Source organism: Psychrobacter piscatorii (assembly GCF_001444505.1).
GTDB classification, from domain to species: Bacteria; Pseudomonadota; Gammaproteobacteria; order Pseudomonadales; family Moraxellaceae; genus Psychrobacter; species Psychrobacter piscatorii_B.
In genome coordinates this window covers 1-115,343 of the sequence record NZ_LNDJ01000001.1, presented here as the reverse complement: position 1 = coordinate 115,343, position 115,343 = coordinate 1, and the positions used below count along the sequence as shown (strand labels likewise).

109 protein-coding genes and 3 tRNA genes (1 of these 112 running past the window's edge) are annotated in these 115,343 nt (G+C 44.4%); 59 read left to right on the top strand and 53 right to left on the bottom strand.

The features are described from left to right. Positions 1 to 67, bottom strand: partial view of a flavin-containing monooxygenase gene (locus AS194_RS00555; protein ID WP_058023546.1) — the beginning only. The gene continues 1,559 nt to the left of window position 1, outside the view; the window shows 67 of its 1,626 coding nt (coding positions 1–67); the start codon lies at positions 65 to 67; its stop codon lies beyond the left edge, outside the window. An 89-nt stretch (positions 68 to 156) separates the two neighbouring features. Further along, the gene (locus AS194_RS00550) at positions 157 to 870 is read right to left on the bottom strand and encodes an RluA family pseudouridine synthase (RefSeq protein ID WP_058023545.1); all 714 of its coding nucleotides are present in this window, start codon (positions 868 to 870) and stop codon (positions 157 to 159) included. 393 nt (positions 871 to 1,263) lie between these two features. Here AS194_RS00550 and trxA point away from each other — a divergent pair, with 393 nt between their 5' ends. From trxA to AS194_RS00535, 3 genes are all read left to right on the top strand, one after another. Next, positions 1,264 to 1,590, top strand: coding sequence for a thioredoxin (gene trxA, locus AS194_RS00545; protein WP_058023544.1), 327 nt, complete (start codon positions 1,264 to 1,266; stop codon positions 1,588 to 1,590). A gap of 525 nt (positions 1,591 to 2,115) precedes the next feature. Then, a complete protein-coding gene (gene rho, locus AS194_RS00540; RefSeq protein ID WP_058023543.1) occupies positions 2,116 to 3,384 on the top strand; it encodes a transcription termination factor Rho in 1,269 nt (422 codons plus the stop codon). Between the two features lie 323 nt (positions 3,385 to 3,707). Beyond that, positions 3,708 to 3,935, top strand: coding sequence for a glycine zipper 2TM domain-containing protein (locus AS194_RS00535; protein WP_058023542.1), 228 nt, complete (start codon positions 3,708 to 3,710; stop codon positions 3,933 to 3,935). Between the two features lie 162 nt (positions 3,936 to 4,097). Here the strand turns inward: AS194_RS00535 and AS194_RS00530 are convergent, their stop codons facing one another. Continuing rightward, positions 4,098 to 4,988, bottom strand: a complete 891-nt coding sequence (locus AS194_RS00530; protein ID WP_058023541.1) for a neutral zinc metallopeptidase — start codon at positions 4,986 to 4,988, stop codon at positions 4,098 to 4,100. 530 nt (positions 4,989 to 5,518) lie between these two features. On the opposite strand from AS194_RS00530, the gene AS194_RS00525 reads away from it, so the two are divergent. Continuing rightward, positions 5,519 to 5,887, top strand: coding sequence for a hypothetical protein (locus AS194_RS00525; RefSeq protein WP_058023540.1), 369 nt, complete (start codon positions 5,519 to 5,521; stop codon positions 5,885 to 5,887). A gap of 237 nt (positions 5,888 to 6,124) precedes the next feature. Here AS194_RS00525 and AS194_RS00520 read toward each other — a convergent pair whose 3' ends face one another. The 5 genes from AS194_RS00520 to rpmI form a co-directional block, all read right to left on the bottom strand. Further along, on the bottom strand, positions 6,125 to 6,424 hold the full coding sequence (locus tag AS194_RS00520) for an integration host factor subunit alpha (protein ID WP_058023539.1): 300 nt from the start codon (positions 6,422 to 6,424) through the stop codon (positions 6,125 to 6,127). A gap of 248 nt (positions 6,425 to 6,672) precedes the next feature. Further along, complete coding sequence (pheT, locus tag AS194_RS00515; protein WP_058023538.1) at positions 6,673 to 9,078, bottom strand: phenylalanine--tRNA ligase subunit beta; 2,406 nt, start codon at positions 9,076 to 9,078, stop codon at positions 6,673 to 6,675. 102 nt (positions 9,079 to 9,180) lie between these two features. Continuing rightward, positions 9,181 to 10,236 (bottom strand): phenylalanine--tRNA ligase subunit alpha, encoded by a 1,056-nt coding sequence (gene pheS / locus AS194_RS00510; RefSeq protein ID WP_058023537.1) that lies wholly within the window; start codon positions 10,234 to 10,236, stop codon positions 9,181 to 9,183. A gap of 326 nt (positions 10,237 to 10,562) precedes the next feature. Then, complete coding sequence (rplT, locus tag AS194_RS00505; protein ID WP_011281252.1) at positions 10,563 to 10,919, bottom strand: 50S ribosomal protein L20; 357 nt, start codon at positions 10,917 to 10,919, stop codon at positions 10,563 to 10,565. A gap of 135 nt (positions 10,920 to 11,054) precedes the next feature. Further along, positions 11,055 to 11,252, bottom strand: a complete 198-nt coding sequence (rpmI, locus tag AS194_RS00500; RefSeq protein ID WP_058023536.1) for a 50S ribosomal protein L35 — start codon at positions 11,250 to 11,252, stop codon at positions 11,055 to 11,057. 434 nt (positions 11,253 to 11,686) lie between these two features. On the opposite strand from rpmI, the gene AS194_RS00495 reads away from it, so the two are divergent. From AS194_RS00495 to AS194_RS00465, 7 genes are all read left to right on the top strand, one after another. Continuing rightward, entirely contained in the window at positions 11,687 to 12,130 is a 444-nt protein-coding gene (locus AS194_RS00495) for a thioesterase family protein (RefSeq protein WP_083499550.1), read from the top strand. 175 nt (positions 12,131 to 12,305) lie between these two features. After that, positions 12,306 to 13,142, top strand: coding sequence for a bifunctional phosphoribosyl-AMP cyclohydrolase/phosphoribosyl-ATP diphosphatase HisIE (hisIE, locus tag AS194_RS00490; RefSeq protein ID WP_058023535.1), 837 nt, complete (start codon positions 12,306 to 12,308; stop codon positions 13,140 to 13,142). 217 nt (positions 13,143 to 13,359) lie between these two features. Next, positions 13,360 to 13,602, top strand: a complete 243-nt coding sequence (gene tatA, locus AS194_RS00485; protein ID WP_058023534.1) for a Sec-independent protein translocase subunit TatA — start codon at positions 13,360 to 13,362, stop codon at positions 13,600 to 13,602. Positions 13,603 to 13,628: 26 nt separating this feature from the next. After that, complete coding sequence (gene tatB / locus AS194_RS00480; RefSeq protein ID WP_058023533.1) at positions 13,629 to 14,288, top strand: Sec-independent protein translocase protein TatB; 660 nt, start codon at positions 13,629 to 13,631, stop codon at positions 14,286 to 14,288. Further along, positions 14,288 to 15,175 carry a twin-arginine translocase subunit TatC gene (gene tatC / locus AS194_RS00475; RefSeq protein ID WP_058023532.1) on the top strand — a complete coding sequence of 296 codons (888 nt, stop codon included), beginning with the start codon at positions 14,288 to 14,290 and terminating at the stop codon, positions 15,173 to 15,175. The genes tatB and tatC overlap by 1 nt, the downstream gene beginning before the upstream one ends. A gap of 162 nt (positions 15,176 to 15,337) precedes the next feature. Continuing rightward, positions 15,338 to 16,837 (top strand): UvrD-helicase domain-containing protein, encoded by a 1,500-nt coding sequence (locus AS194_RS00470; RefSeq protein WP_058023531.1) that lies wholly within the window; start codon positions 15,338 to 15,340, stop codon positions 16,835 to 16,837. Between the two features lie 75 nt (positions 16,838 to 16,912). Beyond that, on the top strand, positions 16,913 to 17,944 hold the full coding sequence (locus AS194_RS00465; RefSeq protein ID WP_058023530.1) for a tRNA dihydrouridine synthase: 1,032 nt from the start codon (positions 16,913 to 16,915) through the stop codon (positions 17,942 to 17,944). Between the two features lie 49 nt (positions 17,945 to 17,993). On the opposite strand, the gene AS194_RS00460 is transcribed toward AS194_RS00465, so the two are convergent. Both AS194_RS00460 and AS194_RS00455 read right to left on the bottom strand, forming a co-directional pair. Further along, positions 17,994 to 18,422: an MAPEG family protein gene (locus AS194_RS00460; RefSeq protein ID WP_413771698.1), complete on the bottom strand. Its 429-nt coding sequence runs from the start codon at positions 18,420 to 18,422 to the stop codon at positions 17,994 to 17,996. A gap of 11 nt (positions 18,423 to 18,433) precedes the next feature. Beyond that, the gene (locus tag AS194_RS00455) at positions 18,434 to 18,847 is read right to left on the bottom strand and encodes an OsmC family protein (RefSeq protein WP_058023529.1); all 414 of its coding nucleotides are present in this window, start codon (positions 18,845 to 18,847) and stop codon (positions 18,434 to 18,436) included. A 451-nt stretch (positions 18,848 to 19,298) separates the two neighbouring features. On the opposite strand from AS194_RS00455, the gene AS194_RS00445 reads away from it, so the two are divergent. Beyond that, positions 19,299 to 19,820: an RNA pyrophosphohydrolase gene (locus tag AS194_RS00445; RefSeq protein WP_058023527.1), complete on the top strand. Its 522-nt coding sequence runs from the start codon at positions 19,299 to 19,301 to the stop codon at positions 19,818 to 19,820. 146 nt (positions 19,821 to 19,966) lie between these two features. On the opposite strand, the gene AS194_RS00440 is transcribed toward AS194_RS00445, so the two are convergent. Then, entirely contained in the window at positions 19,967 to 20,800 is an 834-nt protein-coding gene (locus AS194_RS00440; RefSeq protein WP_058023526.1) for an NRDE family protein, read from the bottom strand. Between the two features lie 90 nt (positions 20,801 to 20,890). Further along, the gene (locus tag AS194_RS00435; RefSeq protein ID WP_083499549.1) at positions 20,891 to 22,546 is read right to left on the bottom strand and encodes a DUF4139 domain-containing protein; all 1,656 of its coding nucleotides are present in this window, start codon (positions 22,544 to 22,546) and stop codon (positions 20,891 to 20,893) included. Positions 22,547 to 22,934: 388 nt separating this feature from the next. Between AS194_RS00435 and urtA the strand changes: the two genes are divergently transcribed. From urtA to AS194_RS00395, 8 genes are all read left to right on the top strand, one after another. Then, a complete protein-coding gene (gene urtA, locus AS194_RS00430; RefSeq protein ID WP_058023524.1) occupies positions 22,935 to 24,287 on the top strand; it encodes an urea ABC transporter substrate-binding protein in 1,353 nt (450 codons plus the stop codon). A gap of 447 nt (positions 24,288 to 24,734) precedes the next feature. Further along, positions 24,735 to 26,330 carry an urea ABC transporter permease subunit UrtB gene (urtB, locus tag AS194_RS00425; protein WP_152978574.1) on the top strand — a complete coding sequence of 532 codons (1,596 nt, stop codon included), beginning with the start codon at positions 24,735 to 24,737 and terminating at the stop codon, positions 26,328 to 26,330. A 10-nt stretch (positions 26,331 to 26,340) separates the two neighbouring features. Further along, positions 26,341 to 27,411 (top strand): urea ABC transporter permease subunit UrtC, encoded by a 1,071-nt coding sequence (gene urtC, locus AS194_RS00420; RefSeq protein ID WP_058023523.1) that lies wholly within the window; start codon positions 26,341 to 26,343, stop codon positions 27,409 to 27,411. A gap of 35 nt (positions 27,412 to 27,446) precedes the next feature. Beyond that, the gene (urtD, locus tag AS194_RS00415) at positions 27,447 to 28,256 is read left to right on the top strand and encodes an urea ABC transporter ATP-binding protein UrtD (RefSeq protein WP_058023573.1); all 810 of its coding nucleotides are present in this window, start codon (positions 27,447 to 27,449) and stop codon (positions 28,254 to 28,256) included. Between the two features lie 101 nt (positions 28,257 to 28,357). Then, the gene (gene urtE / locus AS194_RS00410; protein ID WP_058023522.1) at positions 28,358 to 29,056 is read left to right on the top strand and encodes an urea ABC transporter ATP-binding subunit UrtE; all 699 of its coding nucleotides are present in this window, start codon (positions 28,358 to 28,360) and stop codon (positions 29,054 to 29,056) included. Positions 29,057 to 29,316: 260 nt separating this feature from the next. Further along, positions 29,317 to 30,201, top strand: coding sequence for a prolipoprotein diacylglyceryl transferase (gene lgt, locus AS194_RS00405; RefSeq protein ID WP_058023521.1), 885 nt, complete (start codon positions 29,317 to 29,319; stop codon positions 30,199 to 30,201). 153 nt (positions 30,202 to 30,354) lie between these two features. Then, positions 30,355 to 31,224 carry a thymidylate synthase gene (locus AS194_RS00400; protein WP_058023520.1) on the top strand — a complete coding sequence of 290 codons (870 nt, stop codon included), beginning with the start codon at positions 30,355 to 30,357 and terminating at the stop codon, positions 31,222 to 31,224. Between the two features lie 79 nt (positions 31,225 to 31,303). Continuing rightward, entirely contained in the window at positions 31,304 to 31,894 is a 591-nt protein-coding gene (locus AS194_RS00395; protein WP_058023519.1) for a dihydrofolate reductase, read from the top strand. Between the two features lie 94 nt (positions 31,895 to 31,988). Here the strand turns inward: AS194_RS00395 and uvrC are convergent, their stop codons facing one another. Both uvrC and AS194_RS00385 read right to left on the bottom strand, forming a co-directional pair. After that, positions 31,989 to 33,833: an excinuclease ABC subunit UvrC gene (uvrC, locus tag AS194_RS00390; RefSeq protein WP_058023518.1), complete on the bottom strand. Its 1,845-nt coding sequence runs from the start codon at positions 33,831 to 33,833 to the stop codon at positions 31,989 to 31,991. A gap of 152 nt (positions 33,834 to 33,985) precedes the next feature. Continuing rightward, entirely contained in the window at positions 33,986 to 35,512 is a 1,527-nt protein-coding gene (locus AS194_RS00385; RefSeq protein ID WP_058023517.1) for a DUF3360 family protein, read from the bottom strand. Positions 35,513 to 36,013: 501 nt separating this feature from the next. Between AS194_RS00385 and AS194_RS00380 the strand changes: the two genes are divergently transcribed. Further along, positions 36,014 to 36,574, top strand: a complete 561-nt coding sequence (locus AS194_RS00380) for a DUF4442 domain-containing protein (protein ID WP_058023516.1) — start codon at positions 36,014 to 36,016, stop codon at positions 36,572 to 36,574. A 249-nt stretch (positions 36,575 to 36,823) separates the two neighbouring features. On the opposite strand, the gene rplS is transcribed toward AS194_RS00380, so the two are convergent. The 4 genes from rplS to rpsP form a co-directional block, all read right to left on the bottom strand. Beyond that, entirely contained in the window at positions 36,824 to 37,243 is a 420-nt protein-coding gene (rplS, locus tag AS194_RS00375) for a 50S ribosomal protein L19 (RefSeq protein ID WP_058023515.1), read from the bottom strand. 205 nt (positions 37,244 to 37,448) lie between these two features. After that, entirely contained in the window at positions 37,449 to 38,213 is a 765-nt protein-coding gene (trmD, locus tag AS194_RS00370; RefSeq protein ID WP_058023514.1) for a tRNA (guanosine(37)-N1)-methyltransferase TrmD, read from the bottom strand. 92 nt (positions 38,214 to 38,305) lie between these two features. After that, entirely contained in the window at positions 38,306 to 38,839 is a 534-nt protein-coding gene (gene rimM, locus AS194_RS00365) for a ribosome maturation factor RimM (protein ID WP_058023513.1), read from the bottom strand. A gap of 165 nt (positions 38,840 to 39,004) precedes the next feature. Continuing rightward, on the bottom strand, positions 39,005 to 39,274 hold the full coding sequence (gene rpsP / locus AS194_RS00360) for a 30S ribosomal protein S16 (RefSeq protein ID WP_021812802.1): 270 nt from the start codon (positions 39,272 to 39,274) through the stop codon (positions 39,005 to 39,007). Between the two features lie 437 nt (positions 39,275 to 39,711). On the opposite strand from rpsP, the gene AS194_RS00355 reads away from it, so the two are divergent. Beyond that, positions 39,712 to 41,196, top strand: coding sequence for an ATP-binding protein (locus tag AS194_RS00355; protein ID WP_058023512.1), 1,485 nt, complete (start codon positions 39,712 to 39,714; stop codon positions 41,194 to 41,196). Positions 41,197 to 41,229: 33 nt separating this feature from the next. On the opposite strand, the gene AS194_RS00350 is transcribed toward AS194_RS00355, so the two are convergent. The 13 genes from AS194_RS00350 to AS194_RS00290 form a co-directional block, all read right to left on the bottom strand. Continuing rightward, complete coding sequence (locus AS194_RS00350) at positions 41,230 to 41,409, bottom strand: hypothetical protein (protein WP_058023511.1); 180 nt, start codon at positions 41,407 to 41,409, stop codon at positions 41,230 to 41,232. Positions 41,410 to 41,550: 141 nt separating this feature from the next. Continuing rightward, on the bottom strand, positions 41,551 to 43,239 hold the full coding sequence (locus AS194_RS00345) for an ATP-binding protein (protein WP_058023510.1): 1,689 nt from the start codon (positions 43,237 to 43,239) through the stop codon (positions 41,551 to 41,553). A gap of 319 nt (positions 43,240 to 43,558) precedes the next feature. After that, complete coding sequence (locus AS194_RS00340) at positions 43,559 to 44,275, bottom strand: response regulator (RefSeq protein WP_058023509.1); 717 nt, start codon at positions 44,273 to 44,275, stop codon at positions 43,559 to 43,561. Positions 44,276 to 44,894: 619 nt separating this feature from the next. After that, the gene (locus AS194_RS00335; RefSeq protein WP_058023508.1) at positions 44,895 to 45,311 is read right to left on the bottom strand and encodes a F0F1 ATP synthase subunit epsilon; all 417 of its coding nucleotides are present in this window, start codon (positions 45,309 to 45,311) and stop codon (positions 44,895 to 44,897) included. A gap of 115 nt (positions 45,312 to 45,426) precedes the next feature. Then, complete coding sequence (gene atpD, locus AS194_RS00330) at positions 45,427 to 46,860, bottom strand: F0F1 ATP synthase subunit beta (protein ID WP_058023507.1); 1,434 nt, start codon at positions 46,858 to 46,860, stop codon at positions 45,427 to 45,429. 38 nt (positions 46,861 to 46,898) lie between these two features. Continuing rightward, complete coding sequence (atpG, locus tag AS194_RS00325; protein ID WP_058023506.1) at positions 46,899 to 47,780, bottom strand: F0F1 ATP synthase subunit gamma; 882 nt, start codon at positions 47,778 to 47,780, stop codon at positions 46,899 to 46,901. 209 nt (positions 47,781 to 47,989) lie between these two features. Further along, positions 47,990 to 49,534: a F0F1 ATP synthase subunit alpha gene (atpA, locus tag AS194_RS00320; RefSeq protein ID WP_058023505.1), complete on the bottom strand. Its 1,545-nt coding sequence runs from the start codon at positions 49,532 to 49,534 to the stop codon at positions 47,990 to 47,992. Positions 49,535 to 49,627: 93 nt separating this feature from the next. Continuing rightward, positions 49,628 to 50,251 carry a F0F1 ATP synthase subunit delta gene (locus AS194_RS00315; RefSeq protein WP_058023504.1) on the bottom strand — a complete coding sequence of 208 codons (624 nt, stop codon included), beginning with the start codon at positions 50,249 to 50,251 and terminating at the stop codon, positions 49,628 to 49,630. A 13-nt stretch (positions 50,252 to 50,264) separates the two neighbouring features. Next, positions 50,265 to 50,735, bottom strand: a complete 471-nt coding sequence (locus AS194_RS00310) for a F0F1 ATP synthase subunit B (RefSeq protein ID WP_058023503.1) — start codon at positions 50,733 to 50,735, stop codon at positions 50,265 to 50,267. A gap of 117 nt (positions 50,736 to 50,852) precedes the next feature. Further along, positions 50,853 to 51,101 (bottom strand): F0F1 ATP synthase subunit C, encoded by a 249-nt coding sequence (atpE, locus tag AS194_RS00305; RefSeq protein ID WP_010197960.1) that lies wholly within the window; start codon positions 51,099 to 51,101, stop codon positions 50,853 to 50,855. Between the two features lie 33 nt (positions 51,102 to 51,134). Continuing rightward, complete coding sequence (atpB, locus tag AS194_RS00300; protein ID WP_058023502.1) at positions 51,135 to 52,001, bottom strand: F0F1 ATP synthase subunit A; 867 nt, start codon at positions 51,999 to 52,001, stop codon at positions 51,135 to 51,137. Positions 52,002 to 52,681: 680 nt separating this feature from the next. After that, positions 52,682 to 53,080 carry an ATP synthase subunit I gene (locus AS194_RS00295; protein WP_058023501.1) on the bottom strand — a complete coding sequence of 133 codons (399 nt, stop codon included), beginning with the start codon at positions 53,078 to 53,080 and terminating at the stop codon, positions 52,682 to 52,684. A gap of 286 nt (positions 53,081 to 53,366) precedes the next feature. Further along, the gene (locus AS194_RS00290) at positions 53,367 to 54,248 is read right to left on the bottom strand and encodes a metal ABC transporter solute-binding protein, Zn/Mn family (RefSeq protein ID WP_058023500.1); all 882 of its coding nucleotides are present in this window, start codon (positions 54,246 to 54,248) and stop codon (positions 53,367 to 53,369) included. A gap of 199 nt (positions 54,249 to 54,447) precedes the next feature. Between AS194_RS00290 and AS194_RS00285 the strand changes: the two genes are divergently transcribed. From AS194_RS00285 to gluQRS, 6 genes are all read left to right on the top strand, one after another. Next, positions 54,448 to 55,026 (top strand): Fur family transcriptional regulator, encoded by a 579-nt coding sequence (locus AS194_RS00285; protein WP_058023499.1) that lies wholly within the window; start codon positions 54,448 to 54,450, stop codon positions 55,024 to 55,026. A gap of 91 nt (positions 55,027 to 55,117) precedes the next feature. Continuing rightward, complete coding sequence (locus AS194_RS00280) at positions 55,118 to 55,915, top strand: metal ABC transporter ATP-binding protein (RefSeq protein WP_083499546.1); 798 nt, start codon at positions 55,118 to 55,120, stop codon at positions 55,913 to 55,915. Between the two features lie 125 nt (positions 55,916 to 56,040). Beyond that, positions 56,041 to 56,856, top strand: a complete 816-nt coding sequence (locus AS194_RS00275; protein WP_058023498.1) for a metal ABC transporter permease — start codon at positions 56,041 to 56,043, stop codon at positions 56,854 to 56,856. 248 nt (positions 56,857 to 57,104) lie between these two features. After that, positions 57,105 to 57,947, top strand: a complete 843-nt coding sequence (locus tag AS194_RS00270; protein ID WP_058023497.1) for a metallophosphoesterase — start codon at positions 57,105 to 57,107, stop codon at positions 57,945 to 57,947. Positions 57,948 to 58,419: 472 nt separating this feature from the next. Next, positions 58,420 to 58,857 carry an RNA polymerase-binding protein DksA gene (gene dksA / locus AS194_RS00265; protein ID WP_058023496.1) on the top strand — a complete coding sequence of 146 codons (438 nt, stop codon included), beginning with the start codon at positions 58,420 to 58,422 and terminating at the stop codon, positions 58,855 to 58,857. Between the two features lie 240 nt (positions 58,858 to 59,097). Beyond that, on the top strand, positions 59,098 to 60,078 hold the full coding sequence (gluQRS, locus tag AS194_RS00260; protein ID WP_413771697.1) for a tRNA glutamyl-Q(34) synthetase GluQRS: 981 nt from the start codon (positions 59,098 to 59,100) through the stop codon (positions 60,076 to 60,078). A 105-nt stretch (positions 60,079 to 60,183) separates the two neighbouring features. Here gluQRS and AS194_RS00255 read toward each other — a convergent pair whose 3' ends face one another. Next, on the bottom strand, positions 60,184 to 61,380 hold the full coding sequence (locus tag AS194_RS00255; RefSeq protein ID WP_200960296.1) for a putative peptidoglycan glycosyltransferase FtsW: 1,197 nt from the start codon (positions 61,378 to 61,380) through the stop codon (positions 60,184 to 60,186). A gap of 288 nt (positions 61,381 to 61,668) precedes the next feature. Next, positions 61,669 to 63,105 (bottom strand): UDP-N-acetylmuramoyl-L-alanine--D-glutamate ligase, encoded by a 1,437-nt coding sequence (murD, locus tag AS194_RS00250; protein WP_058023495.1) that lies wholly within the window; start codon positions 63,103 to 63,105, stop codon positions 61,669 to 61,671. 668 nt (positions 63,106 to 63,773) lie between these two features. Between murD and AS194_RS00245 the strand changes: the two genes are divergently transcribed. The 4 genes from AS194_RS00245 (at position 63,774) to AS194_RS00230 (ending at position 68,456) form a co-directional block, all read left to right on the top strand. Next, entirely contained in the window at positions 63,774 to 65,273 is a 1,500-nt protein-coding gene (locus AS194_RS00245) for a SulP family inorganic anion transporter (RefSeq protein ID WP_058023494.1), read from the top strand. A gap of 158 nt (positions 65,274 to 65,431) precedes the next feature. Continuing rightward, positions 65,432 to 66,286, top strand: coding sequence for a universal stress protein (locus tag AS194_RS00240; RefSeq protein ID WP_058023493.1), 855 nt, complete (start codon positions 65,432 to 65,434; stop codon positions 66,284 to 66,286). 462 nt (positions 66,287 to 66,748) lie between these two features. After that, positions 66,749 to 67,087: a P-II family nitrogen regulator gene (locus AS194_RS00235; RefSeq protein ID WP_010197981.1), complete on the top strand. Its 339-nt coding sequence runs from the start codon at positions 66,749 to 66,751 to the stop codon at positions 67,085 to 67,087. Positions 67,088 to 67,193: 106 nt separating this feature from the next. Beyond that, positions 67,194 to 68,456, top strand: coding sequence for an ammonium transporter (locus tag AS194_RS00230; RefSeq protein WP_058023492.1), 1,263 nt, complete (start codon positions 67,194 to 67,196; stop codon positions 68,454 to 68,456). Positions 68,457 to 68,652: 196 nt separating this feature from the next. Here AS194_RS00230 and AS194_RS00225 read toward each other — a convergent pair whose 3' ends face one another. The 3 genes from AS194_RS00225 to AS194_RS00215 form a co-directional block, all read right to left on the bottom strand. After that, complete coding sequence (locus AS194_RS00225; RefSeq protein WP_058023491.1) at positions 68,653 to 69,036, bottom strand: DUF2147 domain-containing protein; 384 nt, start codon at positions 69,034 to 69,036, stop codon at positions 68,653 to 68,655. 260 nt (positions 69,037 to 69,296) lie between these two features. Further along, complete coding sequence (locus AS194_RS00220) at positions 69,297 to 69,560, bottom strand: hypothetical protein (RefSeq protein WP_058023490.1); 264 nt, start codon at positions 69,558 to 69,560, stop codon at positions 69,297 to 69,299. Between the two features lie 52 nt (positions 69,561 to 69,612). Further along, the gene (locus tag AS194_RS00215) at positions 69,613 to 70,449 is read right to left on the bottom strand and encodes a DNA/RNA non-specific endonuclease (RefSeq protein ID WP_227511544.1); all 837 of its coding nucleotides are present in this window, start codon (positions 70,447 to 70,449) and stop codon (positions 69,613 to 69,615) included. Positions 70,450 to 70,635: 186 nt separating this feature from the next. On the opposite strand from AS194_RS00215, the gene AS194_RS00210 reads away from it, so the two are divergent. Then, positions 70,636 to 70,726: transfer RNA gene (locus AS194_RS00210), tRNA-Ser, on the top strand. Between the two features lie 241 nt (positions 70,727 to 70,967). Here the strand turns inward: AS194_RS00210 and AS194_RS00205 are convergent. Beyond that, positions 70,968 to 71,486, bottom strand: coding sequence for a PepSY domain-containing protein (locus AS194_RS00205; protein WP_227511543.1), 519 nt, complete (start codon positions 71,484 to 71,486; stop codon positions 70,968 to 70,970). A gap of 264 nt (positions 71,487 to 71,750) precedes the next feature. Between AS194_RS00205 and AS194_RS13675 the strand changes: the two genes are divergently transcribed. Both AS194_RS13675 and AS194_RS00200 read left to right on the top strand, forming a co-directional pair. After that, positions 71,751 to 71,894: a hypothetical protein gene (locus AS194_RS13675; RefSeq protein WP_161808402.1), complete on the top strand. Its 144-nt coding sequence runs from the start codon at positions 71,751 to 71,753 to the stop codon at positions 71,892 to 71,894. A gap of 325 nt (positions 71,895 to 72,219) precedes the next feature. Further along, positions 72,220 to 73,116, top strand: coding sequence for a hypothetical protein (locus tag AS194_RS00200; protein WP_058023487.1), 897 nt, complete (start codon positions 72,220 to 72,222; stop codon positions 73,114 to 73,116). A 174-nt stretch (positions 73,117 to 73,290) separates the two neighbouring features. Here AS194_RS00200 and AS194_RS00195 read toward each other — a convergent pair whose 3' ends face one another. Beyond that, positions 73,291 to 74,007 (bottom strand): FadR/GntR family transcriptional regulator, encoded by a 717-nt coding sequence (locus AS194_RS00195; protein WP_058023486.1) that lies wholly within the window; start codon positions 74,005 to 74,007, stop codon positions 73,291 to 73,293. A gap of 101 nt (positions 74,008 to 74,108) precedes the next feature. Beyond that, positions 74,109 to 75,842: an IlvD/Edd family dehydratase gene (locus tag AS194_RS00190; protein WP_058023485.1), complete on the bottom strand. Its 1,734-nt coding sequence runs from the start codon at positions 75,840 to 75,842 to the stop codon at positions 74,109 to 74,111. Between the two features lie 216 nt (positions 75,843 to 76,058). Here AS194_RS00190 and AS194_RS00185 point away from each other — a divergent pair, with 216 nt between their 5' ends. Genes AS194_RS00185 through AS194_RS00175 form a run of 3 tightly spaced genes read left to right on the top strand, consistent with a single transcriptional unit; the run spans position 76,059 to position 79,961 of the window. Beyond that, positions 76,059 to 77,366, top strand: a complete 1,308-nt coding sequence (locus AS194_RS00185; RefSeq protein WP_058023484.1) for an MFS transporter — start codon at positions 76,059 to 76,061, stop codon at positions 77,364 to 77,366. 11 nt (positions 77,367 to 77,377) lie between these two features. Next, positions 77,378 to 78,376: an AraD1 family protein gene (gene araD1, locus AS194_RS00180; RefSeq protein WP_058023483.1), complete on the top strand. Its 999-nt coding sequence runs from the start codon at positions 77,378 to 77,380 to the stop codon at positions 78,374 to 78,376. Positions 78,377 to 78,386: 10 nt separating this feature from the next. After that, on the top strand, positions 78,387 to 79,961 hold the full coding sequence (locus AS194_RS00175; protein ID WP_058023482.1) for an aldehyde dehydrogenase (NADP(+)): 1,575 nt from the start codon (positions 78,387 to 78,389) through the stop codon (positions 79,959 to 79,961). Positions 79,962 to 80,074: 113 nt separating this feature from the next. On the opposite strand, the gene AS194_RS00170 is transcribed toward AS194_RS00175, so the two are convergent. Then, positions 80,075 to 80,347, bottom strand: a complete 273-nt coding sequence (locus AS194_RS00170; RefSeq protein WP_058023481.1) for a hypothetical protein — start codon at positions 80,345 to 80,347, stop codon at positions 80,075 to 80,077. A 341-nt stretch (positions 80,348 to 80,688) separates the two neighbouring features. Here AS194_RS00170 and AS194_RS00165 point away from each other — a divergent pair, with 341 nt between their 5' ends. Beyond that, a complete protein-coding gene (locus AS194_RS00165; RefSeq protein ID WP_058023480.1) occupies positions 80,689 to 81,471 on the top strand; it encodes a YdcF family protein in 783 nt (260 codons plus the stop codon). Between the two features lie 35 nt (positions 81,472 to 81,506). Here the strand turns inward: AS194_RS00165 and AS194_RS00160 are convergent, their stop codons facing one another. The 6 genes from AS194_RS00160 to AS194_RS00135 all read right to left on the bottom strand — a co-directional run bounded on the left by AS194_RS00160 (position 81,507) and on the right by AS194_RS00135 (position 89,654). Further along, positions 81,507 to 82,442 carry a putative RNA methyltransferase gene (locus tag AS194_RS00160; RefSeq protein WP_319822859.1) on the bottom strand — a complete coding sequence of 312 codons (936 nt, stop codon included), beginning with the start codon at positions 82,440 to 82,442 and terminating at the stop codon, positions 81,507 to 81,509. Positions 82,443 to 82,608: 166 nt separating this feature from the next. Beyond that, positions 82,609 to 83,727 carry a phospho-N-acetylmuramoyl-pentapeptide-transferase gene (gene mraY, locus AS194_RS00155; protein ID WP_058023478.1) on the bottom strand — a complete coding sequence of 373 codons (1,119 nt, stop codon included), beginning with the start codon at positions 83,725 to 83,727 and terminating at the stop codon, positions 82,609 to 82,611. A 3-nt stretch (positions 83,728 to 83,730) separates the two neighbouring features. Next, positions 83,731 to 85,179 (bottom strand): UDP-N-acetylmuramoyl-tripeptide--D-alanyl-D-alanine ligase, encoded by a 1,449-nt coding sequence (locus tag AS194_RS00150; RefSeq protein WP_058023477.1) that lies wholly within the window; start codon positions 85,177 to 85,179, stop codon positions 83,731 to 83,733. 83 nt (positions 85,180 to 85,262) lie between these two features. Further along, the gene (locus AS194_RS00145; protein WP_058023476.1) at positions 85,263 to 87,023 is read right to left on the bottom strand and encodes a UDP-N-acetylmuramoyl-L-alanyl-D-glutamate--2,6-diaminopimelate ligase; all 1,761 of its coding nucleotides are present in this window, start codon (positions 87,021 to 87,023) and stop codon (positions 85,263 to 85,265) included. A gap of 67 nt (positions 87,024 to 87,090) precedes the next feature. After that, positions 87,091 to 89,175: a peptidoglycan D,D-transpeptidase FtsI family protein gene (locus AS194_RS00140; RefSeq protein ID WP_058023475.1), complete on the bottom strand. Its 2,085-nt coding sequence runs from the start codon at positions 89,173 to 89,175 to the stop codon at positions 87,091 to 87,093. Further along, positions 89,172 to 89,654: a cell division protein FtsL gene (locus tag AS194_RS00135; RefSeq protein ID WP_058023569.1), complete on the bottom strand. Its 483-nt coding sequence runs from the start codon at positions 89,652 to 89,654 to the stop codon at positions 89,172 to 89,174. The genes AS194_RS00140 and AS194_RS00135 overlap by 4 nt, the downstream gene beginning before the upstream one ends. A 14-nt stretch (positions 89,655 to 89,668) precedes the next feature. Here AS194_RS00135 and AS194_RS13670 point away from each other — a divergent pair, with 14 nt between their 5' ends. Next, positions 89,669 to 89,827 carry a hypothetical protein gene (locus AS194_RS13670; RefSeq protein WP_156770989.1) on the top strand — a complete coding sequence of 53 codons (159 nt, stop codon included), beginning with the start codon at positions 89,669 to 89,671 and terminating at the stop codon, positions 89,825 to 89,827. Between the two features lie 242 nt (positions 89,828 to 90,069). Here the strand turns inward: AS194_RS13670 and rsmH are convergent, their stop codons facing one another. After that, positions 90,070 to 91,119, bottom strand: coding sequence for a 16S rRNA (cytosine(1402)-N(4))-methyltransferase RsmH (gene rsmH / locus AS194_RS00130; RefSeq protein WP_058023474.1), 1,050 nt, complete (start codon positions 91,117 to 91,119; stop codon positions 90,070 to 90,072). Positions 91,120 to 91,453: 334 nt separating this feature from the next. Here rsmH and gltX point away from each other — a divergent pair, with 334 nt between their 5' ends. From gltX to AS194_RS00100, 6 genes are all read left to right on the top strand, one after another. Then, a complete protein-coding gene (gltX, locus tag AS194_RS00125) occupies positions 91,454 to 92,980 on the top strand; it encodes a glutamate--tRNA ligase (protein ID WP_083499552.1) in 1,527 nt (508 codons plus the stop codon). A gap of 144 nt (positions 92,981 to 93,124) precedes the next feature. After that, positions 93,125 to 93,490 carry a hypothetical protein gene (locus AS194_RS00120; protein WP_058023472.1) on the top strand — a complete coding sequence of 122 codons (366 nt, stop codon included), beginning with the start codon at positions 93,125 to 93,127 and terminating at the stop codon, positions 93,488 to 93,490. A 122-nt stretch (positions 93,491 to 93,612) separates the two neighbouring features. Beyond that, positions 93,613 to 93,688 (top strand) — tRNA-Ala (locus AS194_RS00115). 160 nt (positions 93,689 to 93,848) lie between these two features. Further along, positions 93,849 to 93,924, top strand: a tRNA-Glu gene (locus AS194_RS00110). A gap of 273 nt (positions 93,925 to 94,197) precedes the next feature. Beyond that, positions 94,198 to 94,851, top strand: coding sequence for a LysE family translocator (locus AS194_RS00105; RefSeq protein ID WP_058023471.1), 654 nt, complete (start codon positions 94,198 to 94,200; stop codon positions 94,849 to 94,851). 135 nt (positions 94,852 to 94,986) lie between these two features. Next, the gene (locus AS194_RS00100; RefSeq protein ID WP_058023470.1) at positions 94,987 to 95,949 is read left to right on the top strand and encodes a hypothetical protein; all 963 of its coding nucleotides are present in this window, start codon (positions 94,987 to 94,989) and stop codon (positions 95,947 to 95,949) included. Positions 95,950 to 96,038: 89 nt separating this feature from the next. Here the strand turns inward: AS194_RS00100 and acnA are convergent, their stop codons facing one another. Then, entirely contained in the window at positions 96,039 to 98,876 is a 2,838-nt protein-coding gene (gene acnA / locus AS194_RS00095; RefSeq protein ID WP_058023469.1) for an aconitate hydratase AcnA, read from the bottom strand. A gap of 286 nt (positions 98,877 to 99,162) precedes the next feature. Then, positions 99,163 to 100,209: a DUF3025 domain-containing protein gene (locus AS194_RS00090; protein ID WP_058023468.1), complete on the bottom strand. Its 1,047-nt coding sequence runs from the start codon at positions 100,207 to 100,209 to the stop codon at positions 99,163 to 99,165. 127 nt (positions 100,210 to 100,336) lie between these two features. Between AS194_RS00090 and AS194_RS00085 the strand changes: the two genes are divergently transcribed. Then, complete coding sequence (locus AS194_RS00085) at positions 100,337 to 101,053, top strand: metal-dependent hydrolase (RefSeq protein ID WP_058023467.1); 717 nt, start codon at positions 100,337 to 100,339, stop codon at positions 101,051 to 101,053. Between the two features lie 44 nt (positions 101,054 to 101,097). Next, on the top strand, positions 101,098 to 101,646 hold the full coding sequence (locus AS194_RS00080) for a YchJ family protein (protein ID WP_058023466.1): 549 nt from the start codon (positions 101,098 to 101,100) through the stop codon (positions 101,644 to 101,646). Positions 101,647 to 101,814: 168 nt separating this feature from the next. Here the strand turns inward: AS194_RS00080 and AS194_RS00075 are convergent, their stop codons facing one another. From AS194_RS00075 to AS194_RS00065, 3 genes are all read right to left on the bottom strand, one after another. After that, positions 101,815 to 102,723: a class II glutamine amidotransferase gene (locus AS194_RS00075; RefSeq protein ID WP_058023465.1), complete on the bottom strand. Its 909-nt coding sequence runs from the start codon at positions 102,721 to 102,723 to the stop codon at positions 101,815 to 101,817. After that, positions 102,724 to 103,068 carry a hypothetical protein gene (locus AS194_RS13850; RefSeq protein WP_227511542.1) on the bottom strand — a complete coding sequence of 115 codons (345 nt, stop codon included), beginning with the start codon at positions 103,066 to 103,068 and terminating at the stop codon, positions 102,724 to 102,726. 71 nt (positions 103,069 to 103,139) lie between these two features. Further along, a complete protein-coding gene (locus AS194_RS00065; RefSeq protein ID WP_058023464.1) occupies positions 103,140 to 104,375 on the bottom strand; it encodes a homoserine kinase in 1,236 nt (411 codons plus the stop codon). 186 nt (positions 104,376 to 104,561) lie between these two features. Here AS194_RS00065 and hisF point away from each other — a divergent pair, with 186 nt between their 5' ends. The 8 genes from hisF (at position 104,562) to AS194_RS13785 (ending at position 113,030) form a co-directional block, all read left to right on the top strand. After that, positions 104,562 to 105,344, top strand: coding sequence for an imidazole glycerol phosphate synthase subunit HisF (hisF, locus tag AS194_RS00060; RefSeq protein ID WP_058023463.1), 783 nt, complete (start codon positions 104,562 to 104,564; stop codon positions 105,342 to 105,344). A 186-nt stretch (positions 105,345 to 105,530) separates the two neighbouring features. Continuing rightward, positions 105,531 to 106,052: a 6,7-dimethyl-8-ribityllumazine synthase gene (gene ribE / locus AS194_RS00055; protein WP_058023462.1), complete on the top strand. Its 522-nt coding sequence runs from the start codon at positions 105,531 to 105,533 to the stop codon at positions 106,050 to 106,052. Between the two features lie 216 nt (positions 106,053 to 106,268). After that, positions 106,269 to 107,120 carry a transcription antitermination factor NusB gene (gene nusB, locus AS194_RS00050; protein ID WP_227511541.1) on the top strand — a complete coding sequence of 284 codons (852 nt, stop codon included), beginning with the start codon at positions 106,269 to 106,271 and terminating at the stop codon, positions 107,118 to 107,120. Between the two features lie 8 nt (positions 107,121 to 107,128). Further along, on the top strand, positions 107,129 to 108,160 hold the full coding sequence (gene thiL / locus AS194_RS00045) for a thiamine-phosphate kinase (protein WP_058023461.1): 1,032 nt from the start codon (positions 107,129 to 107,131) through the stop codon (positions 108,158 to 108,160). A 3-nt stretch (positions 108,161 to 108,163) separates the two neighbouring features. After that, positions 108,164 to 108,769 carry a phosphatidylglycerophosphatase A gene (locus tag AS194_RS00040; RefSeq protein WP_058023460.1) on the top strand — a complete coding sequence of 202 codons (606 nt, stop codon included), beginning with the start codon at positions 108,164 to 108,166 and terminating at the stop codon, positions 108,767 to 108,769. Between the two features lie 434 nt (positions 108,770 to 109,203). Further along, on the top strand, positions 109,204 to 110,580 hold the full coding sequence (gene glmU, locus AS194_RS00035; protein WP_058023459.1) for a bifunctional UDP-N-acetylglucosamine diphosphorylase/glucosamine-1-phosphate N-acetyltransferase GlmU: 1,377 nt from the start codon (positions 109,204 to 109,206) through the stop codon (positions 110,578 to 110,580). A gap of 183 nt (positions 110,581 to 110,763) precedes the next feature. Continuing rightward, entirely contained in the window at positions 110,764 to 112,608 is a 1,845-nt protein-coding gene (gene glmS / locus AS194_RS00030) for a glutamine--fructose-6-phosphate transaminase (isomerizing) (protein WP_058023458.1), read from the top strand. A gap of 110 nt (positions 112,609 to 112,718) precedes the next feature. Next, positions 112,719 to 113,030 carry a hypothetical protein gene (locus tag AS194_RS13785; RefSeq protein WP_200960295.1) on the top strand — a complete coding sequence of 104 codons (312 nt, stop codon included), beginning with the start codon at positions 112,719 to 112,721 and terminating at the stop codon, positions 113,028 to 113,030. Position 113,031: 1 nt separating this feature from the next. On the opposite strand, the gene AS194_RS00020 is transcribed toward AS194_RS13785, so the two are convergent. Beyond that, a complete protein-coding gene (locus AS194_RS00020) occupies positions 113,032 to 113,397 on the bottom strand; it encodes a MerR family transcriptional regulator (protein WP_058023457.1) in 366 nt (121 codons plus the stop codon). An 86-nt stretch (positions 113,398 to 113,483) separates the two neighbouring features. Between AS194_RS00020 and AS194_RS00015 the strand changes: the two genes are divergently transcribed. From AS194_RS00015 to AS194_RS00005, 3 genes are all read left to right on the top strand, one after another. Then, positions 113,484 to 114,362, top strand: a complete 879-nt coding sequence (locus AS194_RS00015; protein ID WP_058023456.1) for an alpha/beta fold hydrolase — start codon at positions 113,484 to 113,486, stop codon at positions 114,360 to 114,362. 61 nt (positions 114,363 to 114,423) lie between these two features. Continuing rightward, entirely contained in the window at positions 114,424 to 114,732 is a 309-nt protein-coding gene (locus AS194_RS00010) for a hypothetical protein (protein WP_227511540.1), read from the top strand. Between the two features lie 74 nt (positions 114,733 to 114,806). After that, entirely contained in the window at positions 114,807 to 115,331 is a 525-nt protein-coding gene (locus AS194_RS00005; RefSeq protein WP_058023454.1) for a PaaI family thioesterase, read from the top strand. Positions 115,332 to 115,343: the final 12 nt, after the last annotated feature.

Sequence of the window (115,343 nt, the reverse complement as noted above, 5' to 3'; positions counted from 1 at the left end):
CCCTTTGCGACTGTCTACGTGTGAGGCGACTTTTGATCGCCTGTTTGGTAGTAGTGATATCAAGCATATTCTCATCCTTGTGTTTACATGATCAGCGATAGCCTTAGTGCTTCTATTAATCGCGCGCTTCGACTTCATATTCAGGCATCTAATGCATCAAAATGGGCATGGACTTTCCCAGTCCATCCAAGCACCCAATACTGGATGCTTTAAACGCAATTGCTGCGCATGTAGATTTAGCCTTGGCGCAATCTTGAGTGCCGCGCCTTCAGCATAGATCGGATCACCAATCATCACATGACCTGCATGCACCATATGCACGCGTAGTTGATGGCTGCGACCTGTCACTGGTTTTAGCATTACTCGAGTAACTGGTTGACCATCACACATTTCGTGCGCTATGACTTCATACAGTGTTAAAGCATGCTTTGACCAGTCATGATCAACGATATGACGCGGCTTGGTCGTCGGCTCATAGCGTACTGGCACCGATATCTCACCCGCTGCGCCCACCTGCTCCCATTCCCCAAAAACTCTGGCTTGGTATTTTTTCTGCGGTAAGCGTTCAATAAACTGTTTACTGATATTGGTTTGGGCAGCGGCATTTTTTGCGAAAATAATCAGACCTGACGTGTCCATATCCAATCGATGAATCAGTTTTACCGCTGGATTGGCACGCTCAAGCCGAGCAAGCAGGCTTACCTTGAGAGTCTTGCCATCGACACTTAACAGCCCTGCCGGTTTATCTACTACCCAAATATCATCATCTTCGTACACCGTAATCTCTTGCGCAAATTGTTTGAAAAACTCAAGTGGATAGGCATTTTCTTGCGCGTTAAGGGCATCGACTTCTTCATCAGTAAAAGGCATAAACTTAACTACTTATATAAATTAAACGTAATATGGGGCTTTGGCGGCTGTTATTTTGGCACAGTAGCGCCCTATTTATTGAGAGTAAAAGTGGGATGATTCAATGTAAAAACAGACGGCTAAAAGTGCTCAAAAAGTATGTTCTAGCAAAGCAATGATCACACGTAACAGAGAAAATCCAACCTGTGTCATTCTGTTTCGATTTATTGTGCTAATCGTAATTGTTGAACAATTTAACCAGCCTGTCTCTGTCAAGCCTGAACAAACATGTTAATATAATGGCACATTTTCACCACTTCTAAACGATTCTTTGACCACTGACCCACTTATTATTAGATAAATATGACAGCTGGTGTGTGGTGACAGAATAAATAAAACAAGAGAGATAAAATTATGTCAGACCTTATTGTTAATACTACCGACACCAACTTTGACCAAGACGTTCTAGAATCAGATCTTCCTGTATTGGTAGATTTTTGGGCAACTTGGTGTGGTCCTTGTAAAGCGATTGCGCCTATTTTAGAAGATTTAGCGACTGAGTACCAAGGTAAAGTTAAGATCGTTAAAGTTGACGTGGATAACAACCCACAAGCAGCGAGCCGTTTTGGTATCCGCAACATCCCAACTTTATTTGTCTTCAAAGACGGCGAAAAAGTAGATTCAGTGATGGGTCTACAGCCAAAAGCTGAATTGGCCAAAGTATTGGACAAGCATTTATAAGCTGAATGTTCTCATTTCAAAGTTTTTTGAATTGATGAGCTAAAGCGATAAAGAAAGCCATTATCTGATAACGATAATGGCTTTTTTGCATGTTTTTTGTGCAAAAAACTTGATTATACGAATTTTTTGGCAAAATTTATTGACAACGCTATTGTGAAGACCGTATAGTCTGCTGACAAGAGAAAACCATCTGTTTTCCTAGTATCTTGTCGCTATTCTCCTCGTGTTTATCAACAAAAACACAATCGTCATTATTAACACCATTGCTAAACGAAATGACTAAACGCAATGACTGATATTGAGTTTTTGACGCAGACTCTTATGTAGCCTTTTTTATTCCTAATTCTTATGACCTTGCATCCAGCGATAGCAATGCGTCTATAAGCAGACATGCAATACCAACACTACATAAGCCATTGCGCTGTACAAATACCTTCTATCATCATATTACTGTCGTTTTACTCACTGTCGTGACTTGTGCTGCTAATGGCATCTCTCATCTGATCAATTGCTAATGACCTATCTATGAATCTAACTGAATTAAAGAAAAAATCAATCTCTGAGCTGTTGGCTATTGCCAAGGAAATGGGTCTTGATAACATGGCGCGTAGCCGTAAACAAGACATTATCTTTGCTATCTTAAAAACCCATGCCCGCAACGGTGAAGCCATCTATGGTGACGGTGTGCTTGAGGTTCTCCCTGATGGTTTTGGCTTTTTACGCTCATCAGAAGGCTCTTATCTAGCAGGTCCTGATGACATCTATGTCAGCCCTAGTCAAATTCGCCGCTTCAGCTTAAAAACGGGCGACAGTATCGCTGGTACGATTCGCCCACCAAAAGATTCTGAGCGTTATTTTGCGCTACTAAAAGTTGGTGAAATCAACTTTGATACGCCAGATCGCTCACGTCATAAGCTGATTTTTGAGAACCTAACACCGCTATTCCCTACTGAGCAGCTAAAGCTTGAGCTTGGTAATGGTACTACTGAAGATCTGACAGGGCGTATCATTGATTTGATCGCACCAATTGGTAAAGGTCAGCGCTCTATTATTGTCGCACCGCCAAAAGCGGGTAAAACGATGTTATTGCAATCTATTGCTCAGTCCATCACTCGCAATAATCCTGAATGCTACTTAATCGTCCTGTTGATTGATGAGCGTCCAGAGGAAGTCACCGAGATGGAGCGTACCGTGCGCGGTGAAGTCGTTGCCTCTACCTTTGATGAGCCACCTCAGCGTCACGTACAAGTGGCTGAGATGGTCATCGAAAAAGCCAAACGTCTGGTCGAGCATAAGCAAGATGTGGTGATTTTATTAGACTCGATCACTCGTCTGGCACGTGCCTATAACACCGTTATACCATCATCAGGCAAAGTATTGACCGGTGGTTTGGATGCCAATGCGCTTGAGCGTCCAAAGCGTTTCTTTGGTGCTGCACGTAATGTTGAAGAAGGTGGCAGTTTGACGATTATTGCCAGTGCGCTGATTGATACTGGTAGTAAGATGGACAGCGTGATCTTTGAGGAATTCAAAGGAACGGGCAACCAAGAAATCACCCTTGAGCGCGACTTGGCCGAAAAACGTGTCTTCCCTGCAATCAATATCAAAAAATCAGGCACACGCCGCGAAGAGCGCTTGTTGGACGAAGATAAACTACGTAAAGTCTGGATTTTACGTAAACTGCTGCAGCCGATGGATGGCGTCCAAGCTACTGAATTCTTGTTAGATCGTCTCAAAGAAGCGAAAACCAATGACGAGTTCTTTGAGCAAATGAAACGCAAATCACAGAACTAATTTACGCATATTTTTTCCAAGCATGCCATTGTTTGCTTGATATAAAGACTGCCGCTCGGTGGTCTTTTTTTATGACTGACGATCAAACTATTCACCGTTTTATATTTTGAATAATAAATTGACTGTCAGGTAGCTCGCTATCTTGATGATACAGTGCGGCAACATCAATTACATATCGTTTGCAAAGTTTAGCGTTTTTACTACGACTAACTATCTACTAACCCACTATTATGGCAGGCAGTAGGAATACATTTGAAAATATCATGGACATTGTTTTTTTAAAGGTATTATATTTCAAACTTGACGAATAAATAGGTGATAATATGAAATTTGCTAAGACGATCGCAATGACAGCAATTACTAGCTCAGCACTCATCATGACTGGTTGTAATTCATATGGTGGTATGAGCAATACCGCTAAAGGCGCAACAGCAGGTGCCGCAGCTGGCGCACTTATCAGAAGTAAAGGCGACAGCAAAGACATTGCTCGTGGTGCATTGGCTGGTGCAGCTATTGGCGGCGCTGGTGGTTATGTGCTTGATAACAACTAAATCCTTCTACTCTGACATCTCTTCATTATTAAATTGAGTGATATCAACCAGAAAATAATAAAAAAGCCTGCAATTGATTGCAGGCTTTTTTATGTCAAATTTTTGCGTGGTTATTATTGTACTGATAACCCATAGGCGGAGTTGCAAAAAATAATCTTACTTTTAAAGCGCACCACTAAAGGTATCGCAAGATTGTACATTACCGCTCTCTAAGCCCCGAGTGAACCACTCAACACGCTGCTGGCTGGTACCGTGAGTGAAGTTATCAGGTGCGACCGCTCTACCACTCGCCTGTGCCAATCGATCATCGCCGATCTGACCGGCAGCATTAATAGCCTCATCAATATCACCCGCTTCTAAAAACTGTACACGCTCTTGGTTACGCTGCGCCCAAACGCCAGCAAAGCAATCTGCCTGTAGCTCTTGTAATACTGATAGCTTATTGGACTGTGCTTGGGTCACTTGCCGACGGGCTTCATTGACCTGCTGGCTAATACCCAGTAACGTCTGAACATGATGACCCACCTCATGTGCGATAACATAAGCCTGGGCAAAATCCCCCGCTTTACCTTGGTTTTCCTGAGTCCCAGAGCCTTGCTGATCCCCTGAAATACCGAGGTTTTGACGCATCTCCACAAAAAAAGATGTATCTAAATAAACCGTCTGATCCCCTGGGCAGTAAAAAGGCCCTGTTGCAGCGCTAGCACCGCCACAAGCTGAATTCACTTGACCATTAAACAGAATCAATGAAGGCTCTTTATAAGTACTACCCGCTTCGTTAAATATCTGATGCCAGACCTCTTCAGTATCCGCCAGCACAACTTTGACAAACTGGGTATCTCGATCGTCACTTATCGCAGGTTCGCTGGAAGTTCCATTACTACCACCACCAGCGATTACCTGACCTGTTTGCAGCGCAGTCATAGGATTTACCCCAAATACCAGCCATAAAATACCTGCGATGATGATACCGCCGATACCACCACCTATCATTTTGCCGCCGCCCGTACTAGAGCGAACATTAGAACTGCCTCGTCTGCCTTGCCATTTCATAGTTTATTCCTCAAATATACGAGATATAGTCACTCGTATTGTTCATTATTCATGTTGTACAGTATGTCGCTCAATACGTTGATTTGATTTTTGGTTTGCTCACTCACAAGCGATTTTTCTTAATATAAATAGCGCTAATTATCATGGCCTACTTGTCCCATACTAATGGCGTACTTGTGCCTCATTAGACGAGACAATCGGCTCTAATTTTACTTAACCAAACACCATAAATACGTTAAATTACAGCCAAAAGTAGGACTGCATGTTGTGCCGTAACAGTCTGATGTCATTGATTATACGTCGATTAATCGGGTTTGTTGTATTAAAAATACTATCGAACAGATGAAGTAAAATATTATTTTAAATATTATTGTTACTTAATTGTACAACCCTATTTCCATTTTCATATAAAACATATAGAATGCGTGGAAGCTGAGTAGCTGTGACTAAGACTAATTGAATTCTGAGGAACCTCGGAATTCGTCCTTTGTTGCTGCTACTGCTCATTTCATTTTTCCGGAGAAAACCTTATGAAACTTAAATTACTTGCTCTAGCTGGTATCATGACTGCAACTATGGGCCTAACTGCCTGTGACAGCAACAAAGAAAACGCTGCTGAAGATCTATCTGACGCGCAAGAAGAAGTGCAAGACGCACAAGAAGAGCTAGCTGAAGGCGCTGCTGACGGTGAAGCTATCCCTGCTGATGCAGACGCTGCTGTTGCTGACGCTGAAGCTGACATCGCTGACGCTCAAGTTGCAACTGCTACTGACGAAATGGACGCTGAAGTTCCTGTAGACGGTACTACTACTAGCGTTGACGTAGCTAGCGAAACTGATACTGATACTGCTGCTGTTGACGCTTCTGACGAAGTTGTTGTTGAAGAGCCAGCTCAGTAATTTATTGTTCATACAATAAATAAACGGTAATAAAAAAAAGAGAGCATAGGCTCTCTTTTTTTATGCCTGCAATTTATGACAGCTAGTTACCTATAACCATACTTGGTATTTATTGGCTATACAAGATACATGCAGCGCAAGATATAGAGAATCATAATCGCAGTCACGCGCAAACATATATCAATAGTTTTACAAGGTTATAGCGAAAACAAGCAGGCTGTCATATTCAATAACGCATTAAGTATCGAATAAACGCTCATCAACTTTCTGACGAAATTTTTGTCCTGTCTTGAAAGTCACGACGCGGCGTGCCGATACGGCGACAGGCTCTCCTGTCTTTGGATTGCGGCCTGGACGGCTGTTTTTGTCTTTAAGCTCAAAGTTGCCAAAGCCTGAAAGCTTGACCTCTTTGCCATCAATCAAACTATCTGACAGCTCATCAAAAAAGTTCTCCACCAGACAGCGACCTTCTTGGCGTGTCAGATTTAGATGACTCATTAAGTGCTCAATCATGTCAGATTTGGTTAAGGTGCTCACAGTACGACTCCTATGCTATGTCGTGATGTCGAATATCATGGTTTAGCGGTATGAGGGTTAAGTCTAATTATTATAAAGGTTTTTTGAGTAGTTTTTAATAAACTATACATTAAAATCCTTTATTAATAATGACTTAACTTATTTTACAAGTAAAAGGGTTATAAATAATAGTTTTTACGAATAGCAATGCTCCATAGCCTCATAACTGAAGAGGCTATGGAGCATTGGGTCTTTTAAAAGACTAAATATTAGCTGTCACGTAACTGGACTGCGTGTTGATCCGTTAATGCCTGCACAACCTTATCAGTGGCAGTTTTTACAGCTTCATCCGATAGGGTTTGTGTAGCATCTTGCCATACAAGTGCAAACGCCAATGAGCGCTGACCAGTCGGTACTTTATCGCCTTGATACACATCAAATAGCCACAGATCAGTCAACAAATCACCTGCCGCAGCTCGTACCGTTGACTCTAAAGTCTGCAAACTGATATCACTGTCTACTAAAATAGCAATATCACGGCGCACTTGTGGGAACTTGCTAGGCGTCGTAATCGAATGCTGCTCACGAGCAAGCGTCAATAGCGGTGCCAGTGACAATTGGGCAACCCATGTCGTTGGCAGATCCAACTGCTTAGCAGTATTTGGATGTAGCTGACCCAACCAACCAACATATACATCATCGATATATAACTCAGCGCTTTGTCCTGGATGCAGGAAGCTTAGCGCACTACGCTCATAGCGAATACGGGCACTATCGATCTGTGCTGGTAACAACTGTTCAATATCATGTTTGAGATCATAAAAATCTAAGACGCGGTTTTGATAAGCCTGCTCGCTCCAGACATCACCCACTGCGACCAAGGCAATGCTTGGGGTTTGCACCAAATCACTGATACTTTGTCCCACAAAGCTAAGACCCGTTTCAAAGAAACGTACACGTGGCTGCTGACGATTTAGGTTATATTGCACGCAAGGCAGTAAACTTGACAGCAAGGTACGGCGCATCACAGCCAAATCACTAGAGATAGGGTTTGCCAGTGCCAACACCTCTCCTAGCGCTTCATCATCAAGCAATGCTTCTAATTTTGCATCACTAAAGCTAAAGCTAATCGCTTCCATATAACCGTTATCGACCAGTGCTAGCTTCATCCCATGAGTCAAATCTGCAGTATCGTCATAATCCATGCTGACTTGCAAATATGGCAATACGCTTGGAATATTGTCATAGCCATAGATACGGGCAATTTCTTCGATTAAATCCTCGCGGATACTCATATCAAAACGGTAAGACGGCGGCTTACAAATCAATGCGTCGTTTTGCTGCTCTACCTCAAAACCTAATTGAGTTAAGATACGCACCATCTCTGATGGATTGATATCAATACCAATAACATCACGTACTTTCGCGATTGGCAATGTAATCGGTTCGCGTGCTGGCAGATGCTCAAGGTTTTCGGCCGTGACTATTTGTCCTGCTTCGCCGCCCGTGATGCTTGTGATCAAGTCACAAGCTCGTGCCAAGGCAAGTTTCGGCAATTCAAAATCGACCCCACGCTCAAAACGCTGTGATGCATCCGTATGCAATCCAAAACGGCGTGCGCGCGCAGCGATAGCCAGTTGATTAAAGAAAGCGCTTTCTACCACGATATTGGTCGTACTATCGGTGACACTGCTACGCTGACCACCCATAATGCCAGCCAGTGCCAAGGCACCTTTGTCATCAGCAATCACAAGCTCATCACCGGTTAGCGTAACCGTTTGCTCGTTGAGCAAAGTAATGGTTTCATCAGGCTGTGCCAAACGCACAACGATATCACCTTCGATGGTATCGGCATCAAAAGCGTGTAGCGGTTGCCCCAATTCCATCAACACATAATTGGTCACATCGACCAAGAAGTTGTGTGAACGTAGTCCTGACTGTACCAATGCATCTTGCATCCATTTTGGAGTATCGATGCTACGATCAATATTGCTAATCGATTGCAACAGATAGCGAGGGCACGCCTCTACCGCATCAACAGTTACAGCGGGCGTTGCACCATTATCAGAAGCGACTACATTGTCAGGAATCTCTGGCAACTGTACAGGCAAGTCATTGATGACTGAAATCTCGCGAGCGATACCGCGAACGCTAAAGCAATCACCACGGTTTGGGGTGATAGAGATATCTAATATCTGATTATTTAGACCTAAATACTCACGGATATCGGTACCAACTGGTGCATCTTCAGGCAACTCAAGCAGTCCATCTATATCATCTACCAAGTCAATTTCAGAGGCGCCGCATAGCATGCCGTTTGAGGCAACACCGCGTAGCTTGCTTTTCTTAATCTTAAAACCTTTTGCCTCATCGCTTGGTAGTATCGCACCAACGGTAGCAACCGGTGCTTTCATACCGACGGTCACATTAGGTGCGCCGCAGACAATTTGCAGCGGCTCAGCGTCGCCAATATTTACCTGCGTGACACGCAGTTTGTCTGCATCTGGATGCTGCTCAACGCTGATAACTTCACCGATGACCACACCGCTAAATGCACGGGCAACTGCGTAACGGTCATCAATCTCAAGCCCTGCCATGGTCAGCTGTTCAGCCAACTGTTCGCTGGTATTTTTGGGGTTTACCCATTGACGTAGCCACTGTTCGCTAATTTTCATAAATATCTCGGATCAGAATTTTATAATAAAGATGTTGGAGTAAAGCTTGGCAAATTAACTTGTTGTATTAACAAGGAGCACTTTTATATCAACAAAAGCACGTTAGCCAAATTGCTTTAAGAAGCGCACGTCATTTTGGAAAAACAAACGTAAGTCATCAATACCGTAATACAACATCGCAAAGCGCTCGATACCCATCCCAAATGCAAAGCCTGTGTATTTGTCGCTATCAATACCGCAATTGGTCAATACTTGTGGATGTACCATACCGCAGCCCATCACTTCAAGCCATTTGCCGTTATCATCTAAGATATCTACTTCTGCAGACGGCTCAGTGAATGGGAAAAATGAAGGACGGAAACGTACGGTCAGCTCTTTGGCAAAAAATGCTTCTAGAAACTCACTAATCAGACCTTTTAGCTCAGCAAAAGTGCTCGACTCTGTGACCATAAGGCCTTCTAGCTGATGGAACATCGGTGAGTGGGTTTGGTCTGAGTCGTTACGATAAACACGGCCTGGGCAAATGATGCGAATCGGTGGCTCGTTCTTTTCCATGGTACGAATCTGGACAGGACTGGTATGCGTACGCAGTAGATAATGCGCATCGAAATAGAATGTATCATGCATCGCGCGCGCAGGATGGTGCGACGGGATATTCAACGCTTCAAAGTTATAGTAATCGCTCTCAACTTCAGGGCCGGTGGCAACATTGAAGCCCGCTTGAATAAAGTACTGCTGCATACGCTGAGTAATCATCGTTACTGGATGCAGATGACCTTTTTGACCACCGCGAGCAGGAAGAGTAATATCAATGCTCTCTGCTTCTAGCTTGGCGTTGAGCGCGGCGACTTCTAACTGCTGCTGTTGATCGCTCAGCGCTTGCTGAATGCGGCTACGCACCTCGTGCAACCAGCCGCCGTAGGTTTTTTTATCATCAGCATCGAGTTTGCCCATCTGCTTTGACCAGCCCGTCAATGGGCTCTTTTTGCCAGTCAATTGCACACGCAAGTCTTGCAAGGTACGCGCATCAGTTACTTGTAGAATCAAAGCTTCAGCAGCACTCGCAAAGTCGGTAAGCTGAGCTTCATTGAGCTCGTTTAGCTCTGAAGACAAGGTCGGTAGCGCCGACAAGTCGTTGGTAGCAGCAGGGTTAGTCATAAGACGCATTATTCCTGATTTGAACGGACTATTAATTGTAGGGGTTTGACCAAATATTGCAAACCATTTATCCAGTTATGTCTATATAAAAATTGATATAAATACTGTTTATAAGAATGGCTTGAGTATTTAGTCGATGACAAACGTATGTCGTATCGACAAAGCCTCGACGTCGAACAGGCGTAGAATAATTTCATATAAAAAAAGCCACCGACCAGCGGTAGCTTTTATTAATATCGTACTATTAATCAATATTAGTTCTATTCGTTTAGATGCTTACTTAGATAAATTTTATATCTACTTAATCTCTAAAGAGTAGTTAATATTTATGCTAGTTCCGCTTTTGCTTTTTCGACCAATGCTGTGAAAGTCGCTGCATCATGCATAGCGATGTCTGCTAGAACACGACGATCGATTGCGATGTTTGCTTTTTTCATGCCATTGATAAAGCGGCTATAGCTCAAACCATTTAAGCGTGCACCAGCATTGATACGTGCGATCCAAAGACGACGGAAAGTACGTTTTTTGTTGCGACGGTCACGATAAGCATATTGACCAGCTTTGGTCACTGCCTGTACCGCTACGCGGTAAACACGTGAACGGGCACCGTAGTAGCCTTTTGCGCGTTTTAAGATTTTTTTGTGACGGCGATTTGCCTGTACACCACGTTTTACACGGGCCATAATTTACTCCAAGATTTTGTAATCACTGTTAAGCGAGTGATGATGCTGTCAAATAACAAACATCATTGTCAGATTGCAAAGTCAACTATCATTTCATCAGATAGTTTTCAATCAAAGATAGATGACAGTAGGCTATTAGATGTATGGGCACATACGACGAATGGCTGCTTCGTCAGATTTATGTACCAACTTAAGACCACGCAACTGGCGAATACGCTTAGGTGATTTCTTAGTCAAAATATGGCTTTTGAATGCTTGCTTACGTTTAAAGCCGTTTGCTGTTTTTTTGAAGCGTTTAGCGGCACCGCTTCTGGTTTTCATCTTAACTTTCATGATGATTTGCCTCTTTTTCTGTTTTAGAACCTGGTCGTCAAATAGTCATACCGAATAATCGCTATATAAATAACAACTAAACCTCTATTTGCCTCGAGGTGGGAGGCGGTATTTTAGCAGATAGTGCCTTGTTTTGCCAAGTAAAGTTTTGGTTAACCTTTACTTGGCAATAAAGACCGTTAGCCAGCATGAATAGCGCTACAGCGCAGCTCTTAAAAACCTCATAAAAATGGTCGATTTTCATCCAAATAGATTGAATGTCAGCTGAAGCTGTGCTTAAGTAGATACTTAAGTTACATCATAATATGAGTGTCATGACAGCACACTCATTTATTAAGTGTATACAGCCTTTTATTTGTTCATCATTATTATGATTCTGCCAACCTATCGCATGATAAGTAGCATAATTGTTTGCCACCACTTTAGGAGATAGTGTGTCAAAGCAAGAGTTGGTATTTGAGGATTATTTATTTGTTTTTGAGACAGTGATGCGCGTGCGTCATACCGAAATCGACTTGGGACAGCATGTGACCATCGAATCTCTGACTGCCCTTCTGTCCGAAGCGCGACTAAGGTTTCTACACGCTAAAGGTATTAAAGAAATCAATTCAGATAAACAGGGCTTAATTATTGATACATTGCAGTTGGTTATTTTGAGTCGTATACGAGTATGCGAAGAGCTTTTGTTTGAAGTCGGTGTTGAGCCAATATATGATAATGGCGGTAATATAGTGATAAAAGTTACCCGTATGCACACGGGCGAAACGGTCGTAAAAGCACGGCAGCATTTTAGAAATTATGATTTTAATCTCAATAAAGTGATTAAGCTCGATAACATGACCAAAGAGGCTCTATATCCTCGTTTATTTAGGCTGTAAAATAGCGAGTCAATATCACCTTTCTCATTTTAATGCTCGCGCAGCTTTCATATGACATCATATTTCAGAGCATTTTAGACAATCTCCTCGCTCTAATCATAACTCGCTCCAGTCATAAGTAGTATAATTACTTATTGATATTTTTACTCTCTAACTATAAGACGACACATACATTATGACTCTACCTGCTTGGCTGACTGCCATAACTTTTAATGCTGATGGTTTGATTCCTGCAATTGCTCAAGATCACAAGTCAGGCCGTATTTTGATGATGGCTTGGATGAATGCAGACGCATTACAGCTCACCGCACAAACGCAGACCGCGGTTTATTTTTCGCGTTCGCGTGGCAAATTGTGGCACAAAGGCGAATCATCAGGTCATACGCAAACCGTCCACGATATTCGTCTAGACTGTGACGCAGACGTGATTGTGCTAAGCGTGACTCAAGCGGGCGGTATTGCTTGTCATACAGGCCGCGAGTCTTGCTTTTATCAGCGTTTAGATTTGACTGGTCCAACGCCAGAGTGGCAGACAGTCGATAAAGTATTGAAAGACCCTGCGGATATTTATCATTCTGATAAATCTGCTAGCACCAATGCTGAAAACGAAAATGCTAGCGCGACCATCGACTCTAATAACACTCAAGCGCAAGTCGATAAAGGCTCTGTGCTACAACGGCTCGATCAGGTATTGGCAGAGCGCAAACAAGCCGATGCCGACAGCTCTTATGTCGCCAGCCTATACGCTAAAGGCTTGAATAAAATATTAGAAAAAGTCGGTGAAGAGAGTACAGAGAGCATCATTGCTGCCAAAGATTTTGCTCACTGTGATGAAAATAAAGACAAAGCTGCTTTTGAGGCGGCGCGCCACGAGCTGATCTATGAAGTGGCAGATGTCTGGTTCCATACTTTAGTCGGACTGGCATGGTTTGACATAGAATCAGACGCTGTACTAAATGAGCTAGGTAGACGGTTTGGCTTATCAGGTATCGACGAAAAAGCGGCTAGATAGTTATTAAGATACAAAAAAAAGCATCGACCCTGTTTGATTATTGTTGATTTCACCTATTTGTAATAACTGCGGGTTATAATATAGCTCTGTTTTATCTCGCATTATATGTGATGCTTTTTTTGATACATAACTCTTTTATCAATTCAAAGCAGACATATGAAGACTGAAAATCAAATCACAAAAACAGGTCACAAAACCAGGTCACAAGGATACCATTATGGGTAGTTTTTCTATTACGCATTGGCTGATACTATTGGTCGTCGTCGTTGTCGTGTTTGGCACTGCAAAACTAAAAAACGCTGGCAAAGATTTGGGCAGTGCGGTTAAAGGCTTTAAAGAAGCGGTCAAAGATGAAAATACAGAGCATGCCAAAAAACGCGTGGTGCTTGACCATGATGGCACGGCCCATACCGACGAGCGCCCAACAACCACTAAGGTTGATGACAAGCATAATGTATAGCATCTAGACAGTGACATCGGACCATTATGTTTGATATCGGGTTTTCTGAACTACTTCTCTTTGGCGTAATCGCCCTAATCGTCTTGGGCCCAGAAAAACTGCCACAGGCAGCGCGTACGGCTGGGCAATGGTATGCCAAAATTCGCCGCACCGTCTCCACATTACAGTCTGAAATAGAGGCCGAGCTAGACTTGGCTGAGACACGCCAACAAATGCAAAAAGAGCTGGCCAAAATTCGTCAAACCGAAGCCGATATGAGGCGTGAGATGGCGGAGATGCGCGGCAATATGAAGGCTTTTGAAAGCTCACAAAACCATTCTATAAAAACCTCGAATGAAGCGGTAGCGAGTGATAGAGATAACAAAGCTGACGGCACAAAAAACCATCAGCAATCACCCACACCAAAAGCATTCGACTACTCTTACGCAACTGACGAGCCCCAAGATACTTTAGAGAAGGGTCAGTTATCAAAGCACGGTAACAGCAATGATGATAGTGATATGGCCGCGCCCGTTACTCAAATCCTTAATACCCGACCGTGGGAAAATATGTGGTTCCGTTTGGGTGCTTACGATAAAGCTCGTCGCCTCCCAATGCCACCTTATCTACCGAACTATAAAGCCGATACCTTACTAAATAGCTCGGTAAGTACGCAGACTTCTGATAATAAGCAGGGGACTGACTGATGCAACTACTCAAACGCAAGAAAAGCCGCCAAGAAAAACTCACTGATTCAGATATTCCTGCTTTAAATGGCATTAATCAAGACGATAAAGCAACAACTGATAGCACTCAAAATGAATCATCAGAGGATGTTTTAAGCGCATTGGGCGATATGCCTATCACTGAGCATTTGATTGAGCTACGCCGCCATTTAATTAAAATATGCGTGGCTGTTTTGATCATATTTTTGGGATTGGTCGGTTACTCACGTGAGCTGTATAACTTTTTATCAGATCCGTTGGTGGCACAGTTGCCTGCCAATTCGACCATGATTGCCACAGATATCACCTCGAACTTTATGGCACCGATACGTTTGACGGTTTTTGTTGCTGCCTTTTTGGCGATGCCTTATATCCTTTATCAAATTTGGTCATTTGTTGCGCCAGGTTTATATAAAAAAGAAAAAAGAATCGCTATCCCAGTGCTGCTGTCTTCTATATTTTTGTTTTATGCAGGTGTGGCGTTTTCTTATTTTATTGTGCTCAAAGGCGTCTTAAAGTTTTTTATTCTATTTGCCCCACAAAACGTACTACCGATGACCGATATCGACAGTTATCTGAGTTTTGCTTTAAAGCTATTTATGGTGTTTGGCTTGACCTTTGAGATTCCAGTTGTGACCTTGCTATTGATATTGGCAGGGATTGTCTCCATTCAGAGTCTAGAGGAAAAGCGTCGTTATATCATTGTGGGCTGTTTTGCTGTGGCTGCCGTGGTCACGCCGCCTGACGGGGTATCGATGCTGATGCTAGCAATCCCGATGTGGTTACTGTTTGAGCTTGGGTTATTTTTGGCTAAAATCTTGATCAAAGAAGAACCTAGCACTGACCTGATATCAACAGTCAAAGAATAAAGCATTTACCCGTCTGACTTATCTTGTTTTCTTCTTGCCCCACGCGTAAGCTTAGTGCTTATTGTCACGATTGAGTACCACCATCTATGAGCCATTGTTTATCCAGTGGCTTTTTTTGCCCCTTGTGTTTTTAATCACTTCTTGTATTTAGGTAGCTTTATTATGTCCGCATCGATGCCAGCTTATATGAGCGATCCCACTGATGAGCAGCTCGCCGCGCTGAATATGGCGATGGACCAAAAATCATTTAAAGTGGTGGCGTACGCAGGCGCTGGTAAGACCACGACACTCAAGCTAATCGGTGAGCGCTTGCGAGGTCGCGGACTGTATCTGGCCTTTAACAAAGCGATTGCCAATGATGCTCGTTCCAAGTTTCCACCGCATGTAGAATGCCGCACTTTTCACTCGCTGGCCTACCGTCATGTCGCGCGTGATATTACCGCCAAGCTATCTCTACCGCGATTTTCACCTAAGCGTCTGGGTGATGATTTGGGCTTGCAACCTGTGCAAGTCCGTCGGCAAATGGATGGGGTTAATAAATACATTACGCTGACACCAGCACGGTTGTCTCGATTCGTCAGTGACGCAGTGAGTAATTTTTGTAGTACACATGCCAGCTACCCTGCGCCAAGGCACATACTGTTTCCAAGCTGGCTCGATGATTCAGACGCCGAGCAATTACGCGAGATGCTCTACCCTGCCGTTGAGCAGCGCTGGCTACAGTCGATTGATGCGCGTCATCCTGCGGGCATTGGTCATGATATTTATCTCAAGCTGTGGGCATTGTCCAAGCCGAGCATCCCTGCGGACTTTATTTTGTTTGACGAGGCGCAAGATGCTGATCCATTAATGATGGGTATCTTGACCCAGCAATCAAGACAAGTCATCTATGTGGGCGATGCGCACCAGCAGATTTATGAATGGCGCGGCGCTGTGAATGCAATGAAAAAACTGCCATTGCCACAGACGTTATTAACGCAATCCTTTCGCTTTGGTGAGCCGATTGCAGAAGTGGCCAATACTTTACTAAAAGCGCTGCAAGAAGACGTACCGCTAAAGGGCAATCCGAACAAACAGTCCTCTACCGATAAGGGAATGGTACATAGTAAAAAAGACGCCATTCTCTGCCGTACCAATGCTGCGGCGATGTCGCAATTATTGACCGGGTTAAAGCACGGGCACCGTGTAGCGCTACAAGCAGATACTGATCGCATGCTCAAATTCTGCCAAGCAGCGGAGAACTTAAAAAATGGCAGATCGGCTTACGGGGTGCCCGAGCTGGCTTATTTCTATAATTGGGGTGATGTACAAGAGTATGCTGAAACCAACGAGGGTAGCGATCTCAAAACACTAGTCAAACTGGTCGATGATCACGGCACTAATGTACTAAGCCAAGCGGTCAATAGTCTCACCAGTATTGAAAATGCCGACTATGTCATCTCTACCGCGCATAAAGCCAAAGGGCTTGAATGGGGCAAAGTACAACTAGATGATGATTTTTACTACGATGTGACCACCAACGCAGTCAAGATAAGCCCAGAAGAGCTGCGCCTGCTTTATGTTGCTTGTACCCGTGCCCAGAGCAATTTGGACATTCATAATATTAAAGACTTGATATCAGGATTGCAGACAGGGAAAAAAGTGATTTTTGGCAATACTTAACCACTTTTTTGGTTGCCAACCTAACGCCTCAATCCACTTCACATTATAACGACCTTTTAACAGTGCATCACAAGTATGAATAATATTCAGCAACACCAAGCACGTCAAAATACCATGCATCAGTTATTTGCCAATCCCGTCCGACTCCTCGCACCCATGGAAGGTTTGACCGATCCACTGATGCGCCAAATTTTAACGCAAATTGCAGCAGACTTAGGTCGTCCCTATGATTGGTCAGTCAGTGAATTTATTCGTATCACCCAGCATGTCTTGCCAGCCCATGTGTTTTATAAATACGCACCAGAGTTACATCACAATGCCAAAACCGCCTCCGGCACGCCCATTCATGTGCAGCTTTTGGGTAGCGACGCGCAGCTGATGGCAGAAAACGCCACTTATGCTGCCGAGCTTGGCGCGCCTGCGATTGATATCAATTTTGGTTGCCCTGCTAAGACCGTTAATAGCCATCGCGGCGGCTCGGTGCTGCTTGATGAACCCGAAACCATGTATCAGATTATCAGTGCGGTACGTGAAGCCGTTCCTGCTCATATTCCTGTCTCGGCCAAGATTCGCTTGGGCTATACCGACACCTCGCGCATGGATGATATTCGCGGCGCGATTGCTGCTAGTGGCGCTGATTGGCTCACTATCCATGCACGCACCAAAACCCAAGGTTATAAGCCGCCTGCCTATTGGGACAAAATCCAAAGTTTTAATGCACTTGATATTCCTGTGATTGCCAATGGCGAGATATGGAGCGCAGCGCAAGCAAATGACTGTATGATGCAAGCAGGCACGTCACATCTCATGTTAGGTCGCGGCGCAGTCACACGACCTGATTTGGTTGCGCAAGTCGATAACTATACTGAAAATCATGATGACAGCGGAAAAAACACGGCAACCTTGCTATGGCAAGATTTGATCGCCCATCAAGTTAAGTTTTTGGAAGGTGAGGCAAAGAATGATGTGGTATTGGTTGGGCGTTATAAACAGTGGTTAGGGATGCTCACCAAAGGCTATGCTGAGGCGCAAACAGTGTGGGAAAGTATCAAGCGAGAGAAAAACAAAGCGGTGATTATCAATGCACTACAAGCAAGCGTACAATAATAATCACCTGATCATATGTGGTCTACTTGGTAAATATAGACGGGTAACGCTATACACTGACTCGTATCGCCAGATAAAACAGCATCAGACAGCATGCCATGGATAGCACCCAGAGAATAGAGCGAAACGTCGATAAGTTGGTGATATAAGCGGTGCAATAACCAATTCGAATGATCACATACAGCCATGCCAACACATTAATGATCGATTGTGGTACAAAGAACAGCATGGCCACCAACACGGCCGCCAAAAACACTGGCAGAGTTTCATAGCTATTTTGCTGCGCAGCATTGGCACGTGCAGCCATTCCAGTTGTGTGCTGAAAAAAATCGCGAGGATGTGCATTATTTCTGACCCTAAAGCCGCCAGATACTTTTGCCATTATTGATACAGCCCATGGCAGTAAGCTCGCTACCACCATCGCCCAGATGGCAGACGCCACTTTATCAGAAACCAAGTCAAAAAATGCACTGATCATCGTATAAATCCTTAACCTGCAATCACTTCAAAATCATGGGTAATATTGACCCCACCTGCGACTAGCATGCGACTGGCTGAGCAGTACTTCTCTGCTGATAGATGAATGGCCTTTTCGACCTGTTTGTCTTTGATGTCTTGACCTGTGACTACAAAATGCAGATGAATATCGGTATAAACAGCTGGTACAGTTTCGGCGCGCTTGGCGGTCAGCTCACAGCGTACATCCGTGACATCTTGACGCGACTTTTGGAGGATTGACACCACATCGTAGCTGGCACAACCACCCAGCCCTAGTAAGACTAGCTCCATTGGGCTTGAGCCTTTTTCTTTGTCCGCATCGATTTGTACATTGTGTCCTGACGGTGACACGCCCATGAACGCTTTGTTCTCTTGCCATGTAACGCTTGCTTTTGATTCTGACATTGTAAATGTTCCTTACTGTAATTGGCATAAGCCTATTTTTATTGTTTGAAATATATGCAGCTTGGCTAGTGTAGCATAAGCCAAAGCAAGATTTGATAAAGCCATTGTTTGGCTATCGTGTCGTGAGAAAACAATTTCTTGGTTTTATTCTCTTCTTCAATAAATGATTTGAGCACTATGAAGCTATCGTTACTCGCATCGATATTTATCAAATTTTTATTTGAAAAACCCACAAAAGTCTGTTTATAAATAATTGATTTTAAAAGGTAAAACTCGTGAAACATTTTATAGCAAAATACTGTTACACATTCTGCTTGTTTCTTGGTTTAATGACGGTAATGAATCTTGTTTTTAGCTGATATTGATAACCATCACCTTATAATAATTATGATTGCTATCGCAGTATCAGATGAAAACAGGCTATTTTTAAACAAATTAAAAAGGTTTAGTCATGATAGATGCAGACGGCTTTCGCGCCAATGTCGGCATCATCTTGGCAAATACACAAGGGCAGGTTCTGTGGGCAAAACGTATTGGTCACAACGCTTGGCAATTTCCGCAGGGTGGTATCGACCGCGGGGAGACGCCGATGGATGCAATGTATCGCGAGCTCTGGGAAGAGGTCGGTTTACACCCGCGTCATGTGGACTTATTGGCAGTCACTCAAGACTGGCTGCGCTATCGTCTGCCAAAACGTTACGTACGCCATGGCCAGCACCCCTTATGTATTGGGCAAAAACAAAAATGGTTTTTGCTACGCTTAGATGAGCCGAATACCCAACACATCCGCTTTGATGAAGGGAAACCTGAATTTGACCATTGGCAATGGGTCAGCTACTGGTATCCACTCGGACAAGTGATTCACTTCAAACGAGGCGTGTATCGTCGCGCCCTACAAGAGCTGGTACGTGAGCTACCCTTAAAGCAAGAGCTGATCTTGCCTGAGCAAAGCAATCATTTGATTCAGTCTTAATCAGTAAAACGTACTTTTATTGTTTGTCATATTACAAAAAGCCTGTATCCAGTGATGCAGGCTTTTTTGTGTGAATGGTTTTAATAATGATGTATAGGTTCTCGTGAAATCAGTAGAAGTTATCACTGACATTGAATAATAAGTTTTTACTCACTAGCCACTGAATGTGGATACTCTCGACTGACAATGTGAGCGGTGATCTCTGAATCTACCCCGCCATTTTTGCTCAAGGTCAAAATACTCTGGGTTCGTGTTCCATAAGTAGGCTTGCTGATGTCAGCATTGCCAAAGCTCACAGGCTCAATATAGACAGAGGATAAGGTCTGTTCAAGCTCAGTGCTCATCCCTGTATCTGGCAACTGATCATCCGGTGCCTTGGTATTATCTGACAGCACATTGAATGCAGCTGCTTGCCAGTAGCTAGCCGCGCTGTCCTCGGCAATTAGCGGTAGCACTTCTTGGCGTAAACGCCCACGCAACCGCTCGGTCTTAAACCAGCTGTCCTCTGGCTGACCGTTTGAAATCACATGTAATCCTGCATGTAGCGGCGTGGGGGCATGACCGCGGTTATTAACAATGACTGCTTGCCTAGCGTCACCAATAATCAGATTGAAACCCGCATAAGCTTGTAATTCAATCTGCCGTGCAAACGCCATCGGACTGAGCGTACCGGTCAAAAAACGCGTGACCAATTCACCACGAGAACGCTCATTAATACCTGCCTGCACGCCATCACGAAAGTTCAATACGGCGGCCCAGCGTCCATTTTGTTCATAATATTCCGAACTTTGCGTTTGTAACGCTTGCTGATGGATACCCAACCACGTACCGCCACTTTGCTTATCACGCCCTGCATAGATATCCTGATCGGCCCATTGGTGCAGAGGCTCCGTCGGACGCTGCAAAAACTCATCGCGATTGGACAAGAGTACTAATGGCAGCTCGTCAAATAACTGCCAAGCAATGGCGACAATACACATAATATTCCTTTGATAAACGTTTATGGGGCGCGAGATTTTTGGTAAAAATAAACATCATGGCTTAAAACTGATTTGCTGAGCAAGTATCATTTATCGATCACCACTCAATATCTTATTGGCAGGGTAACTGATTTGCGAGGTTGAGCGTATCGCCTGTGACTGTTTACTCGGCACGTTAAACTCCCACGCTACCATGCCTTGATTGTCATTCCAATTACGCTCGGTGACAGGCGGCGTGTGGGTAACGTCGACTTTAAGACTGTCATCACGGCTGATAGGCTCGCTCCCCAACACTTGCAGGCGCACAGGGCGGTTATGCTGATTGGTAAATTCATAGGCTTGGGTCGTTGTTAGAGTTTGGGTGCGGTTGAGCACGCCTTTTTCCCCTTGCTTGTCTTCATTGATTAGCGCTTTGACCATCATGCTTGGATCACGACCAAAACCAATCCCCTGCTCTTTTAGCATTTGATAGTTATAGCGCGATTGTCCAACATAGTTGTCATCACGGTACAGCTGTAGTGAGCCATCTACCCACTCTGGCGTCAGGAACGGCGCTGATGCGTACCAATAGGCGGCCGTCTCAACGCTCGGGGTACTACGAACCCACAGCTTACTGCTGCCAGACTGCTCGCCAATGACAGTACGTACTCGCCTGCCACCACTGGGTATACTCACTCGCTGCGGCAAGCGATATTCAATAATACCGTTTTTATTTTGGCTACTGACCGTAAAGTTCGGCAGTGGTGCCATATTTGGTGCTCTAGAATCGTCGCTATAACCTTCTCTGGCAGATACTACGACAGGCGTGTTATCCGACATAGGTATTGCATACTCAACATTTTGGTTTTCTTCATAAAGTGATAGGCGCGGCACATGAGGTAGTCGTCCTGTCGCGCGCTGGTTGGGGTTGGCTGTACTGAGAGTGACAGGAACGTTGGTCCAATTCTCGCCCGTTTGTTGGGCGATAATCGCAGAAGCGGTGATATTTAGGTGCTCGCTATTGGTGTTGAGACGCGCCTGATACGTAGGCTCCCAGCCTGCGCCTTGTACTTGATAATGCAATTTAATGCTACTTGGCGCGCGACTGGCAGTGCGTACACTCACTTGGGTCACATTACTCGCCGTTGACGTGACACTGCTTGCCATCATCTGATTCAGTGTATCTTGGGCGCTTGCTTGTCGCCGCTCCATCTCAATAATACTTTGGTTAATACGGGACGCCTGCGCCTCTATATCGCGTGCGTTACTAGCAATCGTACTCGCCGTGTTGACTTGCGTGGCCTTAGTCAAATTTTGCAAATAGGCTTTTGCTAAGCGCGCCGCTTCTAATTCCGCATTAATACTAGCTAAAGTATTTTGCTGTGTTTGTACCTCGGCATCGCCTTGATATTGGCACTGGATTGCTTGCTCTCCTGTTAACTCTTCAATGCTGATTTCACCAATATTGACACCACCTATTGCCTGCACGCTGAGACTGTCTTTATCCATATAAGGTGATAGGCACGAAAATACCACGGTTTGCTCACCGCTACCAGTAATGGGCAATGAGCGTGTCACACTCGCCAGCCCTTGATAGACAGTCACTTGCTCGATACTACTCGTTGCCGCTTGGGCGACGGGTAAGCCTAATACCGTACTGCCACCAAGCACAAGTGGCAAAACCATAAGGCGCGATCGTTGCGAGCGCCGTGATGAGGTGCGAGCATGAGCCGTTAGGCCAGACCACTGTGTTCGGTATGCGTTCATATATCTTTCCTTGGGGGTGTGATTAATCATGGCGTCAGCGTAATCTGTTCATGAGATACGTATGTGAAATAATGTCTATTCTATAGGCATTACCGTAGCCGTTTTGCCAGTCTTTGGCAATAAATGCTTTTGTTCGTTGTGCTATTTTGATAATAACGGCTCTTTTTTTGCTACCAGTCTGTCAATTGCACCAATTTTTTATCTCCTTCCCCGTTATGGTGCGCTCTATTAACAATCGTGCACTAAATTAACGAAAATCATAGAAAATATTTAATTATTGCTCAAATATTATACGATTATTGGCATTTTTGACTTGGCACGGAACTTGAACGCTTAATAACTGTTCAGGAGCCATACTTTATCTTTTGTGTCTATTTAGGAGATGTCCATGTTTTCGTTACCCACTTTAGCCAATCCTCAGTTTGTTAATGCTCACCTACATGGCAAAATCAAATCACGTTTTTCATTATTAGCGATTGCCGTCGTTGGTAGCCTGAGTCTAGCTGGCTGTCAAAAGCCTGCCGAAACTGCGACATCGACAGAGACAACAACCGAAACCACGACAGAAACAACAACCACTCCTGCCGCTGATGGCGACACGATCAAAGTAGGCATCTTGCACTCGCTATCTGGCACCATGGCCATTTCTGAAACTTCCCTAAAAGATACCGCACTGATGACCATTGACGAAATCAATGCCAATGGCGGTGTGCTCGGTAAGCAGCTAGAGCCTGTCGTTGTTGACCCTGCCTCTGACTGGCCCTTGTTTGCCGAAAAAGCGCGTCAGCTGCTTACTCAAGACAAAGTCGATGTGATTTTTGGTGGTTGGACCTCGGTCTCGCGCAAGTCTGTCTTGCCCGTGGTTGAAGAGCTGAACGGCTTGATGTTTTATCCCGTGCAGTATGAAGGACAAGAGCAATCAGAAAACATCTTTTATACTGGCGCGGCGCCCAACCAGCAGGCCATTCCAGCAGTTGAGTATTTGATGAGTGAAGAAGGCGGCGGTGCAGAGCGCTTTGTATTATTGGGTACCGATTACGTCTATCCACGAACTACCAACCAGATTCTAAAGGCATTTTTGAAATCAAAAGGCGTGGCTGATGAAGACATCATGGAAGAGTACACGCCATTTGGTTTTAGCAACTATCAAACCATCGTCTCGAATATTAAGAAATTCTCAACGGGCAAAAAGACGGCGGTGATCTCTACCATCAATGGCGACTCAAACGTGCCATTCTATCGTGAGCTTGCCAACCAAGGCATCAAAGCCTCGGATATTCCCGTCATGGCATTCTCAGTTGGCGAAGAGGAGCTGCGCGGTATCGATACCAGCTTGCTACAAGGACACTTGGCGGCATGGAATTACTTTATGTCGATCAAAAATCCCGTCAATAACGATTTTACCAAACGCTATAAGCAGTACGCCTTGGACAAAAACCTACCGAATGCCGATAAGGTTGTGACCAACGATCCTATGGAAGCCACTTATGTGGGTATCAATATGTGGAAACAGGCAGTGGAAGATGCTGGCACCACCGATGTTGATAAAGTACGTATTAGCATGGCTGGACAGACATTCGATGCGCCCTCTGGCTACACCCTCAAGATGGATGAAGAAAACCATCACTTATGGAAGCCTGTCATGATTGGTCAAATTCGCGCCGATGGTCAGTTTGATACGATTTTTAAAACGCCAAAGGTCATCCGAGCGCAGCCATGGAGCGAGTATATCCCGAAATAAATGGCTCCCTCAATAAATAGGTGCTGAAAAGCGCATGGTGGTAGCAAGTATGAATAGTCGACCAATAGACTATATCAATGAACGAGCCACCGCCTACTCGCTATCTTGAAGTTCAGCACTTATTCTCAAAATTTTAAGTACCTCCAAACCTTATCACGGCTTCTATGACTTACTGCGTTAAGTAATAGAGGACAAGGATTTGTTGTCTGTAAAAACAGGGAGCCGCACATGCAGCACAATACTTTACGCCCATTGTTGGGGCAGATATTATCCAAAAACAATGATGATCAGCAAGCATTAGCAAAGACATACGCGTCTAGTATCTCAATGGTTGTGCCGCGACGGCTGCTGGTATTAATCGCTTTACTGTTAGCGGCCTTCACCACCATCGTTCATGCAGATGACGATGCTCAATCGGCAAATATCGCCACTGTGACCTCAGAATCGATGACCGATGGTAGTGACACGCTGCGCACTAATAATGAGCAGTCATTGACTACCCCGACACAGCCTACGACGGCAGTATCAGGCGATGCTATTCAACAATTTGTGGCGGGCGATTTTAGTCAGCGCCAAGCCATGCTAAGTGCTTGGCCAGGATCGGTTGAGAGTTTGGACAATCTGGTCGAGTTGATTGCCAATGATGAGCTGTATCAAGGCAACCGTGGGCAAACGTATTTGCTCAATGCAGAGGATCAACTCTTCACATATCCCGACAAAACCGAAACGTCCGATTGGCCAAGCGATTTGTCCCAAGTCACCTTGACCAATACCTTACGCTCGGCGCTTATCTTTGGACAAGCCAAGGTAAAGCTCGAATCTGACAAGCCAGCACAGCGCTTGCAGGCTGTGGAGATTTTGGCAGATAACATTGACCAAGTCGATCCAGCCATTATCACAGCGGCTGCCGCAAATGAGGACAATGCCAACGTTCAAAAAGCACTAACGGCATTACAGGCTCGTATTGATTTCAAAAATGGCGATTTACCCACTCAGATTGAAGCTGTGAACCTACTCGCTGATAGCGATAATCCGCAGGTATTGGTTGATCTTGAATCTGCCCTTACATCTGACAACTTGGATCCAACGCTTGAGGCGGCGCTCAGTGATGCCAGAGACAGCGTGGCACGCCGTATTGAGATAAGCACATGGACAGGTCATATTTTCACTGGCATGAGTACCGCCAGCATTTTATTGCTCGCAGCACTTGGCCTTGCGATTACTTTTGGCTTGCTTGGCGTGATTAATATGGCGCATGGTGAGCTGATTATGATTGGCGCGTATACCACTTATATGGTGCAAAATTTATTTAAAGCTTATCTGCCAGATATGGTTGGCTGGTATTTGCTTGCGGCGGTTCCCGCTGCATTTTTGGTCAGTGCTGTTATCGGTATGATTATTGAGCGCATTGTCATTCGTCCGTTATACGGTCGTGAGCTGGAGACGCTATTGGCGACATTTGGCGTCAGTCTAATCTTAATGCAATTGGTGCGGATGATTTTTGGCGCGCAAAACGTTGAAGTCAGCAATGTGGCGTGGCTCAGCGGTGCCTATCAAGTGTCATCAAGTTTGGTACTGCCTTATAACCGTATTGCCATCATCGTGTTTACCGTCATTGTCGTAGCACTCTTGGTTTATTTACTCAATAAGACTCGCTTCGGATTATTTATACGCGCCGTCACTCAAAACCGTCAAATGGCACGTGCCGTCGGTATCCCTTCTGCGCGCATCGATATGATGGCATTTGGTTTGGGCTCTGGACTGGCTGGCATGGCTGGTTGCGCGTTGGCTCAAGTGGGCAACGTGGGTCCTGATCTGGGTCAGACGTATATTATTGATACGTTTTTGGTCGTCGTCGTTGGCGGTGTCGGACAAGTATGGGGCGCAGTATTGGCCGCATTAGGATTGGGTGTCAGTGGCACGGTGCTTGAGATTGGCATTGGCGCGGTATTAGCCAAGATTGTGTTGTTGGTTCTTGTGATTCTGTTCATTCAGAAGCGGCCACAAGGTTTATTTGCCCTCAAAGGCCGCTTTGTCGAATAAGGAGAATCCTATGATACTGACCAAATTACTGTCTGATACAAGGCGTAGCGCCATTTTAATCGGTTTGTGCTTTGCCGTGCTATTGATACTCCCTTGGCTACACTTAATGCCAGAGACGTCACCCTTTCACCTATCCGCCTACTGGATCACCCTGATTGGCAAAATCATGGCATTGGCAATGGTGGCCTTGGCACTAGATCTGGTCTGGGGCTACGCTGGTATTTTGAGCTTGGGGCATGGTTTATATTTTGCGCTGGGTGGTTATGCGTTTGGCATGTACTTAACGCGTGAGACTGCTGGCGATGGCTTGCCTGATTTTATGCGTTTTTTGAGCTGGACTGAGATGCCATGGTATTGGGCTGGCACGCAGCATTTTTGGTGGGCGATGGCATTGGTGGTTTTGGTGCCAGGTGTGATTGCCTTTATCTTTGGTTTTTTTGCTTTCCGCTCAAAAATCAAAGGTGTTTATTTTTCTATCATCACTCAGGCCATGGTCTATGCCGCCGCCCTGCTATTCTTCCGTAACGAGACCGGCTTTGGTGGCAATAACGGCTTCACGGGCTTTACTACCCTCTTAGGTTATGACATTACTGCTGCCTCAACCCGTTCTATGCTGTGTTTTGTTACCGCCTTGGCATTACTCCTCTCTTACATAGGTCTGCGTTATTTAATGAACCAGCCTTATGGACGCGTATTGGGTGCGATTCGCGATAGCGAAAACCGCTTGCAGTATTTAGGCTATCGCACGCTATGGTACAAGCTCTCCGCTTGGGTATTGTCCGCCGTCATTGCCGGTATCGCAGGTGCGCTCTATGTGCCGCAAGTCGGTATTATCAATCCAAGTGAGATGAACCCTGTGAACTCAATTGAGATGGCCGTTTGGGTAGCCACTGGTGGTCGAGGCAGCTTGGTGGGTGCGATTTTGGGAACAGGTGTGGTGAATGCAGTAAAAACCTATTTTACGGTTGCCTATCCTGAGTTTTGGCTATTGATATTGGGCGGGCTGTTCGTTGTAGTCACCTTATTTTTGCCCAATGGCATCATGGGCTTGTTCGATCGCTTCAAAAAGGAGAAACAGTAATGCTAACTGATAAATCAACACCATCTGAGCAGTCAATCCATGAGTATGGGCGTACTCATGGTGGTACGGGTCGCAGCCACCCAAAGCCAGCAGGCGTCGATTTTAGCCATGGCATTGCGCTATATCTAGAAGAGGTGAGCGTTTGGTTTGACTCGTTTCGCGCACTCAACAATCTGTCGCTCTATATTGAGGAAGGCGAGCTGCGCTGTATCATCGGCCCCAATGGTGCGGGTAAAACCACGCTGATGGATGTCATCACTGGTAAAACCCGCCCTACCGAAGGCAGTGTGTTTTTTGGTCAAACGCATAATCTTGCCAGCCTATCTACCGAAGAAATCGCTGAAGCGGGTATCGGGCGTAAGTTTCAAAAACCCACCGTGTTCGAAAATTTTACGGTAATGGATAATTTGCTACTTGCTGCGCCAAAAGACAAGCGCGTGGTCAAAAGCTTGTTCAACAAACTCGATGCCGATACGCGCGATACCCTCAACTCGACCCTTGAGCAAATCCGCTTGACGGACAAAATCAATAAGCCAGCAGGCTTACTCTCTCATGGTCAAAAGCAATGGCTAGAGATTGGTATGCTGTTGATGCAAAGCCCCAAGCTCATTTTGCTCGATGAGCCTGTGGCAGGTATGACCGATGCCGAAACTGAGCATACTGCCGAGCTGTGCCTGCGCCTCAAACAGAACCGTACCTTAGTGGTGGTCGAGCATGATATGACTTTTATTGATGCGATTAGTGAAAAAGTCACGGTATTGGCACAAGGGGCGATATTGGCCGAAGGTACCTTGGCGGAAGTGCAAGCCAATGAAGCGGTGATTGAGTCCTATCTGGGTCGATAGTTGGACAATGATTCAATACATCATTAGCCCATAAACCGCGAAACTATGCAAATGCCAAGCTATGCAAATATTAAAAATCATTGAAAGATTAGGAGACCGTCATGTTACAAGTCAATGGTATCAATCAATATTACGGCGGCAGTCATATTTTACGAGATGTCTCGTTTACAGCGCCTGTAGGCGCGTGCAGTGTAGTACTTGGACGTAATGGCGTGGGCAAAACCACGTTACTCAAATGCCTGATGGGGATATTACCGATCAAATCAGGACAAATTTTGCTCAATGACCAAGACATCAGCAAACTCTCCCCCGAGCAGCGCGTGCGAGCAGGTTTGGCTTATGTGCCGCAAGGACGCGATATCTTTTCGACACTAACGGTAGAAGAAAATATCTTAATTGGTATGGCAAAGTTTTCACGCGCTAAAGCCAAGCAAGTACCCAAGCATTTATATGATATTTTCCCAGTGCTTGATGAGATGAAACATCGCCGCGGTGGTGATTTGTCTGGCGGTCAGCAGCAGCAGCTTGCCATTGCTCGTGCGCTCGCCTCCGAGCCGTCTGTCCTTATTTTGGATGAGCCAACCGAAGGTATTCAGCCGTCTATTATCAAAGATATCGGCCGTGTGCTTCGCGACTTGGCTGACAAAGGGGACATGGCGATTGTACTGGTTGAGCAGTTTTATGAGTTTGCCGAAGAGCTTGCTGACAATTACACCGTGCTCTCGCGTGGCAAGGTCATCTCTCAAGGTGCAGGCGATACGATGGTCGACAACAAGGTACAAGATTTGGTCGCCATTTGATGACTCTTTCTCATACTTAGATAGTCATGCTCGCTCTTTGCCACTGATAATTGTGTCTCTATCTTACGCTGTGCATCATGAGAAACTCTTTATGATCGTTCTAAACCGCTCGCCTCTCTTCTATCATCCATATCTAGGGCATCAAATCAATGCCCTAAATCATCAATACCGCGTGCTTGCCTTGATAGCAATTGTGTATGACCAGCGCTTGAAATTTGCTATTATAGTCAGCACTTTATTATCGATATTATGACACCCTTATGATGATTCATCCTCAGTACGATCCTGTCGCCTTGGCACTTGGGCCCGTCGAAGTCCACTGGTATGGGCTGATGTATTTATTGGCGTTTGCTGCCGCTTACGGTCTGGCATGGTATCGCAGCACCAAGCGTGAGGGCTGGACGACAGATATGGTCTCAGATCTTGTGTTCTTTGGTGCACTGGGCGTTATCTTAGGTGGTCGTGTCGGTTACGTGTTGTTTTATCAGTTTGGCGAGTTGCTACAAAACCCTGCCTACCTCTTTAAGGTTTGGGAAGGCGGCATGTCATTCCATGGTGGCTTGATTGGTGTCATGCTGGGGATGCTGTACTTTGCTCGCAAATATAAAAAGACCCCGTTTCAAGTGCTCGATTTTATCGTGCCTTGCGTGCCGACGGGCTTATTGTTTGGGCGTATTGGCAACTATATCAATGGCGAGTTATGGGGCCGTGTCTCTGATGGTGGCTACAATTGGCTCACCTACTTTCCCCAAGCGGCTGGCTTTGATATGCAGCAGCTACAAGCCAATCCTGCGCTACAAGAGGTGATGACTGAGGTCAATGGTCAGTATTTATTGCCTCGTCATCCGTCACAGCTGTATGAAGCCTTTGCCGAAGGTCTGCTGTTATTCTTGTTCCTTTGGTGGTACTCATCAAAGCCTCGCCCGCGTATGGCAGTGACTGGTGTCTTTATGCTCGGCTATGGTTTTAGCCGCTTCATCATTGAATTCTTCCGTCAGCCAGACGTTGACCAGGGATTTATTTTGTTAGGTTGGGTGACCAAAGGGCAAATATTGAGCACGCCGATGATTATTATTGGTCTGTTTTTAATCGGTTACGCCTATAAGCGTGGCATCTACGATTGGGGTAAGCATGCCGCTTACTAAGGCTCTCGCCTTACCGACAAAACGATTAATCACTTGAATAAGAGGGTACGCCTCATAACGCCTACCCTAGCAATACTTTTAACAATGACAGCGTCTATATGGATTATTAGCCTAATCTGTGGACGCTGCCAGCAGTAATTAAAGAGCACTTTTATGAGCAATGGCAACCAAAATAACAACGAGCAAGCGTATCTTGATTTGCTGCGCCACGTCTTAGACAACGGCACCGCAAAAGGCGATCGTACTGGTACAGGTACGCTGAGTCATTTTGGCGCGCAGCTGCGTTTTGACTTAGCGGCAGGTTTTCCATTATTGACGACCAAAAAAGTCCACTTCAAATCCATCGCCTACGAGCTATTATGGTTTTTGAGTGGCAGCACCCACGTTCAATACTTGCAAGACCATGGCGTGCGTATCTGGAATGAGTGGGCGACAGCGGAACAAACTGCACGCTTCAATCGTCCTGAAGGTGAGCTGGGCCCTGTCTACGGTCATCAATGGCGTAACTATGGTGCAAGTAAAGGCGCGGACGGCAGCTACAACGATGATGGTGTCGATCAAATAGCACAGGTCGTTGAGCAAATTAAGACCAACCCCAACTCGCGCCGCTTGATTGTATCAGGCTGGAATCCAGGCGAAGCAGAGCAAGTGGCACTACCGCCGTGTCATACACTGTTTCAGTTTTTTGTGGCGGATGGTAAGCTCTCTTGCCAGCTGTATCAACGTTCAGCTGATCTTTTTTTAGGTGTGCCCTTTAACATTGCCAGTTATGCGTTATTGACGCATATGGTCGCGCAGGTTTGCGGCCTAGAAGTTGGTGAATTTGTTTGGACAGGTGGTGATTGCCACATTTACCAAAACCACCGCGAGCAGGCTGAGCTACAACTGACACGTTCGCTATATACACCGCCAACATTGACCCTGAACCCAGAGGTGAAAGATATTTTTGCCTTTGAATACGACGATATTAGCGTCAATAACTATGAGTCTCATCCGACCATCAAAGCCAAAGTTGCCGTTTAAAATACGTTTCATGCACGACAATAAATAAGTCTGTGAGTTAAAATACAGACGTTTAAAAATATAATAGAAAGGACCCATTATGAGCTATGCCCACACTGAAGTTGCCCAAATCGCCGCCATAAGTAGCAATCGCTGTATCGGTAAAAACAACGAGCTGCCGTGGCATATCTCACAAGACCTGCAGCACTTCAAAAAAATGACCACACGTGACCCGCAAAATACGGCCTCGAGTAGCGATATTCAGGGCATCGTCATCATGGGTCGCAAGACATTTGAATCCATGGGTAGCAAGCCTTTACCAAAGCGTATGTGCTTTATCATCTCTACCCAAATGGACTATGCAGAACAGCAAGGACTGGTCGGACATGAATACGCGCATGTGGTGCATAATTTAGATGATGCCCTTACTCATGCCGCAAGTTTGGCACATGGGCTACATCTGGAGACGATCTGGGTGATTGGCGGTGAGCGCGTCTTTAGCGAAGCACTGATGTATACCGACCGCATTGAGCTGACCCACGTAGATACTGATATTACGGATGGCGATGCGTTCTATCCTGAGCTACCAGATCGCTTCAAAGTAGCAGAAGAATCTGAGCAAATGCACGATGAAAAAAGTGATTTGAGCTTCAAATTTACGACCTATAAAGTAGAGAAGACTGACCAATAGTATTTGATTGACTCAAAAAAAAGGGTCAGCTTCAGATATGTATATTTATCAAAGCTGACCCTTTTTTATTTACTATCGTTTTAGCGTTACAAATCTACTCGTGTAATACTTTATAAACCGTCTTTGCCAGTACAGGGCCAATCCCTTGTACGCCTGCCAACTCTTGCTGTGACGCGCCAAGCAGTTGCTGCATACCGCCAAAGTGATTGAGTAAATCACGGCGGCGTTTTTCACCCAGACCTGGAATGACCTCAAGTACCGATGAGGAGCGGCGCTTGTCGCGTTTTTTGCGGTGCGCGGTGATCGCAAAACGATGCGCCTCATCGCGAATATGCATCAGTAAATGTAATGCTTTGCTATCCATGGGCAAATCTAATGGCTCATGATCCAAAAAGTGCAAGACTTCAAGTCCCGCCTTACGCCCTTCCCCTTTGGCAACACCAATGAGCAACGTATCACCAAGAATGCCCAATTCAACCAGCACTTCTTTTGCCATACTCAGCTGACCCTTACCACCATCGATAAGCAACAAATCAGGCAACGGCTGCTTCTTATATCGCCTTGTCAGCACTTGCTTCATTGCTGCATAGTCATCGCCGCCTTGGATATCATGAATGGCATATTGACGGTAGTCACGCCTGCGCGCACCGCCTTGATCAAATACGACGCAGCTACCGATGGTCGCCTCACCCATGGTATGAGAGATATCGAAACATTCAATGCGATCGACCGTTCTGTCTGTCACATCTGATAATACATCTTTTAGTGCGCCAAAGCGTGCGTGCAGCTCTAAATAATCACTAAGCTTAGTCTTTAGGGCATTGCTGGTATTGAGTGTTGCTAAGTCCAGCCACTCTGAGCGATGCTCACGCACATTGGTTTTGATGACTACTTTGCTGCCAAAATGCGTTGCTAGTGCTTCGCTTACTGCTACCTGATCAGGAATCTCATGGCTTAATATAATCTCTGCTGGCAGATCGTCCGTCACCTGAAAATAAAACGAGGTAATAAAAGCTGATAGGTTATCTGCTAGCGGCTCGCTACTGTCCACATCAGGGAAATAGTTTTTACCGCCTAACACGCGACCACCGCGCACGGTCAGCACGTTGACGCAAGTCATGCCCGCCTGACTGGCAATGGCTATCACATCTGCCTCACCTTGCACCGTGTAGACAGCTTGCCTTGCCTGCACTTCACGTAGCATCGACAATTGATCACGGTACAATACCGCCTTTTCAAAATCTAACGCTTCGGCAGCGCCTTCCATTTTCTCGATCAGCGTACTATGAATATCACTAGAGTCGCCCTTCAAAAAGCGAATGGTATTATTCACATCTTCTGCATACTCTTCTGGCGATACCAATCCTACGCAAGGCGCACGGCAACGCTTAATCTGATACTCCAGACAAGGGCGCTGGCGCTGCTTAAAAAAGGTGTTGGTACATTGGCGCATTTGAAACATTTTTTGCATCAACACCAGCGTTTCTTTTGCTGCATGGGCAGAGGGAAATGGGCCAAAGAAACGACCTTTTTGATGATTGCCTTTACCGCGTCCATACGCCAAACGTGGATAAGGCTTATCCGCTGAGATAAACACGTATAGATACGACTTATCATCACGTAGCAAGACGTTATAAGGCGGGCGATACTCTTTAATTAAGTTCTGCTCGAGCAACAACGCCTCGGTCTCACTACGCGTGATAATGGTCTCAATATTATGAATCCGTGCCACCAGTGCCCGCGTTTTTGGATGATCGATCGTCTTGGCAAAGTAACTATTCACACGGCTTTTTAGCGACTTGGCTTTACCAACGTATAAAATATCGCCGTTTTTGCCCAGCATCTTATATACCCCTGGCAAATTAGGCAAGTTCTTGATCAGATGCTTAAGACGGGCTTTTTTGTCATCGACAGGACTCGATTCTGAGACAGTAACCATAGAATGTATTGCTCTTAAAAATCTTAGTAATACTGCTAGTTATGGGGCAGGAATCGTGGTTTTGCAAGCTGATTATTGCTTCGATAGCACGCACAAAAAAGCCAGCTTTATGCTGGCTTCGTTTGTTCGGTTATATGCTAATTATCAATGGTCTAATGACGGAAGTTTGCCATTAATGCTGGAATACCTGGCAACATACCGACGATAGCCATCACGCCAGTCAGTACCACAAACATAATGCCTGGTATGATCCATCGGCTCATTTTAGTCAAATTAGCACTGCGCTCTTTTGAGCCAATCAAGCCCAAATTATCAAGCAATAGCGTGAGTGACCAACCAAAGGCTGGGTTCACTAAGGCAGAAGCAAACACCACAATAGCAGCAGACTGCGTGGTTTTACCTTCGCGCGTCATCTCCATGCCAGCCTCTAAGAGTGGGATGAAAACCCCAACGATCAATGCCACGCACATCACGGGTTGCCAGATGGCCAAATCCATTGGATAGCCCCAAACACCTGCGATAATACAGAACAAGGCCGTCAATAAAGCACCAGCAGGAATCGGACGCCTAGCAATCGCCGCAGGGACGATGTAGGTGCCCCATGATGAGGCAAAGTTGGCACCGCCTAGCACAGAGCCCACTACCTGACGAAATGAAGCGCTGGTCATCGTGTCATCGATGTCCATGAGCACTTTTTCAGTACGCTTAGGGTAGCTGATTTTTTGGAATACTTGATGACCCAAAAAATCTGGTGACCACATAGCAACTGCCAAGATAGCAAACGGCAATACCACAATGAAGCTTTCAATCGTCGGTAGCCCTAACATCCAACCTGTATTCTCACCCCACCAATACATTGGGTTCATATGCGGTAGACCTGGTGCCGTTTTGAACGCAAAAGGTGCGCCCAATGCAAAAGCAAGACCGCCGCCTAATACGCAACTGAGCGGAACCGCAAGCCAGCGTTTTTGCCAATGCTCAAGCAATGCATATAGCAGGATAGTCGCCAGAATAATAAAGAAAGCAATGTGCGACATACCAATCCCTTCTGCCCAAGCAAAAAGGTTCTTAACCTGTGAGGTGGTTCCGATAAACCCTAAGTAAATCAACAGGCCACCGCATACGCCTTTACTTGTTAAATTGGCCAGTAAGCTTCCTCCTTTACTAATAGCAAGCAGCAGGCCAAAAGCCCCAATGAGTAGGCCAAAAGCCATTGGATGCCCACCTGCAGCAACGACAATGGGAATCAATGGAATAAGTGGCCCATGAGTACCAGCGAGGTTGGCTGTCGGTAGCAGAAATCCAGAAAATAAGATAATAAAGAACGAGACAATCAACAGCTCATAACGAACGTTTTCTAAAACAAACGCATCACCTAAGCCGAGTGGTCCTGCAAAGGTTGCTGCAATAGCGCCCACCATGACCACTTTACCGATGGTCGCTGCCATCGCTGGGATAGTATCTTCATACTCAAAACGATAATCACGAAATGGTAAATTGGGACGCCAGCGTTTTGGCTGCATGATTTGCAATTCGTGGTTAAGATAGGCATCTCGACTGTCGAAGCTTGAGCTTGGCTTATGCAAATCTATATAACTGCCTTGCAATTCGCTGTCTTGATTGGCTGGGTTTGGTCGCGGCGTATTAGACCCTGAAGATGAGGCCTGAATGTTACTCATCACATTTCCTTGTGTCGATTAGGTTTTGATTGAATACTTTTTTGGTTTGGCGTTAGCTAAATGACCAATCGGTCATGATAAGCGGAAAACCATTGTATGTTAAGGCATAAGGAAATGCGAATTTAAGGTGAATTAAAAAGACTACATATATCGTTATAAAAATAAATTAAAGTTTTCATTGGATACAATAATAAACTTAATAGGAAACTATTGGGAATACACAGCGCTAATCTGGACACAAAATTAAATTGAAGGCCAATTTTCTTAAGAATAAGTGACATCTGAACATTTTTTATCATATAACTAAATACTAAAGATACTTATACTAAATATTGCTTTGCGATAACTATAAAGACTATGCTTAATTACGCTTTAAAACTAGCGGGCGCAGTCATTTTTAACTATGATAAATGTCTTTGTCGTTTATCATCTAATAGCAAGCACTAAAAAACAGCGCTACCCATATCACTGAAAAATCAATAAAAGCAACAGGATAGATTTATGAGTGTACTACCCAGCAATTTTGAGACTTTGAAGCGTCGAGCCAAGCAAAGTATCATGCCGCTACTGACCCCGCATCTTTTAAAGCTGCGACTCAATACTTACGCGCCCTATATCGGTGCAGGCATCAAAATCGATCACATCAGCCTCGATCAGGGATTGTGTGTGGTCAGCATGGGACTGACCACTCTCAACAAAAATATCGTCGGTACACAATTCGGTGGTAGCTTATATTCCATGGTAGATCCCTTCTATATGCTCATGTTGATGCATCAGCTGGGTAGCAACTATGTGGTCTGGGACAAAAGCTCACATATTGATTTTATCGCACCGGGTAATAGCAGAGTCACCGCACGAATGAAAATACCTAGCACTGAGGTGATTACCATTCAAGAGTTGGCAAAAGACGGTGAACCGGTGTTTCGGGAATACAAAGTCGATATCGTCGATGACCAGCAAAAGCTCATCGCCACTGTCACCAAAACGCTATATATCAGACTACGCAAGTACAGTAAATCCAAAGAACAAACGAGCCGTATTGAAAACCCTAATACTAAATAAATTGTGACTATTGCTCAGATAAAACTGTTATCGCTCGCTATCATTTAGACAAATAAAAAATCAGTATAAATTGAGAGGCACACACATACAAAAACCCCAATCTAGCATTCGCATAGATTGGGGTTTTGTCTTTTTTGGTATGGCCCGCTTATTTATAAATAAACCTATGAATAAGGGCTTGTATCTACTATTACCTTATTTGAGTCAATCCTAAAATAATACGATCAACTCAAAACGGCAAACTTGTACTTAAATACCAGGTGCAGTATCAACGGCATCAGGTACACCAGCGTCAGTCTTTTTCTGAGCTGGACGTGGCGCAAGTTTTTCGCGGATACGTGCTGATTTACCAGAACGCTCACGTAAGTAGTACAGTTTCGCACGGCGAACAGCACCGCGGCGTTTCACTTCAATGCTATCGATCAGTGGTGAGTGCAGCTGGAATGCACGCTCAACACCAACGCCGCTTGAGATTTTACGTACGGTAAACGCTGAGTTTAGACCACGGTTACGCTTAGCAATTACAACGCCTTCAAAAGCCTGTAAACGCTCACGCTCACCTTCACGTACTTTTACTTGTACCACAACGGTATCGCCGGGTGCAAAGTTTGGGTGTTCACGCAATTGAGCGTTTTCGATGACCTGAACCAATGGATGCTTGTTGCTCATGAGAGTTATCTCCTCACATTAGATAATAGAGGCTTGACGCATATCACCTGTTTGTAATAATTAATTGTATCTCTTTATAATAAGACACAACGTAAATGGGTTATAACCAACGGCCACAATATGATGACTCGTTTTATTATTGCTCAAAATTCTGTTTGTTAACTGTTTATCAGGCTTAATGACAATAAAGCTTGATTTTAACACTCTACTTTTTATCTGCTTTTGCCAGTGCTTTAAGCCACTTTGCCTGCTCTGCCGTTGGAATAAACGCTTGCCATAAGTCTGGACGACGCGCTTGCGTACGACTGACTTGCTGAGCAAAACGCCACTTGGCGATATTGGCATGGTGTCCTGACAGTAACACTTCAGGAACCGCCATACCCGCAAACTCATGCGGCTTGGTATAGTGTGGACAATCAAGCAAGCCATCGACAAACGAGTCTTGCTCTGCTGACTTGTCATCCCCCATGATATCGGGCAGACGACGTATCACACTATCCATCAGCACCATCGCTGGTAGCTCACCACCAGTCAACACATAATCGCCCAATGATACTTCCATATCGACGTACTGTGACAGCAGACGCTCATCAATACCTTCATAACGACCGCATAATAAAATCATGCCATCGTAATCCGTCATACCGACGACGCTACTCTCACTAAGCGTTTGCCCTTGCGGTGACATATAAATCACCGGACAGTGCTCACTATCGACACGGCAGCCATACTGACTGGCACGCAAGCGTGCATCCTCAATGGCTTTCGATAATGGCTCAGCCATCATCACCATTCCAGGACCGCCACCATAGGGGCGCTCGTCAATACGGCGATAGTTATCAGTGGTATAATCACGTGGATTAATGCATTCAATCGTTACTTGCTCTTGAGTCACTGCCCGTCCCGTGATTCCAAACTCACGAATCGTGGCAAACATCTCAGGAAAAATACTAATAACGGCAAAATACATCTGATGTCTACTTGCATTGAGACTAAAACAATCGGTGTGACTATTAATAAATTCTGACTAAAAAGCCAGAAGCGATATCACCAGAGGCAATATTAATAATCACTTGGCCATGCCACAAGTACGGTTTTTTCAGTCGTATCGACTTCTATCACCGTTTGCTTATGCCATGGAATTAAGCGCTCTTCATTGTCCAAACTGTCTGAATTTGCTGCCACGCGCATGATGTCGTGGGCACCAGTTTCAAACATTTCAGTGATATTGCCTAGATACTCGTTCTGCTCGTTCATCACGCGCATACCGACCAAATCCGACCAATAATATTCGTCTTCAGCTGTTTCCGGCAAGACATTTTGTTCGACCCAAACGGTAACACCGTTCATGGTCTCAGCAACATTGCGATCAGGAATCTGCTCAAATTGAGCCACAAGTCCTGTGCCTTGCTCACGCCAAGCTTTCACAGTCAAAGGTTTCATGCCAGTAGCAGTTTTCATCCACCACGGCTTCATGTCGAATATTGCTGTACGATCATCCGTATCGCTAAATACCCAAAGCCAACCTTTGATGCCATAAGGCTTCTTAAGTTGACCAATTTTCATGAGATCACTAGCATTTGGAGTGGATGACATAGCACCTAACCTAACAATGATTAAAACAGCAATTACAAAAGCAATTGTGTCAAAAGCGATAAACAGTTAATTGCGCACCCTGGTCAGACCAGTTACGCTATGTGTTCTAAAGTCTACTGAATCAGCTTGTAATAAGACTACGAGCGGCTCAATAACAACGGAAACTTAAGCAGTTGCTTCAGTTTGTGCTGCAGACTTGTTGTAAGCTTTTGCTAATGAAGCAACGCGATCTGAAGGTTGTGCACCTTTTGCGATCCACGCATTGTACGCTTCCATGTTTAGGCGTACTGCTTCTTCAGACTCTTTAGCGAGTGGGTTAAAAAAGCCGATGTTTTCAATATAGCGACCATCACGCGCGCGGCGTTGATCAGCAACAACTACTTGATAAAATGGGCGTTTCTTGGCACCGCCCCGTGCTAAACGAATAACAACCATGTGAATTCTCTCTTTCGCAGGTATACCAAAAAGGGCATAATTATATCACAGTCTTGATTTATTGAAAACATAAACTGTGCTTATTTAATTATTTATTAACAATAGCTTAAATACCCGTCTATGTAAAACATAATCGAGCATAACCTTGCGTTTTATACAATTATTAAGGACGATCTATTTTAATCAGTTAGTAAAATATACCGCGCTTTAGATTTGTTATTATTAAAATATTGGAGAGGCACATAACAAACTGCTTAAATGAATAGCGTCACAGTAAGATTCATCGATTATGCTATTCTATGGTGTGTTGAAGTAGACTGGCACACCCTACTCTCAGCCGCCATGTTTAGAAATAACCCGCTCTTTCTCCAAAATACAATTGCGGCTTAACTCAAAACCAAATTTAATCAGACATTTTCTTAATCTGCTGGATTTATATGATTACTCCAAACTCAAAGCCCCGTCGCAAAGGTTGGCTGCCACGTTCTTATTCCAATACTTGGCTGACAACCTTGATGGTCGCTTTTATTGTTCTCATAAGTGTGAGTTTGTCGATTTTATTCTTTTGGCGCAGTCTTTATCTGCCAGAACTCAAAAACCATGCGCGTTATTTGACAAGTGAGCTGCGATTAATCAATAGTGTAAATAAAGACTGGCAATATCGTCCTGATATCCGCCAATGGGTGTATCAACATTCTCATGTCGTGGTGGTGAACAACCCCAGTGACTTTCCAGAGGTGGCTGACAAAGCATTTGTGAGCTTCTTTACTGATGTACTTCAGTATGAGATTGGTGCACAGCTGGGTCGACCTGTCGAAGTTTATTTCAAGTTCAAACCAACACCGCAGCTTTGGGTACAGGACAGCCGCGATGACAGTTTCTGGATTCGTGAGCCAGTGGTTTATTACTCGCAGTACAGCCCAACATTGCTCATATTGTTTTTGATTGGATTGCCTATCTTATCGCTGCTAACGATTATTTTGTTAGCTAGGCAATTGAACCGCCCTTTACGTTATCTACAACGTGCAGCGACTAACTATATTCGTCTGGGTCATGCGACCACACTGCCAACGCAAAAAGGCCCTACCGAGATACGTCAAGTAAATATGGCTTTCAACCGTCTATTTACAACATTAAATCAAGCCCAAAAAGAGCGAACCATCATGCTCGCTGGTATCTCACATGACCTGAGGACACCATTAACTCGTATGCGTTTGACTGCTGAGATGCTACCAGATGATTTTTTTCGTGAAGGGCTAATTTACGACATTGAGGATATGGATGCGATTTTGGAGCAGTTCATCTCATTTATGAAAGACGGCTCCGATGAGCCAGTTAGCTTGACCAATTTGGACACGATATTTAATGAGATCATGGTGCAGTTCGCACCCATGAAGTTCGTTTATCAATCAGAGTGTCACAAGGTCATTCCTGTACGCCCCTTATCCATCAAGCGTCTCATCATCAACCTGATCAATAACGCCAATCGTTATGGCAAACCGCCGATTTATCTATCAGCCACGGTGATACCAACATTTATAGAAACGGTTGAAGAAGAAGATAGCGATGTCGTCAGTGAGAACGTTGTCAATAAAGAAGCACAAGAGCAACTGATGATTTGTGTGCGTGACTGCGGTGACGGTGTGGCAGAGGATCAATTGGAGCGTATCATGCAGCCATTTGAGCGTGGGGAGACCGCACGTACTACCCAAGGTAGCGGTCTAGGGCTAGCCATTGTAGATCGCATTGCACGGTTACATCATGGCACAGTTGAGGCCATCAATCATCCCGATGGTGGGCTGCAAGTATGTGTGCGTATACCCCTACTCTCTAAAGTTGCTGGAGACAATACTTTGGCTGCTGATGCAGTCGATGACACATCTAAAGTCGATAGTATTACATCGAATGCAGACAACTCTTAACACTATAGCTCAGACAAACCCTGCGTGGATAAATTAATCTTTGCTACCAATGATAGGCGGAATATATTCAGCACTATTAGTAAATGCTAATGGCTGAGTAATTTCTTCTTTGGCTGTCTTTAGCGTTTGGGTTGTTGATGGCTGCTTTAGAAACAAGTAGTAACCCAGCGTAATCGCATTCAATAGCACCAAGCCACCAAATAAATATGGCATCCTTTGCCTCCTATATTGTCAAACTACCCTAGAATAAGCTGCTGCAAGCATGACACCTGATTATCAAAATATTGGTAATCAGGTTCGTTTAATGATGATAATTTTTTACTTGTTATCATTGTTCAGTATTATTCAGCATTGTTATTTAGTGTCAAAATCGCGTTCGCTTTTTTCTTGCGTCAATTCATCAGCAGCCAAAACTTGTGTCAGCGGCTTGATAGGCCATGTCATTACGAATCTTGCGCCGCCAAGATCTCGGCTCTCATCTACTTTCATACTACCATTAAACCAAAAGGCAATGCGCGATACAATAGACAGACCTAGGCCGTAGCCGCCTGATGCTCGTGTACGGCTATCATCCAAGCGCGAAAACGGTATAAATACTTTTTCACGATCAGCCTCAGGAATACCATGACCGTCATCTTCGACGCTAACGAAAGCATTGCCCTTTTTAACACCAGCACTCACGATAATAGTAGTTTCAGCATAACGTAAAGCATTACCTGCAAGATTCTGAATCACACGGTGCAGATAGCGTCGATCAGCAATCGCGGTTACTTTCGCATTTGGCAAGTTGGTCACTATTTTAATCGGCTTACCTAGTGCATTGGTCTCACGCTCAATCTGCTGTAGCAGCTCTCTGAGATTTACTGGTTCTAAATCTAATTTTGGCGAGCCTTCTTCGAGCTTGGCATAAGTCAAAATCTCATCAATCAAGCCATTAAGTGATTCGATATCTTCATCGATATAGTCACGCTGCATAAACCGTGAATCTTCGTCATCAGTATCAGCCAGCATATCTACCGCAAATCGAATACGAGCAACTGGCGTACGAAGCTCATGTGATACGGCTCGCGTGAGCTCTCGTTGCGACTCAATCAAACGCTTTATATGTGACGTCATTGCGTTAAAGGTGGCTGATAAACGTGCGATCTCATCTTGACCAATTACTTGTACTTGAATATCAAGGTTGCCTTTACTCACCTCATTAACACCAACTTGAATCAGCTGTAGCTTGCGCTCAAGTGGGAAAATAAGCGCATAAACACCCAAACTGATTAAAAACATACTAATCAGGATCATACTAATAATCAAATTAAGTGGAAACCAGTTAAATAAGGGTACAGGCCCTATCAAGACTGCCATATCATTGATTTCAGACGGAACCACTATCTTGATGGCCGAGCTACTGGTACTACTATTAGGGTCTTGTAATGAGATGACCACTTCATCGCGGCGTAGGCGTGACATTTGATCTGAATCTAAATCGAGCGTGTTAACAGGCACAAATGCCAGAGGAAAAGAAAATTTCTCCTCAAGTTCGGCCAAGCGTGCACGTTTATCAGACAAGGTGACTTCATAAGACAAATCGTCCAATAAAAAGACAGCAATTGCTCTGACTTGCTGCTCCGTAACCTCCGATATCCGTGCTGTTAGGACATTCTCATTATCCGGCAAGCGATAATAAACATCTGCATACACAGGCTGTTCGACGTAACGAACGACAGTATTATCATTTTTAAAGCGTCGTAGCTCGCTGGCAGTAAAATCTACTTCATCAATAGGTATGATTTTAAAATTTGCACCAAACAAACTACTGGCATCAGACAACCAGTATTCCCGCTCTTCTGCAGTGTTTTGGTGAGAGATACCTTCGCTCACCAGATGAAAAGCCCCCATTGCCATGTTTTCACGATAGGACTGTACACGCTCCTTATTGATAGTACCCATCAATAACTGCGCAAACAATGCTACGCACAAACAGACTATGAGTAGTCCAGCATAGATACGAACAAAAATACTGTGTTTTAAAGAAGAGACTAATGACATACGTGCCGTGACCAACTTAATAGATAAAAACTGCTGACATCATCTAGCATATAATCGCTGCTATGTAATTGATATCGAACACTGTTGAATAGGATTATCAGACGCTAAATGGTACATTTTAATGGATGTGCAATGATCATCCAAACAGAATAGACATTTTATGCATTTAGTTCGCGTCTATAATAAGTGCTTAATTAAACCACATAACACCGCATTTAAGTTCAAAAATTAGAATTTAGCCACAAAAAAAACCAGCAACTAGGCTGGTTTTTTTGTGAAGTGATTCTCAATATTTCATGATTATATGAATCAGTTCGACCTAGTTACCTTCTTTCACAAATAGATAACCCTTACTACGTACCGTCTTAATACGTTTTGGATTTTCTGGATCATCACCGATTTTTGGACGGATACGTGAGATACGTACATCGATTGAGCGATCTTGTCCATCATACTCAATACCGCGTAGACGCTCAAAAATATCTTCACGAGATAAGATACGACCTGCGTTAGACGCAAGTAACCATAGTAGATCGTATTCTGCACTGGTGAAATCAACCAATTCGTCACCTAGATTGACTGAACGACCACCGTTGTCGATGACTAGCTCGCCAAACTCTAGACGCTGTGGCACATCTTCTGATGGTGCATTTTCTGAACGACGTAGCAAAGCACGAATACGGGCAAGCAATACACGTGGCTGAGCAGGCTTGGCGACATAATCGTCAGCACCCATCTCAAGACCTAATACTTGATCCATATCTTCAGTACGGGCAGTCAACATCAAAATCGGATTTTGATAATGTGGACGCACTTCACGGCATACGGTCAGACCATCGCTACCAGGAAGCATAACATCAAGTACGACCATGTCTGGTTGCTCATTGACGATACGGCGAATAGCGCGGTTACCATCAGTTTCAATTGCTACTTCTAAACCATTTTTGACCAAGTAATCTTGAGTCAACATGGCCAGACGCTCATCATCTTCAACAATCAAGATTCGGGGGGTGTTGTCTTCTTCAGTCGTTGTCATTGTTATATCCTCTAATACATCTAATTTAAAAGCAGTAAAAGTAAGAGCGGTAAAAATTAATAGCACCATAAAGTGGCACAATCGATGTTCGTATAGCTGTTACAAACTTAGCAGCACAGTATACTATTAAACGTGTCGCTTCCTATACTATAGCTGATAGTCGTTAACAAAACCTATAAACTACATCGACTAAAACTTTAGTTTACGTCCAAAAATAATGTCATATATTTCTGCATTAGCTAATGGTTTTACTTTTACAGACTACTTAATATTTAAGTACATATGAATTATCAAATGAATGATTAAGGTTGCTCAAATATACTCAATCATCGCTGTTTATTTACGATGTTCCATTATCTAATATAACGACATATTACGATTGTCGCCAGTAACTTTTCGGAATATTCTAATATTGTTTCCCTCAATCATAGATGAACCATTTTGCTTTAAAAAATAGAGAATTCATTTATTCATACCTCAGAGCTTATCGAGGTCAATCATAATGAAGTGAATCAATCATTAACCAGCAGACATAAAAAAACAGCCCATTGTAGGCTGTTTTCTTATCATTACTTGAAACAGTAAACTAAAGCGAATATTTACGGTTATCAGTAATAAATTACGCGCGGTTTTTATACTTACGAATAGTCTGTAATTGTCCTACTGACTCTGCAAGTGAGGCCAAAGCCGCATTGGTTTGTAATGTATCAGATTGATTGACCAGCATTTGCTCCGCTTTTTTGCGTGCCTCAACGATTTTGCTTTCGTCAAGATTATGCGCACGCATAGCAGTATCAGCCAATACAGTAACCATTTTTGGTTGTACTTCTAATACGCCACCTGAAACATAGATCACTTCTTCTTCGCCGTTTGCTTTTTGCACTCGCATTGCACCCGGTTTTAGCAAAGTAATCAGCGGTGTGTGACCTGGCAATACACCAATCTCGCCTTCGGTACCAGTAGCTATTAACATGCTAATTTCGCCTGAATACAACTCTTCACGAGCACTTACGACGCGACATTGTAACGTTGCCATACTTAACTCCTTACCATCAAAGCGCAATCAAAAAACAGTAAACACTGCGATGCGTTACTAAAGAGTAGATATAAAATTTATATTATACCTACTCATTAACTCATGCTCATACAACTTACGCTGCAGAAGACTTCATTTTTTCAGCTTTAGCAACAACTTCATCGATGCTACCAGCCATATAGAACGCTTGTTCTGGCAGGTCATCATACTCACCTGCGATGATTGCTTTAAAGCTAGCAATGGTATCACGTAGTGGTACGTATTTACCAGGTGCACCCGTAAAGACTTCAGCGACGTGGAATGGCTGAGACAAGAAGCGCTGAATCTTACGAGCGCGATAAACAACCAATTTATCTTCTTCTGATAGCTCATCCATACCCAAGATAGCAATGATGTCTTTAAGCTCTTTATAACGCTGCAATACTTCCTGAACACCACGAGCAACGTTGTAATGCTCTTCACCGATAACTTGTGGATCTAGCTGACGCGACGTCGAATCTAGTGGATCAACCGCAGGATAGATACCCTGTGATGCGATATCACGGCTTAGTACGACTGTTGCATCCAAGTGAGCAAACGTTGTAGCAGGTGATGGATCGGTCAAATCATCCGCAGGTACGTATACGGCCTGAACTGACGTAATAGAACCTGACTGCGTTGACGTAATACGTTCTTGCAGTAAGCCCATCTCTTCAGCGAGTGTTGGCTGATAACCAACCGCTGATGGCATACGGCCAAGTAGTGCTGATACTTCTGTACCCGCTAGTGTATAGCGGTAGATGTTATCAACAAACAACAGTACGTCACGACCTTTGCCAGTAACAGGATCTTTGGTATCACGGAAGTACTCAGCCATGGTCAAACCAGACAATGCAACGCGTAAACGGTTACCTGGTGGCTCATTCATCTGGCCATATACCATTGCTACTTTAGACTTACTAAAGTCTTCAGTGTTTACAACGCCAGCTTCCTGCATTTCGTGATAGAAATCGTTACCCTCACGAGTACGCTCACCAACACCAGCAAATACTGACAAACCTTCATGTTTTAGAGCGATGTTGTTGATCAGCTCCATCATGTTAACGGTCTTACCAACACCAGCACCACCGAACAGACCAACTTTACCACCTTTAGCAAACGGGCAAAGTAGATCAATAACTTTAATACCCGTCTCTAGTAGCTCAGTGCTGTTTGATTGCTCCGCATAACTTGGTGCTTCACGGTGGATAGACCATTTATCGTCAGCAGTAACAGGACCTTCTTCATCGATAGGACGACCAAGAACATCCATGATGCGACCTAGCGTACCAGTACCTACAGGCACAGAAATCGGTGCACCAGTATTAGTAACAGGTAGGTTACGCTTTAAACCTTCGGTTGAACCCATTGCAATAGTACGTACGATACCATCACCTAGCTGTTGCTGCACTTCTAGGGTGGTTTCGGTACCATCTACTTGCAAGGCATCAAAAATTTGAGGAACTTCATTACGGTTGAACTCAACGTCAAGAACCGCGCCAATAATCTGTACAATACGACCGCTACTCATTGCGTTCTCCTTGAACTTCTATATATAGGTGTAGTCAATTATGAAACAGCAGCAGCACCGCCAACGATTTCCGAGATTTCTCGGGTAATCGCCGCTTGACGCAGCTTGTTATAAACCAACTGTAAATCGTTAATAAGGTCACCAGCATTATCTGTTGCCGCTTTCATCGCGACCATACGTGAAGACTGCTCAGAGGCAATGTTTTCCATTACCGCTTGATAAACAATCGACTCGATATAGCGACCAAGCAATTCATCAATCAACGTCTTGATGTCAGGCTCGTAGATATAATCCCAGCTAAGTTCTGTCTGTAGACCACTGTCTTCATCACCAAATGACTGCTCTGGTAGAGGTACCAACTGATTAACCGTTGGCTTCTGAGTCATCGCATTGACGAATCGGTTGTAGACGACATAAATACGGTCAAGTTTACCGTTACTATAGTCCTCAAGCATGGCTTGAACCGGTGCATTTAATTGCTCAAACGTTGGTTTGTCACCATAATCGGTCACAGCCGATGTAACATTACCACCAAAGTTTTTGAAGAAGCTGACACCTTTGGCACCGATGACTGCAAACTCAGCTTGTACTGACTGATCTTGATAATCTTGGATACTTTTAGTTAAAGCTTTGAATAAGTTAATATTCAAACCACCCGCTAGGCCACGGTCAGAGGTGATGACAATATAGCCAACCTTATTGACTGGACGCGATACCATATACGGATGTTTGTAGTCTGATGAGGCATGCACCAAATGCGAAATAACCCGGCGCATACTATCAGCATACGGGCGACCCACTTCCATGCGCTCTTGAGCACGGCGCATCTTGCTCGCTGCTACCATTTGCATGGCACGAGTGATTTTCTGGGTGCTTTTAATACTGGTGACTTTGGCACGTATCTCTTTTAAGCTTGCCATAATGATTCCAATATAAGAGGGTTAAAAAGCATTGGCGCATGCAACAATCATTTGATATACAACATCACTTTTATAGAATAACATTTTATATCTTGTGGCATTACGCGATCTAATACCGATCATGGTTAAGACAGTGGCGCCAATATCTAGTCAGACAACGCGCCACTTTTCAAACGACAATCATAACCACTTCGGCTTAACCCGTTAAATTAATAACTGTGATTTTGTTTAAAGGTCTCTAACGCTGACTTTAAACGACCTGCGATATCATCATTGTAGTTCGCAGTGTCATCAATCTCACGCATCAATTCACTTTGTTCATCATGCATATAGCGCAAGTACGCTTCTTCGAAAGAACCAATCTTTTCGACAGGTACGTCAGCTAAGAAACCTTCGTTTGATGCATAGATAACCGCCGCTTGCTCAGAGATTGACATTGGCTGATACTGCTTTTGCTTCATCAATTCAGTAACACGCTCACCATGATCAAGCTGTTCACGAGTTGCGTCATCAAGATCTGAGGCAAACTGAGCAAATGCTGCTAATTCACGATACTGAGCTAGTGCGGTACGAATACCACCAGAAAGCTTTTTGATGATCTTAGTCTGAGCAGAACCACCAACACGCGATACCGAGATACCAGCGTTGACTGCTGGACGGATACCTGAGGCGAATAAGCTAGACTCTAGGAAGATCTGACCATCAGTGATCGAAATGACGTTGGTTGGTACGAATGCAGATACGTCACCTGCTTGTGTTTCGATGATTGGTAGTGCGGTTAAAGAACCAGTTTTACCTTTCACTTCACCGTTAGTGAACTTTTCTACGTAATCCGCGTTTACGCGTGATGCACGCTCAAGTAAACGTGAGTGTAAATAGAATACATCACCAGGATAGGCTTCACGACCTGGCGGACGACGTAATAGTAGTGAAATCTGACGATAAGCAACGGCTTGTTTTGATAAATCATCAAATACAATCAGTGCATCTTCACCGCGGTCACGGAAGTATTCGCCCATCGTACAACCTGAGTAAGGCGCGATGTACTGAAGTGCTGCAGGCTCTGACGCTGAAGCTACCACAACAGTGGTGTATTCTAATGCGCCAGTTTGCTCAAGCTTACGTACCACGTTAGCGATGGTCGAACGTTTCTGACCGATAGCCACGTATACACACTTAATGCCTGAAGCTTTCTGTGCGATGATCGCATCGATAGCCATTGCTGTTTTACCAGTCTGACGGTCACCAATGATAAGCTCACGCTGACCACGACCGATTGGGATCATAGTATCAACGGCTTTATAACCGGTCATCACTGGCTGATCTACTGACTGACGATCGATAACACCAGGGGCGATCTTTTCAACTTTGTCAGTCATCTTGGCATCGATAGGACCTTTGCCATCAATAGGATTACCCAAAGCGTCAACAACACGGCCTAGCAGCTCAGGACCTACGGGTACTTCAAGAATGCGACCAGTACAATAGGCTTTTTGACCTTCTTGTAATTTTAGGAAGTCACCTAGTACTACTGCACCAACAGAATCACGCTCTAAGTTAAGCGCCATTCCGTAGACTTCACCTTCAAACTCAATCATTTCGCCGTACATGGCATCTTCAAGACCATGAATCTGCACGATACCGTCAGATACTTTGACAATCGTGCCTTCATTCTTTGCAGTTGCACCCGCATCAAGGTCTTGAATACGCTGCTTAATCAGGTTACTGATTTCCGCTGGATTCAATTGTTGCATTGCCTTGTTTCCTTTAATTTATGATAACCCGCCCACTGACTCAAATGCTCTTACTGTCACGCAGACACTATATGACTGCGTCGATAAATGGCATTAGGCAGTTAGCTGTGTTTTTAACTGTTGTAACTTGCCGCGCATCGAATCATCAATGATTTTGTCACCGACTTTGATTGTAGCGCCTGCCAATAAACTTGGGTCCACTGATTCATGAATGACTATGCTTGCATTTAGTGATGTAGCAAGACGCGTTTGCAGCATTTGACGCTGTTCATCAGTCAATGGGTAGGCAGAAGTCACATATGCGTCAAGCTGCTTTAAGCTTATTGCCTTGTGACGGCGATAATGCTCATAAACTTCAGGAAGCAGCGCCAGACGCTCTTGTTGCGCCAACTGCTTAACAAAATTATTGAGCTGGGGTGATACTTTAGGGTAGCTAATACTGTTACCGTAGCGAGAACCTTTGCTCTCGCCCAGTAGCTGTTTAAAAGCAGAGTCGCTATCACCGGCTACTTGTGAGTCATAAAGATCGACCAAAGCAGCTGACTTATGCTCAGCAGAAACAGCTGGATTGTCTAGCCAAGTACTGAACGACTTGTCATTGACAACAGTGCTAGCGACAAGTAAGAAATCTTCCCACTCGTGTACAGCGCCGTTTTCATTGGCATAGTCAAACGCGGCTTTAGCGTACGGTCGTGCTAAGGTTGATAAGTCAGCCATTATATCCTCACAATTACAGCTTCGCCGCCAGTTGGTCTAACATACTGGCATGTTTTTGCACATCGACTTTGTCTTGCAAAATCTTCTCTGCACCAAGTACAGCCAGTTCAGCAACTTGGGCACGTAATGATTCACGCGCTTGATTGATTTCTTGGTCGATAGACGCTTGCGCTTGTTGACGAATGCGCTCACCTTCCGCTTGGGCTTGTGATTTTGCATCTTCGATGAGCTGATTGGCACTCTTGTTTGCTTGCTCGATTAGGGCAGCGGCCTTGGTCTTTGCAAGATCAAGTTCCTGCTGGACATTTTGCTCCGCGGTTGCCAAATCTGCTTTTGCTTTTTCTGCGGCATTCAAACCTTCAGCGATTTTACGCTGACGCTCATTGATGGCACCGATAAGTGGTGGCCACACGAATTTCATGCAAAAAATCACAAATATTGCAAAAGCAATGGCTTGACCGACGAGGGTAAAATTGATATTCACGTGATCACCTCTTTGTTAATGAAAAATCAGTTTCATTGATCATGTTTGGTAGTCAAATCTTGACTATATTTAATAGAAAACCCTTGAGCACCAAACATGTACAACTGAGCTTTCGGATTAACCTGCTAGAGGGTTAGCGAACAACAATAGCATAGCAATACCAACACCGATCATCGGAATAGCATCCAAAAGACCTGCTACGATGAACATACGAGTTTGCAACTGTGAGCCAAGCTCTGGTTGACGAGCAACGCCTTCTAAGAATTTACCACCTAGAATAGCAAAACCAATACCTGTGCCAAGTGCGCCAAGACCGATAAGTAGTGCTACTGCGATAACTGTGTAACCACCTAATACTGGATCCATTGATGTATCCTCATTTACCTATTGAATGTCTAATTAATGTTCAGTTGATGATGCAAGCGACATATAAACTATCGTCAGCATCATGAATACGAACGCTTGAAGTGTAATAACTAAGATGTGGAAAATAGCCCACGGTACCGATAACGCCCATTGAATCCAAAACGGCATTAGAGCAATCAGTATGAAAATCAATTCTCCAGCATACATGTTACCAAACAGACGCAAACCAAGTGATACAGGTTTTGCTATTAAGGTAACTGCTTCTAGGATGAAGTTGATGGGGATCAAAATTGCTTGTACGATTGGGTTTTTGGCACTAAATGGGTGTAGTGTTAACTCACCAATAAAGCCGCCCAACCCTTTTTCTTTAATGCTATAAAAGATAATCAGTGCAAAGACAGAGAACGACATGCCAAGCGTGATGTTAGGATCAGTCGTTGGAACAATCTTAAAGAAAACATGATGGGGATCATGACCCATAGCAGCGCCAACTTGGCCAGCTAAACCTGGAATAAAATCAACAGGGATCAAATCCATCAAGTTCATCAAGAAGATCCAAACAAAAATAGTCAACGCCAATGGCGCAATCAATTTTGATGTACCACTGTACGAATCACGAACGTTGTTATCAACAAACTCAACGATCATCTCAACCGCTGCTTGAGTTTTGCTTGGTACGCCTGAAGTAACCTTTTTGGCAACCATCCAAAAGATGGTACAAAATAAAATACCCAGACCCACTGACCATAGCATAGAATCAAGATGGATAGCGTTAAAGCCCATTTGCGCTGCTTCTTCAGCAGTATGAGCGACTTTCCAACCTTCGCCCGGCAGATAACCGTACGTCCAATTCGTTAAGTGGTGAGAGATATATTCTGATGATGTTTGCTCGGATGCCATAATGTAAGCTTCTTATTAATCAACGATTTAATCAACTACCAAAAATATGGTTGTCATCTGATGGGGCCTAATATCTCTATTTGTCCTGCAATTCAGCAAACAAATAAGTCATACTAAAGCGCCCATGTAACCAACAACATCCAACCCATAGTTCTATTACTAATGCTATATTTGATAACTTGACATAAATTTTAGCTATCAAAAAAGGGCTTATGATAACTCAGTAATAGCCCTTGCATGTATACGCAAAATTATTATATATGTGCTTGTCTACTGGCCGTTTTTTACGACCGGCGCTTAGTGTAGCGCTTATAAACAAAATATTTAGCTGCCTATATTAATGCAGCGTAGTATTCGTGTAAAGTCAATTATGATTTTATTATCCAATGTATGAATAAGTTATCTGACAATAACGGCCACTAATATAGTTAGTCGTCCATAACTAAACTGTAAAAATTCAATCATCAATGATATTAGTAGCTAAATTGACTCTACCCTATCAATGTGTCGCTGCATACTGCACCTGACATAGAGGCTCATACGTCGATTTTTATAATCAATGGTGCTGTCATAAGACAGTTTTGTACTTTGACTTTTGAACTAGTCATAGAGAAGTTGGACGGCAGGGTGACTTGCCAGTACTATGAATAAATTATCTATATAGCGATTATTTATTAGTGCTAGCGTATATGCCACAACATCCAACTGTGACTAATTTGCATTACCATAAAACCGATAAATAGCGCAGGTGCCGATAGGGGTTGTACGGTAATAAAAATTAGTGCGAAACCAAACACAGTCAACAGCCATTTAGCCATCTGACCTCGATATAGCTGGCTAACGATATGTTGGCGCGCGCGATATCCAGTGTACCAAAAGATAAAAAAAGCAAAAACGGCTTGAGTCGTAAAACTGAGCAGTGCACCAATGGCGGCGCTTTTTGTTACAGTAAGCTCACTACGTAACCAAATCGTATCTATAATCCAAGCAATAATGATAAGGATAAACAATATCCATGCTTGCCGTTTGATATAGATGCCTATTTTATCTTTTTGCGTGCGTTTGGCAGGCTTGGTCATCGATATTCCTATAGCCTTTCAGCATTGGGATAATATAGCATACTTACAACACTTTTATCCGTAAATGACTTACTCTACAGGCATTATCTTTAAACCAAAATAAAACGCCACTTATTATAAGGAGACAGCCACTATTAAGCAAGTAAAATATGACTTTTATCAGTCACCTAACGCAACCTACTGGTATTGCTATGTTACGTAGCCGTACCAGATACTTGAAAAACAGCTGTCTCACTCTTTTTAAAACTTTAGCTTATAGAACAACCCTGACGAATAGATTCCTATTCTATGATATACATTGGTGGATTTGCTGAGCCATTTCTGTCCATCCTTCTACAAAGTCTTCGCTATCGCTCATGTCTTCGATTTGGACAGTGGTATTGATAAGCTGCAATTTGACAAGCAATCCTTTGCTAGCGGTGCTCTGATTGACTAAGCACATTTGTTTGGTTGGACGATTATCATTAAGCCAGCGCAATTGACTTGCTTTTGGGGCAAGGTGATGGTCTGGGCTTAAGCTACCTGCCAGCTTTATTTTTGTGGCATTTTCAATATATTGATAGGCATCGTGATAGGCCCAATAAGGACGCTGTTTTTGTGTGGATTGCTGTATCTTCGCTACAGCATTGTCCATACGCTGTGCAAATTTTTTGGCGTTGGCTTGGTAGGTGCTTTTATACTTTGGATTGGCATGGCTATGAATAACAGCTAAGGCACGAGTAATGGCCTTTGCATTTTCAGGATCGAGCCAGATATGTGGATCAAACGTGCCCGCAATAGGCTTTCCTTGAATATCACGAAGAGGATGTCGAGTAAAAGCATCAAAAGCAAATAAATCAATAGCATTAGGTGCCATCTCTAAACTGCCAGTCAGGCTGTTTTCTAATAAGGGACCAAACCAAACCACAAATTTACTGTCTTGAATGGCTTTCTTATCACTTGGACTAATACTGCCATGATGCCCCACATCGCCAGCTTGTAAAATTTGGTTAGCAGAAGGCGTGCCTTCCGTTACGGCTTGACTGAGTAAAAACATGGGATGATTGCTGACACTGACCGTTGCTGCGTGCGCGCTTAATGTAAAAGAGCCTAAGACTACCAATCCTGTAATCAGTAAGCGCTGTAACGTAATGATTGAGCGTCGTAAATAAGTAAAAGCAGAGTTCATAGTAAGCTCTTTAATCAATGAGTAACAAAGTTATGAGTCACAGTGTCGTGCCGCATCATTGGATAAAAAATGATCAATATATATAAGCGATGTGAGACAACTGATTCAACTTTACGTTTATTATGTTATACTATAACAATAGAAAACGCTATCATAAAAAACGTCATGCGATTACCATGCTATTTTGGGAGCCTGTACTATGTCTACTACCTCATCGAATTGCGAACATTTACATGATGTGCAAGATTTGACTCCGCATGACGTTATTGAACGCTTAGCAGCAGCAAAAGAGCACTGTCGTCTGAGTGGGGCACGTTTTACCCCTTTGCGCCAGCAGATATATCAGCTGGTTTTAGAGTCTGATCAACCTGTTGGTGCTTATGACTTAATCACGCAATTGCAGCAAATGCGCCTCTTTGAGATGGATGATAGTGATACGCTAAAAGCATCAGGCTTATCAAAGCAATCTGTAGAAAAACCATCAACCAAAAAGCGAGCACCAAAAAATGTTGCGCCGCCGACGGTTTACCGCAGCTTAGAGTTTTTACTAAGTGAAGGGTTGATTCATCAATTAACGTCTATCAATGCTTATGTTCCTTGCTGCCATCCCAGAGCACAGCACACGGCTGCCTTTTTAATCTGCGATCAGTGTCAGCGAGTTCAAGAATGTAGCAGCTTACCAGTACAAGAAATGATGAGTTTCGCTGAACAAGATGTCGGTTTTACGGTTGAGCGTAGTGTTATTGAGCTGAGTGGTCGTTGCCAAGTTTGCCAGTAAGATTTATTGAGGCTCTTTGGTTGCCTGAAAAGTACGTCGCTGTCCTTGATTGTTTATTTGTATTATCCATTTACCTATTCGTTGTTATCCTATGAGCCTGTCTACCTCACCCTCTAACCAGTCGACTACTGCTATTGTGAATAGTAGTACCACGAATGAAGCTGGCAAACTGCTGAGCTTGAACGACGTCAGCTACCATATCGGGCATCAACGTTTGCTTTCACATATTGATATCGATATTGCAATCAATGAGACCGTCAGTATTATCGGACCTAATGGTGCGGGTAAGTCAACGTTGGTTAAGCTTATTTTGGGTCTTATCGAATCCACAAAAGGCAGTATCACAGCTCATCAACAGCTACAGCTTGGCTATGTACCGCAGCGATTCGCTGTGCCGCCCATATTGCCGCTGCGCGTCTGCGATTTGTTGGGACAAGCAGATAAGAGACGCCTTACCGCTGAGCAGCGACAGTTTATCTTTGATAATTTATCACTAACGCATTTATTGTCACGACAAATGCTGCACTTATCAGGTGGTGAGACGCAGCGAGTGCTACTGGCAAGGGCGCTATTAGATAAGCCCAATTTACTTATTCTAGATGAACCGATGCAGGGTCTCGATCCTGATACCGAGGTTTGGTTATATCAATTTATCGATGAGTTGCCGGAGTTTTTGCGCTGTGCGATGCTGGTAGTATCACATGATCTGCACTGGGTGATGAAGGGCAGTCGCCGTGTCATTTGTCTCAACAAGCACATTTGCTGTGAAGGACAACCAAGCGAGCTTGCTATGAGCTCTGAGTTTCAAAAGCTATTTGGTCATCATTATGAGCAGCCATATGTGCATCAGCCACATGCTTGCGAGCATCATGCACCAAGCGAGCTATAACGATAATGACCAAAAACAATGATGAACTAAATCGAAAATAGCTAACATCAAATTCGTTAAAGCTAGCGTTACCAGACCGATAGACAGCACTAACTTTTCTTATAAAAATTTTACGGACACTTCTTATGACCGCTTGGTTAGCCATTATTGCACCTGCTTGGATCGCTGGCAGTATTTTAGCCCTACTATCAGCGCCTTTAGGATGCTTAGTCTTGTGGCGACGCATGGCATTCTTTGCCGATGCTTTAGCACATGGTACCTTGCTTGGAGTCGCACTTGCTGCTTGGTGGCAGTTGCCCATGGGTATAGGTGTGGCATTGGTTAGTGCAGCGGTGGTGCTGTGTCTGGTACTGATGGACGATGACCGTCTGCCAGCTGATGCCGTGCTTGCGGTGGTAGCCGTCACGCTGTTATGTCTGGGGCTATTGACTTTAACGCAGCTGACCAATCAACAAGCCAATGTCTTAGGGTTTTTATTTGGCAATTTACTTGAACTGGACTGGGCGGATTTGCCACTACTCGCTGGTAGTGTACTGGCTGGATTGGGGCTACTATTGTATATTTGGCCCGCTCAAATAAAACTTGCAACTCATGAAGCATTAGCTCGCATTCAAGGCATTAATCCGACCCGCCAGCGACTATTTTTTATGGGTGTTCTTGCAGGGTTCTGTGCGATTGCGCTACAAGCTGTTGGAAGCTTATTGATCAGTGGTTTATTGGTATTACCTGCACTAACGGCACGCTTATGGTCTTCATCACCAAAACAAATGGTGATCACAGCGTTTATCATTGCGCAGCTCGGCGTGACGCTTGGCGTGTGGGGAAGTATCTGGCTAGATATCCAGACTGGACTCTCTATCGTATTGATATTAGCGATATTGTTTTTTATCGCGCTAATGGTTTCGAAGCTAGCCAAAATAAAATTTCGGTCAGCGCGCTAGCGTGCTGATATATAGGCTATAGCAGCATTATATGTTTCCTTTAGTCAACTTTATTTCATTAATATCACTAGAGCTTTCATTGGCTTTATGTTATAAACTTGCTTTACCATTATTTGTACCGATTCACTATATGACTCGTCATTAATTAGTGTTAATAATAGATTAATATAATTTTGAAAATAGTAGATCATTTATCCATATTCGTTCTCGCAATGACCATTGTTTTGATTCGATAAGGGACCGACCCAATGCCGAACTATCCCGTCAATAAAATCAGCACGTCCGATGAGCAGATAAATATTTTACAAATTACTGATTTGCATCTATCTACGCCTGTCGCTGCTGATACTGACAGTAGTCATGTCAATGAGGTGGGTGATTGTCAGCGTAATTTTGAAGCTGTACTACAGCAAGCACTGAATGAAGATATTCGCTGTGATTTGATTATCGTGACTGGCGATCTGGTCAGTAAAGTAAAGCCCGCCACCTATGATCATATCTTTGATGTACTACAGGCAACCCAAATTCCTTTTGTATGTATCGCTGGCAATCACGATGTGACTGATGAGAATGGTGAAGACTTGCCGTTTTTTCAGCGGACACTCATTGCCCAGCCTGCTGACTCACGCTTACTCAGTCGGCACATCATTGAGAGTGATCACTGGCAGCTACTGTTATTAGACTCGTCTATCACAGGAAAAGTGGCAGGTGAGATAACCACTACAGATATTGATTGGTTATGCAAACGGCTTGAGGCATGTGATAAGCCTGCGCTTATCGCCCTACACCATCACCTCATCCCAGTAGATTCTGACTGGATTGACACCCATATGGCGCAAAACGCTGAAACTTTTTGGGAGTATATGGCGCCTTTTGAGCATTTACAGGTAATCATTAGCGGTCATACTCACCAAGAGCAGATTCGTTATCGTCAAGGTGTGACTGTTTATAGCACGCCATCTACCTGCTATCAATTTAAACCTTATTCGCATGATTTTGCTTACGATGAAGCTTGCTTGCCTGGTTACCGCTGGTTGCAATTAGCCAACAATGGAAAGGTTGCAAGCTGGATTGAAAGACTGGATACTTAATGCCCATATTTATTGGTGCATAAAATAGCTATAGCGCTTACACGTCAAGGATTTAGTACCTATTAACTGAAGTGGCACTAGAGAGTAGATTAAGAAAAAATGAGATCAGGATAAAAAATAACTTCATTATTATTAAAAACAATGATACAACTTGTAAAATGAAGCGAAATAACCTGATATCTCATATTAGTCAGCAATATAGTAGCTAAAATCGTTTTTCACAGTCAGTCATTTACCACATGATTGCAGCCATGCTATTGAACGAAAATTTTGCATCGCAGTATACCTAAGCAATGGTGTGTCGATACCGATAGACCAGCATAACGATATTATTTGATCAGCTGTGTTACTTGTGTTACCAAGTGGTAAAACGTTTGATAAAAGGACAAATTATAGCGTTTGTAAAACTGATAACGTCTTGTCTTTTGATACGTCGTTTTATTGAATTAATTTGAAAAAGTAGGATACCCATATGAGCACCGTGACCACAAATCCAAGTGAAGTCAAGTTTACTCCTTATGTGCCAGCCCCAGACGAAGAGTATATGTCTGATGCACAGTTAGAACATTTTAAGGCGATTTTGTTGGAATGGAAAAACCAACTGATTGGCGAAGCGGATCGTACCAAAAGCTACATCCAAGACGAATCAAGCGCCATGCCTGATATCAATGACCGTGCAACTCAAGAAGAAGAGTTTGCGCTAGCCTTGCGCACACGCGACCGTGAACGCAAACTTATCCGCAAAATCGACAAGTCCATGCTAGAAATCGAAAATGATGACTATGGATTTTGTGAAACTTGTGGCGTAGAGATTGGTTTGCGCCGTCTTGAAGCACGTCCAACAGCGACCCAATGTATCGACTGCAAGACTTTGTCTGAGATTAAAGAACGCCAAAACCAAGGCGCTTAAATCAGATAGAACTAAGATGACTGTAAAACAAAGCGACCCTATGAGTGGTCGCTTTTTGCATTTTAGACGACCGTTTAGATGACTGCCTCTTCACGCAAACGCTCCCCCTACTCTGTGTTGAGTAGAGGGAGCGTTGGTGAAATGTTGCCTTTGCTCACGAAACAATCTCATTTAATAAATATCTTTTGAACCTGATTTTTATTATTCTATCTGTATTATTTTTATCGATAGCCATTTATTGTGAAAACTATTCCTACTGATACGCCATCTCACACCAAATCATCCCAGCCTATTGGCCGCTTTGCCCCTTCACCAACGGGTGAGTTGCACCTTGGTTCTTTGACCACGGCACTTGCAAGCTTTTGCCATATTAAATCGCTCGGTGGACAGTGGCTGCTGCGTATCGAAGATACCGACACCGAGCGCTGTGATAGACAGTTTACTGAACAGATTTTGATGGACTTAGAGGTGCTTGGGTTGCACTGGGACGGTGATGTCATTTATCAATCTGAACGCATTGATATTTATAACGAATACTTGTCTTCATCGTTACGCCCATTGACCTACGGCTGCCAGTGCTCACGCAAAGACTTAGAGCAATATTGGGCGCAAGAGGAAATTAATAGACATCACAATAATGTTAACTTAACACAACCATGCAATCAAACGCAGCCGAACAGACAGCGTTACCCACGACGCTGTGTTGCATCTGGCCTTGATAGGCAACAGCATAAATTACGTATACAGCTGCCAGACTATAAAATTGGCTTTCACGATGGTATCCAAGGACTGCAATGGGACAATCCGCAGCAGACACTAGGAGATATGGTGGCTCGTCGTCAAGACGGTATGATCAATTATATACTGGCAGCCAGCATTGATGACGGCCTACAACAGGTGACTCATATCATGCGTGGTTTAGATATTTTACCCATGACCACAGCACAGATCAGTATCATGCAGGCGGCACAACTGCCAACCATCGACCATTGGTATCATCTACCATTAATCAACAATACAGATGGTCAAAAGCTCTCTAAGCAAAATCTTGCGCAGCCAATTGATACCTCAGACCCAAGCCAGCTTATCGCTGATGCCTTAAAACTCCTACAGCAACCAAAGGTCGATATTGATACACCAGCCAATATGCTCAAGCAAGCAATTGCTCAATGGGAAAATACGCCGCTACGAGGGAAGCAGCAGTTGAATTCGCCTTATTGAAAATAACTAAAAAGCAACTCACAAAAAATAGATAGCAAAAAGCGCCACTGTTTGCGGCGCTTTTTTAGTGCTTGATCATAGAATGTATAGACTAACTTAAACTTTTTAGTAGTAGCGGCATTGGCTCTTTTCAATCTCAGGACTTTCTTTATATATTTTCAATAATAAAGCCACCATCACCAAGCTAATCAACATTGAAGAACCGCCATAACTAAAGAATGGCATGGTGAGGCCTTTGGTAGGAATGGCACCCATGTTCATCGCCGCATTAATAATCGTCTGCGCAATAAACACCACACCGATACCGAACGCGGTATAGCTCATGCGCATTTGGCGACGTTTTAGCGCGTTGTAACTGATACGCATCGCACTACCAATAATCAGTGCTTCGAGTATCAATACCATACTGACACCAACAAAACCCAATTCTTCACCCGTAATCGCCAATAAAAAGTCAGTATGCGCCTCAGGCAAATGCGATAGTTTTTGTACGCTTTCGCCATAGCCAACCCCGGTGAACTGTCCACGGCCAAAAGCAATCAGACTACGTGCCAGCTGATAATCAGTATCCTGCACATCATCAAACGGATCCATGAACGACATCACACGTACCAATCGGTACTCTGCCGTGGTCACCATCAACACTGCGCCACCAACGGCTGCCGCACCCAATGCTAAGAAATGCTTATAAGGTGCTCCAGCGATATAAAAAATCGCAAATAGCGTCCCCAAAATAACGACAAAAGAACCAAAATCTGGCTGCGACAATAGCAGTATCGTTATCAGTACCACCACTAGCATAATGCGTAAAAAGCCATCTAGGCCATTACGAACCTCAAAAGAGCGGCGCACCACAAAATCAGAGACAAACACAATCATGACAAGCTTAGCCAACTCGGCTACCTGAAAGTTAAAGCCTCCCAGCGTGAGCCAGCGCTTAGAGCCGTTAATGGGTGTACTAAACAGCGTTGCCACCAGCAAAATACCAGTAATACCCAACAAAAGAAACTGCGTTTCAGTCTTATATAGCGTCCGTAACGACACACCATAATAAGGGATAATGGCGACGATTAACCCAATCGTCATGTACAGTAGCTGATTATTGAAAAAATACAGCTCCGTCATACCGCGACTGAGCGCAAAAGGAATAGAAGCAGAAGCCACCATCAGCAAACTAAGTACCATCATGCAACCTACGCTCGATAGTAAAATTGCACGTGCTGATGGCATAGAAAGCACACCATCTGAGCCAGAGGCTTGCTTGGTTTTGGGCGAAGAACGAAAAAAAGAGGAGAGCGCCATAATTTTATATACACTAACAAACGAAAAAACACGGCGTCTATGAAACGCCACCGTTTAAAAAATCATAAAGTAAATCTTACTAGATAGACGATGATAAAAACCCTCAATCATCAAAAAATGCTTGAGCAATCATTTATCTAGCAATCAGAGTCATTACGATCGACAGTAGCAGCAATTTATAAGCAAAACAATCATTTATACGAGAAATGCTGCTTTGGTTAATAAGTAACTCACGTGCTACTACACCATCTAAGCTAATCTGTTCGAGCCCATAGCCATTTAAAACTTTTAACTGATAATCGTGCTATCTGATTGTGCCGTATCTAACTGAGCAACCAATCGACTGAAATGCTCACCGCGAGCCGCATAACCACTGTATTGATCAAAACTGGCACAGGCAGGTGACAACAATACCGCTTGCACTTGCGATAGGCTGCTGGCAGTGACTTGCTGAATAGTGACAAAGGCGTTTTCTAATGTCTGGCATTGATGCAATGCGACATCATCGCTTAATTTCGTTGCGCGTAAATGCTGCTCAATTTGCTTGCCATCCTCACCAATAAACAGCACTTGGCTGACATACTGATTGATAAAGGGCATCAACTCGCCAAACTGCTGACCTTTACCTTGCCCGCCTAAAATCAAGAGAAGTTTACCATCTTTAGGAGCGTAGACGGCGCCCAATCCTTCGATCGCAGCCATGGTAGAGCCAATATTGGTGCCTTTAGAATCATCAAAATAGTCGATATTAGCAAAGCTCCCTACATACTGGCAGCGATGCTCAAGACCTGTGAATTGCTGTAACGTTTCGAGCATACTCTCAAGGGGCAACCCTGCAAGCTCACCGAGCGCTAAAGCTGCTTGCGCGTTTAGCAGATTATGACGTCCTTTCATCAACAGTTTGTCTGCGGACAGTAACCTTTCTGTACCACGCGCAATAAATGTTTGACCTTCCACATCTGTTATCAGGCCGTACTGTCCTTTGTCAGGCGCATGGATGCCAGTACTGATCTTTGGCAGATTGTCTGCAACCAATGGACGGGTGAGTGCATCCTCACGGTTGATGACGACGGACTTAGCGCCTTGGAAAATACGATGTTTGGCCTGATGGTAGCCCAGCATATCACCATGGCGATCGAGATGATCTGGCGACATATTGAGGACAGTGGCAACCTTTGCCGCCAAATTTGTGACGGTTTCTAGTTGAAAGCTAGATAGTTCTAGCACCGCCAGCTCCATGTTCGTATTATCCAGCAAAGTGAGTGCTGGTATCCCTATGTTGCCGCCCACACCCACATTGATACCAGCGTCTGCTGCCATTTGCCCCACTAAAGTGGTCACGGTGCTTTTGGCATTGGAGCCTGTGATCGCCACGATCGGCACCATACAAGCCTCACAAAAAAGCTGAATGTCGCTGACGACGGGAATATTTGCGTGACGAGCTGCTGCAATGGCAGGTGTGTCAAGCGAGATACCAGGACTGATAATAATGCGGGCAGCTTGCTGCAATAATTCTGCATCAATGGTACCAAACTGACGAACCTCAATCTCATCTGGCAATTGTGCTGCCAGTGTAGGCGCGAGCTGTGCATCTGTTACCGCCACTTGATAGCCTTGTTTGGCAAGATAATGCGCGACCGATAACCCAGACTGTCCCAAACCAACCACGACCTGTAGACCATTACCCTTGTGGATCAAGGTTTCTGTTGCGTTATGAGCGGTCATATCTATTCCTTCTATTGAACGAGCGAGATGTCATCAAGCACACTGATGCGGATAGCGACTCCAAATGACACCACCAAGATGACAAGCATCATAACGGTATCGTTCAGATTTCGGTACTGATTTTTTATGTGTTTGTGCTATTATTCGCCTATTTTTATATTCAGTGGCTAATGCTATAATAGCTAACTTAATTGATGCGTGACATTGCTATATGATAAAGCAGTTCACCCAAGCATTTTAGTTTATCATGTTGTCACATTAATCGCGCTATTGTCACGTCTCTTTAGCAATGATTCATGTGTCACAACGGGATGTCAGACCCGCATTCTTTTCTGGCAGATTATTGATTACCCTCTACTGCAGCAAGTGATTGCTGATTCTATGTCTTACGATAGGCCTTTTTTATAGCCTATTTTAAGCAATCTGGTTCAAACCATATTTTAGGTAGTTTTATTGCTCTTATCATCTTTTTGAATATTGATGAGCGTATTTGTGATACCAAAAAAATCAGTAGACATACTTATGATTGACCTTTCACATTCCAACACAGCAACATGACCTGTGCATGTTGACGTAAAAGAAAAATGAATAGCTATTTTTAGTGACACGATCATTTTATAAATGAGTAATGATTACTTTTTTTGCCTCTAACTCTATGTAGTTTACTTATGATATCTTTTGTTGATAACTTGCGTGACGAGTGGTTCTCCAACGTTCGCGGTGACGTTTTATCGGGCTTGGTTGTCGCCTTGGCGCTTATTCCAGAAGCCATTGCCTTTTCTATTATCGCAGGTGTTGATCCAAAAGTCGGCCTATATGCCTCATTCTGTATCGCGGTCGTGATCAGTTTTGTCGGTGGTCGTCCAGGTATGATTTCGGCAGCAACGGGTGCTATGGCCTTAGTCATGGTTGATTTGGTTGCCGATCATGGTTTGCGGTATTTACTGGCTGCGACCTTATTGTGCGGCGTCATTCAGGTCGTCATGGGCATCCTAAAGCTTGGTAATTTGATGCGCTTTGTCTCGCGCTCAGTCGTCATTGGCTTTGTCAACGCGCTGGCAATATTGATATTCGCCGCCCAGTTACCAGAATTAAATCCCATGACCGAACGTGTCGGTATGACGGTATATATCATGACGGCTGTGGGTTTGGCAATTATTTATCTGTTTCCCCTTATTCCTAAAATAGGCCGTGTGATTCCCTCTCCATTGATTTGTATCGTTGGGTTGACAGCGGTCGCCATGTATATGAATCTTGATATTCGTAACGTTGGTAGCATGGGTGATTTGCCAGATTCGTTGCCTGTGTTTTTGTTGCCTGATATTCCATTAAACCTAAATACATTGTTGATTATTGCTCCTTATTCTATTGCGCTTGCCATTGTGGGTTTATTAGAGTCTATGATGACTGCGACGATTGTCGATGAGCTGACCGATACGCCAAGTGATAAGAACAAAGAGTGCCGTGGTCAAGGCATAGCCAACGTGGTGTCAGGTTTCTTCGGTGGTATGGCAGGCTGTGCGATGATTGGTCAGTCAATGATTAATGTTAAATCAGGTGGACGCACACGTCTGTCGACTTTGATTGCAGGTGTTGTATTGCTCATTATGGTGGTGTTTTTGAGTGAATGGGTCAGCCAAATCCCAATGGCAGCCCTCGTTGCTGTCATGATTATGGTATCGATTGGCACGTTTAACTGGCAATCTATTCGCGAATTCAAAACGCACCCTATGTCATTCAATATAGTGATGCTAGCGACGGTATTGACCACTGTCTTTACGCACAACTTAGCTTATGGCGTTGGTGTTGGCGTGTTGCTATCTGCCTTAGCATTTGCCAATAAGATTGGTCAGTTCTTAACCATATTCAGTGAGTACGATGATAGTAGCAATACCCGTTATTATTATGTTCAAGGACAGGTGTTCTTTGCCTCTACGACACAGTTTTTGAATAGCTTTGATACCAAAGAAGCGGTAGACAGCATTCAAATTGACGTCAGCAATGCACATTTTTGGGACATCAGTGCTGTTGATACCTTGGACAAGCTGGTCATGCGCTTGCAACGTGAAGGTATTAATGTCAAAGTGGTAGGACTCAACAATGCGAGTCGAACACTGATTGACCGCTTCTCTATTCACGATCGCCGAGATATTGGCTTATTAGATTAAGCAAATCTACGTCTAACTTGTCATTGATGTATGGCAAGGTTTTGTGAATCGATGGATAAATAGACAGCTGCGTTGGTCAAAAGAGTTGGGTATGTACGTGATGCCTTAGCCCTACGCTGAGTGGCTGATTTTGATGATTAGAATGATGTGGCCGTTTTATGAGTAACTTAAAACCAGATAGTGTCATTGCTTGCTTGGACTGTCCTGATCATGTTCAAGCTGTATTAGAGGCCAGCATGTGGGCTTCTATTCGCTTGCGCGCGCCTGTAGGACTGCTACATTCAGTCCCAAGCTTACAGCAAAAAGCTGCAATCAATTATTCTGGTTGTCTCAATATTGATGATGAAAATGCCTTGCTTGAGCAGTTCACAACCAAAGAGCATTTGGGCAACTGTGAGCTAAAAGCACAGGGCAGACTATTACTGTCTCAAGCTACCACGTATTGCGAGCAAAAGCCTCATAAGCTTAAAACTTATACCTTGCATCGTCATGAAAACCTGAACCAGAGTATCGATTACGTCGATGACAAGGCACAATTGATCGTCATCGGTCATCATGTCACGTGCAAATCGACATTAGAACAACTGATTAGAGTCAGCCACTGCCCCATTTTGGTGACACATGCACCATTTTTGCCCCCTACTACCGCTTTGTTTGCTTTTGACAACAGTCCAACATGCCATAAGTTACTTAATTGGTTGTGTAAAACCCCGCTCGTGCGTGCCTTGACCATTCATATTGTCATGATCGGTAAAGAAACCTCTGATAACTGTGACGCCCTACGTGAAGCATACGCGAAGCTCAAGCAAGCAGGTATCAAATCTAAAAAAACATTATTAGACTGCCGTGATGTTGCGGCGGCTTTAAATTACTACCAAAACCAAAACGATATCGGCCTACTCATAACAGGCGCGTTTGGCCAATCGCGTTTACGTGAGTTGCTACAAGGCAGCGATACTAAGAAGTTATTAGGCAGCACCAAAACACCATACCTCCTTTTTCCTAAGGCTTAAGCATCGTTTTATCTACACACATAGCCTATCTATATAAGCGCAGAGCACCAATGACTCTTTTGGTCTCTGCCGCTTACCGCGACTTCTCCTCTATTTAGCTTTAATCAGCTGTCATCAAACGTTCATTTTATTACTAAACTCAAGTTAGCAAAACGTCACATGAAATAGAGGGATAGCCTCCCCAAGCACCTAAAAAGTTGGTTATAATAAAGTTTTCATTAACCAAACGCTAAAGGTTGAGTCGCTTTTACTATGTTTATAATGATGGCTCTCATCATTACATCGTCACTCATATACTCTGTTGCAACCGCGGTTATTTTTGAATAAATAAACCCAATTCTACCTCCCCCTTGAGTAGGTTGGCACAGTTCTTGAATAACTTACCGTAAGCAAAGCAGAGATACGACGATGCACCATAATGCCTCTATCAATCTGCGGCATCACACAAATAAGGAATTTTTTATGAAGCTAATCACTGCGATCTTAAAACCGTTTAAGCTCGACGATGTGCGTGAAGCGCTTTCTGACATCGGTGTTAAAGGTGTTACCGTCACTGAAGTCAAAGGTTTCGGTCGTCAAAAAGGTCACACAGAGCTCTATCGCGGCGCAGAATACGTGGTGGACTTTTTACCTAAGGTAAAAGTCGAAGTCGCTGTGATCGACGAGATGGTCGAACCTGCTATTGAAGCAATCACTCGTATCGCTAGCACTGGCAAGATTGGTGACGGCAAAATCTTCGTCACTGCGCTTGAGCAAGTCATTCGTATCCGTACGGGCGAAACCGGACCTGATGCTATCTAGATTTGAGGCCATATCTATAAACATCGATTTATAGAGAAAGGCTCTTACTGCATTTTTATCTATCGGTCATACCGATATCTATATCGTAAATTCAAGGGGAATTTAAATGGAAAGTCAAATCTTTGAGCTCCAGTATGCGCTCGATACGTTTTACTTTTTGATCTGTGGGGCGTTGGTCATGTGGATGGCAGCTGGCTTCACTATGTTAGAGGCCGGATTGGTCCGATCAAAAAACACGGTCGAAATCTTAACTAAGAATGTCGCGCTATTTGCAACCGCCAGTATCATGTACATGATATGCGGCTACGCTATTATGTATGGTGGCGATCTGTTCTTGAGCGGAATTGCAGGCGGCGACACCTTGGTAGAAGACGCGTTAGCAGCCTCCGCCGAAAATGGCTTTGGTGGTGACTCTGTCTACTCTGCAGCCTCAGATTTTTTCTTCCAAGTAGTCTTTGTAGCGACTTGTATGTCAATCGTTTCAGGTGCTGTTGCTGAGCGTATGAAGCTATGGGCTTTCTTATTATTTGCTGTTGTCATGACTGGTGTTATCTATCCATTAGAAGGCAGTTGGACTTGGGGCGGTAACGATGTCTTTGGGTTATTTAACCTGGGTGACATGGGTTTCTCTGACTTTGCAGGCTCTGGTATCGTCCATATGGCGGGTGCTGCTGCTGCTCTAGCAGGTGTATTACTCCTAGGACCCCGTAAAGGTAAATACGGTCCTAACGGTGAGATACGTGCGATTCCTGGCGCCAATCTTCCACTAGCCGCGCTTGGTACATTGATCCTATGGATGGGTTGGTTCGGTTTCAACGGTGGCTCAGTACTAAAACTTGGCGATATCGCCAGTGCCAACTCTGTCGCCATGGTATTCTTGAACACTAATGCTGCTGCTGCTGGTGGTGCTGTGGGCGCTCTGATAATCGCTCGTATCATCTTTGGTAAAGCGGATCTAACCATGCTCCTAAACGGTGCATTAGCCGGCCTAGTCGCCATTACTGCAGAGCCATCAACCCCTTCTGCGCTACAAGCCACTCTTTTCGGTGTTGCCGCTGGTGTCATCGTCGTATTATCAATCTTAGCGTTAGATAAAATCAAAATTGATGATCCAGTGGGTGCAATCTCAGTTCATGGCGTGGTTGGTCTGTTTGGTCTACTAATCGTACCAATTACCAACCCAGCATCTACCTTTATCGGCCAGATTGTGGGTGCGGCGACCATCTTTGCTTGGGTATTCATCGCTAGCTTGATCGTTTGGGGAATCCTCAAAGCAGTCATCGGTATCCGTATCTCTGAAGAAGATGAGTACGAAGGTGCTGATATTGCAGAGTGTGGTATGGAAGCTTATCCAGAATTTATCAGATAAGACCTCTTAATAGTCTAAACCCTATCGTTCGATACGCTGATACTACTTACCGTAGTGTCAGCGTTTATTATTTTATTGAGTAACCTCCCCTTACTGACACAATAAAATGTAAAACATAAAAAATCCCGCAGTACCTTTCGGTAGTGCGGGATTTTATCTATTAAGTACAGATCTGATAAAAAACTACTTGATCGACTTATTTCTTTTTCCACTCTTGGCTACGAGAGAATGGACCAATATAGCCTCTTAGCTTCAAAGTATTACCACTTAGATTTGCCGTCATACGATAATCTTTGCCTTTTTCAGGATCAGTAATCGTACCACCGCTGTATTTACCGCCACCATCAGATTTTAGACCTCTAATAATGGTCGTGCCTATATGCTTTTTGCCTTTGGCTGAGTTAGTAGCAATGAGCGTACCTGTCAGTACCCCATTTGACTCAGTAATTTTTACCGTACCTTTTGGCTTGCCTTCATCATATGTCTGCCAAGTCGTATTGGCTAATGGGTCAGCAGCAAATGCCATACTAGCAATACCAATACCAGCAACGGCTAACGTGGTTTTTGTAAATAATTTCATAGATTGACTCCCTTCATACAATGATTGCTCGAAACATTATGTTTCTGATTTCCTATGCTTATCCTTTGCTAGAATCTTTTATTACAAGCTTTGCGATTCTCTACTTATAAAGCGTAGGTTATCGATATTGCTCATAACTCTTTGTCAAAGATTTTGAGCGACATAAGCGATGTCTTGACTCATTATAATCAATTTTCCGACTTTGCCTAGTAATTTTTTTATACTTTATTATTTCTATAAAATAAAACCATATCAAAGACTTACAAGAAGGGATTGTCGATATCTTTGCCCAATTGGTCATCATTTTCCTTTGACTTATCATCATTATTACTATATAGGTCTTTACTTTCAAATGCGTTTATGACCCGACTCATTAGCTCATGCAATTGCTGAGCGTTTTCATATCCGGATGCATCCAAAGTCAGGTCAATATCACCATAAATGATGACTTTGTCCTTTTGGTTTTCAATAACAAGATCACCAACCTGCATGCTTTGGTGATCATTGGCGAATGGGTCAATCATGTGTGCATCCTTATGGTGTATTTAAAACTCAAAAAGTATTCTACGTTTTGCTCTATGCCTTTAACTGCGCAAGTAACCACTCCAAAATAGCCCAGACGAATAGCATCCAATCCGGCTCCTGCGCTGAGGTATCAGACCCCTCTGACGCCTCCCCTGCCTTCAGTGGCAAATCCAATGCTTCTCGCTTAGTTTGAATGTCCAACATCGGCAAGACATCAATACCAGTTTCAGCGGTCAGCTCATCGATACTAATAACATCAATACGCTCCGACTCGTCATTTGGTGCGTAATATACCCCTGCCTGATTGGTCGCGGGTATATACACTGCTTTGAAAAAATGGCTGGGTACAAGCACACGATTGGCAAGCTGCTTGGTCTTAGTATTGGTAAATGCGACGCCAGTAATGGTATAAACCTCACCGTATTGCTGGGTCAAATAGCGAGTAGCAGACTCAATATTACGCCAAATATAACGATTGTTACGTGGCGACTGCGGCGCGATATTGGCCAGACTAAAGCTATCATACTGTTGGCTGCGCGTTGCCATATTTGCATTTGGTGCTAGGTGTCCGCGATCATAACCAGAACCTGAATAGTCAGTTAATGACGCGCGTGCTGATTCTGGGAGCTTGCTTTCTTCATGGAAGCTATCTTCACGGTCGATCTGTTTGGCTTGCTGCAGACGTGTGCGATCTAGATGTTCTGCTGACCACAGCGGTGTCCGTGATACACCAGAGTACATAACGGCAAAGCCATCCATGCATAATTCTTGTGTCTTATTACTCAGCTTAGTGTTGGTAAATTCAGGATAGATACCACCATAAAAAGATTGGCTACACTGCGTGAAATCATCAGCATGCGCTTGAGTGATACCTATTGCAACTGTCATGACAGTCATTAGCATGCTGTGTTTAAGCCTATATGTGCGCTCACGGAAACTTATCATTCAATCTTCAACCATTTATACTCATCATTGCGTATCTGCTATCCTAGCAGGCAGTTAGCAATAAAGAAAGATAGCGCGCAAGTCGTGACATTTTAAATGGTATCCGCTATACTTAGGCGTTCAAAAAACGGTGAAGTGGGTGAGTGGCTGAAACCGCACGCCTGGAAAGTGTGTATACGTTAATCGCGTATCGAGGGTTCGAATCCCTCCTTCACCGCCAATCTTATTAAATCCTGGTTTTCCTATACTGTCCTAAACAATCCTATATCCCTCTGAAAACCTTTACACATAACGCGTCTAGCGTTTTTTTTATGCTTGTTATTTATCTATAGATAATATTTCAATTCTGAATGATTCAGCCGTGTCGATGATATTGGCTCATGATGAGGAATAGTGCATAAAAAAGCCCCAAACCACTAAAAAGTCGCTTGGGGCAAAAAATCGATATATTCTATCAATAATTAATCGTCATGATCCACATGACTGCTCAAAACCTTACCCGTCATGCTATCGACCACGACGTCATAGATTTGATTGCCTTTACCAATTTCAATCTTATAAATAGGTTTACCATAATCCATATCAAATTCGGCTTCCAGCACCGTGCCGTTTAGCGTCTTGTTAGCATTTTTTATGGCTTGCGGCAGGCTAGTTTTTGCTTGCTTCATGGTGTTATATTCGGCCAAATCTTCTTTATCTAAACGCTCTATCTCATCTTTTATCACTTCACCTGTATTGGCATTGACGATGACCTCTTGCTCGTTATTGTTGGCAATAATTTTAATCTCATAATGGTTATCTTCCATACGGTCTTCTTGATCAAAGCCTGCAATAATAATGTTGCCTGCTACCGTCTTATTCGCAAGAGTCATCGCTTGCTCTAAGCTGATTTTACTCTGTGATGCCGCGACGGTTTCCTTCATTGATGTAGCGGCTTGGCTCAATGGAATAGCAGCCGCGCTAAGGGTAGCGACACTCAATGCTACTGCTAATGATTTTTTAATGTTAATATTTTTTTCATAATAAGGCCTTCAGGTTTTCCAGATATGTTATCGAGATCGTTATTTATTGAAATAATGTAGTGAAAGATGGTGACACAGTTCGCCGCGTTCTGTCTAAATGATTTATGCTGATAAAACGTAACTTATGTTGTGTTTACAAGGTAAAATATTTTGTAACTATGTCAAAGCGTGGCCAAATTGTTTACTACTTTTCGACATATAGGGTTTATCAAAAGAGAGATCATGGTCAAACTACTCTGCATTGTATTAACAGTAATTGGCTTGGCATTCCTCATCGGCGGCGCTGCCTCGACGGTCGCTGCTAAGATTAATTTTGGTATAGAGTTACTGTTGTTGATCAACACGGAAGTTATCACAGATAGTTGAAGACAGCTTCGTTAATGTTGTTTTGATTGATTTGGGTGAGCATTGAGGCGCTTTAGATACTTTTTAAAATGGTGAATAGTTGTAGCGAATAATGATACTTCGATTGCCTCATTTTTTATAAATATAGTGTGCATTGCCATTTCGAATAAGGCTCAAAACGTTGCAATCTTATGGTTAATGAAGATACTGGGTTTTTGAATATCACATGTGAGCAAAACGTAAATTCTATTGTAGCAACACTGTTAAAACCGAAAATTTGTTTTGCAATTAACTATAGCTTTATCTATGATTATTTTCTTACGGGAAACTAACGATAGGTAACAATATGAAAATCAATAAGCTATACGCAGGGATCGCCTTGGCAAGTACAATGATATTGACAGGGTGCGGTGATGATAACGAGGTCGGCCCTACCGTTAATAACGAATTGGACTATACAGTTTTTGATCCTTTCACCGATATGTCAAATGATGAATATCAAGATGGCTGGGGCAAGCTCGCGTACAAACTCAGTAATAATGGCTTGATACAAACAATCTCCACTGTGGTAGGAAGCTCACCTACTGCTTATCAAAATAGTAGAAGCGACGATGATGAGCTGGAATATTACGCTGGCAAAAACGCGTTCGCTGCTGTTCCTGAAAATTTTGACAGTAAGTTTTATAAAATCAACTTCGTTGATAGCGATACCTTTACACTAAAAGTTCAGTCAAATAATTCAACTTTTAACTCTACTTATGACATTGCTACTCTTGACCTTACGGGCGTAGGCAAGCAACCACGCAATGCTACTACTGGTATAGATACTGATTTAGATTATTTCCCTGATGGATTTAATGCCACTTTTCCTAGTGGCTCTCAATGCTATATATTTTTAGAAACACCCAATCAAACTTTCTATACTTTTTCTGAAGATGAGGATGAAGGTAGCATGACTATAGATGAGTGGATTACTAACCAGCAAGAATGGTATACAGTCACTAATGTTGTCAAAGAATATGTCGGACTCAATAATGAGCTACCAGCTGTTAGATATACTGACGAAGATGGCGATATTATTGCCGCTATTAGATACAACGGTTTGATATACAGCGCTTCATATAGTCAGGAAGGAATCCAAGAAAAAGAAAACACTGATCCTGGTGTTTCAGAAGTTTACTGTAATCAGTATAACGATGTAGCGACTAAATTCTTGGAAACACAAATCAAGGCTAATTATTAATATTAGCTGTGAATTGAGACCTAGCTACTTGTATACATTAAGACAAAAAATAGCGCCTACAATGGGCGCTATTTTTTTATATTACGACACTGCGTAAGTATTCGAGAATTAGCACAGATGACCAAACTCTATTGAGTAGATATTTTATCGTTCAAAAGATCGATCAAACGTTTATTACTTTTTGATTAGCGTATAGGCCACATTGGTATCATCCAATTGTACTAAAGAAGCCAGTCTGGCTGATAGAGGATCTCTACTCTCGATTGCCGTTAAGATCGCTTTGTGTCTTGGTAAGGAGTGCGTTTGTAAGTTAGGTCTTAAGCTGGTCAGCTTGATAGATTGTTGTAGCGGTAATACCAACATTTTTGACATATAAGCCAGTAGGTCATTATGTGTGGCCTTGGCAATGGCAAGATGGAACTCTATATCAGGTTGCATAAACTCTTCTGCGTTGGTCGCCTTCTCCATGCCCTCATACGCTGTTTTAATCTGTGCGATATCGTCATCGGTTGCAGTGGTAGCAGCGATATACGCCATCTCAGGCTCTAAAACACGTCGAACGGTCGATAAGGTTTTAAAAAAATCATTTTCTGGTGTAGATTCAATCAACCAAAATAGCACGTCTGGATCAAGCATATGCCATTCGTCTTTGGGACGCACGACCGTACCGACTTTGGGACGCGAGTACGTTAAACCCTTAGAGTTCAGTACTCGTATGGCTTCACGAGAGACAGGCCGACTGACCTGAAACTCCTCACACAGCTCATCTGAGGAGGGTAGTTTTTCGTTTTCAGGAAAATGACCAGAAACGATTTTTAGACCTAATTGTTGAACAATTAACGCATGCTGGCTTTTGCTTGGAATAGGGTTCTTGTAGTCGGCAGTGCTCATATATTATCGTTACTCATATTTGACACTAGTATGTTATAGAAGACTTTATCAATAAACAAGGTCTTCTATTTTTCATAAATTAGTGCCAATTTTTGAGTAAATTAGTGCGAATGACGAGGCACCTCAGAACCGCGACAACCAACTAAAAAGTCGAAATCGCAGCCCTCATCCGCTTGCAGCACATGCTTAACATAGAGTTCACGATACCCACCGATAAAGTTGGGTGTGGGCGGTGCTGGCAGATTCGCTAAGCGCTGCTGTAGCTCTTCATCGCTAACATCTAAGTGCAGTTTTCCGGCGTAGGCATCAAGCTCAATAAAGTCACCGTTTTGTACCGCAGCCAATGGTCCGCCTGCGCGCGCTTCTGGTGCCACATGTAGTACCACGCTGCCATACGCCGTACCACTCATGCGCGCATCAGAAATTCGCAGCATATCTGTGATGCCTTTTTCTAACAGCTTGGGTGGCAATCCCATATTGCCGACTTCAGCCATCCCGGGATACCCTTTAGGCCCTGCATTTTTTAATACCAAAATGCAGGTTTCATCGACATCCAAGTCTGGATCTACAATACGGGCTTTATAGTCATCAAGATCTTCGAATACCACAGCACGACCACGATGTTTCATCAATTCCGCTGAAGCGGCAGATGGTTTGAGCACGGCACCTTTTGGTGCTAGATTGCCATGTAAGATACACATTCCACCATCTTTACTCAGTGGATTGTCTATTTGACGGATAACCTCATCATTATAGATAGGCGAGCTTTGACAATTCTCCCAAATGCTTTGTCCGTTCGCAGTCAGTGCTTGCGGATGCGGTAGTAGATTGTGCTCACCCATACGGCGCAATACTGCAGGCAGACCGCCGCTATAATAAAACTCCTCCATCAAAAATCGTCCTGACGGCTGCAAATCTACAATGGTAGGCATGCCGCGACCAATACGATTCCAATCTTCTAGCTCTAAATCAACACCAATACGCCCAGCAATGGCTTTTAAATGAATCACTGCATTGGTTGATCCACCAATGGCGGCGTTGACTTTGATCGCATTCTCAAATGCTTCTTTAGTTAGAATTTTAGATAATGTCAGGTCTTCTTTGACCATATCTACGATACGCATACCTGATAAATGTGCTAAAACATAACGGCGCGAGTCCACGGCTGGAATAGCGGCATTGTGTGGTAAAGAAGTTCCTAATGCTTCAGCCATACAGGCCATTGTCGAAGCTGTTCCCATCGTATTACAGGTACCCGCTGAGCGCGACATGCCTGATTCTGCAGATAAAAATTCGTTGAGATCAATCTTGCCAGCTTTTAGCTCTTCATGCATTTGCCAGACGATGGTACCTGCGCCAATATCTTTTCCTTTATGTTTACCATTTAGCATCGGCCCACCGGTGACGACAATGGCAGGAACATCGCAACTGGCCGCGCCCATCAGTAGCGCAGGTGTGGTTTTATCACAGCCTGTTAATAGCACAACTCCATCCATCGGGTTACCGCGAATCGCTTCTTCTACATCCATACTCGCTAAATTACGCGTCAGCATCGCCGTTGGGCGTAGGTTAGATTCCCCATTAGAGAAAACAGGAAATTCAACAGGATACCCACCCGCTTCTAAAATGCCTTTTTTTACATGCTCAGCAATTTTGCGGAAATGGGCATTACAAGGTGTTAATTCTGACCACGTATTACAAATACCGATAATGGGTCTACCATCAAACTCATGATCTGGAATGCCTTGATTTTTCATCCAGCTACGATACATAAATCCATTTTTATCCGCCGTTCCAAACCAAGCTGCCGAGCGTAGTGGCTTCTTTTTTGACATCTCTATATCCTTATATAGTAATACTATTTAAATAATATTAATCAAAATACACTAAAAACAATCTTTTTAAAAGGGTTTACATTTAAATAGTATTACTATATTTTAGTTAAAGCTTTTATACATTATTTCAGTTATCGACTGATAACACCCTCAATTACAGATAATTTCTCTTTGGCATGATGCGTGAGAATTACCACATGGAACGTGGAGTCGGATATGGATTTCGAAAAGAACGTTATACGAACAGTGACCTACAGATTAATCCCTGCATTAATTTTGCTTTATGTGGTCGCTTATATTGATCGCGGTGCAGTCGGCTTTGCCCATCTACATATGGGAGCTGATGTTGGTATCGGTGACGCCGCTTATGGATTTGGCGCAGGCTTATTCTTTATTGGTTACTTCATGTTTGAGGTGCCAAGCAACTTACTATTGGCCAAATTTGGGGCACGTAAGTGGTTCACTCGTATTTTATTGACATGGGGTTTGATCACCATGGCGATGGCGCTTACCCAAGGCCCTAAGAGCTTCTATGCACTTAGGTTCTTGCTAGGTGTTGCTGAGGCAGGATTTTTCCCTGGTATTCTATATTTGATTACCCAATGGTTCCCAGTGCGTCACCGCGGCAAAATCATGGGTATGTTCGTGCTGTCGCAGCCGATTGCCATGGTTATTGCAGGGCCGTTGTCCGGTGCCTTACTAGGTATGGATGGCATGGCAAACATGCATGGCTGGCAATGGTTGTTCATAGCCGTTGGTTTACCTGCTGTTCTTTTGGCGCTACCCACGTACTTATATTTGCCAGATGATATTAAAACAGCCAACTGGTTAACCACAGAGCAAAAAAGTTGGTTGCAAAATGAATTGGTTAAAGATGAGTCTGAGTATGAGCAAACAAGGCATGCCAATCCTTTACATGCACTAAAAGACAAACGTGTGTTACTCCTTGCGCTGTATTACCTACCTGTCACCTTGAGTATTTATGGCTTAAATCTATGGCTACCTACGATTATCAAGCAGTTTGGTGGTGGTAGCGATCTACGAGTTGGCTTCTTGTCGAGTATTCCTTATCTTTTCGGAGTTGTCGGATTACTGATTATTCCGCGTAGTACGGACCGTTTAAATGACCGTTATGGGCATCTTGGTTTTCTTTATGCGGTAGGTGCCTTTGCCATGTTCCTAAGTGCTTGGCTCACCTCTCCTGTCCTGCAATTGGTTGCTCTATCTGCCGTCGCGTTTTGCTTGTTTTCGACAACGGCTGTTTTTTGGACACTGCCAGGCCGTTTCTTAACAGGTAGCAGTGCGGCAGCTGGTATTGCCTTGATCAACTCAGTAGGTAACTTGGGCGGTTATTTGGGACCTTATGGCATTGGTTTATTAAAGGAATACACCGGGCACATGGCAGCGGGCTTGTATTTTCTCTCTGTGGTGATGGTATTTGGCTTGATTTTGACTTATTTCGTCTACGCCAAATTTGAAAAAAAGAAATCTGAAAAAACAACCGTTAGCGAACAAGCGTACTAAGGACATTAATCATGAATATTATTCAATTTGAAACCCAAGATCAGCAGCGTGCGGTTGGCATTGTCGAAAACAATACTGTCAAGCCAATCAATCAGGTGACGACGGTTCGAGACTTAGCATTAATGGCAATCGAAAACACACTGAGCCTAGAGCAACAAATCGAACAATTAGGCTTCGCCTCTGAGAACTATGACTACGCACAACTACTAGACAACTTACAGGTACTTGCGCCTTTAGATCATCCAGATACCGCGCATTGTTTTGTCTCAGGGACGGGTTTGACCCATCTAGGCTCAGCGTCTACTCGTGACAAAATGCACCAACAGAACGTAACGGATACCGCATCAGTGACCGACACCATGCGCATTTTTCAATTAGGGATTGAAAAAGGCAAACCTGCTGACGGTGAGGTGGGCGCGCAACCTGAATGGTTCTATAAAGGCGATGGCTCTATTGTGGTTCGTCCTGGTGCAGATTTGCCTCTGCCTAATTTTGCAGAGGATGGCGGCGAAGAACCTGAAATTGCAGGTTTATATGTGATTGGTCCAGATTCAAAACCTTATCGAATTGGCTTTGCTATGGGTAATGAGTTTTCTGATCACATCATGGAACGTCGAAACTACTTATATCTTGCACATTCTAAATTACGTTTTTGTAGTTATGGTCCAGAGTTACGTACAGGTGAGCTGCCAAAACGTTTGGTCGGCACCAGTCGTCTACGCCGTGATGGTAACGTGATTTGGGAAAAAGAATTTTTATCAGGTGAAGACAATATGTGTCATAGCCTAGTCAATCTTGAATACCACCATTTTAAATATCAGCAATTCTTAAAACCAGGTGATGTACATATTCATTATTTTGGTACGGCGACGCTGTCATTTGCAGACGGTATGCAAACCCAAGTCGGTGATGAGTTTGAGATTGAGATAAAAGAATTTGGTCATTCTTTAAAAAATAAGATTGCACATACTCAACCTGAGCTATCCATTGGTTCAGTTAAAACCCTCTAAGGAGAATACTATGGTCATCGGACATAATTTTATTGCAGGTCAACGCAGTGCGCTCGGCAGCAAAGTCTTACGAAGCGTTAATGCTAGCACAAGAGAAGCCTTGGCTTATGAGTTTCATCAAGCGACTGAAGAAGAGGTCAATCAGGCATGTGAAGCGGCCAGTGAAGCGTTTAAAAGCTATCGTAATACATCACCTGAACAGCGCGCGTTATTCTTAGAAGCGATTGCCGATGAACTAGATGCGCTGGGGCAAGACTTTCTCGACGATATTTCACAAGAGACCGCGCTACCACTTGCACGTTTACAAGGAGAGCGTGGTCGTACCAGTGGTCAAATGCGTTTATTCGCTAAAGTGCTACGCCGCGGTGACTATTTAGGGGCGCGTATTGATACGGCACTGCCTGAACGTGAGCCTATGTCGCGTGTAGATTTGCGTCAAGTGAAGATAGGGGTCGGTCCGATTGCTGTATTTGGGGCAAGTAACTTTCCTTTAGCCTTTTCGACAGCGGGCGGTGATACCGCTTCTGCGTTAGCGGCAGGCTGCCCTGTCGTGGTCAAAGCACATAGCGGACATATGGTAACAGCGGATCAAGTAGCACAAGCGATCGATAGAGCGGTTGCAAGCACCAATATGCCTAAAGGCGTGTTTAGTATGGTTTATGGCAGTGGTGTCGGTGAAGCGCTAGTAAAACATCCCTTGATTCAAGCGGTTGGTTTTACAGGCTCGCTAAAAGGTGGTCAAGCCTTAAGTGCGATGGCAGCCGCTCGCCCCAATCCCATTCCAGTATTTGCAGAAATGAGCAGTATCAATCCTATGCTCATGCTGCCCGCTGCCTTAAAAAATCGTGGGGATAGCATTGCTCAAGACTTAGCAGATTCTGTCGTGATGGGCTGTGGACAGTTTTGTACCAATCCTGGTTTAATCATTGGGATTAAGTCACCTGAATACAGCCAATTTATTGAAAATCTGACAACTATCATCGATGCCAAACCTGCACAAACCATGTTAAATGCAGGAACGTTAGAGAGCTACTCATTAGGTTTGGAAGATTTGATGACACATGAAGGGTTCCAGCATTTAGCCGGACAGCCTCAACAAGGCAATCAAGCGCAGCCGCAACTGTTTAAAGCAGATGTGGAGTTACTGCTGGCAGGCAATCAGTTGCTACAAGAAGAGATTTTTGGTCCTGCTACGATAGTCATTGAAGTCAAAGACAAAGCACAGCTGATTCAAGCACTCAGTAGCATGAACGGCCAACTGACAGCTGCTTTGATTGCTGATGAAGCGGATTTTTCTGAATTCGCAGACGTGGTACCTGTATTAGAAGAAAAAGCTGGACGCCTACTATTAAACGGTTATCCAACAGGTGTAGAGGTCTGTGAGGCAATGGTTCATGGCGGACCTTATCCTGCAACATCCGATGCACGCGGCACTTCGGTCGGAACGCTGGCAATTGATCGTTACCTACGTCCTGTTTGTTATCAAAACTACCCCCAAAGCTTATTGCCAGAAGCATTAAAAGATGAGAATCCGTTCAATATCTTGAGATTGGTTAACGGTGAAATGACCCGAAATAAAATTTAGTATGAGAAATTAACCAAAAAAGAGACCCATTAATGGTCTCTTTTTTTACTGTATATACCATTAAAAAATAACGCCCATTTAAGGCGTCATTTTTGGATTATCGAAGGTTAGTTTTAAGAACGATGTTCATGAGTATTTTTACCTTGATATTTACCTTTCACCTTATATTTAGCAGCTGCCGCCTTTGATCTATAGTGAGAGTCCTTTGCCTTATTTTTGACAACTTTATGCTTACTATCTGCCTTGCTATCTGCTTTGTTACCATGTTTTTGGTGTTGTACTTGAGACGCATGGTGTTGTGAATAATTTGGTGCAGCATTGGCTTGACTAACCATAGATAAACAAGCGGTAGCGGCTAGAATCGAACTTACTATTATCTTTTTCATTGTTTTTTCCTAATGTAATTCATATTAATAAATGATGATTAAAGATACCTTATGAAGTATCACGATAATGCATCGCTCTATCGACAAAGAAAATGATAACTGGTTCTCGTATTAAGTAGCTTTATGAAACTTGAAGAAAGGTTGCGATTGTTACCACTACTAAGCGCATTTACACATTAGGCGGTAGAAAGCTACAGAGTTGCACTATTGGCTGGTATCGACTGAGCCTATCCGCCTATGTATGATGCTTTTGGCAGGCGTACAAAGAATTTATAGCGCTTAGCATCTGACAACTATACACAGCTCAACTCTTCTATCAGCGCTGATTGGATAACAAATTTATGTGTGGGTTATTACGTGTTTTATTAACTGTAATTGGGGCGATACTCATTATCGACTGCGTTACTTTGATGGCTGTTGATAAGATTAATTTTGGTACAGTGCTGCCTTTTTTGATAGGCGTAGTTTTTGTAGGGCATGGACTAGGTGCTCCTTTAATTACAAAAATACTTGCTAAGAATCCTTTACTGCGACGTATTTGGTACGGATTGTGGCTAGCGTTTGGGTTATGGCTCGCCAGCTTTTTAATTTTTATGTATTCGCTACAGCAGCAGATCAAACACAGCACACAAGATCTGCCGCCAGTAGCAGCTATCATCGTGCTCGGCTCGGGGGCGGTCGATGGCAAACCAACGCCTACCCTTGCCAGCCGCTTGGATACGGCAGCACAACTGATTGAGCAGCAGCCACAGGCACTCATTATTACGAGTGGCGGTGTGGGCTATGAGCGCACGCGCAGTGAGGCGGACATCATGGCGACTTACTTGGCGCAAACCCATGATATTTCACTAGATCGTATTTATCAAGAAGGCAAAAGCACCAGTACTGAGGAGAATTTGGCGTACAGCCAAATCATACTTGAACAGCATGGTATTGATAAAGAGGTACCGATTGCGATTGTGACCAGCGATTTTCATACCATTCGCGCAGCGGCGATTGCCCTCCATCAAGGTTATACGCAACCAATCACGCTTGCCAGCCCAACACCATTGTCTATTCGCTACAATGCATGGTTTCGAGAGTATTTTGCCTTTGGTAGCGGTTGGCTACTACAAGAATACTAATCGGCAGATGCCGTAACAAAAATATTAAAAGGCGCTCAAATGGACGCTTTTTTTTGCAAAATATAAACCACGAATTTTGCCTCTGTTTTGAATGATGCTTTCTCTACTGCTGTCAGCAACGCTTGTCTTTTTTCACTACGTGCGCGGTAGGCATACGGGGTCATGGTCATTAAATCAGCCAAATCATCCGCTGATAATGTCATCTCTGTACTAACATGGTCAGTTCCCATCAACGTAAAGTATGGCGCCAACTCATGTAAAAACTTATCAGAATCATGCTCGCGCACATCATCAAATAAGGCATCTCGCATCGTCGCCAAGTGTCCGGCATCTGGTTTGGCAATGATTAAATAACCATCATCGGCCAATACCTCAGCGAACGCTTCAGGTAAAATAGGACTAAAAATACTGCTAATACCCGTCACACTATGAGAGCGTAACGGTAGATGTGCGGCGCTGGTCACTAGTGGATATACCGCCGTCTGAGTCGCACCCTCTTTGGGCTGCTGATACCACAGCTGCCCTGCCGCTTTGCTTGCTTTGGCGAGAGTAGAGACGGCAGGCTTGCTGATGTCAGCCGCTAGCAGCGATGCTATACCGTCTATCTGCGCCATTGCTTGGGTATAATAGCCCTCACCGCAACCGACATCCAGCCAATTTGCGGCAGTATCACTTTGCCCGAGTAGCTGCCTCATTTGCTGCTCAAGCAAAGCCTGTAATGGCTGATAATGTCCTGCGACCAAAAACCGCTGCCGCGCTTCGATAGAGGCTTGACTGTCTCCTGGCGTTTTGGACTTTTTTTGTTGTACTGGTAACAAATTGACATAGCCTTGACGCGCCACATCAAAAGGGTGCTTGGTCTGCTTTGGATGCAAGCTGCCATCACAGCGCCACGTATCGGCTGCAGGCTGCATGGGTGACTGGCAAAGGGGACAAATAAATAACGACACAGGTTTCTCAAAATCAGTCAAGTATGGCCGTCATTTTAGCAAAGTTTACTTCAGCTGCGGCATAAAACCCTCACTTAGCAATAAGAGACAGAACCAAAAAAGCCACCTCAAACACGATGAGATGGCTTTTGCAGAGCGCTGAACCAAAAGACTCAGTTTGCTAAAACATCAGCTTGTTAAAAAATAGTTAGCGCAGTTTTAGCGTCATTAGCCCTAAGATTACAAGGATAATGGCAATAATCCAAAAGCGTGCCACCACTTGTGTTTCTTTCCAGCCAATCTCTTCAAAATGATGATGCAGTGGCGCCATACGAAAGACGCGTTTTTTGCGCAGCTTATATGAGCCAACCTGTAGCATCACCGACAGTGCTTCTGCGACAAACAAACCACCCATAATGGCAAAGGCAATCTCTTGACGAGTCATGACCGCGATGGTACCGAGCATCGCGCCCAGTGCCAGTGCTCCGACATCACCCATAAATACTTGGGCTGGATGGGCGTTAAACCACAAAAAGCCCAAGCCTGCCCCAATCATCGAACCACAGACAATGATGACCTCAGAGTTATAAGCGATATAAGGCACATGCAAGTAGTCAGCAAAACGCACATCACCTGAGACATAAGCCATCGCGCCCAAACCTGCCGCCACCAGCACCACCGGCAAGATGGCCAAACCATCCAAACCATCGGTTAAATTGACGGCATTAGAAGCGCCATTAATCACAAAATAGGTAAAGATAATAAACCCAATACCAAAAGGTAGCGCGGAGAAAGGAATGATCCAGTTTTTAAAGACGGGCAGTAGTAAATCCTGCATCTCGCGAGTGGTGTTGATATCCGGCTGTAGTGTGGCGATGTAGTATAAAGAGACGCCGACGAATAATGCGCCCATCGACAACCAAAAATATTTCTTGCGCGCAATCAGACCTTTGGGATCTTTATACTTGATTTTGAGCCAATCATCCGCCCACCCTACAGCACCGAAGATCACCATAACAACGAGCAAAATCCACACATAAGGATTGTTCAAACGTGCCCATAGCAGAGTCGATACCCCAATAGCACTAAGAATCAATACCCCGCCCATGGTTGGCGTACCGGTCTTGACCAAATGCGATTGAGGCCCATCATTACGTATGGCCTGACCGTATTTGAGTGAACGCAGGTGCTGAATGACACGCCCGCCAAAAAACATACTAAATGCGAGGGCAGTGATAACCGCAAGCAGCGCTCGCAACGTCAACGAAGAAACCGCAGAAAACGGCGTATAATACTGGCCAAGCCAGCCAAACAACCAAACTAACACCGCCTACTCCTCTACTAGCGCATGAATAAGTGTTTCCATTGTCATGGAACGCGAGCCTTTGAACAACACAGTACAAGGCTTGGCTTGTTGCGCTTGCAAATACGGCTGTAAATACTGTAATAAACTGTCTTTGTCTGCGAATGCCTGAGCATTGATATCAGCAACCTCTTTCGCACCAGCAACGGTGGCCTTGGCATATTCGCCAACACAGAGCAGCACATCGATACCTGTGGTCGCGATAGTACGGCCGAGGCTTTGATGCTCACTAACTGCCGCCTCTCCTAGCTCGCCGATATCACCCAACACCATCACTTGCGTACCCGTTTGCGCAGCCAAGACTTTGGCAGCGGCACGTACCGAGTGTGGGTTGGCGTTATACGTATCATCAATCAGGCGGTGCTTACCCAGTATTTGACTGTTCAGACGACCTTTGGCTGGACGCGCGTTTTCAAGGCCGATAACAATATCACTGACGTTGATATTTAATGCATGCGCACAGGCTGCAGCAGCCAAAGCATTATTGACATTGTGTTCGCCTGCTAATGGCAAATTGATATCATGAATCTGATTACCGATATGTAGCTTAAACTCACTACGCTCTGGTTCTACATCTAAATGGCTCGCGCTGACATCGGTATTACCAAACCCAATCACATGTGACGTGTGCTTTTCAGCAATGCGGCGTAACTGATTGGTAAAATCGTCTTTATCAGGAACAATCGCAAACTGCGCATCCGTTAAGGTGTGATAAATCTCCGCCTTGGTTTGGCAAATACCTTCACGGCTACCGAACTCACCCAGATGAGCCGTACCAATATTTAGGATACAGGCCACATCAGGACGCACAATCTCGGTCGTATAGGCGATCTCACCAATATGGTTGGCACCTAACTCTAAAATGGCATAACGATGATGGTCTGATAACTCAAGCAGCATCATTGGCACACCCAAATCATTATTGAGGTTACCACGGGTAATCAATGTCGGTGCCAGTCGACCAAAAATGCTACCTAGCATTTCTTTGCAGGTGGTTTTACCGCTAGAGCCAGTAATCGCTATCACGGTCAGATCTTTATGCTGCTGACGACGATAGCTTGCCAGCTGCCCTAACGCCAAACGGGTATCACTGACAACCAGCTGCGGAATCGCATTTGACTCAGATAAGATAGGACGAGACACAATGACAGCAATGGCACCTTTTGATGCTGCCATATCGATATAGTCATGACCATCGAAGTTCTCACCACTTAACGCCAAAAAGATATCACCAGGCTTTATCGTACGAGTGTCGGTCGCAATACGCTGACTGGCTAGGGCTGGCTGGCCTGCATCTGTATAGTCTTGTGGCAATTGCCAGTGACCATCGAGCGACGCTGTCGCCTCGAGCATATTATCCATTTGCCAGACATAAAGCCCTTGCGACTGGATGGTGTTATCGTTGTCGGCTGTCATAATGGTTACCTTGTATAATGACTACTCAATTTTTATATTTAATGTTTAATTTTTTGATAATAGGGGTATCGATAATCACTCGACTATATACGGCCCGCTTGCGCTAACGCCTGCTGCAAAATCACACTGTCATCAAAATCGTAACGGACGTTGTTAATCTCTTGATAGGTCTCATGGCCTTTACCAGCGATGACGACAATATCGTCTGGACCTGCCTGACTGACGGCATATTCAATGGCCTTTTGGCGAGCAGGTTCTATATGCGTACGTTGATATTGCTCAGCGCTCATCCCAGCCTGCATATCCTGTAAGATGGCATTAGGGTCTTCGGTACGTGGATTGTCAGCGGTCAAGACAACTTGATCAGCACCTGTGAGGCCCGCTTGCGCCATCAGTGGGCGCTTACCTGCATCACGGTCACCGCCACAACCAAACACTGCCCATAGCTGGCCTTTACAGTGAGTTTTCAGGCTCGCCAGCACTTGACTTAAGGCATCTGGCGTATGCGCATAATCAACGATAAAACAGCCATCATTCGATGACACGCGCTGCATACGCCCAACTGCACCTTGTAGCTGCGTGACCGCAGTCGCAATGCGTCCAATATCCACATTTGAATCAGTAGCAGACGCAGACTTAGTACCAGCAACAGTACCAGTCGCTACTGCTGCTGCGATAGCGGCAAGCAAATTAGCAACATTAAAGCGGCCGAGTAATGGACTGACAATCTCGATAATATCCGTTTTCTCATCACCAACTGTTTTATCATTAAAGTCAGTACGCAGACTTATCTTGACGCCCTGTAGACTTGGCTCGATATCAGCAGCGACAAAAGTAGCAGATGTTGCAGGCTCTAGACTGTACGTCCATACCGTCAAGTCACTAGCAGTGGCTGTATCCAACATAATCTGAGCATGTTCATCATCGACGTTGATGATGGCATGGGTCAAATCTGGGAAGTGAGCTTTATCAAACAGCTTGGCTTTGGCAGACGCGTATTCTTCCATATCAGCATGATAGTCTAAGTGGTCACGACTCAGATTGGTATAAATAGCAATGCTAACTGGCACGCCTTGTAAACGCTGCTGATCCAGACCATGAGAGCTGGCCTCTAATGCCAATATTTCAGCATTTTCGGTGCCCATTTGATACAAAAACTGCTGTACAGCTAAGGCGTCTCCAGTGGTATGACTGGCTTGTACCAAAGCGCCAAGGCGACCATTACCTGCCGTACCCATCACTGCACTGCTCATACCTGTTAATTGCGTCAATTGCGCCACCAATTGACTGATGGTGGTTTTACCATTGGTGCCCGTGACAGCGACTACCTTTGGCAGGGTCACTGGCTGCTGATATTGCAAATATGCTTGGATTAAGCTGCCTAAGAAATCACGAATATTAGGAACGTATAAGATTGGGCACGGCAGCGCTGCTAATTGCTGCGCTAATTGCTGCTGTGCGTTAGAATCACCATCCATCTTCAGAGGGGTATTTGCTTCGCTAATCAAGGCAGCAGGATCCATCTCTGAGAGGACAAAAACAGCCTTCTCAGCGGCTTGTAGCAAATAATTTCGGCTCTTTTGGTAATTTGGATTGTGGCTTTTTAAAAGGATGAATACGTCATTATTGGATAGTTGACGGCTGTCTAGTTGGAACTGCTGAAAAGGAATATGAGCAATCGATTGAATCTGATCCGCCCCTGACTGACTCGGTGCCTGTTGAACCGATGCTGCGATCATCGCGGTTAGCTGTTGCGCCAGCCTGCTACCGCTCGTATCGATAAGCTGCTGTAGAGTGGCCGTCGTAACAGTGGCGCTATTTGGCGATAAGGTAGGCATGGTCATGAGCAAATCCTAAACAGTTAATACAAATCAGCCCTTAAAGAGCTGACTACTTAAAATCATTGAACGCCTACTGTGGTTCTGTTTTGAGCGGCTTATCTAAAGGCACATTATATAATCGTAACGCTTCTTTCATCACATTGTGGAACACAGGTGCGACCGTTAGACCCGCATAAATCTGACCGCGCGGATCTTCAATAAGCATGACGCCCACAAGCTTTGGATTAGACGCTGGTGCCATACCAGCAAAGACGTTACGATACTGATCAGTATAGTAACCACCTTCTGGATTGATACGGCGCGAGGTACCAGTCTTGCCTGCCACACGGTATCCGTCAATGGCGGCGGCTCTAGCTGTTCCACCTGCCTCGGTCACGCTCTCAAGCATCTGTACAATAGACATCGCCTGCTCGCGGGCCATAATTCGTTTGCTTGGTTGCGGTTTGTCGTTCTTAATCAAAGTCAACGGGTGCATCACTCCGCCTGCTGCGAGGGCTGAATAAGCCTGCGCTACCTGCGCTAGTGTCACTTGTAAACCATAACCATAGCTGACTGTCGCACGGCGTGAGGTTTCTTTCTCTTTTGGCGTCACAATCAGACCACTGCCCTCACCTGGGAACTGTAAAGGTGTTTTTGAACCAAAGCCAAACTGTCGTTGCATATTAGTAATGGCATCAGGCGGTAGCGACAACGCAATCTTAGTTGAAGCCACGTTACTAGACTTCTGTAATAGTGTCGCCATGTTGATCATGCCCAAGTTATTATGATCGCGGATGGTATAGCCACGCACGCGAATTGAGCCTGGGTTGGTATCAATTAAAGTGGTCGGCGTATATTTGCCTGAGTCTAGAGCGGCGGCAACGGTAAAGGGCTTCATCACCGAACCTGGTTCAAACACATCTAATAGCGCACGGTTACGCTGGTTTTCACCTGTCATCTCATTGAGATTGTTTGAGTTGAATGATGGCCATGTGGAGAGCGCCAGTACTTCACCAGTCTGTACGTCGACGATCATACCCGTCGACCAGCGCGCTTTTTGCAGACGCCCTGCTTTTTCTAGCTCTTTGTAGAGCAAATATTGCAACCGCGAATCAATCGTCAGCGCTACATCTTTGCCTGGTATCTCAGGCTCAAGTTGCTTGATCTCTTTTAAGCTGTTTTGTTTGGCATCTTTTAAAACAAGCACCTTGCCATCATCACCTGCTAAATCTTTTTCATACTGGCGCTCAATACCAGCACGTCCTTCATAACCACCCTCAGGGTCATTGGCGTTTTGCCCCATAAACCCTAACAACTGCGCATTAGATTGCGGCTGCGGATAATAACGCTGAAAGAAGTTTTTCTCATGGACACCAGGGAAATCAAGCGAGCTAACACTTTGCGCAATCTCAGGTGTGACTTTATTGAGAAGGGGTAAATAATGCGAGCCTGCACCAGACGGCAGCGCCGCTTTGACTGCTGCTTCATCGGTCACATCAATACTGTCATCGATTGCCGTGGCTTTTTTTAGCTCATCGACAGAGATGTTGGCAGCCGCAGCCAGCGTCGTCAGATCCATATTGTCCAAACGCTTTTGCATACGCGCCTGCAATTGTGGACTGTTAGGATTGGTCAAGATAATACGTTTGAGCTCGTAGTATTCGCTCGCGTAATCATGCGGGCTAAATGACACGGTCGCCAGCGGTGCGCTCACTGCAAGTGGTAAATCATTACGGTCGGTAATCATACCGCGATAGGATTTTTGCGTGCGCTCACTGGTAATGAGCTCATTACCTTTGTCTTGATAAAACTGCGCGTTGGCCACCTGAATATAGTAGGCACGGCCAATCAATAGCACCAATATAACCAGCGCCAAACCCCAAACGGTACGAAAACGGTTTTTATCCTGCTCAAAGCCGCCACGAGAGGACGCGCCAGAGGCTTTGCCCAAAAACCCTCTTTTACTCTTTGGGTTTCTGGCACTAGTATGCGTCCCTTTCGTGTCACTCTTTTTGATACGATCAAATAATTTGGCTTTACGACTGCCTGCCGCTTTATCACTCGTTTGTCCAGATTTGGCAGCGCTCGCACGGCGTAATGGTTTGGTCACCTTGCCAATGGCTGGTTTTTTGCTGGTATTTTTTGCTGATGTGGATTTAGGTTTTTTGTCGCTCATTGTCCTGCCTCCGCTACCGGTTCTTCAGGGGAGATATCGGTAGAAGCTCGTGGTCCGACCACATCTAAATCTAACTCATCGTCGTCATCAGAGACTACTGGTGCCAAGGCGGTGGCGACACCAGGCTGAATAATCAGCTTATCCTTTAGTGTCGGTGAGTACATACCCAATTCCGCCACTGCACGACTGGCGATTTGCGGTGTGGCACTAAAGGTTTGCTGTTCAATCAATAGACGCTGATGTTCTATTTGTAGCTTACGCTCTTGTTTTTTCATGTCTTGCAAGGTTTTATAATCCTGATGATATTGCTGAACGGCTTCGGCAGTCTTGATGCCGCTCCATACGATTGCGGCTGCCAACAGCAGTAATACGACCACATAAATGCTCACCACATTGAACCGACGCACGAATAGCTCGCCGATATCGGTGTTATAGGGCGCGGCGGCGCGGCGGTTTGCAGGTTTGTCAGATATTGCCATGACGATCTCAAAAAGTGAACGTAAACGATAAAGTAGATAATGGTCTGCAAGCAATGAACGCATCATTGCTCAGCCATACCATTGATAAAAATAAAACCAAAGATGACCGTCTTATAGCGGCAACAGCCTACCGCTATAGCGATATGTCATATCAAAACCTGCTGTCTTACTAAACCTGCTATCTTGCAAAGTCGAATAGGTCGAATAAATAATCACGTTATTTTAGAGTAAAGAATGACTGAGTTGCTTGATATCTCAGACACTCTCAACTAATAAATGACGGAAAATTATTTGCTGAGCCTAACAGACAATATTTACAGCTTTTTAACAGTGGCGTAGCGATTAAGACATTTATGCATCATTCAGACAAACAATAGCAATCATATGCGATTTACTCAGTGTTTTCATCCATGATTTATGGCGCGGCCGTCTGCTGATACTCTGTGTCGGTGCGAGTTGCCATACGCAACCATGCACTGCGCGCGCGCGGGTTTTGGCTCGTTTCAGCTTTGCTGGGGCCAACGCGTTTTGGCTTGCTAAAATAGCGCGGACGATTGGGCGGCATCGGTAGATTTTCATCTTCTGGATATTGCCCTTTGCTATGTCGCTGCAAAAACTGCTTGATGCGGCGATCTTCTAATGAATGGAAGCTAATCACCGCAAGCTGCCCGCCTGACTTTAAGATAGCAATACTTTGCGCTAAAAAGTCGTCAACATCGCCCAGCTCATTATTAATAAAAATACGCATGGCCTGAAAGCTTTGCGTGGCTGGGTGCTTGCCGCGTTGCCAATTGGGATGCGCCTCTTTGATTACCTCTGCCAGCTCAAGCGTAGACTCGTAGCTGTCCATTTGCTTGATAGCGCGAGCAATACGGCGACTATGACGCTCTTCACCAAATTCATAAAGCACATTGGCCAATGTCTCATCGTCAACCTGCTCAAGCCACTCGGCAACTGGCTGGCCGCGACTGGTATCCATACGCATGTCCACTGCCCCATCGCGCATAAAGCTAAAACCGCGGCTACCATCATCAATTTGCGGTGATGAAATACCCAAATCCGCCATCAAGCCATCCACTTCACTAATGCCCATAGCAGCCAGACTATCTGTCAACGTTGCAAAGCTGTCATGAACCACATGCACACGGCTGTCTTTACTTGCCAATTCCTGCGCCACACTAATGGCTGTCGGATCTTTGTCAAAGACAATCAGTGTGGCGTCATCGGCAAGCTGACTTAATAGTAATCTGCTATGACCGCCACGACCAAAGGTCGCATCAACGTATATACCGCTTATATTTAAGCCATTTTGGTCGCCGTCTTTTTGCTTGGGTAGGGATTTTACCCCTAGCACGGCAGCTACGGTCTCCTCTAGCAGTACCGCATCATGGACAAAACTTAATTCATCAGACGTGATATCACGCTCACTATCGGATTGAGTCGGGTTTAAGGGTTCATCTTGCATGGTGACATCCTCATTAGAGAATGGACTGGGCGCTGATTCAGTGCGGTCAGTGGGAGCAAGACTGGCTTTCGATTTTGGCGTAGACTTTGATAGGGACACAAACAACTCAATAGATGACGACCATACTGGCCAGTAATTGGATGAAAATAAACAAGTTATGACTTGCCTAGCATTATTATCGCAAGGATACACGGGTAGTCAAGCACTAGAAGGGCTTTTCATTAAAAATATCACATGTCTCTGTTATACTAACGCTATATTTTAGCACCCTCTTCATATCTTTCATCGCTATTTATACTAATAGCCTATATTGATAGTAAACTTTGAGACTTTTATCATGCAAACCTCTACTGACAGCAAGCGCCCAGTGCGCACGCGTATCGCACCTTCACCCACGGGCTTTCCACACGTAGGTACTGCCTATATTGCCCTATTTAACTTGGCTTTTGCCAAAGCGCACGGCGGCGAATTTATCTTACGTATCGAAGATACCGACCAGACGCGCTCGACTGAGCAATCAGAGCAAATGATTTTAGATGCCTTGCACTGGGTTGGTCTAGATTGGAGCGAGGGCCCAGATATTGGCGGCCCGCACGCCCCTTATCGTCAGAGCGAGCGTAGCGATATCTACAAAAAACACGCCGAGATACTCATAGAAAAAGACCATGCGTTCCGCTGTTTTTGTACCCCTGAAGAGCTCGATGCCATGCGCGCTGAGCAAATGGCCAATGGCAAGACGCCGCGTTATGACGGTCGCTGCGCCCATCTTGCTCCAGAAAAAACCGAGCAATTAGTAAGCGAGGGCAAACCACACGTGATTCGTATGCGCGTGCCGACCGAAGGCACTTGTCAGGTACAAGACATGCTACGCGGTACGGTTGAGTTCCCTTGGACCCAAGTCGATATGCAAGTACTGCTAAAAACAGACGGTATGCCAACCTATCATCTCGCCAACGTCGTCGATGACCACTTGATGGAAATCACTCACGTCATGCGCGGTGAAGAGTGGCTGAACTCTGCGCCCAAGCATCAACTGCTGTATGATTATTTTGGTTGGGAAATGCCGACCCTTTGCCATATGCCACTACTGCGTAACCCTGACAAATCAAAACTGTCTAAGCGTAAAAACCCAACATCGATCACTTACTATCGTGATGCAGGCGTGCTGCCTGAAGCGTTGCTCAACTATCTTGGTCGTATGGGTTACTCCATGCCCAATGATGCTGAGAAATTTACCTTAGATGAGATGATTGCAAGCTTTGATATCCAACGTGTGTCGCTTGGTGGTCCGATTTTTGATATCGAAAAACTCAACTGGGTCAATAGCGAGTGGCTACGCGCGCTCACCCCTGAAGAGCTAAAGAATAAAATCCTTGAATGGGCCAGTAACAGTGACAAGCTGACTGCTATCGCCGCTGCGATTCAGCCACGTATCGAGCTATTGTCTGATGCGGTCAATTGGGGTGGTTTCTACTTCCAAAACCTACCTGATATCACAGCTGAGAGCTTCACCCATAAGTCACTCTCGCCTGAGCAAATCATTGAGATGCTACAGTTGGCGCTTTGGCAGCTTGAGACCTTACCAACGTGGTCAGAAGAAAATATCTACGCCACGCTAAAAGGCCTTGCCGCGCATCTTGATATTAAAATGCGTGACTTTATGGCACCGTTCTTTATCGCGATTGCTGGTAGCACCTCATCGACGCCAGTGATGAATTCTATGGCGATTATCGGTGCGGATATGACCTTGACTCGCTTACGTCATGCGGTTGATGTATTAGGCGGCCTCGGTAAAAAGAAACTGAAAAAATTAGAGAAACAAGCGGCAGAATTGCCAGATTTTTTGGCTGCTGCTGAGTAGTTTAGAAGCTGAATAACTTCTAAACTAAACAGTTAATTAGCGAAACTTGTCGAATGTAAAAGGGTCAGGCCATCTCTGACCCTTTTTTTGTTGTTAGTCAATACGCCTACTTCCATATCATCAAATTTTTAATTGGAAATAAACATGGCCGCCAAAACTGTCACGATAGAAAGCAAAGATTATGTGTTTAACACCCTAAAAGAAGCGCAAAAATACTACGATACCATCGTAAAAGAGCTTTTTGAGGCAAACCTTACCCTAACCACAGGTCAGGATTTTGAAGATTTAAAATGGATATACCGCACTTACTGTAGTTACACCAAAGATAATCTAGATAAATTGGGCGAATTTAATATTACTGGTGTTAGAGGTATCAGAACGATCCGAGAAAAAGGCGGTCAATATGTACCAACCGAATGCTGTGCGATTATTTTTTCTGATGGTAGCGAAGCAGAGTTTTATACCGATAAAGCCATCAAAGAAATCGCGCTTAAGCAAAATCCACGCTAATTTGGGCTTCTTGGGCCTTTACAACAGGCTAAAACGCTTTTTTTTGCATATTTATGCATTATTTTTAAAATAGTGGTTGACAAGACTGCCGCTCTTACATAAAATACGCACACTCTTAGCGAGGGGCTATAGCTCAGTTGGTAGAGCACTTGCATGGCATGCAAGGGGTCAACGGTTCGACTCCGTTTAGCTCCACCATACTTATTTATAGCAACGCTCAGTATTACTGAAACGTAATCGTAAATACTCGCTAGTAGGACAATATCAGCACCTAGGCAAGGCTTGCTCTATTATTAATAGATAAGCTATCTGATATTGTGAAGTACCGTTGGTAACCACTGGTTATAACACTCTATGCGTCCCCATCGTCTAGAGGCCTAGGACACCGCCCTTTCACGGCGGTAACGGGGGTTCGAATCCCCCTGGGGACGCCACTATTCGGCGTCACTTATTAGCCCTTTTGCATAGCATCAGATCAGACTAATAAGCGAACACTAAAAAAGCCCAGTCATCATCCGGTGACTGGGCTTTTTTACGTCTGTCATTTCTCAAATATGTCTTAACGCTGCTCTCACCACCTTATAGCTATCCGCGCTATTGCCAAGCTATTCAATGCTCGCTACTATCTACTCCATAAGTATTCTGTACAATATAAAAATGCCCTACGACGTATGGATTTTTGGTGCTACTAAAGGAAGGGATTAGCTATGTTTGGTATTGAGAATTACTTAGGGTTTGTCCTAGCCGCTATTTTATTAAACCTCACGCCCGGCACCGATAGCATGTATATCATCACCCGCAGTGTCTCGCAAGGACAAGCCGCAGGGGTTTATTCTGTGTTAGGCATTACCTCTGGCGCTTTGGTACATACATTATTCGCGGCGCTAGGACTGTCAGTGCTGCTCGCCAACTCCCCTACGGCATTTATGCTCGTGAAGTATATTGGTGCGGCTTACTTGTGTTATTTAGGCTTTAAAATGCTAACGAGCAAAAACTCGAACTCAATAGCGAACCATTTGTCTAAAGCTCAGAATGTGACTAACCAAAAGGCCGTAGACGGCTGGAAAATCTATCAGCAAGGCATGTTGACCAATGTGTTTAATCCAAAGGTTGCCTTGTTTTTTATTGCGTTCTTTCCGCAGTTTATCGACGCTAGTTATGCTTATGGCACGCTGTCATTTTCAATATTGGGCCTGACTTTCGCGACCACTGGCTTTATATGGTGCTTATGTTTGGCGCTATTGGCGGCGCGATTTAGTACACACTTGCGGGAAAACCCCTCTATTGAAACAATGTTAAATAGAGTCAGCGGTATGGTGTTTATTGGGCTGGGGATTAAGTTATTGACTGAAGAGAGCTGACTACAAATGAATAAGGCAGCTATATTAATGGGCTATTTTCATATATCTTAAAAGAAGCTTTTCGAATCATGACTATTTCACAATAAATAGTTGTGTATGAAAAAACTCAGTAAACATCAAACCTTAGGAGAAATAATGAGCATTATTAAAAATGCAATAGATTCAATCCAAATTGGTGTTGAGGATTTTGAAAGTGATGACAATAGACGTAGTGTTTCTGCTGTGAGAAATATCGCGGCTGGAATTTTATTATTATACAAAGAAAAGCTTTGTCGATTATCTCCACATGACAATAAGGAATTATTGATAAAGCAGAATATTGTGCCTGTGCAGAATTCTAAAGGTGAAATAACTTTTGAAGGAAAAGGTAATAAGACAGTTGATGTTCAGTCCATAAAACAAAGATTCAAAAGTTTAAACATTACAACAGTAGATTGGGACAGATTTGATGAAATCAGTAGACTAAGAAACGATTTAGAACATTACTACACATCTAAGTCTCCCGATGCTATCAGAGAAATCATAGCCAAGTCATTTTTGCTGATTAGAGACTTTCTATCAGAGCATTTGCAAGAAGATCCTCAGGAGATTCTGGGCGATGATTGCTGGAAAGCTTTACTCGAGATAAATGATGTTTACTCGGCAGAAGAAAATGCTTGTACAGCAAGTCTTGATGCAGTCGATTGGAAATATCGTTCAGTTGAAATAGCTCTTAAACACCTTCGTTGTGATCAGTGTCACTCTTCATTAATACAAGCTCTACATGCTGAAGATGTTTATCCAATGATTGACTTGCATTGTAAGTCATGTGGGGAAGACTTTAGCTTTTACGATGTACTTGAAGAATATATTACAGACTCTTTGGCTGGAGAAGCACATTTAAATATAAAGGATGGCGGCGAATCTCCTTATGACGACTGCCATGAATGCGGAAAAAGTACCTTTATTTACGAAGAGGGTTGTTGTGTAGCTTGTAACTATGAAATGGAATATAACGAATGTGAAACGTGCGGAACCTCTCTTAGTTTAGAAGATCAATACAATGAAAGTAAATGCGGTTACTGCCAGTATAGGTGGGAAAAAATTATGGCAGAATAATTTTTCTCAATTCAAAGTATCATTCAAAATTATATACAAAAAAACCCAGTCATTACGACTAGGTTTTTTATTCTAAATCTAATCAATTGTTAGCCTGCTTCTTTGCTCTCGCTTGCCAATTGACGCAGTACATAGTGCAACACGCCACCATGACGCACATATTCGCGCTCTTTTGGTGTTTGTAAGCCGACATTGACCTCAAAGGTTTCTGTCGAGCCATCAGCACGGGTGGCGGTGACGGTGGCGACTTTGCTCTCGCCATTATCAAGGCCTGTGATGCTGAGCACTTCTGAACCATCGAGGTTGTATGTAGACGCGTCTTCATCGCCTTTAAAGGTCAACGGCAAGACGCCCATGCCCACGAGGTTAGAGCGGTGAATACGCTCAAAAGAGTTGGTCAATACCGCCTTAACACCCAGCAAAATCGTACCTTTGGCTGCCCAATCACGGCTTGAGCCTGAACCGTATTGCGCGCCGCCAAGTACCACAAGCGGACGCTTGTCTTCTTTGTACTTCATCGCCGCATCATAGATGGCCATTTCTTCACCATCTTCGAGCGTTGCGCTGTCGTCTTTGAAGTAGTAAGTATAGCCGCCCTCTTTGCCACCCATCATGGTATTTTTGATACGGATATTGGCAAAAGTACCACGGGTCATGACTGCATCATTACCACGGCGTGAGCCATAGCTGTTAAAGTCTGCTTCCATCACACCGCGCTCTTGCAAGTACTTACCTGCTGGCGATTCTGGATCGATATTACCTGCTGGTGATATATGATCGGTAGTAATCGAGTCACCAAATAGACCCAAAATACGTGCGCCTTCGATATCAGGAATACCTTCTGGCTCCATGGTCATGCCATCAAAGAACGGCGGGTTTTTGATATAGGTTGATCCTTCATCCCACGGATACAGTTGGCTATCCGCTGAGCTAATCGCATTCCATGCGGCACTACCGTCGAACACTTCACCGTAGTTTTTGCGGAACATATCAGCGTCGATATTATTGGCAATCAACTCGTTGATTTCTTCTGAGGTCGGCCAGATATCTTTTAAGAATACATCGTTGCCATCTTGATCTTGTGCCAATGGATGGGTCGTCAAGTCGATGTCAACCGTACCAGCTAATGCATAAGCAACTACCAACGGTGGTGACGCCAAGTAACTGGCCTTCACATGCGAGTGAATACGACCTTCAAAGTTACGGTTACCAGATAGCACCGCTGCCGCTAGCAAATCGTTCTCTTCGATGCCTTTTTCAATCTCTTCTGATAATGGGCCTGAGTTACCGATACAAGTGGTACACCCATAACCTACAAGATAGAAGCCTGTTTTTTCTAGCTCATCCATCAGGTTGGTTTTTTCTAGGTAATCAGTTACGACTTTAGAGCCAGGAGCCAATGACGTCTTAACCCAAGGCTTGGCTTTAAGCCCTTTGGCCGCTGCTTTTTTGGCAACCAGACCGGCACCAATCATAACGGCTGGATTCGAGGTATTGGTACAAGAAGTAATGGCAGCGATGACCACAGAACCATCTCTTAATTTATGCTGTTTATCATCGATACTAACATTTGAAAAGACATTATTTGCTGGTGCATGTTTGAGATCATCGTCTCTTGTGTCGACTTCGATCTTTGGTTCAGCTGCCAAGTGTTCCGCTTGCTCTTGCTCGCCGCCTTCTTGGTCAAAGCGTACTTTGCCTTCGACTTCTGACTTGCGATCTTTGGTCATTTTTTCTAGCGTTTCGCCAAACTTCTCATGCATATCAGACAGATTGATACGCTGCTGTGGCAAGTTTGGCCCTGCTAATGCGGGCTGTACTGACGACAGATCGAGCTCTAGCTTGCTCGAATAAGTCGCCGCTGGCGTATCGGCATCGTGCCATAAACCTTGCGCTTTAGCATATTTTTCGACCAGTTCAATCTGCGCTTCTTCGCGACCTGATAGACGCAGATAATCAATCGCCATTTGGTCAATTGGGAAAATACCACAAGTTGCACCGTACTCTGGTGCCATATTGGCAATGGTGGCACGATCTGCAAGTGGCATACTGTGTAAGCCTTCGCCATAAAATTCAACAAATTTGCCAACCACACCGTGCGCACGCAGCATCTCAACCACACGTAGCACTAAATCGGTCGCGGTAACACCTTCAGTTAGCTCGCCAGTCAGCTCAAAGCCGACCACTTGCGGAATCAGCATAGATGACGGTTGACCTAGCATCGCCGCTTCGGCCTCAATACCACCCACACCCCAACCGAGTACGCCAATACCATTAATCATCGTAGTATGACTGTCGGTACCAAATACCGTATCTGGATACGCCATCAGCTCGCCATCAACATCCGCTGCCATCACGACGCGCGCGAGGTACTCAAGGTTGACCTGATGCACAATACCGGTCGCGGGCGGGACAACCACGAAGTTTTCAAAGGCTTGCTTGCCCCAATGCAAAAACTCATAACGCTCGTTGTTGCGTTTAAATTCAATTTTTTCGTTGAGATCCAGCGCATCCTCACGGCCATAAGCATCGACCTGTACAGAGTGATCGACGACCAGCTCACTAGGGATAAATGGGTTAATCTGCTCAGCACGACCGCCAAGCTCGACCACTGCATCACGCATCGCAGCCAAATCAACGACTGAGGGCACACCGGTGAAATCCTGCAACACCACACGCGCTGGCATAAAGGCGATTTCTTTTGACGCCTCGGCGCCTGCATCCCAATTGGCAACCGCTTCGATATGGTTTTTGCCGACCGACTGGCCGCCATCTTCGTTACGCAGTAGATTCTCTAACACGACCTTCATACAAAATGGTAGCGTTTTGATATGCTCGTAAGTTTCGGTAAGTTTGGGCAGGCTGTAGTAGGCATGCTCCTTGCCAGCAACTGAAAGGGTGTCTTTTACATTAAAAATATCACTCATGATAGCTTCCTTATCGTTGTTATAGATCCTAGACATAAATTATTATAAGTTTATGTATAACGGGTGGCTCAATAGATGATCGATATATCTTTAATCAGCAGAGCAGTTTAATAAAACGGTCTGATGTGACTCTGTGTTAACAAAAGAGATAACCATCTCTTTGCTGTTTAACAGAAACGTCCTTTTACCATAACAAACATATGAGGCTTTGTTAACGTCTGGACGTTGTCAAATCGTGGCACAATCGTAAACGTACCAAAGGTTTGGCTAGCCAATCTTGAGTGACTCATTCCTTTTTATTCTTTTGGCGTCGACCACTGCGAAATACATAGCTGTCTTCATAAAAATCAGGCACTGCATTTTCTGCCCAGAAATGCGGCACACCTAAGATTGGCAATGGCGCAAGCTGGCGCGGTGTCACGTCATCTTTTGATAATAATGTGTCCATGTATTCGGCAACTTTGTCATCCAAAAAACGTATACGCTCAGCTAATGGTAGGGTAAAGAAACTTTGCGTCACATGGATGACAATGCTGTGCGCACATAAGGGTTTGCGCGGATAGAGTAATTGCTCTAGCAAGGCATGCCCAAAGATATACACGGCTGCCTGAGCGCTGTCATCAGGCTGTATTGGATCGTCCCATTTATCACGGGGTCTCACCAAACTTGACTGCCAGTCGAAATCAACCAATGCCTCACCAATATTAGGGTCTGCAGTGACCAGCACTGCCCCATTCTCATCAAACACCGTGATAGTGTCGCGCACACGCCCTCGGCGCTCACTGACGCCTTGTTTGGCGATTTCCAGCATGTGGTAATAATTCAGCACTGCTTTGGTCTTGGGAAAGGTCAGCCAAATACTGCCATTAAATAGGTCATGCAAGTTGTCACGCGTCGGAATGTTGCCAGTTGTACCGATGAAATGCTCGTAAGCTTCGCCATCGGGCAATGCATTTTGAGAGACAAATTGTAGCGTTTGAGGCATTTGGTTATGGGTAGGTTTGGTCTGCGGTAATGGCTGTTCTAAATGATTGGCCTGCTGCTGCATCGCCGTTTTTAAGACGTTGGCAATCGTGTCAGGCGTACTGATGTCAGAAGCATCTACATACTGCTCATCTAAACTATCCGATTCACTTAAGCTATTCATCTGCTGACTTGGTCTACTAAGGCGCTCAATAGTGGTGCTCAAGTAATGTCGTTGAGTAATGTGCAACAGCCACGGCGCTTGCCAATCAATCTCAGCAAAGCTGTTATCAAGTGTGCCCTCTATTTTAGACGGCGGCTCAATACAGGCGGTAGAATCAGGTTTGGTAGGTAAATCACTGGCAGGCATAGAAGCTCTCTCTTACAGGCTATCTCTGTTAGATGTCTGGCTACTCTATGGTATCATGGGGCGCTTTTTTACAGCTAGATGCACCGCTCGAAAGGTCTTTTTGAGCGCTATGGATGAATGAGTTTTTATGGCAAATTTTAATACCCACTTAAATGTCGCTTTTATGGTCAGCGGCACCCTGAGTTTGACGGTTTATAAAGCTGGATTGATTGATGATTCAGGGTTTTTAGTATGCGTGGCGCTTGGTACCATTGGTGGATTGCTACCAGATTTGGATTCAGATAATTCAACACCGATTAAGCTGGGTTTTAATATTACCTCGTTTGTCTTTGCCTTTGGCTTGGTCATGCATTGGCGTAGTGATTTGAGCTTGCTCGCATTGATCGCATTATGGCTGGCGGGTTATGGTTTTATGCGTTATGTGGTGTTTTATGTTTTTACCACGATGACGGTGCATCGCGGCGTCATCCATTCTGTGCCTTATATGGCGATACTTGGACTGGGGTTAACCTGTCTAAGCTATTATGGTCTGCATCTACCGCTGACAACCAGTTGGTTTTATGGTCTGTTTTTATTTGGCGGTGCGATGGTGCATTTGGCTCTAGATGAGTTGTATAGCGTCAATTTGTCCAATATGAAAATGAAGCGCTCGTCGGGTACGGCGATGAAGTTTTATCAGCATAAAGACAAATGGTGGTATTTGCTGCTATACGTTATTTTGGCGTTATTGTTATATATAGCGCCGCCGTTTGACACCTTTTGGCAGCAGGTCAGTAATCCTGCAGCTTGGGCAAAGCTTAAGCTCGGTCTATGGCCAGAATTGATAAAAGGCTGGCTAAATTAAGGCCGCCTCTACCAGCAAAAAATGATAAGTAATGAGAGTACACTATGTCGACTTCTGCCGCCCTCCAAACCTGCCCTTGCCAAACCAACCCCGCGTCAGAAACCACCACCGCGCCCCTACTTTATAAAGACTGCTGTCAGCCTTATCATGACAGCCTGTTAAATAAAGAAGCGGATGACATCAAGGCAAAAACGGCGGAGCGTCTGATGCGCACGCGTTATAGCGCTTTTGTGCTTATCAAGCCAGAATACATCGTCAAAACCACACTACCCGCGCAGCAAAGCTTACTTGATGTGACAGCAATTGAGGAATGGGCCACTAAGACCGATTGGGCAGGATTAGAGGTTGTAGAACACAGAGCAAAGCTTGGCAAACGACATGCGCAGGTTGAATTTAAAGCTTATTTTAGAACGCCTAATGGCTTGCAAGCGCATCACGAGTTGTCGGCCTTTGTAAAGGTAGTAAGTAAAGCCCATCATGATGCGCGTTGGTATTTTCTCGACCCGACCGTTCCTATGACTGTCACACAGAAACAGCCGTGTATTTGTGGCTCGGGTGAGAAGTTTAAGCGTTGTTGTGGATTATATAGTTAATTCACTGTAAAACCGATACAGTGCCTGCCAGCGCTATATAGTTAGCTGAATGTAAAACTGTTATGGATTTAAACGCGCTACTGGTATAAATTTTACTTGCGTGCTGCGTTCCCAGAGGCTGCGCAAAATTCATCCCAGTAGCGCTATGACATTTTTAGAGTGTATCGACTATACACTGGCCCCAACCGCCCGTGCCACCGCAATCCCTTCATCAATGGTCAAAAACTTACGCTGGCTTGGACTGTCTTTATAAATAATCTCACCCTCAGAGAATATCAGACATTCATTGACCGCCAACTGTTGCCAGTTTTCATTTTCAGTCAATGGTACGGTCACCAAGATCGTCACCTTGTCGGTATCGGTGGTGACATCGCTAAAGTTAATCGCCAAGTCATCGTCCGCCAGTTTCGCTTCGCCAAATGGCGCTTGGCGGGTGAGATAAAACAATAAGCTACCGGCATACGCCAATTGCCAGCGGCCGTTGGAGATTAGACAATTAAACAAACCGTTGGCCGACAAATAACGGCACTGCGTGGTCAAAAAATTAAACAGCGTCTGGTCGTCAGGACGGGTTTTAAAAGTGCTTTTTAAGCGATTGACCAAATAGCAGAATGCCATTTCAGAATCAGTTGAGCCAACTGGCTGACAATGCGCGGCATTGCCGTTGTCTTGTAGGCGCTGACAGCGTTTGATAAATTCGCCATTCATCTGCCCGTTGTGGGCAAACACCCACTGCTCGCCCCAGACTTCGCGGACGAAAGGATGGGTATTTGCCAGACAGTTTTGTCCCTGCGTGGCTTTACGAATGTGGGCGATGACATTCATGGCCTTAATCGGATAATTATTGACCAAATCGGCCACTGGCGACAGGTGGCTTGGGCGATTGTCATGAAACAAACGTAGCCCTGTTGAGTCGTTTGCCGTCTCGCCATTATTGGTGCAGTCGCTACGCTCAAAAAAAGCAATACCAAAACCGTCCTCATGACTGTCCGTCATACCGCCGCGCTTGCGAAATCCTGCAAAGCTAAAGCCAATATCTGTTGGGGTATTACAGTTCATTCCTAAGAGTTGACACATTTATAAAGTACCGCCGTTATTGTCGTCTATTATTGAGTTACCTTGAGTACCATTGACTTGAGTAGCATTGCTTTGATTGGCAGATAGCGCATCAAAGTCAGCATCACTCATCTCATCAAGCAAAGCGGCGCCATCAGTTGGGATGGTATCCAAAATGCGCTGAGCGCTTTCCAAATCAGTTTTTTCTACCCAGAGAACGATACCCGAGTTCATACCAGGGATCGCGCTGAGCGGCTGCAAGGACACGGTAATGCCATTATTACGTAATAGATTGGCATGCAGCTCGCCTTGCATATTGGTATCAAAGCGCGCCAGTTTGTGCCAGTTGTCAACGTGATCGGTCATAAAATCTTCCTTAAGCATAATGAGGGGCAGTTTTCATCAAAAACGTATGAAACCAGTACGTCTGATAAAAATTAAAATCCTTGCGACCAATGAATCTGACCGATTGGGTATTCATCTATATGAAAACCATTCGGATATGCTTTAAATCCAGATTGGTTTTTTAGCTGGCTAACAGCGGCTTGCGCTTGTTGCTCAGTGGCAAAAACCCCAATCAGCTTGAAGTCTTCGACATCATTGTTTCTATCATCATCTTTATAGCGGGCATGTTCAAGCACAAACACAGTATTTTGCGCTTTTTCTACTTGCGCCCAATGGTAAGCGGCCAGACGTTTCATCAAGTCAGGGTTTTTGACCATGATGTTATCACCCGTACGGCCTTCGGTACGGTTGTAGTGAATCACATTTAGACGTAATAACCAGAAAATCACCGCCGCCTTTGCCAGCATAACAGGTAGTGCACGTTTTTCGTCGTTATTTAGCGGGCGGATCGACTCATAACCTTGTAAGAACGCTGCCATTTTACTGCGGTCAAAGTTAACGGATTCACCTTGTTCTGCAACGCCCCACGTGGTACAAAAATCATTTATGGTAATCGCAATGTCCATCACGTAATGCTCGACACTGACTTCGGTAAAGTCCAATAGACCCGTCAAACGCGCTTCGCCTTTTTGTAGATTCCATAAGGTATTGTCGGCGAACATATCTAAATGACATAGGCCTTTTGGCAAGGTTGTCAGTGGCAATTCTGAATAAGAGCGCCAGATATCGCTCATCAGCTTGGCTTCGTCACCTGGCATGAACTGCATTTCACGGTCACGCACGTCGCTCCATGGATACAAAGGCACGCCATACTGCTCACTTGGCTGCAATGCTTGCAGCGTCTCATGCAGCATGGCTAATGCTGCGCCAATATCATGACACATCGCTTGCGTGGTTTGCTCGGGATGTGAGCCTGCTAGACACGGCACTAAAGTGATGGCTTTGTCTTCATAATGGATGACATAGCGTTTATCATCGCCATCCGTTTGCGAACCATTTGACTCAATAACGGCTAACGGTGCGGCGACTGGTAATTTGCCATTTAACTGATTGAGGATAACGGCCATTTTTTCGATATCAGCAGGCGGACGCTCTTCAAATAATGTAAACACGTAAGAGTAGGTGCCGTCTACATCGTCGGTCGTTTGAATAAACCAGTTTGAGTTTTTAATACCTTGAGTGATCGGAATCGCGCGGGCAAACGATACGCCAAAGCTTTGGCAAAAGGCGGCAAACTGATCATCGGTTAACTGGGTATAGACGGACATGACATCTCACTTATAGCAATTGGGTAAAGAGGTTAGATAGAATAAATTGATGCGGTAATGACCGCAATTGTACCGCGCATCATAAAACGATGGTGAAAAGCGTAATAATCTTGCGAAAACCTGCCTGAAATAGCAGTGATTTTGCTAGACTAGCGCCTATGAATTGATTATAAGGTGAAAGACCCTATGTTAGCAAAGCGTATCATTCCTTGCTTGGACGTTGACAATGGCCGCGTGGTCAAAGGCGTACAGTTTGTCGATATCAAAGACGCAGGCGACCCTGTCGAAGTCGCCCGCCGCTACAATGAACAAGGCGCTGATGAGATTACTTTTTTGGACATTACTGCGACCAATGACGAGCGCGATACCACTTATCATACGGTCGAGCGTATGGCTGAGACGGTATTTGTCCCACTCACCGTAGGCGGCGGCGTGCGCAAAATCGCTGATATCCGCAATTTGCTCAATGCGGGCGCAGATAAAGTCGCAATTAACTCAGCTGCGGTATTTACGCCTGAGTTCGTCGGTGAAGCCGCGCAGAAGTTTGGCAACCAATGTATCGTTGTTGCTATAGATGCCAAACGCGTTGCTGACATCAACGTCGATGGGATTACTGTGCCGCGTTGGGAGATTTTCACCCATGGTGGCCGTAAGCCAACCGGTATTGATGCCGTCGCTTGGGCGAGCAAAATGGCTGAGCTGGGCGCTGGTGAATTACTAGTCACTTCGATGGACGGTGATGGCACTAAAAAAGGCTACGATTTGGCGCTGATGCAGCAAATTACGAGCCGCGTCAATGTACCAGTTATCGCCTCAGGTGGCGTCGGTAACCTGCATCATTTGGCAGAAGGCGTGTTAGAAGGCGGCGTCGATGCGGTACTTGCCGCCAGTATTTTTCACTTTGGTGAATATACCGTATCGGAGGCCAAAGCCTATATGGCAGCGCAAGGGATACAGATGCGTCTGTAGCACGCTCGTAAAATACAAATAACACCCAAAAAAATGCTATCATAGCGCTAACCATTTATTTTCGTTCAATTAACTAGGCCACCGTCAACATGATGAGCAACCAAGTTACGTGAATATATCAGACTATTTAGCCACGCATTTACATCCCTATTTTAATTAAACGCTTTATTAAGCAAAGGATTTTTTATGTCGAATTTACAACAGCAGCGCAACGACGTGACTCATATCGATGGTAATCTGCATCAAAACGCTGACGCGCGCATTGGTATTGTCGTCGGTCGTTTTAACGGTTTTGTCGTTGAGTCATTGGTTGATGGTGCGATTGATGCCCTACTCCGTCATGGCGTATTGGGTAGCAACATTACTGTTATCCGCGTTCCTGGTGCATTCGAACTGCCACTTGTGGCCCAGCGCGCTGCGGAATCAGATCGTTTTGACGCGATTGTGGCATTGGGTGCAATCATCCGTGGCAGCACGCCGCACTTTGATATTGTAGCCAGCGAGTCGGCCAAAGGTTTGAGTGCTGTGGCAATGGATTATAATATCCCTGTCGCCAACGGTATCATCACTACTGATAGCATCGAGCAAGCCATTGAGCGCTCTGGTACGAAAGCGGGTAACAAAGGCTCTGAAGCTGCGATGGTTGTGCTAGAGATGATTGCTGTTTTGTCACAGCTAGACATCGACGACGATATCGATGAAGCTTAAGCCTTAAAGCTCAAATTTATTAGTTTAACTGGTGCTGCTATTGAGCAATAGCAGCACTCCATAGCATAAGCCAGCTATCAAAATAATTGGCTATTTTTTGAATTTTCGCCGTATTTCTATACCCTTTAAAATTTTGAATAAACAAAGCTAAAAAGCTACTTTGTTAATTTATATTTTGACTGGGTATCATCTCAAAAATTTAGGTACAGACCCCCTATGACTGACCAACTCAAGCGCGCTATTAGCGCTGCGAAAACCGCACAAGCCAATCAAGCTGAAGCTACCCGTATAGCGAGCAGTAGTGCAGGTGATCAAACCTTCGATATGAGTGAGTCTTCTTACAAGACCAGTCACACCGCCATCCGTAAGGCACGCCGTTTTGCCATGCAAGGCCTATATGAGTGGCTCGTTACCGATCGCCGCTTTGATGTCGATGGCAAGCTTGGCTGGAAAGACAATGCCCCGCATGACATCGCTGCCCGCACGCGCGCAACCAATGCCATGCATACCGTGCATATCGGCTACTATCACGAAATGATGCGCGTTATCCCCGAGCAGATTGAAGCGCTGGACGCCCTCATCAGCCAGCATCTTGATCGTGAAGTTGATAAATTGGACACCGTTGAGCACGCTATTTTGCTTATTGGTGCGTATGAGCTACAAAACCGTATAGAGATTCCATATAAGGTTGTGCTTGATGAAGCAATGAAGCTAAACAATCACTTTGGGGCGACTGACGCTCATAAATTGATCAATGCTGTTCTAGATAAAATGGCTGGTGAGCTGCGTGCTTTAGAGGTACAAGCAGATACCAATGCCAATCTACGTACGTCACAAAAAGCGGCGGCTAAACAATCTGAAGCGAGTTCGGCTGAAGTAACGGTAGCTGACAATATCGTAGCGACTGCTGAAACAGAAAGCGCGATCGATAATGCGCCGACTGCATCAAATAAGCCACGTATCAGTGCGAACAAAGCTAACGTTAAACGCAGTAGTGCCAGTAAAGCCAGTGCCAATATCAGTGACTTCAAGGCGAGCAAGAAAAACGCTAACGATACCAAAGACTAAGACTAGTTATGAACGAGTTTGAGCTGATTGAGCGTATATTCTCACAGATGCAGGCCACGCATGCGCCATTAACGGATATCGAAAAAGGTATCGGTGATGACGCGGCTGTGATGGCATTGCCAGCAGGATCACGCTTGGTTAGCTGCATTGATACATTGGTTCAAGGGCGTCACTTTCATGCTGACTTTGCACAAGTAGATAAGCTTGCGTTTGAAATTGGTTATAAAGCGGTCGCGGTTAATGTTTCTGACATTGCAGCGATGGGCGCTACCCCACATAGTATTTTGCTAGCGTTGGCATTGCCTGAGCGTCTAGCGAATCATGAATGGCTCACGACATTTGCCAAAGGATTGTTTCATGCCTGCCAGCTGTTTGGCGTAACGCTGATTGGTGGCGACACCACGCGCAGTGAGCGCCTAGTGCTAAGTGTCAGTGCGCAAGGATTGCTTGTCGCAGATACACCAGCTGTTTATCGCTCAGGGGCGCAAATTGGTGATAAGGTTTATGTATCAGGCACACTTGGTGATGCAGCTTTCGCCTTACATCATCCTGACAGCGCACAAGGCATAGAACTGGCGCATCGCTTGCACATGCCGACGCCGCGCATCGCTTTGGGTGCAACATTAGCGAAAACTGGTGCAACTGCGATGATCGATATCTCTGACGGTCTTTATCAAGATCTTGGACATATCTGTCAGCAAAGCTCAGTCAGTATGCGTATTCATTTAGCTCAATTACCGAGTAGCGAGTCACTAGCCACGGTAGAGTTATCTGAGCGTTTGTTATGTCAATTAGCGGGTGGCGATGACTACGAATTGGCGTTTACCTTGCCTGCACATATTGAACCGCCTGTTACCAATACGCCTGTCACTTGTATTGGAGAAGTCGTTGCGCTCGCAGATTCTATTGCGACAGATGCCAAATCGCCTAATCACTCACGTCTTGAACTGTTTTATCAAAATCAGCCAGTCACACCGACTCAATCTGCCCCCTTCTCTATGTGGCCTAATCTCACCGGTTATCAACATTTCACAGGCTAATCCATGACTGATCAACACTTATCTAAGCCTGATATTCGACAAGCAAATGACTGCCCGCCTCTACCAATCGGTGCCAGTATGCTTGACCGCATGGTTTATTGGCTCGGACTAGGTTTGGGCAGCGGCCTACCTCGACGCGCGCCCGGTACGTGGGGCACGGTTGGTGGTCTGATTGTGGGTGTGCCACTGATGAGCTTGGGTTTCGTTCCTTTTTTAATCTTGACGATTTTGTCGTGTTTGGTTGGTGTTTGGATTTGCGGGCGTACGTCTGAGTTGATGCAGGTACACGATGATCCGCATATTGTGTGGGATGAATGGGCTGGCATGTGGATTACCCTATTGCCGTTATCTTATATATTATCATATGTATTTCCTACGTCTGAAAATACCTTGTCGATAATGATGCTGCCGATGTTTTGGGGCTGGCTACCGACTGCTTTTATCCTATTTCGCGTATTTGATATTTTAAAGCCACCACCGATTGGTTGGGCAGACAAAAAGGTTGCGGGCGGCCTTGGGGTAATGTTGGATGACATTATTGCAGGGATTATGGCAGCAGTGATTTGGTTGATTATTTACATCATTGTGATGATGTTTATGTCTTTTTAATATTATTCCGCGGAAATCATTAGGGCGTGTTGAACATTCGACCATGGCACTGACAGCGACTATTTTTTAGGCGATTCGATGTTAAAAATAATAAGTTTAGTCATTCTAAGCGCTTATTTTTAACATCGAAGCGGCAAAAAAGAGTCCTGTCCCTGCGGGCTGATGCTAAAATTGCCCCATACTGCGTTACAAATCTCGCTAAGGCATCTGCATTATCGTCGCTTTGTGCCTTGTCTGGAACAATTTTAGCGATCAGCAGTGCCTATTTGCGAATGTTCAACACGCCCTACTTCGGTTTAGCCATCTTACGTATTTGATTTTGCTTGCTTAAGTTTTGGGTATTCAAGTTACAAAGCTTGCACGTCATAATTTTTTTTGTGCAAGTTTTTACGCTATAATTCAACATTATATTTTGTTACATTTGTAGGCTTATTATGACATCTCCTCTTTCTGTGATTATTTTAGCTGCTGGTAAAGGCACTCGCATGCAGTCGGCAAAGCCAAAGGTTTTGCAGACCCTAGCTGGTAAGTCATTATTAGCCCACGTATTAGATACTTGCAATCAGCTCACTGTTGATGAAACCATCATTGTCCATGGTTTTGGCGGTGATCAGGTAAAGTCAGAGATTACCAATCAATATACACAGTCGTCGTTTACTTGGGTTGCTCAAACTGAGCAGTTAGGAACAGGTCATGCGGTCAAAGTGACACTGTCTGATTTACCGAAATCAGGGAAAAGTCTCATTCTGTATGGTGATGTGCCATTGGTCAGCTGCCAGACATTAGCTGCTTTAAAAGCTGCCAATACTGATGGTATGTCTATGCTGACGTTGACTGTCGATAATCCGTTCGGGTTGGGTCGTATCAAACGTGACCAAAACGGCAACATTGAAGCCATCGTTGAGCAAAAAGATGCCAGTGCTGACGAGCAAAATATTAGAGAGATCAACAGTGGTATCTACTGCGTAGACAACGCCCTACTGCATAAGTATTTGCCAGAGCTCTCTAACAATAACGCGCAACAAGAATATTACCTCACTGACATCGTCAAAATGGCCGTCGCTGATGGTATTACGATTGTGGCGATTGAGCCTGAGCATACGTTTGAGATTGAAGGGGTTAATAACCGCCAACAACTCGCAAGCCTAGAGCGCACGTGGCAACGCAAGGTAGTCGCCGACCTACAAGAAGCAGGCGTTCAATTTGCCGATCCCACGCGCGTGGATATTCGCGGGTCGTTGAGTGCCGGACAAGATGTGTTTATTGACGTCAATGTGGTATTTGAAGGCGACTGCACTTTAGGCGACAATGTCTATATTGAAGCAGGCTGCGTCATCAAAAACGCTCAGATAGGCAATGCTTGTTATATTAAACCTTACTGTGTGATTGATCGCGCTGACATCGGAGCTGGTGTCGACATAGGACCTTTTGCACACCTGCGTCCTGATACGGTATTGTCTGACAACAGCAAAGTCGGTAACTTTGTTGAAATTAAAAAATCAACAATCGGTCAAGGCAGTAAAGTAAATCACCTAAGCTACATCGGTGATGCAACTGTCGGCACAGGCGTCAATGTCGGTGCAGGTGTCATTACTTGTAATTACGACGGTGTCAACAAGTCCCAGACCATCATTGGAGATAATGCCTTTATTGGTTCCAATGCAAGCCTAGTCGCGCCAGTAACCATCGGAGACACGGCTACCATCGCTGCAGGCTCTGTCATTACCAAAGACGTTGATAGTAGTGCTTTAGCATTTGGCCGAGCTCGTCAGGTACAAAAAAATGACTTTCAACGACCGACTAAAAAATAACTGGTTTATCGAAAGTTTGATCAATTGCCGTCATTCTTGAGTAAACCTAAGCAGTACGGCAATCGTGGTAGTACTGCTTCATCATACTTTTGAGCTAATAACTGAGCATTGGTAGCTAACGACACTTACTAGTCTTGTACCATCATATATTGAATTATTAAAAAACAAATTTAAGGAAAAACCATGTGTGGAATCGTTGGCGCAGTTGCTGAACGCAATATTGCGAATATCTTGCTTGAAGGTCTTAAGCGTCTAGAATACCGAGGTTATGACTCAGCGGGCTTAACGGTCATTCGTGATGGTGAGCTACATCGTGAGCGTCAAGTGGGCAAGGTTCAAGCCTTGGTCGATGCGGTTGAAGCCAGTACCGATTTTTTTGATGGGCATATTGGTATCGCTCATACTCGCTGGGCCACGCATGGCGAACCTGCACAGCGCAATGCACATCCGCACGTATCTGGTAAGATTGCCGTCGTTCACAATGGTATCGTCGAAAACTACGCTGAACTCAAAAAAGAGCTCATCGCTAAAGGCTACGAGTTTACCTCACAGACCGACACCGAAGTGGTGGCGCATCTGATTCATGACATTTATGAGCAAACCAATGATTTGCTAGAAGCGGTACGCGCAGTGATTCCTAAGCTGCATGGTGCATTTGCTTTAGGCATCATTCATGTGGACACACCAGATGAGCTGGTCGCGGTACGTTTAGGCTCGCCTTTGGTGATTGGTGTTGGTATTGGTGAAAATTTTATCGCCTCAGATCAGCTGGCACTACTGCCAGTCACCAACCGCTTTATGTACCTAGAAGAAGGCGATATTGCCAAATTGACCCGTGACAGTATTAAAGTCTATGTCGATGGCGAGAAAGTCAGCCGCGAAGTGCATGAAATCGATGCCAAGCAGCATAATGCTGACAAAGGCGAGTTTAAGCACTATATGCTCAAAGAAATCTATGAGCAGCCAGATGCAGTCGCGCGTACGCTTGAGATGGCGATTGATAACCGCCAAGCATCAGCCCTGCGTGATGACTTTTTAGCACGCAATGAAGCGCAGTTATCAGGCGTACAGCATGTACAAATCATCGCTTGCGGCACCAGTTATCATGCGGGGATGGTTGCTAAATATTGGTTTGAGAGCTTGATGCGCCTATCCTGCTCTGTTGAGGTTGCTAGTGAATTCCGCTATCGCAATCCTGTAGTACTCGACAACTCGCTGGTGATTTGTATCTCTCAGTCTGGTGAAACAGCCGATACCTTATCAGCCCTGCGTGAGATCAAAAAACAAAACCCAGCAGGACTGGTTAGTCTAGCACTATGTAACGTGCCTACCTCAACCTTGGTTCGCGAGACAGACATATTCTTGCCGACCCTTGCAGGTCCTGAGATTGGTGTAGCATCGACCAAAGCTTTTACCACCCAGCTGGTCGCACTCATGCTATTGGTTTTAAAAACAGGCGCAGTACAGCAGCGTATCGACAGCGCAAACCTAAGCACCTTACTTGGCGAGCTACAAAAGCTGCCCGGTCAACTCTATGCCAGCTTGCACCTTGATGCTCCGATCAAAGCGATGGCGGAGCACTTTGAAGATAAGAAAAGCTGCTTATTTTTAGGGCGCGGTCTACAGTTCCCTATCGCTCTGGAAGGCGCATTGAAGCTCAAAGAAATCTCTTATATCCACGCTGAAGGTTACGCCGCAGGTGAGCTCAAACACGGTCCGCTAGCGCTTGTTGACAAAGACATGCCAATCGTCGTGCTGGCACCCAAAGACAGTATGCTCGATAAGCTCAAAGCCAACATGCAAGAAGTACATGCCCGTCACGGCGAGCTGTTCGTCTTTGCTAGTGAAGATAGTCACATCAATGCTGAAGAGCGCCTACATGTAGTATATGTTAAAGCAGTTTGCGAGACGCTTGCCCCTATCGTCTACAGCGTACCCATACAGCTACTGTCTTACCATGTGGCCGTGATGCGCGGTACTGATGTCGATCAGCCACGCAATCTTGCCAAATCAGTGACGGTTGAGTAATATAAGTTATTGATTTTATTATAATATTTATTAAAAATTATCCGTCATGCTATTGTGTGACGATTCATCCTTTGCTATCTTGTATCAACGAGGTGGCAAAGGATTTTTTTGTGAATAACAAAAATAGAAAAGGACCCACAACAACTGAGTCTTCGAAAGATTATCAGCCATTTGTCAAAATAGCTGATATATTCTCACTTGGAAGATCTCACCGTGTCTTTGATCACAAGACTAAACGAACACACCACTACAGCCCTATGTCAGCAACCAAGGAAGATATAGCTGAGTTCATGAAGTCTGAGTTCCCTCAAGCAAAATACAAGATTGAGGCAGTAAATAGTAGTGGGTCAATTTTATCCCATGATATTGGTTTAGATGATTTGAGACCTGGAGGTACTATATCGGGACCTTTCATAACTTAGATTAAAGAGCTAGCTTATCCTTATAAGAACACATGCCTTTTAATGCATCATCTATTAACGCTTTCATTTTAGATAACTCTAGAATCTTAACTTCAATTTGCTTGTTTTTTTCTATAAGCTTTTCACCCATTTGTGATTGGGTCAGGTTGTTTGTATACAGTAGCTCTGTTAACTCTTTAATCTCTTTTAAGGTAAAACCTAACTCTTTCGCCATGGAGATCATATTAAGCTGGTCGACTGTCTTATTAGTATAGTCTCTATAGCCATTAGCTCTTCTAGATGGTGGCAATATCAACCCTTCTCTCTCATAAAAACGGATCGTATCTCTGCTTAGTCCGACTGTTTCAGTTAATTCTTTTATATTCATTATCGAGCACCCTCAATTAACGCTTGACTGTGGAGTAATGTCCATAGTTTATAGTAGGCGTTAATTAACAACAAGTAGGGTTTTTTATGGATATTAATATATTGACGGATGATAACGTCGAGCTGCGTGCAACTCTTTATAAAGCTGCTAATCCTAAAGCCGTTGTTCTAATAAACCCAGGAACCGCTACCAATACTTCTTATTATTTACCTTTTGCTAAATATTTAAGAGAGCATGGTTTCCATGTCATTCTATGGAATTACAGAGGGTTTTGCGATTCTAAAGTGAGTCATCTAAAGGATTGTCATTATCAGTATTCTGATATCGGACGGTACGACATTCCAGCTGTTATCGATACAGCCAAGCGCCTGTTCAATGACTTACCCTTGTATTGCGTAGGGCATAGCGCTGGAGGTCAACAAGTTGGCCTTGCTCATAATGCTGATCAATTGGATGCTTTAATCGCAGTGGCTGTCTCAGCAGGATACTTTAGCTATATGCCGCTTCGCTATCGTCTTAAGGCTAACTTCTTTTTCCGTTTTTTAGCACCGCTTAGTAATAAAGTCTTTAATTATGTGCCGGCTAAAAGCTTCAAACTCATGGAAGATTTGCCAGCTGGTTTTACAGAGGAATGGGGGGCTTGGTGCCGAGAAAAAGAGCTGTTTTTCTCAGATAAATTCTATGGGAAAACCATTCCCCTTGGGACTTACAAAAATTTTAATGTGCCAACTTTCGTATTCACTGCCGATGATGATGAAATCTGTACTGAACGCAACCTGCATAATTTTTGGAAAAATGTGACCAGCGATCAACCCATCACTTTTAAACGCTATACCATTAGCAAGGGATCAGACCAATCAGTTGGACATTTCGGCTACTTTAGAAGTAAAAACACTCATATTTGGCAAGATATTTTAGAGACGATCAACAAGGTACATCATGATAAACCGTTACAAACATTATAAAACCCTAATTTTCATTGTATTACTTAATGTGTTCTCGAGCATTTTGCACTATGTTCATAATGTGGTTTATTTTGACCACTATCCTGAGCCTGATTGGTTATCCCCTCAGCTGGTAGATGCTTTTTGGTTCGTCATGACACCAATCGGTACCTACGGCTTGATCGTGGCTGTCAAAAGCCAGATGACCAAAGGACGTTGGTGGCTTTATTTGTATGCGTTGATGGGTTTATTGTCATTACTACACTACAACGTTGAGACTGATAATATTATGACGATCACCATGCACAGTCTTATCTGGTTTCAAGCAATATCTGCTTTTTGGTTAATCGGCTATGTAACGATGTATTTTAAAAATAAAAGCAAACATTAAGAACACTAATTGATAAAACTTTGGTCTTTATAAGAATGAGATAACCTCTTATTTATCGTTTTAAGGAATTGAAAATGAATGTTGAAGAAACTATAGCAACATGGGAGACAGAAGAAGCACTCATTAGAGAAAAGCTAGGTGACGCTGACGTCATTCCATTATCAGACTTAACCACTCGCAGCGGTATGGACATTTTTAATGCTATGTTTGCAGGAGAGCTGCCTCATCCTCCTATTGGTCTAACGCTCGACTACACTCCTATTCATATGGAAAAAGGTATTGCCGTTTTTCAAGGGCGTCCAAAGCGTCATCATTACAACCCATTGGGTACAGTCCATGGTGGCTGGTTTTGTACGCTTTTAGATTCTGCTGTTGGCTGCGCTGTACATACGCTTTTACCAGCAGGAAAAACCTATACAACTTTAGAGATAAAAGTAAATATGGTGCGAGCTTTGACAGTGGCAACACCTTTAGTACGGGCTGAAGGTAAAGTCATTCATGCTGGTCGAAGAACAGCAACTGCTGAAGGGAAAATTGTAGGGCCTGATGGCAAGTTGTATGCTCATGCCACCACAACCTGCATCATTCTTGATGTTTAGATAGCATTTTCG

Bases quoted from the DNA above. Each gene is read 5' to 3' on its own strand.
- AS194_RS00215 (WP_227511544.1), bottom strand. From the start codon at position 70,449: ATGACAGTTGCAATAGGTATCACTCAAGCGCATGCTGATGATTTCACG.
- araD1 (WP_058023483.1), top strand. From the start codon at position 77,378: ATGAATATTATTCAATTTGAAACCCAAGATCAGCAGCGTGCGGTTGGC.
- nusB (WP_227511541.1), top strand. From the start codon at position 106,269: ATGACTGACCAACTCAAGCGCGCTATTAGCGCTGCGAAAACCGCACAA.
- AS194_RS00140 (WP_058023475.1), bottom strand. From the start codon at position 89,175: ATGAGCGACAAAAAACCTAAATCCACATCAGCAAAAAATACCAGCAAA.
- AS194_RS00020 (WP_058023457.1), bottom strand. From the start codon at position 113,397: ATGAATATAAAAGAATTAACTGAAACAGTCGGACTAAGCAGAGATACG.
- AS194_RS00270 (WP_058023497.1), top strand. From the start codon at position 57,105: ATGCCGAACTATCCCGTCAATAAAATCAGCACGTCCGATGAGCAGATA.
- AS194_RS00385 (WP_058023517.1), bottom strand. From the start codon at position 35,512: ATGAGTAACATTCAGGCCTCATCTTCAGGGTCTAATACGCCGCGACCA.
- AS194_RS00285 (WP_058023499.1), top strand. From the start codon at position 54,448: ATGTCTACTACCTCATCGAATTGCGAACATTTACATGATGTGCAAGAT.
- AS194_RS00090 (WP_058023468.1), bottom strand. From the start codon at position 100,209: ATGCCTGCCAGTGATTTACCTACCAAACCTGATTCTACCGCCTGTATT.
- AS194_RS00165 (WP_058023480.1), top strand. From the start codon at position 80,689: ATGTGTGGGTTATTACGTGTTTTATTAACTGTAATTGGGGCGATACTC.
- murD (WP_058023495.1), bottom strand. From the start codon at position 63,105: ATGACCGCTCATAACGCAACAGAAACCTTGATCCACAAGGGTAATGGT.
- AS194_RS00255 (WP_200960296.1), bottom strand. From the start codon at position 61,380: ATGGCGCTCTCCTCTTTTTTTCGTTCTTCGCCCAAAACCAAGCAAGCC.
- rimM (WP_058023513.1), bottom strand. From the start codon at position 38,839: ATGTCATCCACTCCAAATGCTAGTGATCTCATGAAAATTGGTCAACTT.
- AS194_RS00315 (WP_058023504.1), bottom strand. From the start codon at position 50,251: ATGGCTGACTTATCAACCTTAGCACGACCGTACGCTAAAGCCGCGTTT.
- AS194_RS00120 (WP_058023472.1), top strand. From the start codon at position 93,125: ATGGCCGCCAAAACTGTCACGATAGAAAGCAAAGATTATGTGTTTAAC.
- AS194_RS00100 (WP_058023470.1), top strand. From the start codon at position 94,987: ATGAGCATTATTAAAAATGCAATAGATTCAATCCAAATTGGTGTTGAG.
- trmD (WP_058023514.1), bottom strand. From the start codon at position 38,213: ATGTATTTTGCCGTTATTAGTATTTTTCCTGAGATGTTTGCCACGATT.
- AS194_RS00105 (WP_058023471.1), top strand. From the start codon at position 94,198: ATGTTTGGTATTGAGAATTACTTAGGGTTTGTCCTAGCCGCTATTTTA.
- pheS (WP_058023537.1), bottom strand. From the start codon at position 10,236: ATGACTAACCCTGCTGCTACCAACGACTTGTCGGCGCTACCGACCTTG.
- AS194_RS00460 (WP_413771698.1), bottom strand. From the start codon at position 18,422: ATGATCAGTGCATTTTTTGACTTGGTTTCTGATAAAGTGGCGTCTGCC.
- AS194_RS00435 (WP_083499549.1), bottom strand. From the start codon at position 22,546: ATGAACGCATACCGAACACAGTGGTCTGGCCTAACGGCTCATGCTCGC.
- AS194_RS00280 (WP_083499546.1), top strand. From the start codon at position 55,118: ATGAGCCTGTCTACCTCACCCTCTAACCAGTCGACTACTGCTATTGTG.
- rsmH (WP_058023474.1), bottom strand. From the start codon at position 91,119: ATGCAAGATGAACCCTTAAACCCGACTCAATCCGATAGTGAGCGTGAT.
- AS194_RS00170 (WP_058023481.1), bottom strand. From the start codon at position 80,347: ATGAAAAAGATAATAGTAAGTTCGATTCTAGCCGCTACCGCTTGTTTA.
- AS194_RS00150 (WP_058023477.1), bottom strand. From the start codon at position 85,179: ATGACAGCCGACAACGATAACACCATCCAGTCGCAAGGGCTTTATGTC.
- AS194_RS13850 (WP_227511542.1), bottom strand. From the start codon at position 103,068: ATGACCGATCACGTTGACAACTGGCACAAACTGGCGCGCTTTGATACC.
- hisIE (WP_058023535.1), top strand. From the start codon at position 12,306: ATGACTCTACCTGCTTGGCTGACTGCCATAACTTTTAATGCTGATGGT.
- atpB (WP_058023502.1), bottom strand. From the start codon at position 52,001: ATGGCATCCGAGCAAACATCATCAGAATATATCTCTCACCACTTAACG.
- AS194_RS00470 (WP_058023531.1), top strand. From the start codon at position 15,338: ATGTCCGCATCGATGCCAGCTTATATGAGCGATCCCACTGATGAGCAG.
- AS194_RS00185 (WP_058023484.1), top strand. From the start codon at position 76,059: ATGGATTTCGAAAAGAACGTTATACGAACAGTGACCTACAGATTAATC.
- AS194_RS00075 (WP_058023465.1), bottom strand. From the start codon at position 102,723: ATGTGTCAACTCTTAGGAATGAACTGTAATACCCCAACAGATATTGGC.
- AS194_RS00290 (WP_058023500.1), bottom strand. From the start codon at position 54,248: ATGAACTCTGCTTTTACTTATTTACGACGCTCAATCATTACGTTACAG.
- AS194_RS00195 (WP_058023486.1), bottom strand. From the start codon at position 74,007: ATGAGCACTGCCGACTACAAGAACCCTATTCCAAGCAAAAGCCAGCAT.
- urtE (WP_058023522.1), top strand. From the start codon at position 28,358: ATGTTACAAGTCAATGGTATCAATCAATATTACGGCGGCAGTCATATT.
- AS194_RS00200 (WP_058023487.1), top strand. From the start codon at position 72,220: ATGAAAATCAATAAGCTATACGCAGGGATCGCCTTGGCAAGTACAATG.
- acnA (WP_058023469.1), bottom strand. From the start codon at position 98,876: ATGAGTGATATTTTTAATGTAAAAGACACCCTTTCAGTTGCTGGCAAG.
- atpE (WP_010197960.1), bottom strand. From the start codon at position 51,101: ATGGATCCAGTATTAGGTGGTTACACAGTTATCGCAGTAGCACTACTT.
- AS194_RS00535 (WP_058023542.1), top strand. From the start codon at position 3,708: ATGAAATTTGCTAAGACGATCGCAATGACAGCAATTACTAGCTCAGCA.
- tatA (WP_058023534.1), top strand. From the start codon at position 13,360: ATGGGTAGTTTTTCTATTACGCATTGGCTGATACTATTGGTCGTCGTC.
- rpmI (WP_058023536.1), bottom strand. From the start codon at position 11,252: ATGAAAGTTAAGATGAAAACCAGAAGCGGTGCCGCTAAACGCTTCAAA.
- AS194_RS13675 (WP_161808402.1), top strand. From the start codon at position 71,751: ATGGTCAAACTACTCTGCATTGTATTAACAGTAATTGGCTTGGCATTC.
- urtA (WP_058023524.1), top strand. From the start codon at position 22,935: ATGTTTTCGTTACCCACTTTAGCCAATCCTCAGTTTGTTAATGCTCAC.
- glmU (WP_058023459.1), top strand. From the start codon at position 109,204: ATGACATCTCCTCTTTCTGTGATTATTTTAGCTGCTGGTAAAGGCACT.
- trxA (WP_058023544.1), top strand. From the start codon at position 1,264: ATGTCAGACCTTATTGTTAATACTACCGACACCAACTTTGACCAAGAC.
- AS194_RS00445 (WP_058023527.1), top strand. From the start codon at position 19,299: ATGATAGATGCAGACGGCTTTCGCGCCAATGTCGGCATCATCTTGGCA.
- AS194_RS00295 (WP_058023501.1), bottom strand. From the start codon at position 53,080: ATGACCAAGCCTGCCAAACGCACGCAAAAAGATAAAATAGGCATCTAT.
- AS194_RS00065 (WP_058023464.1), bottom strand. From the start codon at position 104,375: ATGTCCGTCTATACCCAGTTAACCGATGATCAGTTTGCCGCCTTTTGC.
- hisF (WP_058023463.1), top strand. From the start codon at position 104,562: ATGTTAGCAAAGCGTATCATTCCTTGCTTGGACGTTGACAATGGCCGC.
- AS194_RS00135 (WP_058023569.1), bottom strand. From the start codon at position 89,654: ATGGCAATATCTGACAAACCTGCAAACCGCCGCGCCGCCGCGCCCTAT.
- AS194_RS00550 (WP_058023545.1), bottom strand. From the start codon at position 870: ATGCCTTTTACTGATGAAGAAGTCGATGCCCTTAACGCGCAAGAAAAT.
- AS194_RS00225 (WP_058023491.1), bottom strand. From the start codon at position 69,036: ATGAAATTATTTACAAAAACCACGTTAGCCGTTGCTGGTATTGGTATT.
- uvrC (WP_058023518.1), bottom strand. From the start codon at position 33,833: ATGGTTACTGTCTCAGAATCGAGTCCTGTCGATGACAAAAAAGCCCGT.
- AS194_RS00525 (WP_058023540.1), top strand. From the start codon at position 5,519: ATGAAACTTAAATTACTTGCTCTAGCTGGTATCATGACTGCAACTATG.
- urtB (WP_152978574.1), top strand. From the start codon at position 24,735: ATGACCGATGGTAGTGACACGCTGCGCACTAATAATGAGCAGTCATTG.
- AS194_RS00040 (WP_058023460.1), top strand. From the start codon at position 108,164: ATGACTGATCAACACTTATCTAAGCCTGATATTCGACAAGCAAATGAC.
- atpD (WP_058023507.1), bottom strand. From the start codon at position 46,860: ATGAGTAGCGGTCGTATTGTACAGATTATTGGCGCGGTTCTTGACGTT.
- dksA (WP_058023496.1), top strand. From the start codon at position 58,420: ATGAGCACCGTGACCACAAATCCAAGTGAAGTCAAGTTTACTCCTTAT.
- AS194_RS00085 (WP_058023467.1), top strand. From the start codon at position 100,337: ATGGCAAATTTTAATACCCACTTAAATGTCGCTTTTATGGTCAGCGGC.
- AS194_RS00345 (WP_058023510.1), bottom strand. From the start codon at position 43,239: ATGTCATTAGTCTCTTCTTTAAAACACAGTATTTTTGTTCGTATCTAT.
- tatB (WP_058023533.1), top strand. From the start codon at position 13,629: ATGTTTGATATCGGGTTTTCTGAACTACTTCTCTTTGGCGTAATCGCC.
- AS194_RS00230 (WP_058023492.1), top strand. From the start codon at position 67,194: ATGGAAAGTCAAATCTTTGAGCTCCAGTATGCGCTCGATACGTTTTAC.
- glmS (WP_058023458.1), top strand. From the start codon at position 110,764: ATGTGTGGAATCGTTGGCGCAGTTGCTGAACGCAATATTGCGAATATC.
- AS194_RS00080 (WP_058023466.1), top strand. From the start codon at position 101,098: ATGTCGACTTCTGCCGCCCTCCAAACCTGCCCTTGCCAAACCAACCCC.
- rpsP (WP_021812802.1), bottom strand. From the start codon at position 39,274: ATGGTTGTTATTCGTTTAGCACGGGGCGGTGCCAAGAAACGCCCATTT.
- AS194_RS00465 (WP_058023530.1), top strand. From the start codon at position 16,913: ATGAATAATATTCAGCAACACCAAGCACGTCAAAATACCATGCATCAG.
- AS194_RS00335 (WP_058023508.1), bottom strand. From the start codon at position 45,311: ATGGCAACGTTACAATGTCGCGTCGTAAGTGCTCGTGAAGAGTTGTAT.
- AS194_RS00395 (WP_058023519.1), top strand. From the start codon at position 31,304: ATGAGCTATGCCCACACTGAAGTTGCCCAAATCGCCGCCATAAGTAGC.
- AS194_RS00530 (WP_058023541.1), bottom strand. From the start codon at position 4,988: ATGAAATGGCAAGGCAGACGAGGCAGTTCTAATGTTCGCTCTAGTACG.
- AS194_RS00340 (WP_058023509.1), bottom strand. From the start codon at position 44,275: ATGACAACGACTGAAGAAGACAACACCCCCCGAATCTTGATTGTTGAA.
- AS194_RS00245 (WP_058023494.1), top strand. From the start codon at position 63,774: ATGATATCTTTTGTTGATAACTTGCGTGACGAGTGGTTCTCCAACGTT.
- AS194_RS00005 (WP_058023454.1), top strand. From the start codon at position 114,807: ATGAATGTTGAAGAAACTATAGCAACATGGGAGACAGAAGAAGCACTC.
- AS194_RS00275 (WP_058023498.1), top strand. From the start codon at position 56,041: ATGACCGCTTGGTTAGCCATTATTGCACCTGCTTGGATCGCTGGCAGT.
- atpA (WP_058023505.1), bottom strand. From the start codon at position 49,534: ATGCAACAATTGAATCCAGCGGAAATCAGTAACCTGATTAAGCAGCGT.
- lgt (WP_058023521.1), top strand. From the start codon at position 29,317: ATGATGATTCATCCTCAGTACGATCCTGTCGCCTTGGCACTTGGGCCC.
- AS194_RS00440 (WP_058023526.1), bottom strand. From the start codon at position 20,800: ATGTGTATTGTCGCCATTGCTTGGCAGTTATTTGACGAGCTGCCATTA.
- rplT (WP_011281252.1), bottom strand. From the start codon at position 10,919: ATGGCCCGTGTAAAACGTGGTGTACAGGCAAATCGCCGTCACAAAAAA.
- atpG (WP_058023506.1), bottom strand. From the start codon at position 47,780: ATGGCAAGCTTAAAAGAGATACGTGCCAAAGTCACCAGTATTAAAAGC.
- AS194_RS00220 (WP_058023490.1), bottom strand. From the start codon at position 69,560: ATGATTGACCCATTCGCCAATGATCACCAAAGCATGCAGGTTGGTGAT.
- AS194_RS00240 (WP_058023493.1), top strand. From the start codon at position 65,432: ATGAGTAACTTAAAACCAGATAGTGTCATTGCTTGCTTGGACTGTCCT.
- ribE (WP_058023462.1), top strand. From the start codon at position 105,531: ATGTCGAATTTACAACAGCAGCGCAACGACGTGACTCATATCGATGGT.
- AS194_RS00015 (WP_058023456.1), top strand. From the start codon at position 113,484: ATGGATATTAATATATTGACGGATGATAACGTCGAGCTGCGTGCAACT.
- AS194_RS00235 (WP_010197981.1), top strand. From the start codon at position 66,749: ATGAAGCTAATCACTGCGATCTTAAAACCGTTTAAGCTCGACGATGTG.
- AS194_RS00145 (WP_058023476.1), bottom strand. From the start codon at position 87,023: ATGACCATGCCTACCTTATCGCCAAATAGCGCCACTGTTACGACGGCC.
- pheT (WP_058023538.1), bottom strand. From the start codon at position 9,078: ATGAAAATTAGCGAACAGTGGCTACGTCAATGGGTAAACCCCAAAAAT.
- AS194_RS00175 (WP_058023482.1), top strand. From the start codon at position 78,387: ATGGTCATCGGACATAATTTTATTGCAGGTCAACGCAGTGCGCTCGGC.
- urtC (WP_058023523.1), top strand. From the start codon at position 26,341: ATGATACTGACCAAATTACTGTCTGATACAAGGCGTAGCGCCATTTTA.
- AS194_RS00400 (WP_058023520.1), top strand. From the start codon at position 30,355: ATGAGCAATGGCAACCAAAATAACAACGAGCAAGCGTATCTTGATTTG.
- rplS (WP_058023515.1), bottom strand. From the start codon at position 37,243: ATGAGCAACAAGCATCCATTGGTTCAGGTCATCGAAAACGCTCAATTG.
- AS194_RS00455 (WP_058023529.1), bottom strand. From the start codon at position 18,847: ATGTCAGAATCAAAAGCAAGCGTTACATGGCAAGAGAACAAAGCGTTC.
- AS194_RS00380 (WP_058023516.1), top strand. From the start codon at position 36,014: ATGAGTGTACTACCCAGCAATTTTGAGACTTTGAAGCGTCGAGCCAAG.
- tatC (WP_058023532.1), top strand. From the start codon at position 14,288: ATGCAACTACTCAAACGCAAGAAAAGCCGCCAAGAAAAACTCACTGAT.
- AS194_RS00190 (WP_058023485.1), bottom strand. From the start codon at position 75,842: ATGTCAAAAAAGAAGCCACTACGCTCGGCAGCTTGGTTTGGAACGGCG.
- AS194_RS00350 (WP_058023511.1), bottom strand. From the start codon at position 41,409: ATGCCATATTTATTTGGTGGCTTGGTGCTATTGAATGCGATTACGCTG.
- rho (WP_058023543.1), top strand. From the start codon at position 2,116: ATGAATCTAACTGAATTAAAGAAAAAATCAATCTCTGAGCTGTTGGCT.
- thiL (WP_058023461.1), top strand. From the start codon at position 107,129: ATGAACGAGTTTGAGCTGATTGAGCGTATATTCTCACAGATGCAGGCC.
- AS194_RS00355 (WP_058023512.1), top strand. From the start codon at position 39,712: ATGATTACTCCAAACTCAAAGCCCCGTCGCAAAGGTTGGCTGCCACGT.